General features: G+C 68.2%; 88 protein-coding genes and 2 pseudogenes (1 of these 90 running past the window's edge). 46 read left to right on the forward strand and 44 right to left on the reverse strand.

The window, feature by feature from the left end; all coding sequences use genetic code 11:
• Positions 1 to 193: 193 nt before the first annotated feature.
• From ABIC90_RS00005 to ABIC90_RS00015, 3 genes are all read left to right on the forward strand, one after another.
• Complete coding sequence (locus tag ABIC90_RS00005) at positions 194 to 835, forward strand: hypothetical protein (protein ID WP_354351985.1); 642 nt, start codon at positions 194 to 196, stop codon at positions 833 to 835.
• 567 nt (positions 836 to 1402) lie between these two features.
• Positions 1403 to 2176, forward strand: a complete 774-nt coding sequence (locus tag ABIC90_RS00010; protein WP_354351986.1) for an alpha/beta hydrolase family protein — start codon at positions 1403 to 1405, stop codon at positions 2174 to 2176.
• A gap of 156 nt (positions 2177 to 2332) precedes the next feature.
• Complete coding sequence (locus tag ABIC90_RS00015) at positions 2333 to 2842, forward strand: hypothetical protein (RefSeq protein WP_354351987.1); 510 nt, start codon at positions 2333 to 2335, stop codon at positions 2840 to 2842.
• 451 nt (positions 2843 to 3293) lie between these two features.
• On the opposite strand, the gene ABIC90_RS00020 is transcribed toward ABIC90_RS00015, so the two are convergent.
• On the reverse strand, positions 3294 to 4184 hold the full coding sequence (locus ABIC90_RS00020; protein ID WP_354351988.1) for a LysR family transcriptional regulator: 891 nt from the start codon (positions 4182 to 4184) through the stop codon (positions 3294 to 3296).
• A 69-nt stretch (positions 4185 to 4253) separates the two neighbouring features.
• Here ABIC90_RS00020 and ABIC90_RS00025 point away from each other — a divergent pair, with 69 nt between their 5' ends.
• The gene (locus ABIC90_RS00025) at positions 4254 to 4754 is read left to right on the forward strand and encodes a hypothetical protein (RefSeq protein ID WP_354351989.1); all 501 of its coding nucleotides are present in this window, start codon (positions 4254 to 4256) and stop codon (positions 4752 to 4754) included.
• 82 nt (positions 4755 to 4836) lie between these two features.
• On the forward strand, positions 4837 to 6675 hold the full coding sequence (locus tag ABIC90_RS00030) for a bifunctional metallophosphatase/5'-nucleotidase (RefSeq protein ID WP_354351990.1): 1839 nt from the start codon (positions 4837 to 4839) through the stop codon (positions 6673 to 6675).
• Between the two features lie 54 nt (positions 6676 to 6729).
• Here ABIC90_RS00030 and ABIC90_RS00035 read toward each other — a convergent pair whose 3' ends face one another.
• The 4 genes from ABIC90_RS00035 to ABIC90_RS00050 form a co-directional block, all read right to left on the reverse strand.
• Entirely contained in the window at positions 6730 to 7089 is a 360-nt protein-coding gene (locus tag ABIC90_RS00035; RefSeq protein ID WP_354351991.1) for a hypothetical protein, read from the reverse strand.
• Between the two features lie 104 nt (positions 7090 to 7193).
• Positions 7194 to 7577, reverse strand: a complete 384-nt coding sequence (locus ABIC90_RS00040; RefSeq protein ID WP_354351992.1) for a roadblock/LC7 domain-containing protein — start codon at positions 7575 to 7577, stop codon at positions 7194 to 7196.
• Between the two features lie 25 nt (positions 7578 to 7602).
• Positions 7603 to 8127: a GTP-binding protein gene (locus tag ABIC90_RS00045; protein WP_354351993.1), complete on the reverse strand. Its 525-nt coding sequence runs from the start codon at positions 8125 to 8127 to the stop codon at positions 7603 to 7605.
• Positions 8124 to 8852 carry a hypothetical protein gene (locus tag ABIC90_RS00050; protein WP_354351994.1) on the reverse strand — a complete coding sequence of 243 codons (729 nt, stop codon included), beginning with the start codon at positions 8850 to 8852 and terminating at the stop codon, positions 8124 to 8126. Before ABIC90_RS00050 ends, ABIC90_RS00045 begins: the two co-directional genes overlap by 4 nt.
• A 393-nt stretch (positions 8853 to 9245) precedes the next feature.
• On the opposite strand from ABIC90_RS00050, the gene ABIC90_RS00055 reads away from it, so the two are divergent.
• On the forward strand, positions 9246 to 9830 hold the full coding sequence (locus ABIC90_RS00055) for a BPSL1445 family SYLF domain-containing lipoprotein (RefSeq protein ID WP_354351995.1): 585 nt from the start codon (positions 9246 to 9248) through the stop codon (positions 9828 to 9830).
• A gap of 26 nt (positions 9831 to 9856) precedes the next feature.
• Here the strand turns inward: ABIC90_RS00055 and ABIC90_RS00060 are convergent, their stop codons facing one another.
• Both ABIC90_RS00060 and ABIC90_RS00065 read right to left on the reverse strand, forming a co-directional pair.
• Complete coding sequence (locus tag ABIC90_RS00060; protein WP_354351996.1) at positions 9857 to 10693, reverse strand: plasmid replication/partition related protein; 837 nt, start codon at positions 10691 to 10693, stop codon at positions 9857 to 9859.
• Between the two features lie 30 nt (positions 10694 to 10723).
• Entirely contained in the window at positions 10724 to 11527 is an 804-nt protein-coding gene (locus ABIC90_RS00065) for a 4'-phosphopantetheinyl transferase family protein (protein WP_354351997.1), read from the reverse strand.
• Positions 11528 to 11891: 364 nt separating this feature from the next.
• Between ABIC90_RS00065 and ABIC90_RS00070 the strand changes: the two genes are divergently transcribed.
• The 9 genes from ABIC90_RS00070 (at position 11892) to ABIC90_RS00110 (ending at position 42399) form a co-directional block, all read left to right on the forward strand.
• On the forward strand, positions 11892 to 12428 hold the full coding sequence (locus tag ABIC90_RS00070; RefSeq protein WP_354352596.1) for a sigma-70 family RNA polymerase sigma factor: 537 nt from the start codon (positions 11892 to 11894) through the stop codon (positions 12426 to 12428).
• 63 nt (positions 12429 to 12491) lie between these two features.
• Positions 12492 to 12761: a DUF4880 domain-containing protein gene (locus tag ABIC90_RS00075; protein ID WP_354351998.1), complete on the forward strand. Its 270-nt coding sequence runs from the start codon at positions 12492 to 12494 to the stop codon at positions 12759 to 12761.
• A 167-nt stretch (positions 12762 to 12928) separates the two neighbouring features.
• Positions 12929 to 13183 carry an MbtH family protein gene (locus tag ABIC90_RS00080; RefSeq protein WP_354351999.1) on the forward strand — a complete coding sequence of 85 codons (255 nt, stop codon included), beginning with the start codon at positions 12929 to 12931 and terminating at the stop codon, positions 13181 to 13183.
• Positions 13183 to 13932: a thioesterase II family protein gene (locus ABIC90_RS00085; protein WP_354352000.1), complete on the forward strand. Its 750-nt coding sequence runs from the start codon at positions 13183 to 13185 to the stop codon at positions 13930 to 13932. The genes ABIC90_RS00080 and ABIC90_RS00085 overlap by 1 nt, the downstream gene beginning before the upstream one ends.
• Positions 13933 to 13934: 2 nt before the next feature.
• Positions 13935 to 19256: an amino acid adenylation domain-containing protein gene (locus ABIC90_RS00090; RefSeq protein ID WP_354352001.1), complete on the forward strand. Its 5322-nt coding sequence runs from the start codon at positions 13935 to 13937 to the stop codon at positions 19254 to 19256.
• Positions 19256 to 23884, forward strand: coding sequence for a type I polyketide synthase (locus ABIC90_RS00095; protein WP_354352002.1), 4629 nt, complete (start codon positions 19256 to 19258; stop codon positions 23882 to 23884). The genes ABIC90_RS00090 and ABIC90_RS00095 overlap by 1 nt, the downstream gene beginning before the upstream one ends.
• The gene (locus ABIC90_RS00100; protein ID WP_354352003.1) at positions 23881 to 29712 is read left to right on the forward strand and encodes a non-ribosomal peptide synthetase; all 5832 of its coding nucleotides are present in this window, start codon (positions 23881 to 23883) and stop codon (positions 29710 to 29712) included. Before ABIC90_RS00095 ends, ABIC90_RS00100 begins: the two co-directional genes overlap by 4 nt.
• A gap of 2 nt (positions 29713 to 29714) precedes the next feature.
• A complete protein-coding gene (locus ABIC90_RS00105) occupies positions 29715 to 32798 on the forward strand; it encodes a non-ribosomal peptide synthetase (protein WP_354352004.1) in 3084 nt (1027 codons plus the stop codon).
• Positions 32799 to 32811: 13 nt separating this feature from the next.
• Positions 32812 to 42399 (forward strand): amino acid adenylation domain-containing protein, encoded by a 9588-nt coding sequence (locus tag ABIC90_RS00110; protein WP_354352005.1) that lies wholly within the window; start codon positions 32812 to 32814, stop codon positions 42397 to 42399.
• 84 nt (positions 42400 to 42483) lie between these two features.
• On the opposite strand, the gene ABIC90_RS00115 is transcribed toward ABIC90_RS00110, so the two are convergent.
• The 3 genes from ABIC90_RS00115 to fhuF all read right to left on the reverse strand — a co-directional run bounded on the left by ABIC90_RS00115 (position 42484) and on the right by fhuF (position 46399).
• Positions 42484 to 44622, reverse strand: a complete 2139-nt coding sequence (locus ABIC90_RS00115) for a TonB-dependent siderophore receptor (protein ID WP_354352006.1) — start codon at positions 44620 to 44622, stop codon at positions 42484 to 42486.
• Between the two features lie 116 nt (positions 44623 to 44738).
• Positions 44739 to 45569, reverse strand: coding sequence for a formyltransferase family protein (locus tag ABIC90_RS00120; RefSeq protein WP_354352007.1), 831 nt, complete (start codon positions 45567 to 45569; stop codon positions 44739 to 44741).
• A 65-nt stretch (positions 45570 to 45634) separates the two neighbouring features.
• Complete coding sequence (fhuF, locus tag ABIC90_RS00125) at positions 45635 to 46399, reverse strand: siderophore-iron reductase FhuF (RefSeq protein ID WP_354352008.1); 765 nt, start codon at positions 46397 to 46399, stop codon at positions 45635 to 45637.
• A gap of 199 nt (positions 46400 to 46598) precedes the next feature.
• Between fhuF and ABIC90_RS00130 the strand changes: the two genes are divergently transcribed.
• The 7 genes from ABIC90_RS00130 to ABIC90_RS00160 all read left to right on the forward strand — a co-directional run bounded on the left by ABIC90_RS00130 (position 46599) and on the right by ABIC90_RS00160 (position 57297).
• Positions 46599 to 48281: a cyclic peptide export ABC transporter gene (locus tag ABIC90_RS00130; protein ID WP_354352009.1), complete on the forward strand. Its 1683-nt coding sequence runs from the start codon at positions 46599 to 46601 to the stop codon at positions 48279 to 48281.
• Positions 48282 to 48331: 50 nt separating this feature from the next.
• Positions 48332 to 49642 carry a lysine N(6)-hydroxylase/L-ornithine N(5)-oxygenase family protein gene (locus tag ABIC90_RS00135; protein ID WP_354352010.1) on the forward strand — a complete coding sequence of 437 codons (1311 nt, stop codon included), beginning with the start codon at positions 48332 to 48334 and terminating at the stop codon, positions 49640 to 49642.
• A gap of 127 nt (positions 49643 to 49769) precedes the next feature.
• The gene (locus tag ABIC90_RS00140; protein ID WP_354352011.1) at positions 49770 to 50924 is read left to right on the forward strand and encodes an efflux RND transporter periplasmic adaptor subunit; all 1155 of its coding nucleotides are present in this window, start codon (positions 49770 to 49772) and stop codon (positions 50922 to 50924) included.
• The gene (locus tag ABIC90_RS00145) at positions 50921 to 52951 is read left to right on the forward strand and encodes a MacB family efflux pump subunit (RefSeq protein WP_354352012.1); all 2031 of its coding nucleotides are present in this window, start codon (positions 50921 to 50923) and stop codon (positions 52949 to 52951) included. Before ABIC90_RS00140 ends, ABIC90_RS00145 begins: the two co-directional genes overlap by 4 nt.
• Positions 52952 to 52964: 13 nt before the next feature.
• On the forward strand, positions 52965 to 54407 hold the full coding sequence (locus ABIC90_RS00150) for an efflux transporter outer membrane subunit (RefSeq protein WP_354352013.1): 1443 nt from the start codon (positions 52965 to 52967) through the stop codon (positions 54405 to 54407).
• Between the two features lie 127 nt (positions 54408 to 54534).
• Positions 54535 to 54774, forward strand: a complete 240-nt coding sequence (locus ABIC90_RS00155) for a hypothetical protein (protein WP_354352014.1) — start codon at positions 54535 to 54537, stop codon at positions 54772 to 54774.
• A gap of 33 nt (positions 54775 to 54807) precedes the next feature.
• Positions 54808 to 57297 carry a penicillin acylase family protein gene (locus ABIC90_RS00160; RefSeq protein WP_354352015.1) on the forward strand — a complete coding sequence of 830 codons (2490 nt, stop codon included), beginning with the start codon at positions 54808 to 54810 and terminating at the stop codon, positions 57295 to 57297.
• On the opposite strand, the gene ABIC90_RS00165 is transcribed toward ABIC90_RS00160, so the two are convergent.
• The gene (locus tag ABIC90_RS00165) at positions 57215 to 57919 is read right to left on the reverse strand and encodes a glutathione S-transferase N-terminal domain-containing protein (RefSeq protein WP_354352016.1); all 705 of its coding nucleotides are present in this window, start codon (positions 57917 to 57919) and stop codon (positions 57215 to 57217) included. The genes ABIC90_RS00160 and ABIC90_RS00165 overlap by 83 nt on opposite strands.
• A 102-nt stretch (positions 57920 to 58021) precedes the next feature.
• Positions 58022 to 58861 carry a hypothetical protein gene (locus tag ABIC90_RS00170; RefSeq protein WP_354352017.1) on the reverse strand — a complete coding sequence of 280 codons (840 nt, stop codon included), beginning with the start codon at positions 58859 to 58861 and terminating at the stop codon, positions 58022 to 58024.
• Positions 58862 to 59077: 216 nt separating this feature from the next.
• On the opposite strand from ABIC90_RS00170, the gene ABIC90_RS00175 reads away from it, so the two are divergent.
• Complete coding sequence (locus ABIC90_RS00175; protein WP_354352018.1) at positions 59078 to 59734, forward strand: DUF1345 domain-containing protein; 657 nt, start codon at positions 59078 to 59080, stop codon at positions 59732 to 59734.
• Between the two features lie 78 nt (positions 59735 to 59812).
• On the opposite strand, the gene ABIC90_RS00180 is transcribed toward ABIC90_RS00175, so the two are convergent.
• The 3 genes from ABIC90_RS00180 to ABIC90_RS00190 are packed head-to-tail and all read right to left on the reverse strand — an operon-like array spanning position 59813 to position 62875.
• Positions 59813 to 60745, reverse strand: coding sequence for a DMT family transporter (locus ABIC90_RS00180; protein WP_354352019.1), 933 nt, complete (start codon positions 60743 to 60745; stop codon positions 59813 to 59815).
• A gap of 27 nt (positions 60746 to 60772) precedes the next feature.
• Positions 60773 to 61270 carry a methylated-DNA--[protein]-cysteine S-methyltransferase gene (locus tag ABIC90_RS00185; protein WP_354352020.1) on the reverse strand — a complete coding sequence of 166 codons (498 nt, stop codon included), beginning with the start codon at positions 61268 to 61270 and terminating at the stop codon, positions 60773 to 60775.
• Between the two features lie 6 nt (positions 61271 to 61276).
• Complete coding sequence (locus tag ABIC90_RS00190) at positions 61277 to 62875, reverse strand: DNA-3-methyladenine glycosylase 2 family protein (RefSeq protein ID WP_354352021.1); 1599 nt, start codon at positions 62873 to 62875, stop codon at positions 61277 to 61279.
• 110 nt (positions 62876 to 62985) lie between these two features.
• Between ABIC90_RS00190 and ABIC90_RS00195 the strand changes: the two genes are divergently transcribed.
• Complete coding sequence (locus ABIC90_RS00195) at positions 62986 to 64368, forward strand: phosphomannomutase/phosphoglucomutase (protein WP_354352022.1); 1383 nt, start codon at positions 62986 to 62988, stop codon at positions 64366 to 64368.
• A gap of 5 nt (positions 64369 to 64373) precedes the next feature.
• Complete coding sequence (locus ABIC90_RS00200; RefSeq protein ID WP_354352023.1) at positions 64374 to 65756, forward strand: 3-deoxy-D-manno-octulosonic acid transferase; 1383 nt, start codon at positions 64374 to 64376, stop codon at positions 65754 to 65756.
• Between the two features lie 147 nt (positions 65757 to 65903).
• Here the strand turns inward: ABIC90_RS00200 and ABIC90_RS00205 are convergent, their stop codons facing one another.
• The 4 genes from ABIC90_RS00205 to ABIC90_RS00220 form a co-directional block, all read right to left on the reverse strand.
• A complete protein-coding gene (locus ABIC90_RS00205; RefSeq protein ID WP_354352024.1) occupies positions 65904 to 67442 on the reverse strand; it encodes a TolC family outer membrane protein in 1539 nt (512 codons plus the stop codon).
• A gap of 22 nt (positions 67443 to 67464) precedes the next feature.
• Positions 67465 to 67800: a rhodanese-like domain-containing protein gene (locus ABIC90_RS00210; protein WP_354352025.1), complete on the reverse strand. Its 336-nt coding sequence runs from the start codon at positions 67798 to 67800 to the stop codon at positions 67465 to 67467.
• A gap of 13 nt (positions 67801 to 67813) precedes the next feature.
• Positions 67814 to 68491 (reverse strand): protein-L-isoaspartate O-methyltransferase family protein, encoded by a 678-nt coding sequence (locus ABIC90_RS00215; protein ID WP_354352026.1) that lies wholly within the window; start codon positions 68489 to 68491, stop codon positions 67814 to 67816.
• A gap of 89 nt (positions 68492 to 68580) precedes the next feature.
• A complete protein-coding gene (locus ABIC90_RS00220) occupies positions 68581 to 69258 on the reverse strand; it encodes a TetR/AcrR family transcriptional regulator (protein WP_354352027.1) in 678 nt (225 codons plus the stop codon).
• A gap of 118 nt (positions 69259 to 69376) precedes the next feature.
• Between ABIC90_RS00220 and msrA the strand changes: the two genes are divergently transcribed.
• The 4 genes from msrA to ABIC90_RS00240 all read left to right on the forward strand — a co-directional run bounded on the left by msrA (position 69377) and on the right by ABIC90_RS00240 (position 73709).
• Positions 69377 to 69928, forward strand: a complete 552-nt coding sequence (msrA, locus tag ABIC90_RS00225; RefSeq protein ID WP_354352028.1) for a peptide-methionine (S)-S-oxide reductase MsrA — start codon at positions 69377 to 69379, stop codon at positions 69926 to 69928.
• A gap of 66 nt (positions 69929 to 69994) precedes the next feature.
• Positions 69995 to 70393: a hypothetical protein gene (locus ABIC90_RS00230; protein WP_354352029.1), complete on the forward strand. Its 399-nt coding sequence runs from the start codon at positions 69995 to 69997 to the stop codon at positions 70391 to 70393.
• A 78-nt stretch (positions 70394 to 70471) separates the two neighbouring features.
• The gene (locus ABIC90_RS00235; RefSeq protein WP_354352030.1) at positions 70472 to 72598 is read left to right on the forward strand and encodes a TonB-dependent receptor; all 2127 of its coding nucleotides are present in this window, start codon (positions 70472 to 70474) and stop codon (positions 72596 to 72598) included.
• 160 nt (positions 72599 to 72758) lie between these two features.
• On the forward strand, positions 72759 to 73709 hold the full coding sequence (locus ABIC90_RS00240; protein WP_354352031.1) for an AEC family transporter: 951 nt from the start codon (positions 72759 to 72761) through the stop codon (positions 73707 to 73709).
• 17 nt (positions 73710 to 73726) lie between these two features.
• On the opposite strand, the gene pdxH is transcribed toward ABIC90_RS00240, so the two are convergent.
• Positions 73727 to 74380 carry a pyridoxamine 5'-phosphate oxidase gene (pdxH, locus tag ABIC90_RS00245; protein WP_354352032.1) on the reverse strand — a complete coding sequence of 218 codons (654 nt, stop codon included), beginning with the start codon at positions 74378 to 74380 and terminating at the stop codon, positions 73727 to 73729.
• Between the two features lie 29 nt (positions 74381 to 74409).
• Here pdxH and ABIC90_RS00250 point away from each other — a divergent pair, with 29 nt between their 5' ends.
• Entirely contained in the window at positions 74410 to 74976 is a 567-nt protein-coding gene (locus ABIC90_RS00250; RefSeq protein WP_354352033.1) for a nucleotidyltransferase family protein, read from the forward strand.
• Between the two features lie 27 nt (positions 74977 to 75003).
• Here the strand turns inward: ABIC90_RS00250 and ABIC90_RS00255 are convergent, their stop codons facing one another.
• The gene (locus tag ABIC90_RS00255) at positions 75004 to 75543 is read right to left on the reverse strand and encodes a superoxide dismutase family protein (RefSeq protein WP_354352034.1); all 540 of its coding nucleotides are present in this window, start codon (positions 75541 to 75543) and stop codon (positions 75004 to 75006) included.
• The gene (locus ABIC90_RS00260; RefSeq protein WP_354352035.1) at positions 75540 to 76217 is read right to left on the reverse strand and encodes a gamma-glutamylcyclotransferase; all 678 of its coding nucleotides are present in this window, start codon (positions 76215 to 76217) and stop codon (positions 75540 to 75542) included. Before ABIC90_RS00260 ends, ABIC90_RS00255 begins: the two co-directional genes overlap by 4 nt.
• A 165-nt stretch (positions 76218 to 76382) precedes the next feature.
• Here ABIC90_RS00260 and ABIC90_RS00265 point away from each other — a divergent pair, with 165 nt between their 5' ends.
• The 4 genes from ABIC90_RS00265 (at position 76383) to ABIC90_RS00280 (ending at position 80549) form a co-directional block, all read left to right on the forward strand.
• Positions 76383 to 76970, forward strand: a complete 588-nt coding sequence (locus tag ABIC90_RS00265) for an OmpA family protein (protein ID WP_354352036.1) — start codon at positions 76383 to 76385, stop codon at positions 76968 to 76970.
• A 220-nt stretch (positions 76971 to 77190) separates the two neighbouring features.
• Complete coding sequence (edd, locus tag ABIC90_RS00270) at positions 77191 to 79023, forward strand: phosphogluconate dehydratase (RefSeq protein WP_354352037.1); 1833 nt, start codon at positions 77191 to 77193, stop codon at positions 79021 to 79023.
• 160 nt (positions 79024 to 79183) lie between these two features.
• Positions 79184 to 79819, forward strand: coding sequence for a bifunctional 4-hydroxy-2-oxoglutarate aldolase/2-dehydro-3-deoxy-phosphogluconate aldolase (gene eda / locus ABIC90_RS00275; protein ID WP_354352038.1), 636 nt, complete (start codon positions 79184 to 79186; stop codon positions 79817 to 79819).
• A 1-nt stretch (position 79820) separates the two neighbouring features.
• Positions 79821 to 80549, forward strand: coding sequence for a haloacid dehalogenase type II (locus ABIC90_RS00280; protein WP_354352039.1), 729 nt, complete (start codon positions 79821 to 79823; stop codon positions 80547 to 80549).
• Positions 80550 to 80576: 27 nt separating this feature from the next.
• On the opposite strand, the gene gloA is transcribed toward ABIC90_RS00280, so the two are convergent.
• The 7 genes and pseudogenes from gloA to ABIC90_RS00315 form a co-directional block, all read right to left on the reverse strand.
• Entirely contained in the window at positions 80577 to 80990 is a 414-nt protein-coding gene (gene gloA / locus ABIC90_RS00285; protein WP_354352040.1) for a lactoylglutathione lyase, read from the reverse strand.
• A gap of 64 nt (positions 80991 to 81054) precedes the next feature.
• A pseudogene (locus ABIC90_RS00290) lies at positions 81055 to 81735 on the reverse strand (glutathione S-transferase family protein).
• 100 nt (positions 81736 to 81835) lie between these two features.
• Entirely contained in the window at positions 81836 to 82519 is a 684-nt protein-coding gene (locus ABIC90_RS00295) for an ABC transporter ATP-binding protein (protein ID WP_354352041.1), read from the reverse strand.
• Positions 82516 to 84192 (reverse strand): ABC transporter permease, encoded by a 1677-nt coding sequence (locus ABIC90_RS00300; RefSeq protein WP_354352042.1) that lies wholly within the window; start codon positions 84190 to 84192, stop codon positions 82516 to 82518. The genes ABIC90_RS00295 and ABIC90_RS00300 overlap by 4 nt, the downstream gene beginning before the upstream one ends.
• A 43-nt stretch (positions 84193 to 84235) precedes the next feature.
• Positions 84236 to 85312, reverse strand: a complete 1077-nt coding sequence (locus tag ABIC90_RS00305) for a Fe(3+) ABC transporter substrate-binding protein (RefSeq protein WP_354352043.1) — start codon at positions 85310 to 85312, stop codon at positions 84236 to 84238.
• A 286-nt stretch (positions 85313 to 85598) separates the two neighbouring features.
• A complete protein-coding gene (locus ABIC90_RS00310) occupies positions 85599 to 86354 on the reverse strand; it encodes a hypothetical protein (protein WP_354352044.1) in 756 nt (251 codons plus the stop codon).
• Positions 86355 to 86572: 218 nt separating this feature from the next.
• Positions 86573 to 87787 carry an MFS transporter gene (locus tag ABIC90_RS00315; RefSeq protein WP_354352045.1) on the reverse strand — a complete coding sequence of 405 codons (1215 nt, stop codon included), beginning with the start codon at positions 87785 to 87787 and terminating at the stop codon, positions 86573 to 86575.
• A gap of 100 nt (positions 87788 to 87887) precedes the next feature.
• Between ABIC90_RS00315 and ABIC90_RS00320 the strand changes: the two genes are divergently transcribed.
• On the forward strand, positions 87888 to 88331 hold the full coding sequence (locus tag ABIC90_RS00320; RefSeq protein WP_354352046.1) for a winged helix-turn-helix transcriptional regulator: 444 nt from the start codon (positions 87888 to 87890) through the stop codon (positions 88329 to 88331).
• Positions 88332 to 88374: 43 nt separating this feature from the next.
• On the opposite strand, the gene ABIC90_RS00325 is transcribed toward ABIC90_RS00320, so the two are convergent.
• Positions 88375 to 88923 (reverse strand): PaaI family thioesterase, encoded by a 549-nt coding sequence (locus ABIC90_RS00325; RefSeq protein WP_354352047.1) that lies wholly within the window; start codon positions 88921 to 88923, stop codon positions 88375 to 88377.
• A 74-nt stretch (positions 88924 to 88997) separates the two neighbouring features.
• On the opposite strand from ABIC90_RS00325, the gene ABIC90_RS00330 reads away from it, so the two are divergent.
• The 4 genes from ABIC90_RS00330 (at position 88998) to ABIC90_RS00345 (ending at position 93095) form a co-directional block, all read left to right on the forward strand.
• Positions 88998 to 89456, forward strand: a complete 459-nt coding sequence (locus ABIC90_RS00330; protein ID WP_354352048.1) for a MarR family winged helix-turn-helix transcriptional regulator — start codon at positions 88998 to 89000, stop codon at positions 89454 to 89456.
• A gap of 100 nt (positions 89457 to 89556) precedes the next feature.
• Entirely contained in the window at positions 89557 to 90870 is a 1314-nt protein-coding gene (locus tag ABIC90_RS00335; protein ID WP_354352049.1) for an MFS transporter, read from the forward strand.
• A 19-nt stretch (positions 90871 to 90889) separates the two neighbouring features.
• Complete coding sequence (locus ABIC90_RS00340) at positions 90890 to 92326, forward strand: MATE family efflux transporter (protein WP_354352050.1); 1437 nt, start codon at positions 90890 to 90892, stop codon at positions 92324 to 92326.
• 52 nt (positions 92327 to 92378) lie between these two features.
• The gene (locus ABIC90_RS00345) at positions 92379 to 93095 is read left to right on the forward strand and encodes an SDR family oxidoreductase (RefSeq protein ID WP_354352051.1); all 717 of its coding nucleotides are present in this window, start codon (positions 92379 to 92381) and stop codon (positions 93093 to 93095) included.
• Between the two features lie 63 nt (positions 93096 to 93158).
• On the opposite strand, the gene ABIC90_RS00350 is transcribed toward ABIC90_RS00345, so the two are convergent.
• The 5 genes and pseudogenes from ABIC90_RS00350 to ABIC90_RS00370 all read right to left on the reverse strand — a co-directional run bounded on the left by ABIC90_RS00350 (position 93159) and on the right by ABIC90_RS00370 (position 97805).
• Complete coding sequence (locus tag ABIC90_RS00350) at positions 93159 to 93491, reverse strand: hypothetical protein (RefSeq protein WP_354352052.1); 333 nt, start codon at positions 93489 to 93491, stop codon at positions 93159 to 93161.
• Between the two features lie 209 nt (positions 93492 to 93700).
• Positions 93701 to 94444, reverse strand: a pseudogene (locus ABIC90_RS00355) (aldolase); the annotation flags it as partial.
• 67 nt (positions 94445 to 94511) lie between these two features.
• Positions 94512 to 95153 (reverse strand): 2-dehydro-3-deoxy-6-phosphogalactonate aldolase, encoded by a 642-nt coding sequence (locus ABIC90_RS00360; protein ID WP_354352053.1) that lies wholly within the window; start codon positions 95151 to 95153, stop codon positions 94512 to 94514.
• Positions 95150 to 96067 carry a 2-dehydro-3-deoxygalactonokinase gene (locus tag ABIC90_RS00365; protein WP_354352054.1) on the reverse strand — a complete coding sequence of 306 codons (918 nt, stop codon included), beginning with the start codon at positions 96065 to 96067 and terminating at the stop codon, positions 95150 to 95152. The genes ABIC90_RS00360 and ABIC90_RS00365 overlap by 4 nt, the downstream gene beginning before the upstream one ends.
• A gap of 1 nt (position 96068) precedes the next feature.
• Entirely contained in the window at positions 96069 to 97805 is a 1737-nt protein-coding gene (locus ABIC90_RS00370) for an IlvD/Edd family dehydratase (RefSeq protein ID WP_354352055.1), read from the reverse strand.
• 151 nt (positions 97806 to 97956) lie between these two features.
• Here ABIC90_RS00370 and ABIC90_RS00375 point away from each other — a divergent pair, with 151 nt between their 5' ends.
• The 5 genes from ABIC90_RS00375 (at position 97957) to ABIC90_RS00395 (ending at position 103128) form a co-directional block, all read left to right on the forward strand.
• Positions 97957 to 98700 (forward strand): FadR/GntR family transcriptional regulator, encoded by a 744-nt coding sequence (locus ABIC90_RS00375; protein ID WP_354352056.1) that lies wholly within the window; start codon positions 97957 to 97959, stop codon positions 98698 to 98700.
• A gap of 96 nt (positions 98701 to 98796) precedes the next feature.
• Positions 98797 to 100182: an ABC transporter substrate-binding protein gene (locus ABIC90_RS00380; RefSeq protein WP_354352057.1), complete on the forward strand. Its 1386-nt coding sequence runs from the start codon at positions 98797 to 98799 to the stop codon at positions 100180 to 100182.
• A 37-nt stretch (positions 100183 to 100219) separates the two neighbouring features.
• On the forward strand, positions 100220 to 101101 hold the full coding sequence (locus ABIC90_RS00385; protein ID WP_354352058.1) for a carbohydrate ABC transporter permease: 882 nt from the start codon (positions 100220 to 100222) through the stop codon (positions 101099 to 101101).
• Positions 101102 to 101183: 82 nt separating this feature from the next.
• Positions 101184 to 102035, forward strand: coding sequence for a carbohydrate ABC transporter permease (locus ABIC90_RS00390; RefSeq protein WP_354352059.1), 852 nt, complete (start codon positions 101184 to 101186; stop codon positions 102033 to 102035).
• A 19-nt stretch (positions 102036 to 102054) separates the two neighbouring features.
• Positions 102055 to 103128: an ABC transporter ATP-binding protein gene (locus ABIC90_RS00395; protein ID WP_354352060.1), complete on the forward strand. Its 1074-nt coding sequence runs from the start codon at positions 102055 to 102057 to the stop codon at positions 103126 to 103128.
• Between the two features lie 7 nt (positions 103129 to 103135).
• Here ABIC90_RS00395 and ABIC90_RS00400 read toward each other — a convergent pair whose 3' ends face one another.
• Positions 103136 to 104176 carry an endonuclease/exonuclease/phosphatase family protein gene (locus ABIC90_RS00400; protein ID WP_354352061.1) on the reverse strand — a complete coding sequence of 347 codons (1041 nt, stop codon included), beginning with the start codon at positions 104174 to 104176 and terminating at the stop codon, positions 103136 to 103138.
• A gap of 141 nt (positions 104177 to 104317) precedes the next feature.
• Positions 104318 to 106135 (reverse strand): DEAD/DEAH box helicase, encoded by a 1818-nt coding sequence (locus ABIC90_RS00405; RefSeq protein ID WP_354352062.1) that lies wholly within the window; start codon positions 106133 to 106135, stop codon positions 104318 to 104320.
• Between the two features lie 297 nt (positions 106136 to 106432).
• On the opposite strand from ABIC90_RS00405, the gene ettA reads away from it, so the two are divergent.
• The gene (ettA, locus tag ABIC90_RS00410) at positions 106433 to 108094 is read left to right on the forward strand and encodes an energy-dependent translational throttle protein EttA (RefSeq protein ID WP_354352063.1); all 1662 of its coding nucleotides are present in this window, start codon (positions 106433 to 106435) and stop codon (positions 108092 to 108094) included.
• Between the two features lie 107 nt (positions 108095 to 108201).
• On the opposite strand, the gene ABIC90_RS00415 is transcribed toward ettA, so the two are convergent.
• The 5 genes from ABIC90_RS00415 to ABIC90_RS00435 are packed head-to-tail and all read right to left on the reverse strand — an operon-like array spanning position 108202 to position 113402.
• A complete protein-coding gene (locus ABIC90_RS00415; RefSeq protein WP_354352064.1) occupies positions 108202 to 108660 on the reverse strand; it encodes a carboxymuconolactone decarboxylase family protein in 459 nt (152 codons plus the stop codon).
• Positions 108572 to 109081 (reverse strand): MerR family transcriptional regulator, encoded by a 510-nt coding sequence (locus ABIC90_RS00420; protein WP_354352065.1) that lies wholly within the window; start codon positions 109079 to 109081, stop codon positions 108572 to 108574. The genes ABIC90_RS00415 and ABIC90_RS00420 overlap by 89 nt, the downstream gene beginning before the upstream one ends.
• Positions 109082 to 109132: 51 nt before the next feature.
• The gene (gene pabB, locus ABIC90_RS00425; protein ID WP_436318152.1) at positions 109133 to 110920 is read right to left on the reverse strand and encodes an aminodeoxychorismate synthase component I; all 1788 of its coding nucleotides are present in this window, start codon (positions 110918 to 110920) and stop codon (positions 109133 to 109135) included.
• Between the two features lie 4 nt (positions 110921 to 110924).
• Complete coding sequence (locus ABIC90_RS00430; RefSeq protein ID WP_354352067.1) at positions 110925 to 112340, reverse strand: TAXI family TRAP transporter solute-binding subunit; 1416 nt, start codon at positions 112338 to 112340, stop codon at positions 110925 to 110927.
• 24 nt (positions 112341 to 112364) lie between these two features.
• A complete protein-coding gene (locus ABIC90_RS00435; RefSeq protein ID WP_354352068.1) occupies positions 112365 to 113402 on the reverse strand; it encodes a P1 family peptidase in 1038 nt (345 codons plus the stop codon).
• Between the two features lie 39 nt (positions 113403 to 113441).
• Between ABIC90_RS00435 and ABIC90_RS00440 the strand changes: the two genes are divergently transcribed.
• Positions 113442 to 114761, forward strand: a complete 1320-nt coding sequence (locus ABIC90_RS00440) for an NAD(P)/FAD-dependent oxidoreductase (RefSeq protein WP_354352069.1) — start codon at positions 113442 to 113444, stop codon at positions 114759 to 114761.
• Here the strand turns inward: ABIC90_RS00440 and ABIC90_RS00445 are convergent.
• Both ABIC90_RS00445 and ABIC90_RS00450 read right to left on the reverse strand, forming a co-directional pair.
• Positions 114754 to 115050, reverse strand: a complete 297-nt coding sequence (locus ABIC90_RS00445; RefSeq protein ID WP_354352070.1) for a copper-binding protein — start codon at positions 115048 to 115050, stop codon at positions 114754 to 114756. The genes ABIC90_RS00440 and ABIC90_RS00445 overlap by 8 nt on opposite strands.
• A 15-nt stretch (positions 115051 to 115065) precedes the next feature.
• Positions 115066 to 115343, reverse strand: the 3' portion of a protein-coding gene (locus tag ABIC90_RS00450; protein ID WP_354352071.1) for a DUF411 domain-containing protein. The gene runs 190 nt beyond the window's last position; only the last 278 of its 468 coding nucleotides appear in the window; its start codon lies off the right edge, out of view — the gene reads right to left on this strand; it ends in the stop codon at positions 115066 to 115068.

Consider the following 115343-nt stretch of genomic DNA (forward strand, 5'->3'; position numbering starts at 1 on the left):
TGCCCTTTCGTTGGGAGGACTGATGTCGCGTCGGACGTTCGCGGGGCTCCACGCGAAGCCCTGAGACCACTATTCGCTGGCTAGCGTGACTGGTGAGCCCCTTTGTGCTGGCCGCGCGTAAGGCTACAGTCGGCCACGACCGGTCATTCAAACAGGGCGTTTGTCGGCCCTAAAACGTATAGACAACGCCTCTATGAGCGATTTCAACCTTCTGACCATTTCCGCAGTTCAAGCCCACATTGGGCCCGTGATTGCTACATATCTCGGTGCAGATCGTTTCGCCGAGGTGAAGCCACTTCACTGGGTCGACAGCAAAGATGCCCCTGTTCGCCGTGTCTTCGCCTACGCACAACTTAAAGGCGGAGTTATTGCCCCGCGTTGGGGGTATTCGTTCGATTTCGTGCCGCACATCGTCGCGGGAAAAATGCAGTGGCATCGCACCGAAAAATCGGCGATCTTCGATGCGTTCATCGACGGACAATCCACAGAACTCAACCTCTCGTACATGTGGGGTGAGCAGGGTCTGCTCGAAGGCATGACGCCTCGGCTCGCAAACGCCGTGCGACAAGCGCAGGACTTCTGGCAGTTGGGTGGGCAAGCGATTTCGGTGTACGACCAAGTGGTTGCGCTGAGTGACCAGCCCGGGGCAGGCATGCACGCACAGTTGCCGGTGGCGGCCGCGTTTTGCCATGCGCTCTCTGGGCGCGAAGAAGATGCGCGTCGTGCGATGGCGGCTTATATTGACCGGGGAAAACCACGCGAAGACACGGTGCTGAAGCTATGGGCAGCTCTCGACGGTGCGCTCGAATCTGGGCTTCGACCCCAGACAGTCTGAACCCGGCGAATGCTATCCGGCGCTTTCAAGGACCGCTCCGTGTCCATTGCGCCAGCCCTATGCCCGGCTACAGTTGGCCACAACCCGACGTTTGATGGAGACGGTCGATAGCCTATGCCTGCCAACCAAGAGACAACCACAATTTGGCCCGAGTTCATGAGTGCTCTGGAGCCGGAAGCATCAGAGAGCAAAGTTGCTGCTGCCGCGCCAGCAGACGTCGCGGTACAGAAGCCGTCGAGCGGTCTGCCGGTATCAATCTCAGCGTGGTCGGGGGAGTGGTTCGGATGGGCCGGTCAAGGCCGGAGCTGCGACATCAAGCTGATAGTCGAAAAGCTCTCCCTGCACTCAGCCACGGTCGTTTGTGCGCGTGCGGCCGAGAGCCAGGGCGTCTTTAGCGAACGTGTGCTCGCTCAGATTCATGGAAACGAACTTCGATGTCGGCTGGCAACTGGCGCAGACCTCCGATTTCGAATGAGAAATCCGGCCGTTGTTGAACTCTTGTGGCACGAGCTCGACGGTCGTTGGATAGCTGGCGTCCTATCGCAAGCGAGTACTGGAGGACGCCGCATGACCGAACGCGTGCCCACCGGCGCGTTCGACAATGGTGAGCAGATCACGCTCGAAATGGTTACGTTCAAACCCGATGGGCCGGGTCCTTTCCCGACGCTTATGTTCAATCATGGTTCGACAGGTGTTGGCAATGATCCGTCGGTGTTTACCAGCACAGTGACCAGTCCGGCATTGGCGAAGCACTTCAATGATCGCGGCTGGATGGTCGTGTTCCCCCAGCGACGCGGACGCGGGAAGTCGGGAGGACTCTACGATGAGGGGTTCGAACCAGATCGATCGCAGTATTCTGACGATCCCCAATACGCTCTCCCGGGGTTCGAGCATGCGCTGGTAGATGTGGGGTGGGTCGTCGAGCACTTGCTCGCGAGGGATGACGTGGATCGTGAGCACCTGCTGATTGGGGGGCATTCTCGCGGCGGCTTCCTTGCGTTGGCATTTGCCGCGTCGCATCCCAATCTTTTTCGTGGTGTCCTAAATTTTGTGGGCGGCTGGGTTGATGAACATGGGCCCGCCTCCGAGATGGTTAACCCAGTTATCGCCAGGAGAGGAGCAAATTTTCAAGGGCCTAGCGTGTGGCTCTATGCGCAGAACGATCCCTTTTATAGCGTTGCTCACAGCCGTAAGAACTTCAACGCGTTCATAGTCGCTGGCGGTAAGGGTCTGTTCCATGTGCTCGATACACCTCCGGGTCAAGACGGCCATCACATCCTTTCCTTGACGGGCCTGTGGGGACCGGTCGTCGAGGACTTGCTGGAACGCGTCGGCAAGTAAGCAACTCGTACTTCGAACTGCTCGGAGAGCGCATCACATTGGATGACCGCTTTCGAGCAAATGAAAAGTCGGCTTTGGGCCCGAAGCAGCCGGTCGCGAAATCCGAAAGCGGACATTCGATTAAAGTCGTTTGCCCGCCAGCATCAGCGAACTGCCATGCCAAAGACATTGCCCCAAACCATATGCCTCGAGACCTCGGGCATGGGTATCGTTTTTCATTCTCCGTGGGCGACGTCGAACATCGCGCAAGGCGAGGACTTTCTCAGCAGCAGTTTCAGCAACCCGGCGGATGTTGCCGAGTTGGTCAATTCATCGAGAATCGCTGCGTTTTGCACGGGTTCACCAGGTGCATGGCGCTTGCATCTGCGTGCTGATCCGCCTGACGAAACCGCGCTAGTTCAGGCCGACTTCAAGGTTCGACTGGGCGTCGAGGTACGTGATGGCATCTTGCAGATTCGAGACCTCTATGAACTGATGTCCTGGGACCCCACCTGTAATGATGAGCAGGTGATTCACTTGACGGATGGGTTCTACCGGATCACCGCGTACACGTCGCCTCCCGAGAGCGGAATTCTGGGTGATGACCAAGACATCCATCTGCACCTAGAGGCGGTCCCGGAGCCCGCGCGGTTAGTACATCACGGCGTACCGCAACTCTGCGACTGAGCCCTTAAGTCGAACTCATGAAGGGCCGGTTGTGGCCGGGTTCGGAAGTCTAGCCTCGACCAACGACAGGCCGCTTCCGCTGGCAAAGCAGACGCTCGCATTGTCTGCTCAGCGTGTCACGCGAGGCCACACTCGCTTCCGCACAAGACATAAACATCCAGTCTCGGCACGCGTCCGGGGCTGCGCGCGCCCGCGACTTCAGTGGTGCGAAATTGAAGAACCCGAAAGTCCGATGACGCGGCGGACGCTGCGGCGTCGTCGGCGCGCGATCGTGCGAGGCGCAACGCGACCGTCGTTCCACAGCTGCGCTGAGCGCTCACGCCGATGGGGTGCCTTGCGCAGCGAAATAAAGGGGGAGCGAAGCGGAGGACATTCGCGGAGCAAGGCACCCCGTCGGCGTGAGCGCCGCCCTGAATGACCCCGACCCAGACCCCGATCCCAACCCCGATCGTTAAGGCATCCCCCGCGCCAACAAATGATCGACCAGGCGACGCTGCGGAAAACTCAAGGCCTCCTGCCGCGTGCAGAGGTACATGCGGCGCGACGCCCAGGCGTCCGACAGGTTCAAGAAGCGCAGGCCCATCTCCTTGCGGTAGGTGGCCGCCGCGCCCTCGGGCAGAATGCCCACGCCCATGCCGGCCTCGATCATCCGGCACACCGCCTCGAAGCTCTTGACCTTCACGCGCAGGCGCAGCACCTTGCGCGCGGCCACTGCCGCGTCTTCGATGGTGCGGGCGATGGCCGAATCGCTCTCAAGGCCCACGAAATCGAAATCGAGCAGCTCCGCAAAAGACACCTCGCGGTTGCGGTACGGATGCTTGTTGTGAACGATGGCCACCAGCCTGTCGGTGCGGTAGGGAATGAAGTTGAGCGTGGTGTCCACGGTCTCGCCGGTGATCACGCCGACATCGGCCAGCCGGTCGCGAATGGCCTGCACGATCCACACGCTGCGGTGCTCTTCGACATCGACGCGGATCTCTGGGTAGCTGCGGCGAAAGCTGGCGACGTCGTCGGGCAGAAACTGCCCCATGGCCGATGCATTGGCCTGCAGCCGCACGCGGCCCGTGGCGCCCTGTGCGTAGTCCGACAGGTCGGCCCGCATGCGGTCGACATCGCGCAGGATGAGCCGCGCATGCACCGCCAGCGACTCGCCCGCGCCGGTCACCGTCACGCCCTTGGAGGTGCGCTGGAACAGCGGCACGCCGAACTCGGTCTCCAGCATGCGGATGCGGCGGCTCGCGGCCGACAGCACGAGGTGATGTTCTTCGGCCGCCTTCGACAGGCTGCCGGATTCGAGAGCGCTCAGGAAGAGCGCGAGGGAGTCGAGGTCAGGCCGCATCATCGAATCAGTCTACCCGCGGCTTGCGCGCGGTCACACCCATGTCACGCTGCGCGTGGCACGCTCCTGCGCTTGAAACCACAACGTCTTTTCATCCGGCGGGTCGGCGTCGTCGCGATGCTTTGCACGTGCCTGATCGCACTGCTTGTTGCCTGGCGTTTCGCCTCGCCCGAACCGCCCGCCGCAAGCACGGCGCTGGAGATCCGCTGGCACGGCAACGGCATCGTCCTGCAGGGCAAGGTGAAGGATGCCGCCACGCAGCACGCGCTGGCCGACGGCGCGGCCGCACGGCTCGGCGGCGAGGCCGACCAGGTGGTGGACTGGCTGGACATCGAGCCCACCGCGCTGCCGGTGGCGGACGCCGCCGCGCTCGCCGAACTGATCCGCCTCGGCGATGAAGGCTGGCACCTGCAACGGCGGCCTGGCGACGCACGGCTGGCGTTGCAGTCCACGTCCGACGCGCGCAGCGCGCGTGCCCATACCCTGCTGCAGCGCGCGTTCGGCCCCGGCGTTGCCGTCGAACTCGTGCCCTTGCACTGGGAAGCTGTGAACGAATCCATCGCGTCCGAGTAACGCCCGAGCAAGGCCCGAGTCATGCCCGCGTCACGCACGGCGCCCAGCATGCGCTGCATTCCCAACACGGAGGAGAAGATCCATGCGCGCATCGTTCAAACATCTGGCCCTCGCAGGCGCAGTTCTCGCCGCGCTGACCGCTTGCGGCGGCAGCAACAACAACAACAATTCGGGCGGCTTCTTTCCGATTCTTCCGCCGGCACCGGCGCCCGCGCCCGCACCCGCGCCGGCCCCCACCGCGCCCGGCAGCATCGATGTGAAGCTCATCGCCTTCAACGACCTGCACGGCAACCTGGAGCCGCCCAAGCTGTCGATCACCGCGCCTGCCAAGGGCGGCGGCACCGTGCCGGTGCCTGCGGGCGGCGCGGCCTACCTGGCCTCGGCCGTCGCATCGCTCAAGGCGAAGAACGAGAACAACGCGGTGGTCTCGGCCGGCGACATGATCGGCGCCTCGCCGCTGGTGTCGGCTCTGTTCCTGGACGAATCGACCATCGAAGCGGTGAACGCGATGAAGATCGACTTCAACGCGGTCGGCAACCATGAGTTCGACAAGGGCCAGACCGAGCTGCTGCGCATGAAGAACGGCGGCTGCGCGAAGAACACTTCGCTGGAGCCCTGCCGCGTCAACAAGGCGTTTCCGGGCGCGAACTTCGGCTTCCTTGCGGCCAACACGGTGAAGACCGACGGCAACACGCTGTTCCCCGCCACGGGCATGAAGAGCTTCACCAAGGACGGCGCCAAGGTGAAGGTGGCGTTCATCGGCATGACGCTCAAGGGCACGCCCAACATCGTGACGCCCGCCGGCGTCGCGGGCCTGAGCTTCAAGGACGAAGCGGACACGGCCAACGCGCTGATCCCGCAGCTGAAGGCGCAGGGCGCCGACGCCATCGTGGTGGTGATCCATGAAGGCGGCACCACCACCGTCGGCTACAACGACAAGAGCTGCGCGGGCCTGAGCGGCGACATCCTGCCGATCCTGAACAAGCTCGATACGGCAGTCGACGTGGTGATCTCGGGCCACACGCACCGCTCGTACGTGTGCGACTACGGCAAGACCAATCCGGCCAAACCTTTCCTGCTGACCAGCGCGGGCCAATACGGCACGCTGCTGACCGACATCGACCTGCGCATCGACACCCGCACTCGCAAGGTCACGGCCAAGACGGCCGACAACGTGATCGTGCAGGGCGAGGCCTTCACCAGCGGCGCCAACACCGTCGCCGTGACCGACCAGTACCCTGTGTTCGGCAAGAACCAGGAAGTGGCCGCGCTCATCAGCCAGTACCTGGCCATCGCCGGGCCGCTGGTGCAGCGCGTGGTGGGCTCGCTCACAGCCACGGCCACGCGCACGCAGACGGCGTCCAGGGAAAGCGTGCTCGGCAACCTGATCGCCGATGCGCAGCTGGCCGCGACCAGCCCGGCCGACAAGGGCGCCGCGCAGATCGCCTTCATGAACCCGGGTGGCGTGCGCGCCGATCTGGCGCCGGCCAACGACGGCAGCGTGACCTACGGCCAGATCTTTTCGGTGCAGCCCTTCGGCAACAGCCTGGTCGTCAAGACGATGACGGGCGCGCAGATCAAGGCGGTGCTGGAGCAGCAGTTCGACAGCGGCGCCAACACGGTGGCCGCGCCGAAGGTGCTGCTGCCTTCGCGCGGCCTGACCTACACCTACACGCTGTCGGCGGCCACCGGCTCGCGCATCAGCGGCCTGGCGCTCAACGGCACACCCATCGCGCCGGCGACGACCTACCGCGTGACGATGAACAGCTTTCTGGCCACCGGCGGCGACAACTTCACCGTGTTCAACCAGGGCACGGACGCGCTGGGCGGCGACCAGGATGTGGACGCGCTGGAGGCCTACATCAAGGCCAACAGCCCGCTCGCGCCGCCGGCCACCAACCGCATCACGGCCTTGCCCTGAAGAGATCGACAGCGCCGGCGCGGCCTGCGCCGCCCGGCCTTTCCTGTCTCTGGTTCAGACCGCCAGGCCTTGCTCCACGTCCAGCGTCTTGCGGCGCGCCATGGCGAGGTTCGACTTGGCCTTGTCGAGCACCAGGTACACGAAGAGGCCTTCCTTCTTCTGCATCGGGCGAATGATGTGGTATTGCTTGCCGAGCGTGATCAGCATGTCTTCGATGACGTCGTTCAGGCCCAGGTCGCGCATGGTGCGCAGCTTGGCGCGAACCACCTCGGTGTTGCCCGCCGCCGCAACTTCGAGATCGACGCCCGAGCCGATCTGGCCCAGGATCATGCCGCTGCTCGAATCGACCAGCGCCGCGCACAGGGCGCCGTCGCAGGTCATCAGGTCGTCCATGGATTGCTTGATATTTGCCATCGAAATCTTTCCTAGTCCCTCGCCCCTGAAATACGGCGGCCACCCGGGCGAAGAGGTGGGCGGCAGCCGGTGTTGACTCGATGACGGGATGCGGCGCCGTGCTCTCAGGCGTGCTGCAGCAGCAGCGTCGCCTGCTTCGCGAAGTAGAGGACTTGGCCGATGATGGCGTCCTTGCCGGTGACCACGCTCACGATGAGCGTCATCTCTTCGTGGCGGGCCTGCAGCATGAGGATGTGGCCGTGCGTGGCCTCGATCGTCACGTTGTCGCAGCGGCCCAGATTGCTTTCCTCGCAGGCCACCGCGCCCAGTGCCGCGAGCGAACTGGCAATGGCCGACAGGCGGGCGACCTGTGCGGTGTTTTCCACGCGCGAGGCCAGCTCGAAGCCGTCTTCGGTGGAGATCACCACCGCCTTCACGCCCTTGATTTCTCGCATCAGCGTTTCGATGGCGGACTCGGCAGCGAGCTTGATTCTTGGCGCGATGTTCATGGCTGCGTTGAAGTAGGGGAGGAGTTCAGGACTCGAGCTGGAGCAGCAGCAGTTCCAGCAGGCCGACGACCTGCTGGGTGTCGGTGACGTTGGCCGGCAGCACCGGGCACAGCACGCCCTTGGCCTGCATGCGCGTGGCGAAGGCGTCGATGCGCGGCTCGGGATGCGATTCCATGCGGCCGACGGCCACCACGCAGGCGGTCTGGGCGATGAGTTCGGCGAATCCGTCCAGGTACACGTCCAGATCGGCCAGCGGGTCGGCGCGGCTGTTGTCCACCAGGATCACCACGCCGAGCGCGCCGCGCGCCAGGATGCGCCACATGAAGTCGAAGCGCATCTGCCCGGGCGTGCCGTAGAGGCGCAGTTTTTCACCGTTGTCCAGCGTGAGCTCGCCGTAGTCGAGCCCGACGGTGGTGGTGGCCTTGGCGACCGAGTTGTCGGTGTTGCGCACATCGGTGCTCACCGGCGCGATTTCGCTCACGGCCGCAATGGCGGTGGTCTTGCCGGCGCCCATGGTGCCGGTGAAGAGGATCTTGTGTTCGACGGTCATCTGGACCCCGACGACAGCAGGCCGAGCCGGCTGCGTATGCGGGCCAGCAGGCCGGGCTGCACGGACGGTTGGACGGAATGGCGTTCCGACGCGTGCGAAGAGGCCTCGGCGGCGTTGGCGTGGGCTGTTTGCGCGTTCGGCGGCGTCATTCCGGTGACTGCGATTTCAATGAGACCCGCTTCCTTGAGTTCCGCGAGAAAGTCGGCGCAGTCCTTGGCCGTGGCGGCCGAGCGCTGTTGCAGGGCGGCGAGCGACGCGGGCCTGCCGGTCAGCAGCGTCGCCATCTTCAGGCGCGCGGGCGTCTCCAGCAGGGCGGAGGGCGGCCATTGCGAGAGACGGAATTCTTCGCCGTCCGCGGCGGGCGCCTCCGGCGAAGCGATCCCCAGCCCCCAGGCGTGGAGCACCAGCGCACCCAGGCGGTTGAGCGCGTTTTCCAGCGCATCGGTGTGCAGCGGCAGTGCAAGGAAGTGACCGTGCTGCGGATCGACGTGCCCGACGATCAGTACCGGGACGTGCCGGGCGGTGGCGTCGTCCGCCGCGGGGGCCTGCTCGCCGACCACGCGCAGGTCGGCTTGTTCCGCCTTCCACGACCACTGCTGGTGGGTCCGGTGATCGAGCAGCCGCACCAGGGACTTGAGCAGGATGACTTCGCGCGCCGGCAAGCCTTCGGTGCTGAAGCTCAGCTGTGCGCGGTGGCCCTTGGCGGTGGAACCGGGCGTTGTCATGCGCGGCGCCCGGTTTGGACCGTTTGCACCAACTCAGTGCGAGACTGCCGATCAGGGCGCAAGATGAGGGCCTTCTGAAGCTGTTATGTAGTGATCGACCGAAAAATCCAACAGACTTTGAGAACTAAAGGTTTTGTTCTGAAACTCCGCCTGGAAAATATAACAGAGCTGTTGCAAATAAAAACACAAGATTACAAGGCGAGCTGAAAAAAGAAGATCCATGCGCGCGCCCCCCGCCCGCGTCGGCACTTCCCGAAAGGCGTGTCTTCACGTCAGCCGCGTTCCACAGCCCCATTTGCACCGTTCTGGCGCGCCTAGCATGTGGCCATCTGCTCTTTCAGGCAGAGATCGGTCCGCCGGTCCATCGATCCATTCATTGCAAAGGAAACCGCCATGAACACGCTCAATCTCCGCTCCCTCGCGCTCACCTCCCTCGTCGCCGCATGCAGCCTGGCTTTCGTCGGCTGCACCACCACGCGCCCGCAGGACCAGTCCAGCAGCGTGTCGTCGCGCACCTCCATCGACGCGCAGGTCGATGCCTCGCTGTCCAAGCTGTATGAATCGGTGAAGGGGTCGCGCGAACTCGTCGCCAGGTCCAGCGGCGTGCTGGTGTTCCCGGCCGTGGTCGGGGCCAGCATGGGCGTGGGCGCGGAATACGGCCGCGGCGCGTTGCGCGTCAACGGCCGCACGCAGTCGTACTACAGCACCACTGCGGGCTCGGTGGGCTTCCAGGCCGGCGCGCAGTCCAAGGCTGTGATCTACCTGTTCACCACCCAGGCCGCGCTGGACAAGTTCCGCGGCAGCAAGGGCTGGACGGCCGGCGCGGACGCCACGGTGGCGGTCGCAACCATCGGCGCGAACGGCAGCATCGACACCAACACCATCCGCCAGCCGGTGGTGGGCTTCGTGATGACCAACGTGGGCCTGGAAGCCGGCGTGTCGCTGTCGGGCGCGAAGATCACCGAGATCCAGCTGTAATCGTCCGGCCCGCGCGGGCCGGGTAGTTACTGGCCGAGCTGCGCTTGCAACTGCGCCACTTGCCGGCGCAGGGCTTCGTTCTCGGCCGTGAGTTCGGCCACCCGCTGCTCCAGCAGTTGGGTGGCATCGGGCCTGGATTGCGATTCACCGGCGTCCGATTCGGCGCTTTCCTCGCGCGGCTTTTTCTTCGAGTCGCGCACGCGCTTGGCGGCCTGCTTGAGCTCGTCCTTGCCTGCATTCGCGGCGCTCACCTGTTCTTCGGCCGGAAGGCTGGCCACCGCCGCGGCGGTATTGATGGAGATCACGCCCGACTTCACCGCCGCCACCAGTTCAGGCGCGGCCTGCTTCTGGATTTTTTCGATCATGCCGACCTGGTTGCTGCTCAGGCGCGCGGCTCTGGCGATGGCTTCGCGCGTGTTCAGCGGCGCGACCGGCGGCATGGGTGCGTCGGACGACGCGGTGTCCGAAGGCGTGTCCACATCGAATGGCGCATCGGACGATGACTCCGGCGAGGCGGTCGCGGCGGATGCACGGGCGCGCCGCTCGTCGACGATGTCCTTCTTGCGAAGCGCCAGCACGCCGCGCAGGAAATCCGAAATGCTGCGCCGGCCCAGGTGCTGGTCGATCATCCAGAGATGCACGTCGTCGAGGGTCTTGAAGCGCGTGTTCTGCACCGTCTGGAAGGGCAGGCCGTGTTTCTGGCAGATGCTGTAGCGGTTGTGGCCGTCGACCAGCACGTCGCCCCACAGCACCAGCGCATCGCGGCAGCCTTCGGTGAGGATGCTTCGTTCGAGCGCTTCGTGTTCCTCCGGGCTCAGTGGATCGATATAGGCTTTGAGTTCTTCGTTGACGACGATGTTCATGGGGACGGGATCGGGGAGAGGGGCGGAATTCTAGTGGCGCCCGCTTGCGCGTATCGTGCGCACCTCCATCGGCGTGTCCCATTGCAGCGGCATGGCCTCGCGGCACACGATGCGCGCGGGCGCTGAATCGCCGGGCGCGGCGCACACGGCCACCAGGTGTTCGGGCGTGGGCTGCAGCTGCCAGAAATGCCAGCGCTGCGCGGTGTCGTCGCGCGGATCGGCGAGCGCGAATTCGATGCCGTCGCTGCTGCCGTCCAGCGCAAAGCTGAAGCTGTCGAGCGGAATCTGCAGGCCCATGCCGCGTGCCTTGATGTAGCTCTCTTTCAGCGTCCACAGTTGAAAGAAACGCTCCGCCTGCAACGCGGGCGGCAGGGCGTTCAGCGCGGCCGATTCATGCGGCGAGAAGAAGTGATCGGCAACGTCGAGCGCCGCCTTGCGGCTCGTGTTTTCCGCATCGACACCGAGTTCGATGTTGCGTGCCAGCGCCATCACGATGAGGCCGTCGGTGTGGCTCAGGTTGAAGTCCAGGCCGCGCGTTTCGTGGACCAGGGGCGCCTCGATGCGAGGCCGGCCGAAGCGGCCTTCGGCGAAGCGCCAGGCTTGTGCAGACACCGGCGCATAGCGCGAGAGCACCGAGCGCACCAGCGCCCGCGTCAGCAGGTAGCGATGCCTGTCGCGCGCAAAGTGAAAGCGGTCGTGCTTGGACTGGTCTTGCGGTGTGAGCAGCGCGCGGCAAGCCGCGGTCGACTCCGCGCTGCCGGCCTCGCCGTGCAAACAGAACCAGAGATGGATGTCGCCCTCGGGCAGAAAGATGAGTGGGGCGGCGCCTAGCATTGAAAGATCGCAGCGTGTTGTATGCGAACTGAGTTTGTGCGAATGATTGCACGAAGCGAAGTGGTCTATCATCGCGGTCCCCCGTCGGAGCGACGCCGGGCTCCGCGTTTTCCGCGGATTCCCGGGCCACACGATTTGCTGTGCAGATGCCTCCGGGGGCTCCATCCACATGTTCGAACGTTGATCTGGAAGGGTCATCAAGGTGACTCGAAGTCTGCATATAAATAGAAATGATTCTTATTTAGATCTGTCCGTCGAAAGTAGTAATCAGACCCGCGGCCTGTTGGCCCGCTCACTGGAGGAAGAGGTGTTGAACATGCCGTTGCCCACGCCGTCGCTCATTCCATCGCTCATGCCGTCCCCTATGCCGTCCCACACGCCCGAGCCTTCGCTCGCGGAGATATTCATCGCCAACCGGGCGCAGCTCTGGCGCGTCGCCCGGAAGATCGTCAACACCTCGGACCTGGCCGACGATGTCGTGCAGGACGCCTACCTGAAGCTGGTGGACGGCCCCTGCGTGCGCCACGCCGACCGGCCCATCGGCTACTGCTGCCAGGTGGTGCGCAACATGGCGCTGGACTACTGCCGCCGCCATCGCGTCGAAGCCAGCTACCGCACCTTCGACGTCGACGTGGAACTGCTGGACCTGCCGACCACCGCCGCCACGCCCGACCGCATGATGTGCGAGCGCCAGGTGATCGGCGCGATCGACAAGGTGCTCGCCGGCCTCGCCCCGAGAACACGCCTGGTGTTCGAGCTCTACCGGCTGGAAGGCCTCACGCAGCGCGAGATCGCGGCGCGCCTGGGCTGTGCGCTCGGGCTGGTCAACGGGCTGATCGCCGAGGCTGCGACAGCCATCAAGTCATGCGGCCATCTGCTGCTCGAAAGCGAGCCGCACTGAAGAGAGCCCTCGAAGCCAGGCTCCGTTTGCCGCGAGAATGCGCGCACACGAGCCGCTTCGAGAATGACACAGGAACAAGACGATCCCCTCTGGAACACCGCCTGGAACTGGGTCCAGCGCGCGCATGACCAGGACAGCTTCGACGACGCCGCGCGCGCGCAGATGACGGCCTGGCTCGTGGCCGACGCGGCCCATCGCCGCGCCTACGACAAGGCCGCGCGGCTCTGGCTGCTCGCGGGCTTCGTTCCGCCGGCCAACGATTTCGGTGACGGCGAAGAACCGTCAGATACCGACACAGACCCCGACACCGCCGCGCCCCCGGCCGGCCAGTAACCCCCGTTTCCGCCCACGCGGTCGCGCCCATTCAGGCGCATCCGTGAAATGAACAGATTCGCCCGCCAAGCGTCCTCTTGGCAGGGGCGCCGCAATTCGATCCGGTCCACGACCGGCCATCGGCTGCCTCCTTATCTCTCTCTGTTCAATCACACAAGGATGCACCGATGTCGACGAGCTGTTTTGACCGTGAAGACGAAGCCTTCATCGTTCTGGTCAATCACGAAGACCAGTACTCCATCTGGCCCCACTGGAAAGCCGTGCCCGGCGGATGGACCGCCGTTGAAGGCGTGCAGGGCGACAAGAAAACCGTTCTTGCCTACGTAGAAAGCCACTGGACCGACATGCGTCCCAAGTCGCTGCGCGACTGGATGCAGCAGCAGGCCAGCGGCACGCCGACCACGGAAACCGCGGCGGGTTGATGAGCGCCCAGGCGCTCCATGCGCCCCAGGAGCCTCTGGCGCTGCTGTGCCTGCCGTGCGCCGGTGCGAGTGCTTCCATGTATTTGCGCTGGCGCCGCTTCCTGCCGCCATCGGCGCGCATCGTGCCGGTGGAGCTTCCCGGGCGCGGCGCACGCATGAGCGAGGCCTTCGTCGAAGATTTCGACACGCTGGTCGCCCGCATCTGCGCCGAGCAGGCCGACGCGATGCGCGGCGGCTTCGCGCTTTTCGGCCACAGCATGGGCGCGTTGCTTGCGCATGGCGTGGCCCGCCGGCTGCAGTCGTTGCGGCGGCCCCTGCCGCGCGCGCTGCTGGTGTCCGGCTGCGCGGCCCCTTCGCGGCGCGATCCCGAGCGCTTTGCCGGCGGCGAGGACGATGCCGCGCTGACCGCCGAACTGCGCAAGCAGGGCGGCACGCCCGAAGAGGTGTTCGCCAGCGACGAACTCATGCGCATCACGCTCGACACACTGCGTGCCGACCGCCGCGTCTGCCGCAGCCATGTCCATGCCGTAGCCCAGCCGCCGCTGCCGTTGCCGGTTCACGCCTTTGCCGGAAGACAGGACGACATCGAGGCGTCGGCAATGGCCGCCTGGTCCCGCGAGACCGACGGCGTCTTCACCCTCGACTGGTTCGAGGGCGGTCACTTCTTTCTGCGGCAGCACGAGACCGCTTTCCTCGCGTCGCTCGCACGGCGCCTGCCGGCCGCACATCTTCAAGCGCATCAAGGGTAGGTATGAACCAACTGCTCGCCACGGCATCCGCCGGCCTGCAACCGCGTAATTTCGTGGCGCACCTGCGCGCGTTGGCCGAGCGGCGTCCGCACGACGTCTGGCTCACCGTGGTCGACGAAGTCGACGGCGTCCACAGCGAGTTGCCCTTTACCTATGCCGTCTTCGAGCGACGCGTTCGCGCGCTCGCGGCGCGGCTACAGCAGCAGTTCGCCAAGGGCGACCGCGCGCTGGTCATGCTGGACAACGGCGACCACTATGCCGTGAGCATGCTGGCCTGCTTCTACAGCGGCGTGGTCGCGGTGCCGGTGTTCCCGCCCGAATCGACCCGGCCCCAGCACCTGGCGCGGCTCACCGGCGTGGCGGCCGATTCCGCAGCGCGCTGCGTGCTCACGTCTTCCGCGTTGAGCGCCGCGATGTCGGCGGCCGGGAACCAGTTCGGCGATGTGCAGATCGTCCCGGTAGATGCGGTGAATGCAGACGATGCCGCGCTCGCCGATGCCTGGCAACCCTTCGAGCCTGCGGACGACGACGTCGCGTTCCTGCAATACACCTCGGGCTCCACCTCGGCGCCCAAGGGCGTGATCGTCACGCACGGCAATCTCATGGCCAACGAGCATGCGATCCAGGTCGGCATGGGCATCGGCCCGGATGACAAGTTCGTCTCGTGGGCGCCGCTCTATCACGACATGGGTCTCATCGGCGGGCTGATGCAGCCGCTGTACAGCGGCATCCCGCTGGTGCTGACCTCGCCGCGCTATTTCCTGGAGCGCCCGGTGCGCTGGCTGGAGCTCATTTCGCGCCACCGCGCCACGCTCAGCGGCGGCCCGGACTTCTCGTTCCGCCTCTGTCTGGAGCGCGTGAAAGACGCGCAGGTCGCGCAGCTCGATCTGTCGAGCTGGCGCGTGGCCTACACAGGCGCCGAGCCGGTGCGTGCCGACACCGAATTCGACTTCATCCAACGCTTTGCGCCGGCCGGTTTCGATGCGGGCGCGGTCTATGCCTGCTACGGCCTTGCCGAGGCGACGCTGTTCGTCACCGGCGGCCGGCGCGGCGCGGGCATGGTCGCGCGCGGCTTCAGTGCCGAAGGCCTCGCCAGCGGCACGGGCACGCCCAGCGACGACGGCCCGCTGCTGGTCGGCTGCGGCGCGGCGGCGGCCGGACACCGTGTCGACATCGTCGATCCCGCCACGCTGTCGGTGGTGACGGAGCCCGGCCGCATCGGCGAGATCTGGGTGAGCGGCGCGAGCATCGGCGCCGGCTACTGGGGCAAGCCGAGCGAGTCGGCGCAGACCTTCGTCGAGCGCGAGGGCCGGCGCTGGTTGCGCACCGGCGACCTCGGCTTCGTCTGCGACGGCGAGCTCTACGTGACCGGCCGCATCAAGGACCTGATCATCGTTCGCGGCCACAACATCTACCCGCAGGACATCGAGCGCGTCATCGAGGCCGAGGTGGATGCGGTGCGCAAGGGCCGTGTCGCGGTCTTCGCGGCGAGCGGGCACTATGGCGAGGGCATTGGCGCGGCCGCCGAGGTGTCGCGCAGCATGCAGAAGCTGGTGCCGCCGCAGGTGCTGGTCGAGGCGCTCAGCGCCGCGGTCAGCGAGGTGTTCGGCGAGCCGCTCTCGGCCGTGCTGCTGCTCAACCCGGGCGGCATGCCCAAGACCACCAGCGGCAAGCTGCAGCGCAACGCCTGCCGCGCGGGCTGGCTGGACCGCAGCGCCGACGCCTACGCCATCTTCGAGCGCGGGGTCTTCGTCAAGGGCGGCCCCGTCGAGGCGCCGGCCGAAGAGGCCGCGCTGGACGACACCGAACGCGCCGTCGATGCGATCTGGCGCGAGGTGCTCCGGCCGGCCGATGCGAAACCCTTCGCACGCGAGGCGCACTTCTTCACCCGCGGCGGCAGTTCGCTCAGCGCCACGCAGGTTGCCGCGCGCATTGCCACCCATTGGGACATCGACTACCCGGTGCGCCTGATGTTCGAGCATCCGCGCCTGCATGAATGCGCAGCTGCCGTGCGGCAGCGCCTGGCCGAAGGGGTGCGCGCGCGGCCCGCGCCTGTGGCGGTGCTGGCGGCAGAACGTCGGCTGCATGGGTTGCCGCTGTCCCATGCGCAGGAGCGCCAGTGGTTCCTGTGGCAGCTTGACCCGGCGAGCGCGGCGTATCACATGAGCGGCGCACTGCGCCTCACCGGCCCTCTGCAGGCCGACGCATTGCGCGCGGCGCTCGACGATCTGGTGGCGCGCCACGAGTCGCTGCGCACCGTGTTCCGCGCCGGCAGCGACGGTGCCGCCGCACAGTGGATACAGCCTGCCGGCACCGTGGCGCTGGAGGTGATCGACCTGCGCGCCGTGCCCGCAGGCGAACGCGAGGCACAGTTGCAGAGCGACGCCCGCCGCCTCAAGGCCGCACCCTTCGACCTCGCTCAGGGCGGCCTGCTGCGCGCGGCGCTGTTTCGCCTGTCCGACGACACGCAGGTGCTTGCGGTGGTCATGCACCACATCGTTTCCGACGGCGCCTCGATGCAGGTGCTGATCGACGAGCTCGCGGCAGGCTATGCCGCGCGCCTGCAGGGGCGGTCCGCGGCGTTGCCCGTGCCGCGCGTGCAGTACGCCGACTACGCGGCCTGGCAGCGCGAGTGGCTGGCGGCCGGCGAGGCGCGGCGGCAGCTCGACTGGTGGCACGCACAGCTCGGCGACGAGCACCCGGTGCTCGAGTTGCGCACCGACCATCCGCGCAAGCCGCAGGCCAGCTACCGCGCCGCACGGCATGCCTTCGCGCTGCCCGCGCCGCTGCTCGCCCGGCTGCGCGGCATGGCGCAAGCGGACGGGGCCACGCTGTTCATGGTGCTGCTCGCCGGCCTGCAGGTTCTGCTGCATCGCTACACCGGACAGCGGGAGATTCGCGTCGGTGCCGCCATTGCCAACCGCAACCGCGTGGAGTTCGAGAACGTCATCGGCCTGTTCGTCAACACGCTGGTGCTGCGCAATCCCATCGATGGCCGCACCAGCCTTGCACGCGCACTGGCACAGGCCAGGGACGCGGTGCTGGGCGCACAGGCCCACCAGGACCTGCCCTTCGAGCAGCTGGTGCAGCGCCTGCAGCCCGAGCGCAGCATGAGCCACAGCCCGCTCTTCCAGGTGATGTTCAACCACCTCTTCGAAGACCACCGCGCGCTGCAGCGCCTGGACGGCATCGAGGTGCAAGACCATGCGCTGCCCGATCTGCAGACCCAGTTCGACTGGGTGCTGGAAGCACGCGAGCGGCCCGACGGGCGCCTCATGCTCGATGTGATCTACGCCCAGGACCTGTTCGAGCGCGAAACCATCGCGCGCATGGCGCAGCACTATGTGGCGGTGCTCGCGGCGCTCTGCGCCGACGCCGGCCGCGCGGTGGGCGACATCGACCTGCTCGGCGCCACCGAAAAGTCGCAGCTCGCGCAATGGAGCGTGAACCCGCGGCGCGAACCGCAGCCGCAGCCCGTGCACCACGCCATCGCCCGGCACGCGAGACAGCAGCCCGACGCCATTGCGCTGCTGTTCGACAACGAGGCGCTGAGCTTCGCCGAGCTGGACCGCCGTGCCAACCGGCTGGCGCACCGGCTCATCGCGCTGGGCGTCAAGCCCGACATGCGCGTGGGCATCGTCATGGAGCGCTCCGTGGAAATGGTGGTGGGGCTGCTGGGCATCCTCAAGGCCGGCGGCGCCTACCTGCCGCTGGACCCCGACTACCCGCTGCAGCGCCTAGCCTACATGGTGGAGGACAGCGGCATCGCGTTGCTGCTCACGCACCGCGCCACGCGCGAGCACATCGCCGAGCGCGCAGGCCTGGCCCGGCTGGACATCGACAGCACCGATCTCTCGGGCGAACCCGACACCGACCCCGGCGTCGCGCTGCACGGCGCGAACCTGGCCTACGTCATCTACACCTCCGGCTCCACCGGCAAGCCCAAGGGCGCGGCCGTGCATCATGCCGCGCTGCACAGCTGCATGGCCTGGATGCAGCACACCTGGGGCCTCACGCGCGACAGCACCGTGCTGCACAAGGCGCCGTTCGGCTTCGACGTGTCGGTGTGGGAGATGTTCTGGCCGCTCACCGCCGGCGCGCGGCTGGTGGTCGCCAACCCCGGCGATCACCGCGATCCCGCCCGGCTGGTCGCGCTGATCCAGCGCCACCAGGTCACCACGCTCAACTTCGTGCCCTCGATGCTCCAGGCCTTCCTGGCGCACAAGGACATCGAAGCCAGCACGCGGCTGCGGCACATCATCTGCGGCGGCGAGGCCATGCCCGCCGAGACGCAGAAGGAAACGCTGCAACGCCTCGGCGGCGCCACGCTGCAGAACCTCTACGGCCCGACGGAAACCACCATCCACGTCACGCGCTGGACCTGCCGCCTGGAAGGCGACGACGGCGGCCAGAAGCTGGTGCCCATCGGACAGCCGATCAGCGACACCCAGTGCCATGTGCTCGACGCAGAGCTCAACCCGGTGCCCCGCGGCGTGGCCGGCGAGCTGTACCTGGGCGGCGTGAGCCTGGCGCGCGGCTACCTCCACAAGCCGGGCCTGAGCGCCGAGCGCTTCGTGGCCAACCCCTTCGGCGATGGCGAGCGCCTCTACCGCACCGGCGACCTCGTGCGCTGGAACACCGAGGGGCAGATCGAGTATTTGGGCCGTATCGACCACCAGGTGAAGATCCGCGGCTTTCGCATCGAGCTCGGCGAGATCGAGGCGCAGATCCTTGCGCAGCCCGAGGTGCGCGAAGCCGTGGTCGTGGCCCGCGAGGGCGCGGGCGGCGCATCGCTGGTGGCGTACATCGCCGCGCATGCGGACCGGGCCGTCGACACGCAGGCGCTGCGCGAGCGGCTCGCGCTGGCACTGCCCGACTACATGGTGCCGCGCGCCGTGGTCACGCTGCCGGCATTGCCGCTCAACGCGAACGGCAAGGTCGACCGCAAGGCGCTGCCCGAACCCGAGGGCCTGGGCCGCGCGAGCACCTACGAGGCGCCAGAGGGCCATGTGGCCCGCACGCTCGCGGCCATCTGGTCCGAGGTGCTGCAGGTCGAGCGGGTCGGCCTGCATGACAACTTCTTCGACCTGGGCGGCCACTCGCTGCTGCTCATTCGCGCACACCGCCTGCTGGAAGAACGGCTGCAGGGCAGCTTTGCGCTGGTCAACCTCTTCAAGTACCCCACCGTCGAATCGCTGGCGCGCTGGATCGAGCAGGGCGGCGCGCAAGCCGCGGTTGCTTCCACCGCAGGCGGCGACGAGCGCGCGCTGCGCCAGCGGGCCGCCATGCTTCAACGCCGCAAAGCGGCAGAGAGAGTGAATTGATGTCCACCTTCAACGACGCCGCCGAACCCACCGGCCTGGAAATCGCCATCGTCGGCATGGCGGGGCGCTTTCCCGGCGCCGACGATGTGGACGCCTTCTGGCGCAACATCGAGCGCGGCGTGGAGTCGGTCGCGCGCTTCACCGACGACCAGCTGCGCGCGCGCGGCGTGCCGCAGAGCCTGCTGGACGCCCCCGACTACGTGAAGGCCGGCGTGATGTTCGAAGGCTTCGACCAGTTCGATGCCGGCTTCTTCGGCTACACGCCGCGCGAGGCCGAGAACCTCGATCCGCAGCAGCGGGTTTTTCTGGAGTGCGCCTGGGCGTCGCTGGAGCATGCGGGCTGCGACCCCGCGCGCTGGCCCGGCAAGGTGGGCGTGTATGCGGGCGAGGGCGCCAACGTCTACCTCATCCGCAACCTGCTGCCGTCTTTCGGGCTGGGCGCGCACACGGGCATTGCCGACCTGCTCGGCCTCATGAGCGGCAACTCCGGCGGCTCGCTGTGCACGCGGGTCGCCTACAAGCTCGACCTGCGCGGCCCCGCCGTGAGCGTGCAGACCGCTTGCTCCACCTCGCTCACCGCCGTGCACACCGCCTGCCAGGCGCTCCTGAGCCACGACTGCGACATGGCACTGGCCGGCGGTGTGTGGCTCAACCTGCTGCAGGAGGGCGGCTACCGCTACCAGGCCGGCGCCATCCTCTCGCCCGACGGCCATTGCCGCGCGTTCGACGCCGACGCGGCCGGCACGGTGATCGGCAGCGGTGCCGGCGTGGTCGTGCTCAAGCGGCTCGATGAAGCGCTGCGCGACGGCGACACGATCCACGCGGTCATCAAGGGCACGGCCGCCAACAACGACGGCGCGGCCAAGGTCGGCTTCACCGCGCCCAGCATCGACGGACAGGCCGAAGTCATTCGCGCCGCGCAGCTGATCGCGGGCGTCTCGGCCGACACCATCGGCTACATCGAGGCGCACGGCACCGGCACCACGCTGGGCGACCCCATCGAGATCGCGGCGCTCACGCAGGCCTTTCGCGCCGACACCGAGCGGCGCGGCTTCTGTGCCGTCGGCTCGGTCAAGACCAACATCGGCCACCTCGACGCGGCCGCCGGCGTGGCGGGGCTCATCAAGGCCGCGATGGCGCTCAGGCACGGCGTGCTGCCCCCCAGCCTGCACTTCAGCAAACCCAATCCGCGGATCGATTTCGCGAGCAGCCCGTTCCATGTGAACGCGCAGCGCCGGCCCTGGCCCGAAGGCCCCACGCCGCGGCGCGCGGGGGTGAGCTCGTTCGGCATCGGGGGGACCAATGTGCATGTGGTGCTTGAAGAAGCGCCGCGTTCGGCATCCGTGCAGGCGAAGACGTCGTCGGCACCGTCATGGCAGGTGCTGCCGCTCTCGGCGAAGGACGAAGCCGCGCTGATGGCGGGGCGCGAACGCCTGGCGGCGCACCTGCGCGAACACGGCAACGAACAACCGCTGGAGGACGTCGCCCACACGCTGCAGTCCGGGCGCAAGACCTTCGCATGGCGCAGCGCGGTGGTGGCGAACCAGACGGCGCTGGCTGCCGAGATGCTCGCGTCGTCCGCTGGTGCCACGCCCCGGCCGGTGGGCGCGGCGCCCGAGGTGGTGTTCCTGTTCCCGGGCAGCGGCACGCAGCACGCGCTCATGGGCGCGGACCTCTACCGCGACAGCGCCGTCTTCCGCGAAGAGACAGACCGCTGCCTCGCCGTGCTGCGCCGCGACTGCGGCGTCGACTTGCATCCGCTGCTGTTTCCGCCGGCCGGCCAGGAGCAGGCCGCCAACGAGCGCCTCTTGCGTGTCGAGTTCGCACAGCCCGCGCTGTTCGTCGTCGGCTATGCCATGGCGCGCTGGTGGATGCATTGCGGCGTCAAGCCGTCGCTGATGCTCGGCCACAGCCTGGGCGAATACGTCGCGGCCTGCCTGGCTGGCGTGTTCTCGCTGGAGGACGCGCTGCGCATCGTCGCCGCGCGCGGCCGCCTCATGCAGACGCTGGTGCCGGGCGCGATGACCGCCGTGTCGCTGTCCGAGAAAGAACTGGCGCCCTTCCTGGCCATGGGTTGCGACCTTGCCGCGGTGAACGGCGAGGCGCTCTGCGTGCTCGCCGGCCCGGTGGATGCGATAGAGCGCGTCGAAGAAGCGCTGCGCGCGCACCGGCACGTGCCGCGCCGCCTGCATGTGGCCATCGCCTTCCATTCGCGGCTGGTCGATCCGATCGTCGCGGAGCTGGAGCGGGTGGTCGCCGCGGTGCCCAGGCATGCGCCGGCCATCGCGTTCATCTCCAACGCCTCGGGCCTGCCCATCACGCCGCAGGAGGCCACCAGCCCCGCTTACTGGGGCCGGCACTTGCGCGGCACGGTGCGCTTCGCCGAGGGCCTGCGCGAAATCTTCGCCACGCCCGGGCGCGCGGTGCTCGAAGTCGGGCCGGGCGAGACGCTTGCGGGGCTGGCGCGCCAGCACTCCGGCAGCGCGTCGGCCGCCGGCATCTGGGCCAGCCAGGCGCATCCGCAGCAGCTTGCGCGCAATGCGCCGCAGCTGGCGAACGCGGTGGCGGGCCTGTGGACCGTGGGCGTGGACATCGACTGGCCGGCGTGCCGCGACGGCGCGATCCGGCGCCGCGTGCCGCTGCCGACCTATGCCTTCCGGCGCCAGCGTTTCTGGGTCGATCCCGCCGCGTCTGCCGAGTCCGTGCAGGCGGCCCCGCAGAGTGAGCCCGCGGGGCTCTTCTATGTACCCTCGTGGAAGCGAACGGCGCCGCTGTTGCCGTCCTCGCATGAAACGGCCCGCCCAGGCTGCGCCCTGGTCCTCGGCGATGTGAACAGCTTCACCGACCGGCTCGCGCGCACGCTGCGTGCGCAGGGCGCGCAGGTGGTCGTCGCGCTGCGCGGCAAGGCGTTTGCGCGCACCGCCCCGCAGCAGTACGAAGTGCGCGGCACGGACCGTGCCGACCACGCGCGGCTGCTGCGCGAGGCCGAAGCCGAGGCCGGCCCGGTGACGCAGGTCTTTCACCTGTGGAGCCTGGACGCCGGCCGACCCGCCGCATCGCCTGCCGAAGGCCTGGCCGCAGGCTACTTCAGCCTGCTCGCGCTGGCCCAGGCGCTGGACCCCGCCGATCGCTCGCAGCGCGCGCCGCTGGCATTGACCGTGGTCACCGACGGTATCGAAGATGTCTGCGGCACCGAGACCTTGTCGCCCGAAAAGGCAACCCTGCGCGGCCTGGCCAAGGTGCTGGGACAGGAATCGCCGTCGATCGCCTGCCGCATCTTGGACGTGGTCCTGCCCGCCCCCGAGAGCGCCGCCGAGAGCGATCTCGCGCGCTGCGTCGTCCAGGAAGCGGCGGCCTCGCATGACGAGCCCGTCGTTGCCTACCGTGGCCCGCACCGCTGGACGCGGACCTGCGAGCCGCTGGCGGCCGGCACGCCCGGCGTGCAGCGGCTGCGCAAGGGCGGCGTGTACCTCATCACCGGCGGCCTGGGCGGCGTGGGCATGGCGCTCGCCCGCCACCTCGGCAAGACATGGCAGGCCAGGCTGGTGCTGCTGGGGCGCACGCCCGTGCCCGAGCGCGGCGAGTGGGCGCGCCTTATCGAAGAAGCGCCCGAAACAGCCGAACGGCCCGCGGCACTGCGCCGCAGGCTCCGGCAACTCATCGAACTGGAGGCCGACGGCATCGAGGTGCTCACCGTGGCCGCCGACGTGACCGACCCCGCCCAACTGCGCGGCGCACTGGCGGCCGTGCATGCGCGCTTCGGCGCGGTGAACGGCGTCGTCCATGCCGTCATCGAGCCCGATCACGGCATGGTGTCGCAGCGCACGCAGGCGCAGGTCGAAGCCGCCTTTGCGCCCAAGATCGCGGGCACGCGCGCGCTGCTCGATGCGGTGGCCGCGGAGCCGCTGGACTTCGTGCTCTTCTGCTCTTCGATCGCGACCTTGCTCGGCGGCCTCGGCCTGAGCGACTACGCCGCGGCCAACGACTACCTCGATGCGCTGGCCAGCGCGCACCGGCGCACTTCGGCGCTGCCGGTGTTCTCGGTCAACTGGGACGCCTGGCGCGATGTGGGCGCCGCGGCGGGCAAGGACCTGCCCGAAGGCATGGGACTGGACGAGCGCACCGGCGTGCTGGCCTTCGAGCGCATCGTCAACGGACCGGACCTGCCGCAGACCGTGGTGTCCGCGTCGCCGCTCGCGCCGCGCCTGCGGCCGCTTCGCAGCCTGCTCGATGCGGCGGACGACGCGCCCGAAGCGTCATCGACCCCGGCACGGGCGGGCCATCCGCGCCCGGTCATGCAGACCGCGTTCGTCGCACCCGAAGGCGACCTCGAGGAAGGCCTGGCCGAACTCTGGATCGAGGCGCTGGGCATCGCCCCCGTGGGCGCGCACGACAACCTGTTCGAGCTGGGCGGCGACTCGCTGCTCGCCATCCGTTTGCTGTCGAAGGTGCGCAGGGCCTACGGCGTGGACCTCGCGCCCGCGGCTTTCTTCAAGGCCCCGACCGTCGCCGGACTGGCTTCGCTGGTCGAGCTGCGCCTGATCGAGGACATAGAGGCCGCCGGAACCGGCGACGGGGAGGACGACGGCGCCCGGCCCGGTCGCACCACTGCGGGGCTTTCATCATGAGCCAAAGCAACGACAGCAACGACATCACCGCGCGCCGCGCGAAACTGACGCCGGCGCAATTGAGCCTGCTGCAGCGCCGGTTGCGGCGCGACGGCGCGGACCAGGGCGAGGCAGGCGCCGCGCCGCCGCGTTCATCTCGCGAGGCGATCACCCGGAGCACCGACGACGGCGCCGCCGCGCCCGTCTCCTTCATGCAGCAGGGACAGTGGTTCCTGTGGCAGCTGGATGCCGGCAACACGGCCTATCACGTCGGTGGCGGCCTGGGCTTCTCCGGGCCGCTGGACGTCGCTGCGCTCCAGGAGGCCATCGAGGAGCTGGTGCTGCGGCACGACAGCTTGCGCACCGTGTTCGGCGCAGGGCCCGAAGGACTGCCGGAGCAGCGCATCGACCCGGCCGCCCGCATCGACATTCCTTTTGCCGACCTCAGCACCCTCGATGCCGCCGCCCGCGCATCGCGCCACCGCGAAGCGGTGCTGCAGGTCTGCCGCACGCCCTTCGATCTTGCGAACGGCCCGCTGCTGCGCGGCGCACTGCTGAAGATGGCGCAAGACGAGCACCAGCTGCTGCTGATGCTGCACCACATCGTCTCCGATGCCTGGACCGTCGAACTCATCCTCGACGAACTGGCGCAGCGCTACGCGCAGCGCGTGGACGGCGCCGCGGCGGCCGCAGGTCCCGCGCCCGAGATCCGCTATGTCGATTTCGTCCGCTGGCAGCACCATTGGCTCGAGAGCGAAGAGGGCGGGCGGCAACTCGCGTACTGGCGCCAACGCCTCGGCGGCAGCCAACCGGTGCTCGACCTCGCCACCGACAGGCCGCGCGCGGCCCACGCCGGCTACAGGGCCGTGCAGCACGCGCTCGACGTGCCGGCGCCGCTGGCGAGCGAACTCAAGCGGCAGGCCCGCGCGCAGGGCGGCACCCTGTTCATGGTGCTGCTCGCGGCGTTGCATGCGGTGCTCTTCCGCTACACAGGGCAGGAGGAAATACGCGTCGGCGTGCCGGTCGCGGGGCGCAGCCGCCCGGAAACCGCCGGCGTGGTGGGCGCCTTCATCAACACCGTGGTGATGGACGCGCGCATGAACCCGCGCATGCCCCTGGCCGAACTGCTCGCGCAGGTGCGGGACACCGCCTTCGAGGCGCAGGCAAACCAGGAGCTGCCCTACGAACGGCTGGTGCAGGCACTGCGCACCGACGGCGCCGACCGCAACGGTGCGGGTGCGCCGCTGTTCCAGGTCATGTTCAACCACCTCGGCGAAGGCGACCGCCCGCTGCGCGGCTGGCCGCGGCTGAGCGTGCGGCGCATCGACCTGGAGGAGCGCGCCGCGCCCTTCGAGCTGACGCTGGAGACCATCGAGCGCGCGGACGGCAGCATCCGCGCCGCGTTCCGCTATGCCGCCGAGCTGTTCGAGCCGGCCACCATCGCACGGCTCGCTGGCCATTACCACCGCGTGCTGCAGACGCTGGCGGACGATCCGCGGCAGGCGCTGGGCGCGCTCGCGCTGCTGGCCGGCGAAGAGCATGCGCAGCTCGCGGCATGGGGCGTCAACGCACGCGGCCACGGCGACGCGGAACCCGTGCACCAGGTCATCGCCCGATGGGCGGCCGCGCACCCGGACGCCGAGGCGCTGGTCTTCGGCGACCGGACACTCAGCTATGCCGAACTGGAGCGCCGCGCCAATCGGCTCGCGCACCGGCTCATCGCGCGCGGGGTGCGGCCCGAGCACCTCGTGGGTGTCGCGCTGGAGCGCAGCATCGAAATGGTGATCGCGTTGCTCGCGGTGATGAAGGCCGGCGGCGCCTACGTGCCGCTGGACCCGGAGCACCCGGCCGATCGCATCGCCTACATGGTGCAGGACAGCGGGCTCGCGCTGGTGCTCACGCAGCGCCGCCTGCAGGAGCGGCTGCCTGCGGACATCGGCGTTCCGGTGCTGCTCATCGACGCCGACGGCGCCGACGAGATCGACGGCAAGGACGCGGCCGACGACAGCGATCCGGCCGTTGCGCTGGACGCGGAGAACCTCGCCTACGTCATCTACACCTCGGGCTCGACCGGCAAGCCCAAGGGCGCGGCCAACCGGCACCGCGCGCTGCACAACCGGCTCGCATGGATGCAGGAGGCCTACGGCCTTGCGCCCGGCGACACGGTGCTGCAGAAGACGCCGTTCAGCTTCGACGTGTCGGTGTGGGAGTTCTTCTGGCCGTTGATGTACGGCGCCCGGCTCGCGGTGGCCGCGCCGGGCGATCACCGGGATCCGGCCCGCCTGGTCGAGCTGATCCAGCGTCACGGCGTGAGCACGCTGCACTTCGTGCCGTCGATGCTGCAGGCCTTCCTGACGCAGCCCGACGTGCAGGCCTGCACCAGCCTCAGGCGGATCGTCTGCAGCGGCGAGGCCCTGCCCGCCGAGGCGCGGAACGAGGTGCTCCGGCGGCTGCCGAAGGCCGGGCTCTTCAACCTCTACGGACCGACCGAAGCGGCCATCGACGTCACCCACTGGACCTGCCGCGACGACGGGCGCAATCAGGTCGCGATCGGTCGGCCCGTGTCCGGCATCCGGACCCATGTGCTGGACGCCTCGCTGAACCTCGTGCCCCCTGGCGTGGCGGGCGAGCTGTACCTGGGCGGCGTCGGGCTTGCGCGCGGCTATGCGAAGCGACCGGGGCTCACCTCCGAACGCTTCGTGGCCGACCCGCTGGATGCGAACGGCGGCCGCCTCTATCGCACCGGCGACCTCGTGCGGTGGAACAGCCAGGGCCAGCTCGACTACCTCGGGCGCCTGGACCACCAGGTGAAGATTCGCGGCTTTCGCATCGAGCTCGGCGAGATCGAGGCGCAACTGCTGGCCCATCCGCAGGTGCGCGAGGCGGTGGTGGTGACGCAGCAGGCACCCGGCGGCGCGCGGCTCGCGGCCTATGTCTCGCTGCACGCGGGGCCTGCCGTGGACGCCGCGGCGCTGCGCGAGTGGCTGGGCCGCACGCTGCCCGACTACATGCTGCCGTCTCTCCTGATGGCGCTGCCGGGCCTGCCGCTCAACGCCAACGGAAAGATCGACCGCAAGGCGCTGCCGCCGATACAGGCCGCGGACGCCGGCACCCACGAGCCGCCGAGCGGCGCGATGGAAGAGACGCTGGCGCGCGTCTGGGCCGAGTTGCTGGGCATGGGTGCGGGGGAGGTGGGGCGCCAGGCGCACTTCTTCGAGCTGGGCGGGCATTCGTTGATGGCCGCGCAGCTCGTCTCGCGCCTGCGCGCGGTTTCGGGGCTGCAGCTGCCGCTGCGCGAGGTGTTCGAGCATCCGGTGTTGCGCGACATGGCCGCGCGGCACACGCCAACCGTCGCCGGGGCCATGGGGGCGGGTACCTCCATGCCTTCGCTGGTGCCGGTGGCGCGCGGCGCCCGCATGAGTCTTTCGCCGACGCAGCATCGTCTCTGGCTCGTCGACCGCCTGGCCGATGCCGCCGGACGCACCGCCTACAACATGGCGACCGCGCTTCGTTTCGAGGGCCCGCTCGATGCGGCGGTGCTGCGGCGCGCGCTCGAGACGCTGGTGGCGCGGCACGAGGTGCTGCGCATGGCCTATCCCTTTCACGACGACGGCGATGACGGCGAGCCGGTCGCGGCCATCGCGCCGGTGGCCGCCTTCGAACTGCCGTGGACCGACCTGTCGCCGGTGGCACCCGAAGCGGAAGCCGAGCGCATCGGCGCCGCGCTGGACGCGATGGCGGCGGAGCCTTTCGACCTTGCTTCGGCCGCGCCGCTGCGTGCCGCGCTGCTGCACCTCGGACCGGGCCGCCATGCGCTGCTGCTGTGCGTGCACCACATCGCGTTCGACGGATGGTCTGGCGCGATCTTCGCGAACGAGTTCGTGGCCGCCTATGAGGCGCTGCGCGCCGACCTGCCGTCCAGGCTGCCGCCGCTGCGCGTGCAGTACGCGGACTACGCCGTGTGGCACGCCCGCATGCTCGAAGCCACCCGCGCGCGGGACGCGGCGTTCTGGCGGCGCTACCTGCACGACGCCCCCAAGGCTTCGCGCCTGCCGGCGGACGGCAAGCCCACGGCAGCCGCCGCGCACGCGGGCGACAGCCTGCGCGTGCCGCTCGAAGGCGCGCTGGTGGAGGCGCTCACCCTGCTGGCGCACGCCAAGAAGACCTCGCGCTTCACCGTGATGCTCGCGGCCTTCCTCGCGCTGGTGCACCGCGAAGCGGGCACAGCCGACCTCGTCATCGGCACCGACGTCGCCGGGCGCGACCACCCCGAGCTCGAGAAGCTCATGGGCTTCTTCGTTAACGTGGTGCCGCTGCGCTCGCGCGGCAACGCTTCGGCCCGCTTCACCGACTGGCTGGCGCAGGTGCATGCGACCACGCAATCGGCGCTGGCGCACGGCAGCGTGCCCTTCGACCGCATCCTCGACCTTGCCGGCATTCCGCGCTCGCAGGGCACGCCGGTGCGGATGCTGTTCGTCATGCAGAACACGCCGGCCGGGCACTTCGAGATCCCGGGCCTGCGCATCGACGTCGTGCCGCAGCGCGTGCGGCATTCGAAGTTCGACATTGCGGTCTTCGTGCACGAAGGCTCGTCCGATCGGGCGGCCGAGTGGACTGCCGAGTGGGTCTACGACACCGGCCTCTACCGTGCCGAGTCGATCCGGCGTTGGGCCGCCGAATGGTGCGCGCTGCTGCGGCAGCTGGTGATCACCCCCGACGCGCGCGTCGAACAACTCTTTTCAACACCTGTTCGCAAGGAATTCCCCATGAATCCGATGCCGTCGCCCCAGCTCGGAAAGCTGGACAAGCTCAAGAAGTTCGCAGCCAGGGCGCCGTCCGCCACCGTGCCTTCTGCGTCGCCGGTCAAGACCTCGTTCCTGGCCGAGGGGCGCGAGTTCCCGCTGGTCATCGAGGCCACCGGCCACGGCTTCGACGCCGTGGCCTGGGTGCGCGGGCACCGCGGCTTCGTCGACGAAGCGCTCGCACGCCATGGCGGGCTGCTGTTCCGCAACTTCGGTCTCGCGACGCCGCAGGACTTCGAGGCCTTCGCCGAGAACGTCGAGCCCGAGCTCTACGGCAGCTACGGCGACCTGCCCAAGAAGGAGGGCGGACGCCGCACCTACCGCTCCACGCCGTACCCCGAGAAGCAGATGATCCTGTATCACAACGAGAGTTCGCACATGGAGCGCTGGCCGCGCAAGCAGTGGTTCTACTGCGAGCTGCCTTCGCCTGTGGGCGGCGCGACGCCCATCGTCGATTGCCGCGAGATGCTCAGGCGCCTGCCGGCGGACATCGTCGAGGCCTTCGAGCGCAAGGCGCTGACTTATGTGCGCACCTTCACGCCGCACCTGGACGTGAGCTGGCGCGATTTCTTCAAGACCGACCGGCGCGACGAGGTCGAGGCGCGCCTGGCCGCGGGCGGCATCGAATGGCGCTGGCTCGACGAGGACACGCTGCAGACGCGCACCCACTGCCCCGCGGTGATGCGGCATCCGCTCACCGGCGAGCGGGTGTTCTTCAACCAGGTGCAGCTGCACCATCCGGCGTGCCTGGAGCCCGACGTGCGCGAGGACCTGCTCGCGCTCGTCGGCGCCGACCGCATGCCGCGCCATGTCTGCTACGGCGACGGCACGCCCATCGACGACGAGACCATGGCCGTGGTGGGCCGCACCTACGAGGCCTGCGCCGTGCGCTTCGACTGGCGCCGGGGCGACGTGGTGATGCTCGACAACATGCTCGCCGCGCACGCGCGCGATCCCTACGAAGGCCCGCGCAAGATCGTCGTGGCCATGGGCGCGATGTTCGAGCGCTCGGCGCTTCTGGCCGCCGAAACCGCGGGGAGCGAATGACCATGGAAGACCGGTTCGAGAATTTCGAGGCGGCGCTGCCGCTCAGCCCCGAGCAGCGCGCCGTGCTCGCGATGCACGGCGGCGCCGCGATGCAGCCGCTCGCGATGGCGGTGGACATCGACGGCGCGCTGGACGAGGCGCGCCTGCACGGTTTCGCGGCCGAGGTGTTGCAGGCGCACGAGTCGCTGCGCCTGGCCGTGCGCGAGGCGCCGGAGCCTTCGGGGTGGCGCCAGCAGCCCCGCGCCACGCTGCCGTCCAGCCACCAGCAGGCCGATGCGCCGATGCAGCCGGGCGACGGCGGCATGGTGCGCATGGGGCTGGCGCGCATCGATGCATCGCGCCATCGGCTGACGCTCCATGCCCACCCGCTGGCGGCCGACGCGGCCAGCCTGGCGACCTTGCTGGCCCGCATCGGCGAAAGCGTCCGGGGGGCGGCCGTGGAAGCCACCGAGCCGTTCCAGTACACGCAGTTCGCCGCATGGCGGGATTCGCTCGCGCAAGACGACGAAGAAGATGCCGTGCAGGGGCGGGCCTACTGGGCCGGCTACATGGCGGACACCGAAGCGCTGGCCGCGCCGCGCCTCGCATCGCGGCAGGCCGCGGCATCGGCGCCCTTGCCGCCAACGTCGCGGCACATCGCCACGCGCGAGCTCGATGCGCGGCTGATCGAGCGCCTCGGCGCGCTGGCCCTGTCGCACGGCGCGGAGGCCGCCGATCTGCTGCAGGCCGCGTGGTGGGCGTTGCTCGCGCGGCTGACGGGTTTCGCCCGCTTCGCCGGAGGTTGGCAGCACGACTGCCGGCGCGACTACGAGGTGATGCAGGGCGCGATCGGCGTGTACGAGAAGGTGCTGCCGGTGCGCGTGGAGATCGGCGCCGAGGAGCCGTTTGCCGACTGGTTGGCGCGATTCACTTCGCAAGCCCGTGCGCATGTGGCGTCGCAGGAGTACTGGACGCTCGATGGGGCCGCCGATGCGGCGCATCTGGCCACCGGCTTCGCGCTGCGCGCGCCCGATGCGCTGCACCCGTCGTGGCAGGTGACGCAGCGCCCGGGGCCGCTGCGCTGCTTCGAGCTCGCGCTGGAGGCCGAATGGTCGGCGCAGCGCGCGGTGCTCACGCTGCATGCCGACGAAGGCCGCCATGCGCAGCCCGCGCTGGAGCGGCTGATGCAGCAGCTGCTCTGCCTGCTGGAGGCCGTCGCCGACAACCCCGCAACGCCGATGCAGGACCTGGCGCTGATCGACGCGGACGAACGCAAGGCCCTGCTCGCGCTGAACGGCGCGCCGCTGGACGTTGGCACGCAGGGCCTTGCCGAGCGCATCGCGCACTGGGCGCGCACGACGCCCGACGCGCCCGCCATCGAAGACGGCGACCAGTGCCTGAGCTATGCAGAACTCGATGCGCGCATCAACCGAATGGCGCGCTGGATGCAGGCGCAGGGCGTGCAGCGCGGCGCGCTGGTCGCGCTCGCGCTGCCGCGTTCACTGGCCCTGCTGGTCGCGATGCTCGCCGCCTGGCGCGCTGGCGCGGGCTACCTGCCGCTCGAACCCGAATGGCCGGCGGCGCGCCGCGCCGCGGTGCTGGCCGATGCGCAGCCCGCCCTGCTGTTGCAGGCCGAACCCGTGCAGGGCGCCTCCGTGTCCGCATGGCGTGTGGACTGCATCGGCGGCATCGACCTGTCGGCCTTCGACGCCTCGGCGCCCGGCGTGCCCTCCGGTCCGCAAGACCTGGCCTATGTGCTCTACACCTCCGGCTCCACCGGCCGCCCCAAGGGCGTGGTGATTGCGCAGGCGCAGCTGCTCAATTACGTGGCCGCCGTGTCCGAGGCGATGCAGCTGCGTCGTTTCCGCCGCTGGGCGCTGACCAGCACCGTGGCGGCCGACCTGGGCAACACGGCGCTGTTCGGCGCCTTCTTCAACGGCGCATGCCTGGTGGTTGCCGGGGCCGACGCAACGAACGATGCCGCTGGATTCACCCGCTTCATGGCCGGGCGCCGCATCGATGCGCTCAAGATCGTGCCCTCGCACCTCGAGGCCCTGCTCGAAGCCGAGGCGCCGGTGCTGCCGCGCCTGCTGGTGCTCGGCGGCGAAGCGGCATCGCGCTCGCTGCTGCAACGCATCGCGCGCGTGGCGCCCGATTGCACGGTCTACAACCACTACGGGCCGACCGAGGCCACGGTCGGCGTCATGGTGCACCGGCTCGATGCCGGCGCGGCCTTCCCCGACCTGCTGCCGCTGTCGCAGGTGCTGGCCAACAACCGCGTGCGCGTGCTCGACCACGCCTTGCGGCTGGCGCCCACCGGCGCGCTGGGCGAGCTCTTCATCGGCGGCGCGCAGCTGTGCCGCGGATACCTCGGCGGCGTGGCGCCGGAGGCCTTTGTAGAGGATCCCTTCCAGCCGGGCGAGCGGCTCTACCGCACCGGTGACCTGGCGTGCGTGCTGCCCGACGGTTCGGTGCGCATCGCGGGGCGCGCGGACCATCAGCTGAAGGTGCGGGGCTTTCGCGTGGAGCCGGGCGAGATCGAAGCCGTGCTGCTGGCGCAGGAGGGCGTGCGCCAGGCGGTGGTGCTGCCCGTGGCCGTTCCCGCCGGCGGCGTGGAGCTGCTGGCTTTCGTGATCGGCGATGCGGCTGGGCTGCGGGAGCGGCTGGCCGCGCTGTTGCCCGCCCACATGGTGCCGGCGCGCTGCGTCGAAACGGCGGGTTTTCCGCGGCTGGCGAACGGCAAGGTCGACCGCCTGGCGCTGGCATCCGCAGCCGCATCGACCGTGCCTGCACCCGATGAAGCGGCCCAGGCCCCGCGCGATGCGCTGGAGCATCTCCTGGCCGCGGGCATGGCGGATCTGCTCGGGCGCAGCGCCGTCGGCGTGGACGACGACTTCTTCGAGCTCGGCGCGCATTCGCTGCTGGTGATCAAGCTGGCCGCGCGCATCCGCCGGCTGCTGCGTGTGGAGATCGCGCCGGGGCTGGTGTTCGACCACCCGAGCGTCTCGACCCTGGCGCGCGCCGTGCGCGCCGCGAGCACCGACCCCGCAGAGACGGAACAGCTCGCCGATGCCTGGCGCCTTGCCGCCGAGGCCACAACTTCTTGAACGGAAAAGCCTGATGAACGAGATGACGAAGCTGCCGAAGATGGCGGCGCAACGGGAAGCGCAAGCGGCCACTGAAGCGATTGCCGTCTGCACGCTGCCCGGCGAGGCGGTGGCGATGTCCTTCGCGCAGCAGCAACTCTGGTTCCTGCAGAACCTGGAGCCGCAGCTCACGGCCTACAACCTGCCGCGCGTGTTCCGCCTGAAGGGCCCGCTGGACGCCGACGCGCTGGAGCGCGGGTTCCAGGCGCTGGCTGCGCGCCATGCGGTGCTGCGTACCCGCTTCTTCAACCGCGACGGCGCGGCGCTGCAGATGGTGCAGGAGGAGGCCGCTTTCGGCATCGAGCGCATCGACCTGCGGGGCGAAACGCCCGCGTTGCGCGAAGAAAAACTCGACGAAGCGGTGCGCCGCACCGTCTCGCACGTGTTCGACCTGGGCACGGCGCCCGCGCTCGTGGCACGGCTGGTCCGGCTCGGGGAAGCGGAACATGTGCTCGCCATCTGCCTGCATCACATCGTCTCCGATGCGTGGTCGAACCCGATCCTGGCCAAGGACCTGGCCGACGCCTACGCCGCCGCACGGCGCGAACCCGGTCCTGTGCGCCTGCCGGCGCTGCCGCTGCAGTACGCGGACTACGCGCGCTGGCAGCGCGAGCGCGAAGCCGCCGGCGCGATGCAGCGCGACCTGGACCACTGGAACGCGCACCTGGGCGCCGAAGTGCCGGCGCTCGACCTGCCGACCGACCATGCCCGGCCCGAACAGCTGGGCTTCGACGGCGCGCTGACTCACTTCGCGCTCGACGCGCCACTCGCCGATGCGCTGCTGAAGCTCTGCCGCACCGAGCGCAGTACGCCTTTCGTGGTGCTGTTCGCCGCATGGCAGGTGCTGCTCGCGCGCTACAGCGGGCAGTACGACTTTGCGGTGGGCGTGCCGTCGGCGGGCCGGCATCGCGAGGAGCTGCACGGGCTGCTGGGCTTCTTCGTCACCACGCAGGTGTTCCGCGCGCGGCTCAGCCCGCGGATGTCGCTGCGCGAGGTCTGCCGGCAGGTGCGCACCGATGTGCTGGCCGCGCTGGACCATGCGGATCTGCCCTTCGACGTGCTGCTCGCGAGCCGCACCGACCGGCGCGAGCCGGGCCGCACGCCGCTGTTCCAGGTCATGTTCGGCCTGCAGATGGAAGACGGCGCCGCGGGGCCCGGCTTCGAGGGCCTGCAGGTCGAGCAGTTGCCCGCGCCGCACCGCAGCGCGAAGTTCGAGCTCTCGCTGGACCTCACCATCACCGGCGCGCAGGTGCGCGGCCGGCTCGAATACAACACTGCGCTGTACGACCGGGCCACTGTCGAGCGGATGACCGGCGCCTACCTGGAGGTGCTGCGGCACATGGCGGCCGATGCCGGGCGCGCCAGCGGGAGCTTTGCGCTCACCGATGCCGCCGACCGGCAGCGCCTTGCGCAATGGGAGGGCGATGCGCGCCGACGCGACCATCACCATCCTGTGGAGCCGATCCATCGGCTCTTCGAGCGGCACGCGGCAGCCCGGCCCGATGCGGCGGCGCTGGCCTCCGGCGACCAGGTACTGAGCTATGGCGAACTGAACGCGCGCGCCAACCGCCTCGCGCACCACCTGCTGGCGCGGAGCGTGAAGCCCGAGACGCTGATCGGCATCGCGGTGGAGCGCTCGGCCGATACGGTGGTCGGACTGCTCGCCATCCTGAAAGCCGGCGCGGCCTACCTGCCGCTGGACCCGGACTATCCGCGCGAGCGCCTGGCCTACATGATCGAAGACGCCGGCATCGCGCTGCTGCTCACGCAGCATGCGGTGCGCGAGAAGATTCCGGCGCCCGGCAGCATGGCGGTGCTCGAACTCGACACGATCGACCTGTCGGGCGAGCCCGCGCACGATCCGCGCGTCGAAGTGGGCCCGGAGAACCTGGCCTATGTGATCTACACCTCGGGCTCCACGGGGCGGCCCAAGGGCGCGCAGCTGTGCCACCGCAACGTGGCGCGGCTGCTCGCGGCCACCGACCCATGGTTCGGCTTCGGGCCGGACGATGTGTGGACGCTGTTCCACTCCTGCGCCTTCGACTTCTCGGTGTGGGAAATCTTCGGCGCGCTGTGCACCGGCGGCAAGCTGGTGGTGGTGCCTTACTGGGTGAGCCGGTCGCCGGAAGACTTTCTGTCGCTGCTCGCGCGCGAACGCGTGACGGTGCTGAACCAGACGCCCTCGGCCTTCGGGCAGCTCACGCGGCTGCCCGCGTTGGCGGACGAGAGCCTGGCGCTGCGCTGCGTGATCTTCGGCGGCGAGGCGCTGGAGCCCGAGACGCTGCGTTCGTGGATGGACCGCTTCGGGGACGCATCGCCGCGGCTGGTCAACATGTATGGCATCACGGAAACGACGGTCCACGTGACCTACCGGCCGATCACCCGGCGCGACCTCGGCGCCGGGCGCAGCCCCATCGGCGTGCCGATTCCCGACCTGGGCCTGCGCGTGCTGGACGGCGAGCTGAACGCGGCGCCCATCGGCGTGCCCGGCGAGCTGTATGTGGCGGGCGAAGGCCTGGCGCGCGGCTACCTGGGGCGGCCCGGCCTGAGCGCCGAGCGCTTCATCGCCGACCCGTTCGACGCCGGGGCGGGCGCGGGTGGCGGCCGGCTCTACCGCACGGGCGACCTGGCGCGATGGAACGAGGACGGCGAGCTCGAATACCTGGGCCGCATCGACCACCAGGTGAAGGTGCGGGGCTTCCGCATCGAGCTCGGCGAGATCGAGGCGCAGCTGCTCATGCAGCCCGAGGTGCGCGAAGCGGTGGTGCTCGCCAGGGACGGCCCCGGCGGCACTTGGCTGGCCGGCTACGTGTCGGCCAAGGCCGGGCAGGCGCTGGACCCGGCCCGGCTGCGCGAGCGGCTCGGCCTGCAATTGCCCGACTACATGGTGCCCGGCGTCATCGTGGCGCTCGAGGCGCTGCCGCTGAACGCCAACGGCAAGGTCGACCGCAAGGCCCTGCCCGAACCTGCGTTCGCCGCGAGCACTGCCTACGAGGCACCGCAGGGCGAGACGGAGCAAGTGCTGGCCGCCATCTGGGCGCAGGTGCTGGGCGTCGAACGCGTGGGGCGCAACGACAACTTCTTCGAGCTCGGCGGCCATTCGCTGATGGCGCTCGGCCTGCTGGAGCGTATCCGCGCGCACGGCTGGGCGGTGCAGGTGCGCACGCTGTTCCAGTGGCCGCAGCTCGCGCGTTTTGCGCAGGCGGTCGAGCAGGAGCAGTTGCAGGCGCGGCGTGAGGTGGTCGTGCCGCCGAACGGCATTCCCGAGGGCTGCACATTCCTTCGCCCCGAAATGATCACGCTCATGGCACTCGATGCGCCGCAACTGCGACGCATCGAGGCCGCGGTGCCTGGCGGGGCGGCCAACATACAGGACATCTATCCGCTGGTGCCCTTGCAGGAGGGGATGCTCTTTCACCATCTCTTGCAAACGGAGGGCGACGCGTATGTCACATCGAGCGTTCTTGGGTTTGACAGCCGCGAGCGGCTCGAGCGTTTCGTGCAGAGCTTCAACGAGGTGATCGCGAGACACGACATCCTGCGAACCGCAGTGATCTGGGAGGATCTGGCCGAACCGGTGCAGGTGGTGTTCCGGCGCGCACCGATGCAGCTGCAGTGGCTCGACGAAGGCGCGCCGCCGCCGGAAGGCTGCGCCGCGCACTGGAGCGCCGCGCAGCGCCTGGCGCACCACGCCGCCCCGGAACGCTATCGCATCGACGTGCGGCGGGCGCCGATGATTCACGCCGTTGCGGTGCACGATCCCGAGACGCAGCGATGGTTGCTGCAGCTGCTCAATCATCACCTGGTGGACGACAACACCACCTTGAAGCTGGTCGTCAAGGAGATCGCGCTCATCCAGCACGGTCGGCGCGACGAGCTGCCGGTGCCCGTGCCCTTCCGCCAGTTCGTGGCGCAGGCCAAGGGCGGCATGAGCCGGGCGGAGCACGAGGCGTTCTTCGGGAAGATGCTCGGCGATGTGATGGAAACCACGGCGCCCTTCGGCCTGCTCGACGTGCAGGGCGACGGCTCGACGGCGGAAAGCGTACGGGTGCCGCTGGAGCCGGCTCTCGCAAAAAAGGTGCGAGAGCAGGTGCAGCGGCATGGCGTGAGTGCGGCAACGTTGTTCCACCTTGCGTGGGGGCTGGTGGTGGCACGGGCCTCCGCAAGGGACGATGTCGTCTTCGGCACCGTGCTGTTTGGCCGCATGCAAGGGGGCGAGTCGGCGCTGGGCCTGTTCATCAACACCTTGCCATTGCGTCTGACGCTGGGCGCGCAGACGGTCGAAGAGTGCCTGCGTCAGACCCATGCAATGCTCAGCGGCCTGCTGCATCACGAACATGCCAGCCTCTCGCTCGCGCAGCGCTGCAGCGGCATGCCCGGCGGCGCGCCGTTGTTCACGTCGCTCCTGAACTGCCGTCATGCGGCACCACGAACGAGTGAGGCGTCCGACGAATGGGCCGGCGTCGAAATGATCGGAAGCCGCGAACGCAGCAACTATCCGCTGGCCATGTCGGTGGACGATACGGGTGAGAGTTTCGAGATCGGCGCGCAGGTGACGGCAACGATCGGCGCGCGCCGTGTCTGCGGCTTCATGCAGGAGGCCGTGCGCGCGCTGGTGACGGCGCTGGCCGCGCATCCGTCGAAGCGCATGTCCGAACTCGACACGATGACCGGCGACGAGAAAGCGCTGTTGCGCACATGGGGCGTGAACCCGCACGGCGTGGTGGAAGCGCTCGGTACGAGCGGCGAGGCGCAGACCGTCATCGGTGCCTTCGAGCTTCAGGCGCGAACCCGTCCCGATGCCACCGCGCTGCTCTTCGACGAGCAGGTGTTGAGCTACAGCGAACTGAACGAGCGGGCCAACAGGCTGTCGCACCGGCTCATCGCGCTGGGTGTGCGGCCCGAGGCCAAGGTCGGCATTGCGCTGGAGCGCTCGGTCGAGATGATGGTCGGGCTGCTCGCGATCCTGAAGGCGGGCGCCGCCTACGTGCCGCTGGATCCGGAGTACCCCGAACAGAGGCTGGCCTACATGCTCGAGGACAGCGGCGTCGCGCTCTTGCTGACGCAAGGCCGCATCCGTTCGCGCGTGCCCGGCAGCGAAGCGTTGACGGTGCTGGAGATCGATACGCTCGATGTCGGCGGCGAGCCCTGCCATGACCCGCGCGTGCCGCTGCACGGCGAGAACCTCGCCTACGTGATCTACACCTCGGGTTCGACCGGCAAGCCCAAGGGCGCGGCGGTGCGCCATGGCGCGCTGTTCAGTTGCATGCGGTGGATGCAGGACACCTACCATCTCACGCAGGCCGACACGGTGCTGCACAAGGCGCCGTTCGGCTTCGATGTGTCGGTGTGGGAGATGTTCTGGCCGCTCACCTCGGGCGTGCGACTGGTGGTGGCCCGGCCGGACGATCACCGCGATCCCGAGCGGCTGGTGCAACTGATCCAGCGCCACCAGATCACGACGCTGAATTTCGTGCCCTCGATGCTGCAGGCCTTTCTGGCGCATGACGGCATCGAAGCCAGCACCCGTCTGCGCCACATCATCTGCGGCGGCGAGGCCATGCCCGCGGCCACGCAGAAGGAGGCGCTGGAGCGCTTGCGCGGCGCGGGCCTCCAGAACCTGTACGGGCCGACCGAGACAACGATCCACGTCACGCACTGGGCCTGTCGCAACGACGGGCGGAACCAGGTGCCGATCGGGCGGCCGATCTCGCAGACGCAGACTTATGTGCTGGACGCCGGGATGAACCTGGTGCCACAAGGCGTGGCCGGCGAGCTCTACCTGGGCGGCATCAGCCTGGCGCGGGGCTACCTGAACCGCGCGGGCCTGACGGCCGAACGCTTCGTCGCCGATCCGTTCGACGCGCAGGGCGGGCGCCTCTATCGCACCGGCGACCTGGTGCGCTGGAGTGCGGAAGGGCAGATCGAGTACCTGGGCCGCATCGATCACCAGGTGAAGATCCGGGGCCTGCGGATCGAACTGGGGGAGGTCGAGGCCCAATTGCTGGCCCAGCCCGGCGTGCGCGAGACCGTGGTCGTGGCGCGCGAGGGGCAGGGCGGCACGCGGCTTGTGGGCTACGTCGGCAGCGGCGATGCCATCGACGTTGCGCAGCTCAGGGCCGCGCTGGGCCGGGTGTTGCCCGACTACATGGTGCCCGCCGCCATCGTGGTGATGGGGAAGCTGCCGTTGAACGCCAACGGCAAGATCGACCGCAAGGCGCTCCCCGAGCCCGAACTCGCAGGCACAGACGCCGCCTACGAGGCCGCGGAGGGAAGCGTTGAAGCGGCGTTGGCGCGCTGCTGGGTCGAGGTGTTGGGCGTGGCGCGCGTGGGCCGCCACGACAACTTCTTCGAGCTCGGCGGCGATTCCATTCTCAGCTTGCAGATCGTGGTGCGCATGCGCAAGGCAGGCTGGCGGATCACACCCCGGCAACTGTTCGAGCGGCAGACCGTGGCACAGCTGGCATCGGTGGCGGAACGGCTGGAGGATGCGCCGCGCCGCCCGGCCAGCCGGATCGAGGGCGATGTACCGCTGCTGCCGATCCAGGCCGACTTTCTGGGCAAGGGCCTGGCTGTGCCCAGTCACTGGAATCAGGCGATCCTGTTGCAGCCTCGCCGCAGGATCGACCTGACAGTCCTGCGCCGCGCATTGGAAGCGGTGGTCGCTCATCACGACGCCTTCAGGCTGCGCTTCACACCGGGTGTCGGTGGCGAATGGACCCAGCGTTACGAAGATGCTTCGGTGGACCAGCTTCGGGAGTTGCTGTGGGTGCGCAAGGCCAGGGATGGCGTGCAGATCGAAGCGCTGTGCGACGAGGCCCAGCGCAGCCTGGATATCGAGCGCGGAGTGCTGTTTCGCGCGCTGGCGATCGAGGTCGAGGACGGCAGCCAGCGACTGCTGCTGGCGATCAACCACCTGGCGATCGACGGCGTGTCGTGGCGAATCCTGCTCGAGGACCTCGGTGCCGCGTACGAAGCCGGCGCGCAGGGCATGGGCATTGCGCTGCCCGACAAAACCAGCAGCTACAAGGACTGGGCGCTGGCGTTGCAGGACCATGCCGAGCAACTGCTGTCCAGCGAGACGGAACTGGCGCATTGGCAATCGATGGCGGGCGTGCCGGCCGAACTGCCTTGCGACCGGCCGGACGGCGCAGCCACCGTGGCCGAGCAGGCCGAAGTCGAGTTGCGGCTGGATCGAGCCGCGACCGACGCCTTGCTGAGGGACGCGCCGGCCGCCTACCGCACCCAGGTCAACGACATTCTCCTGACGGCGCTCGGCCGTGCGCTGTGCGCATGGAGCGGGCACTCGCGCATCCTTGTCGATCTTGAAGGCCACGGGCGCGAAGACCTGTTCGAGGGCATTGACCTGACGCGCACCGTGGGCTGGTTCACCAGTGCCTATCCGGTGGCGCTGGCGCCACTGGGCGAACCGGGCGAGGCGCTCAAACGGGTGAAGGAAAGCTTGCGCGGAATTCCGGGCAGGGGACTGGGCTTCGGCCTGCTGCGCCAGCGCGATGCGTCCCGCATGGCGGCGCTGCCCAAGGCTCAGGTGGTGTTCAACTACCTGGGGCAGTTCGACGGCGAATTCGATGCACAGGCCCCATGGGCGCCCGCCGCCGAGGGCATGGGGGTGACGGTGAATGCGAGCGCACCGCTCGGGCACGAATTCCTGGTCAACGGCCAGGTGTATGCGGGCGAACTGGCCTTGCGCGTGATGTACAGCCGGGCACGCCACGACACCGCCAGCGTCCGGCAATGGGTGGAGGGCTTCAGGCAGGAACTGCTGGCGCTCGTCGCGCACTGCACCAGCGGTCTTGCAGAGGCGCAGGGCGTGACGCCGAGCGATTTTCCGCTGGTGGCGGCCATGCCCATGCCGACGTTGGACGCGCTGCTGTCGCGCCTGCCGGTGGCCGCGTCGGAGATCGAGAACATCTACCCGCTCACGCCGGGCCAGCAAGGCATGCTGGTCGAATGCACCATCGCGCCGGCCACCGAGGTCGATATCGTCCAGACGCTGGTGCAGATGCAGGACCTCGATCTGGCGAAGCTGCGCGCGGCCTGGCAGGCCACGGTGGCTCGGCACGCGGTGCTGCGGACCGGCTTCCATTGGCTGTCCGATGCGGAGCCGGTGCAGGTGGTCCTTCGCCAGGCGGAAACGGTCATCGAGTCGCTCGACTGGCGCGGCCTTCATGCCGATGAAGCTGCTCTGGAGGCTGCCTGGGAAGCCCTGTGCGAGCGCGAGCGCGGGCGCGGCTTCGACATGGCGTGCCCGCCGCTGGCACGCTGGACGGTGGTGCGGGTTGACGAGCGGGCCTATCGCCTGGCGTGGACGTGGCATCACGTCCTGTTCGACGGCTGGAGCGGCTCCCGCGTGACGGGCGAACTGTTTGCGTTCTATGCGGGCGAGCGCGTGGCATCGGCACTGCAGCCCTATGCGGATTTCGTCGGCGCCGTGCGCGCCGCCGGCCATGCAGGCCCTGCCGAGGTCGCTTATTGGCGCGGCCGCTACGAGGACATCGGCCGTGCGCCGACGCTGTTGTCCGATGTGCCGATGCAGCAATGGTCGCGCCACGGATGCAACAGCATCAAGGCAAGGATCGGCGCTGACACAGTGCGCGCATTGCGCGCAGTGGCGCAGGCCGAACAGGTGACGATGAACACGTTGATGCAGGCCGCGTGGAGTGTGCTGCTGATGCAAGGCACAGGTCGCGAGGCCGCCTGTTTCGGCGTGACCATGTCCGGCCGTTCGCTGGAGATGCGGGGCATCGACGACGTGGTGGGCCTGTGCATGAACAGCTTGCCGCTGATGCTGCGCCCCGAGCGCATGCTGGGCGTGGGCGCGTGGTTGAGACAGATCGTGTCGGCCAACCTCGAACTGCGCCAGCGTGAGCATGCGTCGCTGCCGGCCATCCAGGGATGGCTGGGCCGGCCCGGACAGCCGCTCTACGACTCGCTGATGATCTTCGAGAACTATCCGGTCGACGAAGCGGTGGCGCGCGGGGCGGGCGCCCGGCTGGGCATTCGCGCATCGTCCGACCGCGGGATTCTCGGGGTGCCTTTGCTGTTGATCATCGAGACCAAGGGCGACGAACTGCTTCTGACGCTGGAGTACGCGCGGGACGTGTTCGACGACGACGGCATGGCGGCACTCGCTGAACGGATGTGCGTCGTGCTGGATGTGCTGCACGAAGGGGTGGGCGGGACGGTGGCATCGTTGCTGGATGAGATACCGGCGGCCCGCATCGGGCTGTTGAAGTCCCTCGCGACGGGTTCCGCCAATCCAGCGGCGCCCACGGATGTACAGGCGGACGTGCTGCTGGCGTCGATGGGCGCGCTCTGGCAAGGTCTTCTCGCGGATGCTGGCGATCCCGGCCTTCCTGCGTCGATGCTGCACGACGGGAATTTCTTCGAACTGGGGGGGGATTCTCTTCTGGCGGGTCGTCTCGTTCTGCAATGGAACGCGCACGCCGGTACAAAGCAGATGCAGGTGCGCAAGATGCGCCTCGCCGACGTGTTCGAGCAGCCCGTGATGCGCGAACTGGTCGCCGCGCTGCGGGCCTGACCGGCGCCAGGGCGCTGCCAAAGAAAAAGCGCCCGTTGCCGAGATGGCAACGGGCGCTTTGCTTTGTGCGCCGACTGTGAAAAATCAGAACTGGTATCTGGCCGAGGCGACCACCGTCCGTTCGTTGCCGGGATAGTAGTTGTTGTATGCGCGCGAAGCGGTGTACTTGCGATTGGCCAGGTTGGTCGCCGAGAGCGAAAGACGCCACGGGCCGGTCGTGTAGTGCACCGTCGCGTCCAGCAGCGCGACGCCGCCTTCGGCCGAGGTGTTGGTCACGTTGTTCCAGCGTCTGCCGATGTAGCGCACGCCGCCGCCGAACCCGATGCCGTTGCTCAGGGTGTAGTCGAGCCACAGGGAAGCGGATTGCTTGGGAACCTGGATCGGCATCTTTCCGAGCTCGCTTGTGTTGGCGCTCTCGAGCACCTTCATGTTGAGCACGGTATAGGAGGCAGTGAGGTTCAGGTCGCGAGCCAGTTCGGCCTTGGCTTCGAGTTCGAGGCCACGCGAGCGGATGCGGCCGATCTGACGGGCCTCAAAGGTGTCCTGATCGTAGGTGACCACGTTCGACTTGCGCAGGTCGAAGACGGCTGCCGTGAACGACGTGCGTGAGCCTTCAGGCTGATACTTGATGCCGGCTTCGACCTGCTTGCCGCGCGTCGGCTGCAAGGGGTTGCCGCTGAGGTCGACGCCGCTGGTCGGCAGGAAGGACGTGGCATAGCTGACATACGGCGCCCAACCGTTGCCGATCAGGTAGCTCAGGCCCGCACGGCCGCTGAACTTGTTGTCGGTCTGGCCTTTGCGGGTGCTGTTGATGCGATCGGTGGTATCGGACTTCACACGATCCTGGCGTCCGCTGAACGTGAGCACCCAGCGGTCGTCGATCTTGATCTGGTCCTGCGCGTAGAAACCGAGCTGCTGGGTGATCTGGGTGTAGTTGCTCTCGGGGACGAGCGGCTCTTGTATCGGCAAGAGGTTGACGGGGTTGCGCAGGTCCAGGCTGGGTGCCGGCCCCGAGAACTCCTTGGACGTGTAGCGGATGCGGGTCGCGTCGAAGCCGAACAGCAGCGTGTGCTCGACGTTCCCGGTACGAACACGGCCCTGCAACTGTGCGTCCGAGCTCCACTGGCTGTACCACTCCGGAAAGGAGCGCGCGTTTCGCTCGAGCGTGTAGTTGTCCGGCAGCAGGGTGTCGCGCAGGATGTGCTTGTCGACGCGGGCGTTGGAGTAGCGCAGGTTGTGGCGCACCGTCCAGTTGTCGTTCACGTGGTGTTCGAACAGGTAGCCCAACGATTCCTGGCGGTTCCGGATACGGCTGAACTTGGGGTCGCCGCGGACGATGCCGGTGTTGCGGCCCGCGTTGTCCATGACATAGAAGACGTCGTCGCCGGCCTTGTTGTCGAGAAATTCGCCGAGCAACGTGAACGACGTGTCGGCCGAGGGCTGCCAGCGCAGCGACGGGGCCAGGTACGTGCGCTTGTTTGCGAACGGCGTGCCGTCTCCGTAGCGCATCTGCGAATTGGTGTCCAGACCGAGGCCGATCAGGCGGTAGCTCAGGGTGTCGCTGGCGACCCCACCCAAATCGAAGGCCAGTTGCTTGCGCTGGAAGTTGCCGTACTTCACCTCGACCTCGCGAACGGGCGTGTTGCTCGGCATCTTGCTCACGCGGTTGATGATGCCGCCGGCATCGCCCTGGCCGAAGACCACGGAGGCCGGTCCGCGCAGCACTTCGACGCGCTCCAGGCCGTAGGGCTCGGTCAGGGAATAGCCAGGCATGACGAGGCCGTCGCGGTAGCCCGCGATGCCCGATGTCGCGTCGAAGCCGCGCATCAGGATCCAGTCGATGCCCCGGGGGTCGAAGCCCCAGTTGCTGACCGCGACACCGGGTGTGTAGCGCACGGCTTCCATGATGTCCTGGACGCCGCGCGCATCCATTTCTTCGCGCCCGATGACCGAGATCGACTGCGGGACCTCGATCAGCGGCGTGTCGGTTTTCGTGCCTGTCGCGCTGCGACGCGCCACATATCCACGCACCGGACCGGTGGCGGTTTCCGGTTGTTCGCCGCTTACCGTGATCTGCGGCAGCGTGTTGGTTGGCGCGGCCGGTTCAGGTGCACGAGCGGTCTGGGCCGGGGCTGCAAGACTCAGGAGTGCGACGGCGGTCCCGAAGGCCGCCGTGAGCGAAGCGTTGAGCAGGCGTTGCCGCGGCAATGAAAGAGGACGCATGAAGAAAAGACTCCCAAAAGAGTTATCGATAATTCGCGGCTCATTTTAATGAGAATGGTTCTTATTCTCTGGAAATGAAGCAGTTCTGTTGCAGTACGACAACGAGACCGGTGCGCTCAGAGGTGAGGGGCCAGCAGGATCAAGCCTTGATGCATGGCGGGGAACAGGCTGCGGTTGAAGTTGTTCCAGCGCAATTCGAGGATCGAGTCCTCCGGGCTGATGTCGGTACCGAGCACGTCGAAGATGACTTCTCCCGAATCGATGCCGTTGTCCACGTAGTGCAGCGACGCGCCGGTCTTGACGACCGGCTTTGTCGCCACTTTGCGCATCGTCTGCCAATCGACCACCTTCTCGCCGCGGGCGCCGTGCAAGGCGTCGAGCGTTGCGTAAGCGCCGCGTCGCTGGAACGGCGATTCGAGGCGTGTGATGCCGGGGTGGATGTTGACGATCTTCCGGTGGAAACGGCTGCCGGGACGCACCAGTTCATCGAGGATGACCAGCAGGCCGTCGAGCACGACCACGTCGGCCTGGAGCGTCAACAGCTTGTCGAGCAACTGGCGCTCGAAGGCGCCTTTGCCGGCGACGCGCCCGGGATCGGCCAGCGGCAAGCGCCGGTACGACGAAGGCACGGCATGCAGCATGTCCCGCAGCAGCCGGCCTTGCGCGCGCAGGTCCTTCGGGAAGATCCATTGCCTGTCGGGGCTGCACGAAAAACCGTAGTCGGCCAGCGCGGCCTGGTCCCGGGGCAGCTGCTCGTCGTCGTCGTAGACGATGCCCTCGAGCGAGTAGGCATCGCCCAGCGAGGTCGTATCCAGGGCCTCGGCCAGATACTCGAGCGGCGACTTCATGTAGCGGGGTTGCCCCTTGTAGTCGACATGCTGGCCCGCCTTGTCGGCGGCGGCGTTGCGCAGGGAGAGGACGTAGACGAGTTTGGCCTTGTTGGACATGGGTAGTGAGGGATGGAGTGGCGTGGGAGGTTCTCCAGAGGAAGACGCGGTACCCGACGATCTGTTCACCGGTCGCCTCCTGGCGCGGGCCGCGGCGCCAGCGGGCAGGCACCGCAGTAGCCCTCGCCGGGCAGCAGATGGCGCAGGCAACATTGCCGGTGCAGCTTCAGCAGGACCGGGCGTTCGCCGTGAAGACGGACGACTTCGAGCTGCCGCCCATGGAGCGGATTGATGCGGGGCGGTGCCGACCACATGGCACTGTTCAGCAGCCAGTCGCGGTCCTGAACCACATGAGATGCGCCACCGGTCAGCTCCACGCCCTTGTCGAGCAGGTATTCGAGATGGCGTGCCACATTGCCCCAGAGAATCTTCGGGGCCAGGCGTGTCGATTCCGAAAGCGTGCCCAGGAGTGGCGCCAGGTGCTGCCACAGCAATGGCGCGTAGCGTTGCGCTGTGTCGGCACCCTGCAGCGATTCGCCCAGGGTCTGAACATGGAAACCGACGGGCACGCCGTGGTCGTCGAGGCGCACCCAGGTCTGCGCAGCCGCCACCGGAAAAACGTGTTGCAGCAGGCTGGCTGCAGCCACCACGGGCGGCAGAAGCATCCCGAGATACGCGAGGCTCCAGGTCGAAGCGATGGGCCGCAGATCGGGCCCGGCGCAGCCCCTGAACCGTGCGTACCTTCGAAGAACCTCGGCAAGGGCGGGACTGCCGGGCGGCAGCAAGTCGCACACCCGCAAGGCATCGGCAGGAATGTGCTCCGAGCATTGCAGCCCTTCGCCCAGGGGCGCCAGCTCGCCCTGGAAGATCGGTGCCAGCAACGGAATCATGGGCCGGCTCTCCAAGGAGTGGCAAGGTGCGGCCGGGGATGCATGCACAGAAGACGCCGCGGTGCTTGCGAATGTTCACGCGGGGCTGTGCGGCACGGTCCGCTCAAGCGCCCGATGAACATCGGGCGCGCCGGGCCGTCTATGAGAAGGGCGGCGTTGCGCTGCCGCAATCGCCCCGACGGGCGGAAAGACTTCTTGCATGACATCGAGCGGCCATGGCAATCGCGCGGAGGTAGCGCGCTTGCTCCAACCCTTTCTTCCCTGGATCCTGCTGTCGCTGGCGACAGGCATCTGCGCCGGTGCGGCCACGGTGTTCCTGCTGCGCACCATCAACGTCGTTCTGAATCAGCCCGGCGGTATGGCCGGCGGCCTGTTGCTGACCTTCATCGTGCTGTGCCTGGTCGCGCTGTTCGGCCGAATGGCTTCCGATATGTCGACCAACTTCGTCGGGCAGCGCCTGGTGGCACAGGTGCGCAAGAGCCTGGCCCAGAAGATTCTGTCGGCGCCCATCGATGCGCTCGAGCGCTACCGCACGCACCGCCTCATGCCCGTGCTGTCGCAAGACGTGGACATGATCAGTGACGTCGCTTTCGTGTTGTCCTCCACGCTGATCGCCGTGGCCATCGCACTTGGCTGCCTCGGGTACCTGGCCTGGTTGTCGCTGCCGCTGTTCGGGTTGCTGGTCATTGCGCTGGTTGTGGGCGGGGGTGTCCAGATCCTGGCGCAGACCCGCGCCGAAGTCGGCTTCTGGAAGGCGCGCGAGCACGAGGACCAGCTGCACAAGGCCTACCGCCAGATCAGCGAGGGCGCCAAGGAGCTGCGCATGCACCGCGAGCGCCGCACCCGCATGTTCGGCGGCCAGATCGAGCACATCGTCGACAAGATCCGCAGCGTCAACGGCCGCGCCATCAACACCTATGTGATCGCCACCGCTTTCGGCTCGGCCCTGTTCTTTCTGCTGATCGCGCTGATTCTGGGATGGGCCGCGTTCAGCACGACCGAGCCCGTGGTGCTCAGCGGTTTTGTACTGGTGATGCTGTTCCTGAAGGGGCCGATCGACCAGATCGCCGGCACGCTGCCCAGCGTGGGCCGCGCCAAGGTGGCCTTCCAGCGCATCGCCGACCTGTCGGCGCGCTTCGCCAGCCCCGAACCGCACTTGCACCTTGGGCGCGCCGGCGGCAAGGAGGCGTTGGCCGAGGGCATCGGCATGCGCGGCGTGCGCTATGCCTTCGACGCACCGGAGGGCGGCGAGCCGTTCGTGCTCGGCCCTATCGACCTGTCGCTGCGCCGCGGCGAGATGGTGTTCGTGGTGGGCGACAACGGCTCCGGCAAGACCACGCTGATCAAGCTTCTGCTCGGCCTCTACGCGCCGCAGCAGGGGGATGTGTTGCGCGACGGCGCCGTGGTGACACCCGAGGCGCGCGACGACTACCGGCAGCTCTTCACCACCGTGTTCTCGGACTTCTACCTGTTCGAGGACCTGGCCGGCGACGGCCAGGGCGAAGAGGGCGCGCACGGACTGCCGCAGACGGCGCTGCCCTACCTGCAGCGCCTGGAAATCGCCCACAAGGTCAGCATCAAGGACGGCTCGTTCAGCACCGTCGATCTCTCCACCGGACAGCGCAAGCGCCTGGCGCTGGTGCATGCCTACCTCGAAGGCCGGCCGGTGCTGGTGTTCGACGAGTGGGCTGCCGACCAGGACCCGGCCTTCCGCCACCTGTTCTACACCGAGCTGCTGCCCGAGCTGCGCGCCAAGGGGCACCTGCTCGTGGTCATCTCGCACGACGACCGCTACTTCCACGTGGCCGACCGCGTCATCACCATGAAGGCCGGACGCATTGCGGAAGACCGGGCCCGCGCCCCGGCGAGCCTGGCCGCGTGAAGGCTCGCGCCGTCTCGATCGCATCCAACACACACAGGAGTTGACATCCCATGCAGCACATCCAGGACCTGATCGGAATCGGCTTCGGCCCGTCGAACGTCGCGCTGGCCATCGCCCTTGAAGAAAAGCGCCACGGCAGCAAGCCGCTGGACGCGCTCTTCATCGAGCGCCAGCCCGGCTTTGCCTGGCATCCGCACATGCTGCTGGACCAGGCGCACATGCAGATCTCGTTCCTGAAGGACCTGGCGACGCTGCGCAACCCGACCAGCCGCTTCACTTTTGTGAACTACCTGTACGAGAAGGGGCGCCTGACGGACTTCATCAACCTCAAGAGCTTCTTCCCGAGCCGCCACGAGTTCAACGACTACCTGGGCTGGGCCGCGGGCCAGTTCGAGGATGCGTGCCGCTACGGCGAGGAAGTGTTCGAGGTGCTGCCCGAAAAGCAGGCGGGCGAGGTGTCGCTGCTGCGCGTGCGCTCGCGCACCGCCGAGGGCCGGGTGCAGGAGCGCCTTGCGCGCAACCTGGTGGTGAGCATCGGCGGCGTGCCCAACATTCCCGAAGGCTTTCGCGCCCTGCGCGACGACGCGCGCGTGTTCCATTCGAGCAGCTACCTGAAGGACATCGCGCAGCATCCCCATGCGCGCCGCGTCGCCATCGTGGGCGCGGGCCAGAGCGCGGCGGAGATCTTCATGGACCTGCAGGGCCGCGCCAGCGCGCCGCAGGTCGACCTGATCATGCGCGCGCGCTCGATCCGCCCCTCGGACGACAGTCCCTTCGTCAACGAAGTCTTCAACGCCGACTTCACCGACTACATGTACAGCCAGGACCGCGAGGTGCGCGCCGCGCTGCTGGACGAGTTCTCGCAGACCAACTACGCGGTGGCCGACCTCGACCTGATCCAGCAGATCTACAAGGTCTTCTACGACCAGAAGGTGGCGCGCGGCAACCGCCTGCGCATGCTGCGCCAGCACGAGGTGCGGGCGGTGCGCGCCGCGCAGGACGGCATCCACCTCACGCTGCTGGACCGCGACGTGCAGCGCGAGAGCACCGTGCGCTACGACGCCGTGGTGCTGGCCACCGGTTACGCGCGCGAGCAGCACAAGGACCTGCTCGCGCCGCTCGCGCCGTACATCGGCGACTACGACGTGGACCGCTGCTACCGCCTGAAAGCTACGCCCGATTTCCACCCGGGCATCTACCTGCAGGGCGCCTGCGAGAGCAGCCATGGCCTGAGCGACACGCTGCTGTCGGTGACCTCGGTGCGCACCGGCGAGATCGGCAATGCCTTGCTCGCCGCGCATCCGCGCATGCGCAGCGCGGTGCGGGACGAAGCGCAGGCGCAGCAGGCCGTCCAGATCTGACGCGTGCCCCGTCGCGGGGCTCCCCCGGGCCTCCATGAGCCTTTTCATGCGCCTCCTTCTTCCCGTCGCGAGGCGTTCCCCGGGGGCCTCGGTCGCGGGCCGCCTGAATGTACCTTGTCCCGTCGATATGCGCCGAATCGTTTCTCTCCTGCTTGTTCTTCTTCTGGCCGCTGCCGGTGCGAGCCTTCTCTGGGCGGGTCGCCCCGCCACCGCCGTCGATACCGTGGCGGTGTCGCGCGCGACCATCGAGTCCAGCGTCACTGCGCTCGGCACGCTGCAGCCGCGGCGCTATGTCGATGTAGGCGCGCAGGTGTCGGGGCAGATCCTGCGGCTGCAGGTGCAGCCCGGTGATGTGGTGGAAAAGGGGCAACTGCTGGTGGAGATCGACCCCAGCGTGCAGCGCGCCACCGTCGACGCGGGGCGTGCTTCGCTGGCCGGCTTGCGCGCGCAGCTGGCGGAGCAGCGCGCCCAGCACCGCCTGGCCGGCCAGCAGCATGCGCGGCAACACCGCATGGCGATCGACGGCGCAACGCGCGAAGAAGACGTGCAGAGCGCCGAAGCCGCGCTGGCCTCGGCCGCGGCCCGCATCGACAACCTCCAGGCCCAGATCGCGCAGACCCAGGCCACGCTGAAGGCCGACGAGGCGCGCCTGGGCTACACGCGCATCTATGCGCCGATGGCCGGCACGGTCGTGTCGGTGGAGGCGCGGGAGGGCCAGACCCTCAACGCCACCTACCAGACGCCGAACGTGCTGCGCATTGCCGACCTGTCGTCCATGACCGTGTGGTCCGAGGTGTCGGAGGCCGATGTGCGGCGCGTCAAGGCGGGCATGCCCGTGTACTTCACGACACTGGGCGCGGACCGGCGCCGCTGGCAGGGCACGGTGCGCCAGCTGCTGCCCGCGCCGCCGACGCCGGCACCCAAGGCCGGCGGCAGCGAGAGCGGCACCACGCCGGCGGCGGCGGGCAACAAGGTCGTGGTCTACACGGCGCTGTTCGACGTGGACAACGCCGACGGCGCGCTGATGCCGCAGATGACCGCGCAGGTCGCGTTCGTCGAGGCCGCCACCAGGGATGCGGCCGTGGTGCCCGCTGCGGCCCTCGTGCCGGTGGCCGGTGCCGGCGGCAGCGGCGACCGCTTCGCCGTGCGGGTGCTGCGCGGCGACGGCACCGTCGAAACCCGGCCGGTGCGCATCGGCGTGCGCAACCGGGTGAAGGCCGAGGTGCTCGACGGCGTGCAGGTCGGGGACCGTGTGGTCACCGGCAGCGCCGCCAAGCCATGACGCCGAGCACAGGCGCGCCGGCCGACCGGGTCGATCCAGCCGATCAGCCCTTGCCGTTGATCGAGCTGCAGGACATCCGCAAGGCCTACGGGCACGCCGATGAAAGCGAGGCCGCGGGCGCCGCGCCCGTGCTGGTGCTGCGCGGCATTTCGCTGCGGCTGCACGCCGGCGAATTCGTTGCCATCGTCGGCGCCTCGGGATCGGGCAAGTCCACGCTCATGCACATCCTGGGCTGCCTCGACCGGCCCACCGGCGGGCGCTACCTGTTCGAAGGCCAGGACGTCGCCACCCTCGACGCCGATGCGATGGCCCGGCTGCGGCGCGAGGCGTTCGGCTTCGTCTTCCAGGGCTATCACCTCGTGCCGACCGAATCGGCGCGCGAGAACGTCGAGATTCCGGCGCTCTACGCGGGCATGCCGGAGGCCGAGCGCCGCGTGCGCGCCACCGCGCTGCTCGAGCGACTGGCAATGGGCACGCGGCTGGACCACCGGCCCGGCCAGCTGTCCGGCGGCCAGCAGCAGCGCGTGGCGATCGCCCGCGCCCTCATGAACGGCGGCCGCATCATCCTGGCCGACGAGCCCACCGGCGCGCTCGATAGCCAGAGCGGCGCGGAGGTCATGAAGCTGCTGAACGAACTGGCGGATGCGGGGCACACGGTGATCCTGATCACGCACGACCGCCAGGTGGCCGCACAGGCACGCCGCGTCGTAGAGATCCGCGACGGCCAGATCGTGGCGGATTCGGGCGAGAGCCGGGTGCCCGTGCCCGTGCCTGATGCGCCCACCTCCGCCGCCACGGCCGCGCGCAGGTCGAACGCATCCGGCCGCCACACCCATGCCTCGCTGGCCGCGGACCTGCACGAGGCGGCGCGCGCGGCCTGGCGCGTCATGTGGAGCAACCGCTTTCGCACCGGGCTGACGCTGCTGGGCATCGTCATCGGCGTGGCCTCGGTCATCGCGATGCTGGCGGTCGGGGGCGGCTCGCAGCAGCAGGTGCTTGCGCAGTTCGAGACCTTCGGCGTGCGCACCATGTTCGCGGCCGCGCGCGAGGGCAGCGTGCGCGCGCCGGCCGCGCCGCTCACGCTGGACGATGTCGAAACCATCCGCGGCGTGCCGGAGGTCGAGGCCGTCGCGCCCTACATCGAGGACCGGGTGGTCGTGCGCCGGGGCAACGTCGATCATTCGTCCGAGGGCGGCGGTACCACGGTCGGTTTCGCCGAGGTGCTCGGGTGGAAGACCACCGAGGGCCGGATGTTCGACGAAGCCGACGAGGCGGCCGCGGCCAAGGTGGCCGTGATCGGCCAGACGGTGCGCAAGACCTTGTTCGCGGACGGCAGCGATCCGATCGGGCAGGACATCCTGGTCGACAAGGTGCCGTTCCAGGTCATCGCGGTGCTCGCGGCCAAGGGAACGGCCGATGGCACCGACCAGGATGACCGCGTCATCGTGCCGTTCTCGGCCGCCGCCGCGCGGCTCTTCGGCCACCGCAACCCGACCTGGATCGGCGTGAAGGTTCGCCACCTGGAACAGGCGCTCGCCACGGCCGAGGAAATCGAGACCCTGTTGGCCGCGCAGCGCCGCATGCGCGACGTGAAGGTGTGGAACCGCATCGAGGCGATCCGCGCGCAGTCGGCCACCGCACGCGCGATGACGCTGATGCTCGGCCTGATCGCCACCATTTCTCTGGTGGTGGGCGGCATCGGCGTGATGAACGTGATGCTGATGACGGTGCGCGAGCGCACCCGCGAGGTCGGCATCCGCATGGCGACCGGTGCGCGGCAGACCGACATCCTGCGCCAGTTCCTGACCGAGGCGGTGCTGCTGACCTCGGTGGGCGGCACCGTGGGCGTGGTCGCGGGGCTGGCGATCGTCGGGGTGCTCACGCTGGCCGGAGTGCCGGTGGTCTTCCCGCTGCTGGCCAGCGTCGGGGCCTTCGGCTGCGCCGTGCTGACCGGCCTGATCTTCGGTTTCATGCCCGCGAGGAATGCGGCCCGGCTGGACCCGGTCGTGGCGCTGGCATCGCAATAGACATCGCAGCACCATGCAGACCCCAAAACCTTGCCGCTCGCGCCTGTCGCCCCTGTCGTGGGTGTGCGCATTTTTTCTCGCCGGTTGTGCCGCGCCCGCGGCCCTGCCGCCGCATGCGGTGCAACCGCCTTCGTCATGGACAAGCGAGCGATCCGATACCGATGCCGCCGCCGCTGTCGATGTGCACTGGTGGCGCCACCTGGGCAGCAGCGAACTCGACGCATTGATCGCTCAGGCGCAGGCGCACAACCAGGACCTGGCGATGTCGCTGGCGCGCGTCGACGGCGCCAGGGCGCAGGCGCGCATTGCGGGCGCGCAACGCTCGCCCGAGCTCACGGGCCAGGTCGATGCCAGCCGCCAGGCCCGCGTCGGTGGCCATGCGTCGGTCGACGGCAATGCGCACGCCGTCGGCTTCGCGGCCCGCTACGAGCTCGACCTGTGGGGGCGACAGGCCGCGCTGCACCGCGAGGCGCGCGAGGGCCTGCGTGCCAGCGTCTTCGAACGCGATGCGGTGCAGCTGAGCGTCACTGCCGAGGTCGCGTCGTCGTGGCTGCAGCTGCAGGGCCTGCGCGAGCGCGCGGCAATTGCTGGCAGCAGCCTCGCGAACGCGCAGCGGGTCTTGCAGCTGGTGGAATCGCGCGGCCGCGCCGGGGCGGCCGCGCCGCTGGAGCTGGCCCAGCAGCGCGGCCTGGTGGCGGCGCGGGTGCGCGAACTCCCACGCCTGCGCCAGCAGGCGCGCCATGCAGAAACCGCGCTGGCCCTGCTGCTCGGCTTGCCCGCGCCTGCGCCGGCAGAGAGGGAGGGGGAGGGGGAGGGACGGCTCGACATGCTGCGCATTCCCAGCATTTCGGCGGGCCTTCCATCGCAACTGCTGGTGCGTCGCCCCGACCTCGCGCAGGCCGAGGCGCGGCTGGCCGCGGCCGATGCGAACGTGCAGGCGGCACGCGCCGCGCTGCTGCCGCGCGTCACGCTCAGCGCATCGCTGGGCCTGCAGGGGCAGGCGGCCGGCGGGCTGTTCGACAACCCGATCTACAGCCTCGCCGCCGGCCTGGCGGCGCCCATCTTCGACGGCGGGCGGCTCGCGGGCGAACGCGCCCTGGCCGAGGCGCGGCGCGAAGAGTTGCTGGCCGCCTACCGCGCCGCGATCATCGGCGCCTTTGCGGACGCCGAAACCGCGCTCCAGGCCATCGCAGGCATCGATGCACAAGCATCGGCGCAGGCCGACGAACTGTTGCAGGCCCGCCGTGCGGCGCAGCTGTCGGAGCTGCGCTACCGGGCGGGCGCCGAGACGCTGCTGGTGCTGCTCGATGCGCAGCGCGCGCTGTATGCCGCGCAGGACCTGGACATCCAGCTGCGGCAAGCCCGGCTGCAGGCGCGCGTCGCGCTGTACCGCGCGCTGGGCGGCGGATGGCAGGGCGACAGCGGCGTGCTCGCGCGGGGCGAACCTGGAAGTTGAGGCCGCCCGCATCGCGTGTCGGGTGAGCGCCAGCTTCTTCGGAAGCCTCCGGCATGAACATATGCACGGGCCCTGCGTCAATACGAGAGACGAAGCCAACCCCGGCACAGATCCAACGCAGTCGACGATGGCCAACAGAACTTCCGTTTCCTCAGAGACTGCCGTCGATACGGCCTGGGCGCTTTTCTGCAAGCTGCATGACGCACCTTCGCGCCACCATGCGGACCAGCTCGTGCACTGGCTCGCCGAAGACCCGCGGCATGTGCGCGCATTCGACGAGGCGCTCACGCTGTGGGCGCTGGCGGGCGCCGTTCTGGTCAGGCCCGCGCTGGACGACGCGCGGCGCCGCGGCGCCGACCTGCAATAGCCGGCTTTCGAACCGCTCAAGTCCAAGGAACAAATGAAATCAATCCTCAAGCCCGGTGCCCGCGCGCGGGGTCGCCGCACTGCCGCTGTCTCCTTCGCCATCGTGGCCATCGCGCTCGCGGGCGCATTCACCGGCACCGCTCCTGCATGGGCCCGCGGCGAATCGCCCACGGCTTCCATCGAAATACGCCGCACCGGCGACGGCATTCCGCATGTGCGGGCCACCACCTGGCGTGGGGTGGGCATGGGCGTGGGCCGGGCACAGGCCGAGGACGCGCTGTGCACGCTGGCCGATGCCTTCGTCACCTACCGGGGAGAACGCTCCCTGTACTTCGGCGCCGACAAGAAGCCGGCCACGCGCTCGACCTTCGGCGAACCCCTGAACCTGGACCTGGACTTTTTCTTCAGGGCCTTCGCCGGCCCCGAGGCGGTCGCGGCATTCAAGCGCGAGCAGCCGGCTGAACTCAACGAACTCATCGCGGGCTATGCAGAGGGCTACAACCGCCATGTGGCGTCAATGCGGTCAACGCGTGTGGTGCGGCATGCCTGCGGCCACGCGCCATGGGTGCGGCCCATCGAACCCGACGATGTCTACCGGCGCATGATCGCCGCCGCATTGGCGGGCGGCTACACGCACTTCGTCTCCGAAATCGTGAACGCCAGGCCGGCTGCCGCCGCACCGCCCGCGCCGGCGGACACGCTCTCGCTGTCGTCCAGGCTCGACATTCCTGTGGGCGATGCGCGCGGCATCGGCAGCAACGTGATGGCCTTCGGCCAGGCGGCCACCGGCGAGCGCGGCGGCGTGCTGTTCGGCAACCCGCATTGGTACTGGGGCGGGCCGGACCGCTTCTATCAGGCGCACCTGAGCTTGCCGGGCAAGCTGGATGTGGCGGGCGTGTCCTTTCTCGGCATTCCGGTGATCATGATCGGCTTCAACAACGACGTGGCCTGGAGCCACACGGTGTCCGCCGCGCGTCGCTTCGGGCTGTTCGAGCTGACGCTGGACCCTGCCGACGCCACGCGCTACCTGGTCGACGGCGTGTCCGAGCCCATGCGGACGCAGCCGCTGGCGGTGCAGGTGCGCCGGCCCGACGGCACCACGGAGGTGGTGCACCGCACGCTCTACAGCACGCGCTTCGGTCCGGTGGTCGATCTGGCGGCGCGCCATGAGGCGCTCGGCTGGCGCGGCGGCAAGGCACTCGCCATCCGCGATATCAACGCGGGCAACCCGCGCATCTTTCGCAACTTCCTGCGTTGGAACCGGGCGCGTTCGCTCGACGAATTCATCGCGATCCAGAAAGAGGAGGCGGGCATGCCCTGGGTCAACACGGCGGCGATCGGGCGCGGTGACGGCCGCGTCTGGTATGCCGACATCGGCGCCGTGCCCGGTGTGCCGGACGAGCTGCGCATAGCCTGCGCGACGCCGCTGTCCAAGGCCTTTGCCGCGATCGATCCGCGCACGCCGCTGCTCGACGGCAGCCGTTCGGCCTGCGAATGGCAGACCGGGGAGCCCTCGGGCCAGGCCGGCAGCATGTCTGTCGACAAGCTGCCGAGCGCGCTGCGCGAAGACTATGTCGCCAACATGAACGACAGCTACTGGCTCACCCACCCCGCGCAGCCCTTGACCGGCTTCGCGTCCATCCTCGGCGGCGAAGGCCAGTCGCTCTCGATGCGCGGACGAGAGGGGCACCGCATCGCGGGCGAACTCGCGAGCGCAGGCGAAAGCTCGGCCAAGGGCTTGGCGCAGCGGATGATGCACAAGGCGCTCGAAGCCCGCTCCTACACCGCGGACCAGTTCAAGCAACCCTTGCTCGATCGCGCGTGCATGCCGGGCGAGGCCGCGCTGGCGCCCGGGGTGCAGCAGGCCTGCGAGGTGCTTCGCCGCTGGTCGAACCGCGCCGATGCCCAGGACAAGGGTGGTGCGCTGCTGTGGGACGCCTTCTGGACTCGCCTGCAGAAGATTCCGGAGCCGGAGTTCTACTCAACGACCTTCTCGGCACAGATGCCGTTGAGGGTGCCCGGCGTCAATGCGGCAGACCCGCGCGTGGCGCTCGCGCTCGCCGGTGCGGTCGAGGACATGCGCCAGAAGGGCTGGGCGCCGGACGCGCCGCTCAGCGCGCACCGCTTCGCGCGCAGCGAAGGCCGCCGGGTTCCGCTCTTCGGAGGCTGCGACGCCGAGGGCTACTTCACCGTGGCCTGCGCCAACGAGGGCGACTACACCATGGGCGATCGTTCGCATGGCAACAGCTATCTGCAGGTGGTGTACTTCGACCGGCACGGCGTGCAGGCGCGCACGCTGCTGGCACACGGCGGGCGCGAAACCGCGGTGACGAACGGCCCGGGCCTGGCGCCGGTGGCGCGCTATGCAAGGAAGGATTGGCTGCGCTTTCCGTTCCGCGAGCAGGACATCGCGCGCGATCCCTTGCTCCGGCGCAGCACGATCAGCCCCGCTTCGGAATACCCAGCCCCTTCACGACGGCCGGCCGCGCCACGAAGGCTTCCAGCGCCCGAGCCACGTTCTTGAAGTCATCGAAGCCCACCAGCTCGCCCGCTTCGTAGAAGCCGACGAGGTTGCGGATCCACGGGAAGGTGGCGACGTCGGCGATGGTGTAGCTGTCGCCCATGATCCAGGCGCGGTCGGCCAGGCGCTTGTCGAGCACGCCCAACAGGCGCCTGGATTCGGCGACATAGCGGTCGCGCGGGCGCTTGTCTTCGTAGTCCTTGCCGGCGAACTTGTTGAAGAAGCCCAACTGGCCGAACATCGGCCCGATGCCGCCCATCTGGAACATCACCCACTGGATGGTTTCGTAGCGGCCGGCGGCGTCCTGCGGCATGAACTTGCCGGTCTTCTCGGCCAGGTAAATCAGGATCGCGCCCGATTCGAACAGCGCGAGCGGCTTGCCGCCGGGACCGTCAGGGTCGAGGATGGCCGGGATCTTGTTGTTTGGGTTGAGCGACAGGAATTCGGGCGACATCTGGTCCTGCGTCTCGAAGCTCACCAGATGCGGCTCGTAGGGCAGGCCGGTTTCCTCCAGCATGATCGACACCTTCACGCCGTTGGGCGTGGGCAGCGAATACAACTGCAGGCGCTCGGGGTGTTGTGCCGGCCATTTGCCGGTGATGGGGAAGTGCGAGAGATCGGTCATGGGAGGTCCTGAAAAAGCGCAAGCTGGGGATTCTGCCCCCGCGGTCGGGCGCCCGGGCTGCCGCCGAGCCGGGGGGCGGCTCCACCGCGCGTCAGAAACGCGTCAGAAGCGCGCCTTCAGGAACGCCGAGGGGCCTTGCAGGCGCACCTTGAGCCGCGAGTCGGCAAAGTCGCTTTCGCGGGTCAGGTCGATGTTGGTCACGCCATAGGAGACCACCACGCCCACGTTCTTCACCGGGAACCACTCGACGCCCGCCGACGCGTTGTAGATGTTGCCGTGGAAGCGGCCGCTGCTCTTCCACACACCCGAGGCATCGGCGAAGAGGCGCAGGTCGGGGGTGATGGCATGGCGCACGCCGATCTCCAGCAGCGGTGCGATCGCGTTGTCGCTCGAGCGCTCGTTCAGCGTGCCGATCTGGCCGTTGACGGCGGCGAGTGCCGACGTGCCGAGCGTCGCGCGGTAGTAGGCTGCGCCGGCGCCCAGGCCGAGCACGGTGTTGCCCGAGCCGATCCACCACTTGTACGAGAGCTTGGCGAAGTCGAGCTTGGTGTTCAGGTTCGCGTTGCCGAAAGTGCTCAGCGTGCCGAAGGGGCCGAGCGAGGTGCTGTTGCCGAACTGGCCGCCGTAGTCGCGCTTGTACTGGTAGTAGTCGAACGAAATGCCCTGGCTGTCGCCGAGCAGCAGGTCGGCGCTGACGCGGGGCATGGTCACGCGGCCTGGTTTGATGTCGCCGGTCTGCAGCGTGCCGTAGGGCGTGGCCACCGAGGCGTTGAGCTTCGGATCGGCGCTGAAGCCGCCCACCGAGAAACTGAAGCGGTCCAGCGCCGGCGAGGGGTCGGCCAGCGCGGGCATCGCCGCAAAGAGAAAACCGGAACCGGCGAGCGCGCCAAGGGCGCCGAATCTGCACGTCCGGCCGAATGGACGGGAGCGAAGCGACAGCATGCGAAAAATCCTTCGGAAGATGAAAAAAGAGGCCTCGGGCAGCTTGCGTGGCGCGTGCATCGTTCGGTTGTCCGGTCTGCACTGCGTGATGCCTCGGGCGGGCTCCCCTGAAACCGCAGAACATTAGTAAAGCGCCGCAGTGCGCCGAATGCGTCGAATGCGGCTCTTCATGTAGGAATTTCTCGACGGTCCGGGGCCCGGCGCTACAGTGCCCGCATGCGCAAACACCTCTCCACCACCACGGGCCCGCAGCGTCTTCTCTACGGCACGGTTGCCGGCGCGGCGGTCGCATTTTTTCCCTGGCACCTGAGCGGCATGGCGCGCGGGCTGGCGGGGTGGTGTGCCGGGGTGCTGGTGTACCAGGCGCTGACCTGGTGGCTGATCGAAACCTTCGATGCGCGGCGCACGCGCGAGCGCGCGCAGTCGCTGGACCAGCCCAACCTGATGATCCTGGTGTCGATGCTGGTGGTGGTGTGCGTGAGCGTGGTGGCCATCGCGATGCTGCTGCAGCAGGTCAAGCAGCTGACCGGCTGGGAGCGCGCGGGGCATGTGCTGCTGGGCGTGGTGGCGCTGGCCGGCTCCTGGCTGATGATGCACACGATCTACGCCTTTCACTACGCGCACCGCTACTACATCGACCAGAAGAGCGGCACCGCCGACGGCGGCCTGGACTTTCCGGGCAAGGACGACGCCCCGGACTACTTCGACTTTCTCTACTACTCGTACGTGATCGGCATGACCTCGCAGGTGTCCGACGTGCAGGCCACATCGCGTGAGATGCGGCGCATCACGCTGGTCCACAGCGTGCTGGCCTTTGCGTTCAACATGCTGGTGCTGGCGCTGTCGATCAACGTGGTGGCGGGCGCGATATAGGCTGCGCGCACTTCGTGTCGCTGCGCCAACCCTCTGCCGGGGGCGGCCGTGCGCGGCGGCCCCTCGCGAAGATGGGAGTCAGGCCGTCTTCGGTTTGCGCCCGAGCGTGACGATGCCCGTGGAAAGCGCCACGCCGCACACGATGACCACGGCGGAAATCAGCATCCACTGCGTGATGTTCTCGCTCAGGAACACCGCGCCGTAGAAGAGCGCGAACACCGGCACCAGGAAGGTCACGGTCAGTGCGCGCGCCGGTCCCGCCCGCTCGATCAGCCGGAAGAACAGGATGTACGCCACGCCCGTGCAGGCGATGCCCAGCGCCAGCAGCGCGAGCCAGGCGCGCAGGCTCGGCATTTGCGCCGGCCAGAGCCAGATGGCGGGCAGCGCAAGGAAGAGCGTGGCACCCAACTGGCTGCCGGTGGCTGTGGCCAACGGCGGCACACCGCCCAGAAAGCGGCGCGCGGCACTGGCCGAGATGCCGTAGCAAAGACAGGCCCCCAGGCACGCGACCACGGCCCACAGCGCGGCATGGCCGCTGGCGCCCGAGTGCAGGCCGGCGCTGCGGCTCGCAAGCATCGCCACGCCGGCAAAACCGATGACCAGGCCCACGATGCGCGAGCCGTTCGGCCGCTCGCGAAACCACGCCCACGCCACCAGTGCGCCGAACATCGGCACGGTGGCGTTGATGACGGCGGCCAGGCCGGTGTTGATGGTCAGGAGCGCAAAGCAGAAGAGCGCGAACGGCATGCCCGAGTTGAAGACGCCGACGCCGAAGGTGGCCTTCCAGTGCGTTGCAAGTGCCGGCCCCTGCCCGCGCAGCAGCGCGATCGGCAGCAGGAACAGCGCGGCGATGCCCACCCGCACCGCAGCCGTCGGCAGTGCGCCGAACTCGGCCGCACCGATGCGCATGAAAAGAAAGGAGGCGCCCCACAAGGCGGCGAGCAGGACGAGGTCGATGAGCCAGGGCTTGGCGGTGCCGGTGGCGATGTTGTTCTGTGTTGTCGTGGTCATGGTCTCTGTTGGTCCTGGGGGCGAGCCTTACCTTGCGCCTTCCAGCTCCAGGAGCGCGGTCTTGCGGTGCAGCCCGCCAGCGTAACCGGTGAGCGAACCGTTGGCGCCCAGCACGCGGTGGCAGGGCACGATCACGCTGATCGGGTTGCGCCCGACGGCCGCGCCCACCGCGCGCACGGCGGTGGGGTTGCCCACGTGGGCGCTGAGCGCGCCGTAGGTCATGGTCTTGCCCGCCGGGATCGCGAGCATGGCCTGCCACACGCTCTGCTGGAACGCGGTGCCGTGCGAGAGGTCCAGCGGCATGTCGAAGTCGCCGCGCTTGCCGGCGAAGTAGTCGTGCAGTTGCGTGCGGGCTTCGACCAGCGCGGGGTGATCGTCCCTGGTGATCCAGCCGGTGGTGTCGGGCCAGTGGCGCTGCTGGTCGAACCAGACGCCGGCCAGGCCCTGGTCGGTGGCTGCCATCGTGATGCCGCCCAGCGGCGTGTCGATGTGCGAGGTGTAGATGACTTTGCTCTTGAACTTCATGGCATGTCAGGCGGCGAGGCCTGCCGTTGCGGGTGTGGGAGGAGGCGTCTGCGTCGGCGCAGCCGTCGGCGATGGGGAGGGTGCATGCCATGCGCGCAGCACCGCATAGCCGCGCCAGGGGCGCCAGGCTTGCGATGCCTCGCTGGCCGCGCGGGCGGTGCTCACGCCCAGCGCCTTCTGCAGCGCGATGTCGCCGGCCGGGAACGCATCGGGCCAGCGCAAGGCGCGCATCGCGATGTACTGCGCGGTCCAGTCGCCGATGCCCGGGAGCGCTTGCAGCGCCGCGATGGTCGAGGGCACGTCGGCGCCCGCATGCAGCGCCAGCCGGCCGGAAGCGACCTCGTTGGCAATGGCCTGCAACGCCGCTTGCCGCTGGCGCACGATGCCCAGCTGCCCGAGCGCGTCGCCGCTGGCCGCGGCAATGGCCGCCGGCGTGGGAAACAACCGGGCCAGGCCTTCGACGGGCGTGGCGATGGTCTCGCCGAAGGCATCGACCAGCCGCGAGCCCAGCGTGCGCGCCGCGGCCACCGTGATCTGCTGCCCCAGCACCGCGCGCACCGCGAGCTCGAAGCCGTCGACCGTGCCCGGCACGCGCAGGCCGTCGCCGTGCGGGAAGGCGGCATGCAGCGCGGCGTTGATCGCCATGGGCTCGGCGTCCAGGTCGAACATGGCGCGTGCGCGGCTGATCACGATGGGCAGCACCGCCGCGAGCGAGTCGCTGACCGACAGCAGCACGTGCTCGCGTTCGAGGTCGAAGCGCAGCTGCAGCCAGCCGGCGTGCGTGTGCGCGCCTTGCTGTATGCGCAGGGTGCGCGACAGGCGCAGGTAGGTCGGCGTGCTGCCCTTGGCGGGCTCCTTGCCGTCGACGGTGGAGACCACCTCGATGCCGCGCAGCGCACGCCGTGCAAAGAAGGCGAGCATCGCGTTGGCGTCGTAAGGCGGCCTGAAGCTCAGGCGCACCTCGATGGCCTTGCCTTCGCCGCCGGCGGCACCGCCCGCGCGGCGCAGCGCGCTGGGGTTGAGCCCGTAGTGGCCCACGAAAGCCGCGTTGAAACGGCGCACGCTCGCAAAGCCGCTGGCCAGCGCCACCTGCGTCATCGGCAGGCGGGTGTCGGCGATCAGTTGCTTGGCGGCCAGCAGGCGGCGCGTTTGCAGGTACTGCAGCGGGGACACGCCGAACTGCGACTCGAAGATGCGCCGCAGGTGCCGGTCGCTCACGCCCAGGCGGGCCGCGACCTGCGCGGCGCCGGGGCCGCTGTCCTCGCCGCCGTGGGACCATGCATCGGGCTCGTCGATGAGCCGCGCCGCCTGCAGCGCGAGGATGCGCGAGGCGTCTTCGGTGGACCAGCTGGCCGCCCGCGGCGCCAGCTCGGGCCGGCAGCGCAGGCACGGGCGAAAGCCCTCGGCCTCGGCCTGCGCCGCGTGGCGAAAGAACCGGCAGTTCTCGCGCCGCGGCAGCTTGACGCGGCAGACCGGACGGCAGTAGATGCCGGTGGAGGTCACTGCTGTGAAGAACGACCCGTCGAAGCGCGCATCGTGCGTCTTCATCGCCAGGTAACAGGCGTCGCTCTCGAGCGCTTCGGAGGGGGCGGCGGGGGTGGACATGGGCAAATGATACGGTTGCGCCCCGTTTCAACTGGCCGTTTCCGGACATGTGGGTGAATGGGGCGTTGCCTACAATGCCCCGTTCCAAAAACAACAGGAAAACGCCCCCCATGCAGCTCAACGCATCGATCTTCAAGGCCTACGACATCCGCGGCGTGGTGCCCGTCACCCTCGACACCGAGGTGGCGCAGGCGCTCGGCCGGGCCTTCGGCAGCGCCGCGCGCGCCGCCGGCGAGAAGATCGTGGCCGTGGGCCGCGACGGCCGCCTGTCGGGCCCCGCGCTCGCCGAGGCGCTGATCGAAGGGCTGGTGGCCACGGGCGTCGAGGTGATCGACGTGGGCGCCGTCACCACGCCGATGCTCTATTTCGCGGCGCACACGCTGTGCACCAGCGGCATCCAGGTGACGGGCAGCCACAACCCCAAGGACTACAACGGCTTCAAGATGGTGCTGGCCGGCCGCGCGATCTACGGCGACGAGATCCAGGGCCTGCGCAAGACCATGGAAGACGGCACCGCCACCCTCGCCCCGGGCGGCAGCGTGCGCAAGGTCGATGTGACCGAGGCCTACGTGAAGCGCATCGCGGGCGACATCAAGCTGGCACGTCCGATGAAGATCGTGGTCGATTCGGGCAACGGCATCGCCGGCGCCACGGCGCCCGCCATCTTTCGCGCCATCGGCTGCGAAGTGGTGGAGCTCTTCAGCGAGGTCGACGGCGACTTCCCCAATCACCACCCCGACCCCAGCAAGCTGGAGAACCTCAAGGACCTGATGGCCGAACTGGCCAAGGGCGAAGCCGAGCTGGGCCTGGCCTTCGACGGCGACGGCGACCGGCTGGGCATCGTCACCAAGGACGGCCAGAACATCTTTCCCGACCGCCAGATGCAGCTCTTTGCAGAGGACGTGCTCTCGCGCGTGCCGGGCGGCACCATCGTGTACGACGTCAAGTGCTCGCAGCGCCTGGCACCGGCCATCGAGGCCGCGGGCGGCAAGCCGCTGATCTTCAAGACCGGCCACTCGCTCATCAAGGCCAAGATGAAGGAAATCGATTCGCCTCTGGGCGGCGAGATGAGCGGCCACATCTTCTTCAAGGAGCGCTGGTTCGGCTTCGACGACGGCACCTATGCGGGCTGCCGGCTGCTGGAAATCCTGAGCAAGAGCCCGGATGCGAGCGAGGTGCTCAATGCGCTGCCCACCAGCTTCTCGACGCCCGAACTCAACGTGGCCTGCGCCGAAGGCGAGCCGCATGCGGTGGTCGACACGCTCGTGAAGAGCGCGCGCTTCGCGGCCCCCGCCGTGGTTTCGACCATCGACGGCCTGCGCGTGGACTGGCCCGACGGTTTCGGGCTGATCCGCGCCTCCAACACCACGCCCGTGCTGGTGCTGCGCTTCGAAGGCCAGACCGACGCGGCCCTGAAGCGCATCGAGGCCGAGATGCTTGCGTTGCTGCGCACCGTCAAACCCGACGCCACGCTGGCCGAAGCTTCCCACTGACGCCTGTGCGCTCCTTGCTGCTGCGCCTGTACGGCGCCTTCACCACTGTCGTGCAACCGCTGGTCCGCCGCAAGTTGCGGCGCCGCGCCGAAGCCGAGCCCGGCTATGGCGTGGCCGTCGAGGAGCGCTTCGGCCGCTACGACGACGCCACCACCGGCCAGGGGCAGTGCTGGGTGCACGCGGTGTCGCTCGGCGAAACCCGCGCCGCCGCGATCCTCATCGCCGAGCTGCGCCGGCAGTACCCGGGCATTCCGATTCTTCTGACGCACGGCACCGCCACCGGCCGCGAGGAGGGCGCCAAGCTGCTCGAGGCGGGTGACACGCAGGTCTGGCAGCCCTGGGACACGCCGGGCGCGGTGGCGCGCTTTCTGGACAAGTTCGAGCCGCGCATCGGCGTGCTGATGGAAACCGAGGTCTGGCCCGAAATGGCCGCGGCCTGCGCCGAGCGCCGCATTCCCCTGGTGCTGGCCAATGCGCGGCTCAACGAGAAATCGCTGGCCGCGGCCGAGCGCCTGGGCTGGCTCGCACGGCCTGCGTACTCGGCGCTCACCGCGGTGTGGGCGCAGACCGAGACCGATGCGCACCGGCTGGTGTCGCTGGGCGCCAAGGTGGCCGGCATCTACGGCAACCTCAAATTCGATGCCACGCCCGACGCGCGCCAGTTGGCCACTGCGGTGTCGCTGCGCGGTCGGCTGCCCAAGCCGATGGTCGTGCTCGCGAGTTCGCGCGACGGGGAAGAGCGGATGCTGCTGGAGGTGCTCAAGCGCTTCGGCGCCACCTTGCCGGTGCCGCCCGAGCAGGGTGCGGTGCGCTCGATCGCCAAGCGGGTGCACGACGTGCAATGGATGATCGTGCCGCGCCATCCGCAACGCTTCGACGAAGTGGCGGCGCTGATCGAATCGATGGGTTTCGCGGTGGCGCGCCGCAGCGCCGCAGGCCAGCCCTCGGACGCGGAAATCTGGCTGGGCGATTCGCTGGGCGAGATGGCTCTGTACTACGGCCTGGCCGACGTGGCGCTGCTGGGCGGCAGCTTCGAGCCGCTGGGCGGGCAGAACCTGATCGAGCCGGCCGCGTGCGGCTGCCCGGTGGTGATGGGGCCGTCGACCTTCAACTTCGCCGAGGCGGCGCAGCTGTCTCTGGCGGCCGGCGCATCGTTGCGCGTCGAAGGCATGGAGCAGGCGGTGACGGCGGCGCTGAAGCTGGTCGAGAACCCCGAGCGCCGCGAGGCGATGGCCGAGGCCGCGCTGGCCTTTTCGTCGTCCAACCGCGGCGCGGCCGAGCGCACGGCGGCGGCGGTGCTGGCGATTGCGCAGGCAGCGGATCCCGTGGCGACGGAGAACGCGCCGCTGGGTGACGAACCCGAGCGCGCCGAACCCACGCTGGACTGATTCCGGTGTTGCTCCTTCCCCTCCCGGGGGAAGGCTGGGATGGGGGCAAGCGCCCAACGAGCGCTGTACAGAGGCCAAGGCCGTCGTGCCCCCACCCCGACTCTCCCCCAGCGGGGGAGCGAGAAAGAAGAAAGTCCCGACTCCCGCTCAGCGCACCGGCGGATTCACGATCACCGGCGGCACCGGTGCCGAAGGCATCGTCGGCGGCGTCGGGTTGAACGGCTGCACCGGCACCGGCGGCACCACCGGGATGCGGGGCGCCACGACCGGCGCCGAAGAACGGTCCGGCTGGGTGGGCGTGGCCGAAGGCACGGCCGGCGTGTTGCCGTTGCTTGCCAGCGTGGCGTTGATCGCGTCCATGTCCGAGGTCGTCAACGTGCCGTTGGCCTGGCGCAGCTTCAGGTTGCCCAGGAGCACGTTGTAGCGGGCCAGCGCAAGGTCGCGCTTGGTCTGGAACAACTGGCTCTGCGAGTTGAGCACGTCGATGTTGATGCGCACGCCCACCTGGTAGCCCAGCTTGTTGGCGTCGAGCGCGCTCTGGCTGGAAGCTTCGGCCGCCTCCAGCGCCTTCACCTGGCCCGCGCCCGACACCAGCCCGAGGTAGGCCGCGCGCGTGGCCTGGGCCACGCTGCGCCGGGTGCCGTCGAGCACGCTGCGCGACTGGTCTTCCAGCGCCAGCGTTTCCTTGATGCGGTTCTCGGTGGCGAAGCCTGCGAAGAGCGGCAGGTTGAAGGTCACGCCGACCGTGGCGGCATTGACGCGCGTGCCCACGGTGCTGGTGCTGGTGCCCGTGGGGTTGCGCGTGACGTTGTAGCCCAGGTTGGCATCGAGCGTGGGCTTGTGGCCGGCCTGCGCCTTCTTGACTTCGAGTGCGGCCACGTCGAGCCCCAGGCGCGCCTGCTGGATCGCGGGATGCACCTCGTCGGCCTGCGCGACCCACGCGTTGATGTCGGCAGGTTGGGCGGTCGGCAGCACCACCGGCACGGCCAGCGGCACCGGCACGCTGCCGGGGCGGCCGACGAGCTGGTCGAGCACGATCTTCTTGACCTGCAGGTCGTTCTCGGCGGCGATTTCCTGCGCGATCACCAGGTCGTAGCGGGCCTGGGCTTCGCGCGAATCGGTGATGGTGGAGGTGCCCACCTCGAAGTTGCGCTTGGCCGATGCCAGCTGTTCGGCCACGGCGATCTTTTGCGCGCGCACCAGCGCCAGGCTGTCCTGGCTGCCGAGCACGTCGAAATACGCCTGGCTCACGCGAACGATCAGGTCCTGCTCGGCGGTGGTGAACACTGCCTCCGCGATCTCGGCCTGGCGCTTGCCCTGCTCGTAGGTCGCCCAGTTGGCGGGCCGGTACAGCGGCTGCGTGGCGTTGATGCCGACGTTCTGCGTGTTGAAGTTGCGCTCGGCGGTGGCGCCGCGGCTGGTGCCGGTGAGGGTGTCGATGTCCAGGTTGCTGCGGTTCACGCCGGCCGTGAGGCCCACGGCGGGCAGGATGCCGGCCTTGGCCTGCGCGGCGCGGGCCACGTTGGCCTCGTACTGGGCCCGCGCGCCCTGGTAGGTGGCGTCGTAGCCGCGGGCGGAATCGTAGAGTTCGTTCAGTGTCTGGCCCTGTGCCGGCAGTGCGAGCAGGGTCGCGATCACGCTGGCGAGTGCGGCGGAAAGTGGCAAAAGCCGGGGCCGTGGAGGCATTGAACGTCCTTGAAGGAAAGAGTCAGTAGCGCGGAACCGAGGGGTCGTGCGACGACCAGGCGTCGATGCCGCCCGCCACATTGGCGAGCCGGTCAAAGCCGTTCTGGTTCAGGAAGGCGGCCACGCGCTGGCTGCGCGCGCCGTGGTGGCAGAGGCAGGCAATGCGCTGGCCTTCGTCCAGTTCGGCGAGGCGGCCCGGAATTTCGTTCATCGGGATCGCGACCAGCGTGAAGCCCTCGGGCACCACGCTCGCCGTTTGCAGCTCCCAGGGTTCGCGCACGTCGAGCAGCACGGGGGCGGCATCGGCGTCCTGCGCAAACCAGGCGGCGAGGTCGGCGGGGCGGACTTGATCGATCATCGGTGCGGCCCGCTCAGAACGAGAAGCGCGAGGGCTCGGGGAAGTTCAGGAGGCGCGGCGCCACGGTATCCCAGGGCTGGACGGTGTCCCACTTGCTCTCGGTCGTGCGGGTGACGAAGTGGGCGCGCATCATCGGCTCTTCGCCCACGATGGCCGCCAGACGGCCGCCGACCTTCAGCGAACCCAGCAGGTTCTGCGGAATGCGGGCCACCGAGCCGCTCAGCACGATCACGTCGAAGCTCGGGCCGCTGGGCAGAGGCACGGCGCCGTCGGCATGGCGCACTTCGACGTTGGTCACGCCGTTCTGGCGCAGGGTTTCGGCGGCGCGGGCGGCGAGCACGGGATTGATTTCGAGCGACAGCACCTGGGCGGCACGGGCGCCGAGCAGGGCGGCCATGAAGCCGGAGCCGGTACCGATCTCGAGCACGGACTCATGCTTTTGCACCTTCAGGTCGTGCAGCATGCGGGCCTCGACCTTGGGCGAGAGCATGAATTCGCCGGGCACGGAGCCGTCCAGCAGCGGCAGTTCCATGTCGAAGAACGAGAGTGTGCGGTGGGCTTCCGGCACGTAGTCTTCCCGGTGGATGGTGGCCAGCAGGTCGAGGATGTCCAGGTCCAGCACATCCCAGGGGCGGATCTGCTGTTCGATCATGTTGAAGCGCAAGCGCTCGAGGGTGGGCGTGGGGTTCATGGCGTGGCTTTCCTTGTGGGCTCAGGACAAACCTTCAATTTTAGGTCGCCCGGATGACACGAGCGGCCCGCTCGGCCATGCAAAGGACCTCATGCCTTGGTCCCGGAGCGCACGCTGAGCCCGTAGAGCACCGTTTCGGCCTGGATCGCGATGTATTTTTCGGGGTCCAGCGGCGCCAGCCCGTCGACGCAGACCATCGCCGAGTGCTTCCACAGCATGAGGAAGACCATGGGCGCGACCACCGAGTAGATCGCGTGGTCCACGTCGACGGGGGCGAATTCGCCGCTGTCGATGCCGCGCTGGAAAATGCGCCGCAGCAGGTTGTGCCCGGGCTCCACCACCTCGCGGCGGTAGAACTCGGCGAGTTCGGGAAAGTTGGCGCCCTCGCTCATCATGAGCTTGGTCAGGCCCGAGGCCTTGGTCATGCCGACGCGTTCCCACCACACGTTCATGCAGTAGCGCAGCATGTCGGCGGTGGTGCCCTCGAAAGCTTCGAATTCGGCGTTCCACTCGGTGAAGCGGCCGCCCAGGCTCTCCATCACGACCGCCTTGAAGAGCTCTTCCTTGCTCGGAAAATAGAGAAAGAGGGTGCCCTTGGAGACCCCGGCGCGCACCGCCACCTCTTCGGAACGGGTGGCGGCAAAGCCTTTTTCGACGAACAGGTCGAGCGCGGCGGCCAGCAGTTCGCCCGGGCGCGCCTCTTTCCGCCGCTCGCGCTTGGAGCGGACCGGACAGAGCTTGTCGACAAAGGAACGAGGGGTGGGCATGAGGTTAATGACTCGCGGGTTAGTAATGTAGTGACCGGCATCCATCCCGTCAAGCCGCGACAATATCGGGTTCGCCTTTCCCCACCCCCTCTTTTGTCCATCTGCGGGAGCAGCCACCATGTCTTCTTCGACGTCGCCTACTGAATCCATCGTGCTTGGCGGAGGCTGTTTCTGGTGCACCGAAGCGGTGTTCGACCGGGTCCAGGGCGTGGTGGACGTGGAGTCGGGCTATTGCAACGGCCAGGTCGTCAACCCGACCTACGAACAGGTCTGCACCGGCCGCACCGGCCATGCCGAGGTGGTGAAGCTGCAATTCGACCCCGCCCAGATCGGCCTGCGCGAGATCCTGGAGATCTTCTTCGTCGTGCACGACCCGACCACGCTCAACCGCCAGGGCAACGACACCGGCACGCAGTACCGCAGCGGCATCTACTACACGAACGACGCGCAGAAGCAGGTGGCCGAAGAGGTGATCCGCGAGATCGAGGCCAGCAAGACCTACGCCTCGCCCGTGGTCACCGAGGTGGCGCCGCTCGCCAACTACTCGACCGCCGAGGCCTATCACCAGGACTATTTCCTGAACAACCCGAACCAGGGCTACTGCGCGTTCGTCGTGGGCCCCAAGGTCGAGAAGTTCCAGAAGACCTTCGCTTCCCGCGTCAAGGCCTGATCGGCCCTGGCGCTCGTTCCCGTGCATTTCGCCGCCCGTCGATCTCCGCTCCTGCCTGCCCGCGCCATGCTCGTGGCGTTGGCGGTCGCGCTGTGGTTCGCGGGCACGCTGGGCGTGCTGCACCGTTCGTTGCATGTGCCCGGACTGCCGGCAGCCATGGCGCACGCCGCACACGCCGCACACGCAGCACACGCAGCACACGCAGCACACGCAGCACACGCGGAAGGGACCCATCAGCACGCCCATGTGCACGCGGGCCATGGTGTGCTCAGCCTGTTCGGCGAGCACACCGATGCCGAATGCCGGCTGTACGACCAGCTCGCGCACGGCTCGGTAGCGCCTGGCGTGCCGCTGGTGGTGCTGCCGATGCTGCTGCCCTCGGCCACTTTCGCTTTTCTGCAGGGCGAAGCCGTCGCCCGCTGGGTCACGCTCTTCGACGCGCGCGGCCCGCCTTCCACTCGCTGAATTCCCCCGTGTTCCGGTTGCCGCACCCGCCATGCGCGGGTGGCGGCTTGCCGTCCATTGATTCAACGAGTGCCCACCATGATTCCCAATTTCCGTCGCAACGCCATCGGCGCTGCCGTTCTTTCGCTCGCCGCTTTCGCGGGCATGTCCCATGCGCAGGCGCAGGACGCCGCCCAGGCGCCGCCGGCTGACGCCACCGCCAACGCGACCAACACCACCGGCAGCCTGCGCGAGGTCACCGTCACCGGCAACCCGCTGGGCGCCGACGAGCTGATCGCGCCGACCGCGACGCTGTCGGGCGACAAGCTCCTTTTGCGCTCCGATTCGACGCTCGGTGAAACGCTCAACAACCTGCCCGGCGTGAGCAGCAGCTACTTCGGCCCCAACGCGAGCCGGCCGATCATTCGCGGTCAGGACGGCGACCGCATCCGCATCCTGCAGAACGGCGGCGGCGCGCCCGATGCGTCCGCCCTGAGCTACGACCACGCGGTGCCGGTCGACGCGCTGGTCACCGACCGCATCGAAGTGCTGCGCGGCCCGTCGGCGCTGCAGTACGGCGGCAGCGCCGTCGGCGGCGTGGTCAACGTGATCGACAACCGCATCCCCACTGAGCCCATCGAAGGCTTCGGCGGCCGTGCCGACCTGGGCTTTGCGTCCGGCAGCAAGGAAAAAAGCGGCGGCGTGGTGCTCGAAGGCGGCAACAACCGCTTCGCGCTGCACGTCGATGCCTTCAACCGCGACTCCAAAGACGTCTCGGTGCCCATCGACCTCGATTGCAGCAAGCCCGGCTCGCCGTGGCGCGCGCGCAAGATCTGCAACTCCGCCAACGAGGCGCACGGCGGCGCGGTGGGCGGCACGCTGTTCTTCGACCAAGGCTGGATCGGCGCCTCGACCAGCACCTACCGCAGCAACTACGGCACCGTGGCCGAAGACGATGTGACCATCGGCATGAAGTCCGACCGCCAGGCGATCGAAGGCGAGTGGCGTCCGGGGGGCTTCATTTCGAGCATCCACGCCAAGGCCAGCCACACCAACTACCGCCACACCGAGTACGAAGGCGGCGAGGCCGGCACCACGTTCTCGAACATGAGCAACGACCTGCGCATCGAGGCCAGGCACCAGAAGATCGGCAACTTCGAAGGCCTGGTCGGCTTCAGCAGCGAAAGCAACCGATTCGCCGCCGACGGCGAGGAAGCCTTTGCGCCGCACAGCCGCACGCGGTCGAACGCGCTCTTTCTCTATGAGGAGTACGGCACCTCGTGGGGACGCCTGAGCTTCGGCGCGCGCACCGAGAAGGTCCGCGTCCGCTCGCTGGGCTACCCGGACGACCCGAGCGTCACCCGTTTCGCCGTGGGCGAGCGCACCTTCAATCCGCACAGCGCGGCCTTCGGTGCGCTGGTCAACCTGACGCCGCAGTGGCAGCTGACCTCCAACCTCGCCTATACCGAGCGCGCGCCCAAGGACTACGAACTGCTGGCCAACGGCCCGCACGTGGCGACCGCCGCCTGGGAGGTGGGCGACCCGAACCTGCAGAAGGAAAAGTCGACCGGCCTGGACGTGGGCGCGCAATGGAAGTCGGGCGCCAACACGGCCCGCGTGAACGCCTACGTCACCCGCTTTGGCAACTACATCGGCCTCACCGCCTCGGGCCGCACGCTCGACGAAGAAGGGCAGGTGGTCACCGACCCCGCCGCGACAGACACGCTGGCCGAGTACCTCTACAGCGGCGTGCGCGCACGCTTCACCGGCGTGGAAGCCAGCGGCAATCTGCGCCTGCTGGGCACAGACGGCTTTGCCAAGCTGGCCGATGCCTCGACGCTGGACGTCGAATGGCGCGGCGACGTGGTGCGCGCGAAGAACCTGGACACCGGCGAACCGCTGCCGCGCATTGCACCGTTCCGCGCGGGCGCGACGCTGGTCTACGGCAACGGCCCGTGGAGCGCGCGCCTGGGCTTCGACTACAACGCCGCACAGCGCCACGTGCCCAGCGTGGGCGCGCGCGAGACCGATGCGTACACGCTGTGGAACGCCGCGCTCTCTTACCGCATGAAGGTGCAGCGCGCGAACCTCACCTGGTATGCGCGCGTGGACAACATCACCAACAAGCTGGCCTACAGCCCGACGTCGATCCTGACGACGACCGTGTATCCGAACGCGCCGTTGCCGGGGCGCTCGCTGAAGGTCGGGCTGCGCGTGACGTTCTGAGTTCGGTGTTTGTGTTTCTCCCTCCCCCGCTGGGGGAGGGCAGGGGTGGGGGCAAGCGGCCTTTGATGAGGTAACGGCTTCTTCAAGCGCTGCTTGCCCCCATCCCCACCTTCCCCCGGGAGGGGAAGGAGCAAGACAGCAAGGCAGCTATCCTCGACGGGTGAACTCCTTCGTCATCTCCTCGCTGCTCCCGGTTGTCCTCCTCATCGCCGCGGGCTACCTTGCCGGGCGGCGCCGATGGATCGGCGGCAACGCGGTGAAGGACCTGTCGAACCTCATCTTCCTGCTGCTCGCGCCCGCGCTCTTGTTCCGCGCGATGAGCACGGTGCACGTGCAGGAACTCAGCCTCAAGCCGGTGGCGGCGTACTTCATCGCCTCCGGCCTGCTGTTTGCCGGCACGCTCGCGCTGCGCGGGTTCAACCGCACGGCCGCGGTGATCGCCCTGGCCAACACCTACAGCAACACCGTGATGATCGGCATCGCGCTCATCGGCCTTGCCTACGGCGAAGAGGGCATGGTGGTGCTGCTCACGTTGATCTCGCTGCATTCGCTGGTGCTCATGACCAGCGCCACGCTGGTGCTGGAGCTGGCCGTGGCACGCGAGCATGCCACCGTCAGCGGCGCGGAAAAGCGCTCGATGGCGCGCACCGTGCTGCGTGCGCTGCGCAACGCCATCATCCATCCGGTGCCGCTGCCGATCATCGCGGGCCTCCTGTTCGCGCAGACGGGGCTCGTGATGCCCGAGGTGATCGACAAGCCGATCCAGTTGCTGGGCCAGGCCTTCGGTCCGGTGGCGCTCGTCATGGTGGGCATCACGCTCGCGCTCACGCCCATCGGGCGCCACTGGCGCGGCGCGCTGGTGCAGGCGCTGGTCAAGAACCTGCTGCATCCGCTGCTGGTGGCCGGCATCGGGTGGCTGCTGGGCGTGCGCGGCATTCCGCTCACCGTGATGGTGGTGGCGGCGGCGCTGCCCATCGGCGCCAACGTGTTCCTGTTTTCGCAGCGCTATCGCACGGCCGAAGACCTGGTCACGGCCAGCGTGGCGGTGTCGACGGTGCTGGCGCTGGGCACGCTGACGCTCGTGATGACCTGGGTGCAGTGGCTGCCCTGAAAGAGGGCTGAAGAAACTCAGGGCGCGAGCCGCTCGCGCACCCAGTCCGTGCCTTCGAGCCGGTAGCGCAGCCGGTCGTGCAGCCGGCTCTTGCGGCCCTGCCAGAACTCCCAGCGATCGGGCACCAGCCGGTAACCCCCCCAGTGCGGCGGGCGCGGCGGCGAGAGCAGGTGCCTGGCGGCGGCGACGGCCGCGTTCTTCACCAGCACGTCGCGCCCGCTGATCACTTCGCTTTGCGGACTGGCCCAGGCGCCGATGCGCGAATCGAGCGGGCGGCTCGCGAAGTAGGCGTCGCTCTCGTCGGCGCCGGCCTTCTCGACGCGGCCTTCGATGCGCACCACGCGCTCCAGTTCGACCCAGTGAAACTGCAACGCCGCATACGGATTGCCCGAGAGCTCGCGGCCCTTGCGGCTTTCGTAGTTGGTGTACCAGACCACGCCGCGCGCGTCGCAGCCCTTGAGCAGCACGATGCGGCTGGAGGGCCGCAGGTCGCTGCCCACGGTGCACAGCGTCATCGCATTGGGTTCGGGCACCTGGGCGTCGATGGCTTCGGTGAGCCAGCGTTCGAATTGCCTGAACGGATCGTCCGCGCTGTGGGCTTCGCCGAGCTCGGCGCGCTCGTAGCTTTTGCGCAGCGCGGCCAGCGCATCATGGGAGAGGGGGGCAGTCATGCCGGGATTGTTGCGCACATACTCGGTCGATGACGACCAAGACAAACATGCCGGTGGTGATCGTGCTGGCTTCGGGACGGGGGGAGCGCTTCATCGCGGCCGGCGGCACCGGCTCCAAGCTGAAGGCGCTGCTCGCGGGCAGGCCGCTGCTGGAGCGCACTCTGGGCGCCGTGCGCGCCAGCGGGCTGCCCTGGCACGTGGAGGACGCGGGGCATCCGGGCATGGGCGATTCGATTGCGGCCGCCGTGCGCGCAACGCCCGATGCGGCCGGCTGGCTGATTCTTCCGGGCGATCTGCCGCTGGTGCAGGCCGCCACGCTGCAGGCGGTGGCTTCGGCGCTCAGCGGTCGGGTGAATGCCGTGCAGCCTCAGTACAAGGGGGAGCGCGGCCATCCGGTCGCCTTTGCCGCCGGGTGCCGCGCCCAGCTCGCGGCGCTGCAGGGGAATGTGGGCGCATCGTCGGTCCTGCGGTCGATGCGCGCGATCGATTCGGTCGCGGACCTCGCGGTGGACGATGCCGGCGTCGTGACCGACGTCGACACCCCCGAAGCGCTGGCGCGCGCCGAGGCGCTCTGGCTGGCGCGCGGCGGCCGCTGACGCCGGGATGCCGTAGTCGGCCGGAACTCAGCCCTTCGGGATCACCGCGCAGGCGATGCGCGGGCCCGAGTTGCCCGAGGGCTGGGTCGTGAAGTCGTCGCGGTCGCGGTGCACCACCAGCGCACGGCCCACCACGTTGTTGGCGGCGCCGTCGGTCATCGAGATCGCATGGTCTTCGACGCTGAAGCGGGCCACGCCGCTGGCGTCGGCCACCAGGCTCGGCAGCTCGCCGGCATGGCTGCCCGGGGCGGCGAACTTGCCGTGCGTGCCGCCGGCCGGGTTGAAGTGGCCGCCCGAGGCTTCGCCGTTGTTGCCGCAGTCGCCCTTTTCATGGATGTGGAAGCCGTGTTCGCTGCCCGGCACCAGGCCGCGCACCTCGCCTGCGATGCGCACGCCGTGGTCCAGGGCGGTGAGCTTGACGGTGCCGCGGGTCGGGTTCGGCGTGATCGCGCCGGTGGGCACCAGCTCGACAGACGTGCTCGGCTTTCCACCCATGCTGCCGCAGGCGGCGAGTACCGCGGAGGCGAGGACGACGGTGCCGGTGGCGATGAGACGACGATGGTTCATGGTTTTTCCTTGGGGGCTGCAAGAGGTTGGGACGAAAAATTGTCTGTAGACCCCGGAACATATACCGGAGCAGGCGGCGGGTCGCAATCGGCGGGGGCGCCGGTCTGTTGCCGCTGCTCTTGTTGTTGCGCGGCGGCCAGGGCCACCAGGCGGGCCAGCGCGGCATCGTGGATGGAGTGCCGCTGCAGCTCCAGCAGCGTCTGCAGCGCATAGTCGAGCGAGCTGCCGTAGCGGCCGACCGCATTGGCGAAGATGTGGCGGTAGCGCTCGTCGCTGAGGTCGCCGGTGAAGTTGGGGCTGCGCCGCGACAGCGTGAAGGCCAGCGCCCGCACCGGGCCTTCGGCCGTGCCGCAACGCAGCCACTTCGGGTCGTACACGCCGGTGGGCATCTCGCGCAGCCAGAGGCGGCGCAGCGTGTCCAGGCCCTCGGCCCTGGGCACGCGGAACACCACGCCGCGGCAACTGCCGCCGGACAGCAGCCCGAAGACCAGGCCCGGCGTCTGCACGCTGCCGCGGTTCACGCGGCTCCACATCTTGAGCGCCCGGTGCCAGCCGTGCACCCACGCCGCCCGCCGCTCGACAAAGCCGAACTCGGGCCGCCAGATGAGCGAGCCGTAGCCGAACAGCCAGAGATCGTCGTGCCCGCCCCAGTCGGCGATGGCGCGTTCCAGCATGGGCTGCGGGTCGCGCAGGGGGCGGGGCAGGGGGTCCAGTCCGGGCGGTCCTGGATTCGGCGCCGGGTCCGACACGGAGTTGCCGGGTGCGCAGCCTAGAATTTCCTGATCATGGTTCACCAGCCGATTATTTACCGACCCCTCGATTACGGAGCACACGCACCCATGAGCGAAGACGGCCAACAGAATTTTGTCCTGGGGTTCCTGATCGCGCTCATCGCGCTGGTGATCTTCTCGGTCGTCGGTTTTGCGATCATGTACAAGGGCGGGCCGGGCTCGGCCGCCGTGGCTGCAGCCACCGGCAGCAGCGCCCCGGCCGCCACTCGGGTCGATCCTCCTTCGGTAGTCATTTCGTCCCCAGCGCCGGGCGAGGCGCCCAGGCTGGCCGAAGTGACCGAGACGGTCACGGTCACCATCCCCGACGGCGCGAGCATTCGCGTGATCAACGGCGTGGTGAACTTCTACTTCGCGACCGGCAGCGCCGACCTCGCACCGGGCGCCGCCGAGGCGCTGGCGGCGGTCATCAAGGGCGTCGAGAGCGGCCGCAAGGCGGTGGTCTCGGGCTTCCACGACACCACCGGCGATGCGGCACTCAACGATTCGCTCGCGAAGAAGCGCGCCGAGATGGTGCGCGACGTGCTCGTGGGTCTGGGCGTGCCGGCCAACAGGATCGAACTGAAGCGGCCCGAGGTGACCACCGGTACCGGCAACGACGCGGAAGCGCGCCGGGTCGAGGCCAAGCTGGTGGACTGAGCGGTTCACGCCTTCATGTCTGAAGCAGAGCCCGGTGACGCCGGGCTTTTTCATGCCTTCTTCACGGCGGGTGCATCGTGCAATGCGCTGCGTGCCATGCCTGAGTAAATTCGTATCGTTTGCCGCCTGCATTTCATCAGGCCTCGGGCGCCCGGCTTGGTACCATGAGTCTCCCGGCCCCCAGTCGCTCCGGCGACACGCAGCAAGAGCCATCGACCCCATGAGCACACACCCCACCGTCCGCGACGTCACCGATCGCATCCGCGAGCGCAGCCTTGGCCTGCGCAGCACTTACCTCTCCAGGCTGGCCGAAATTCGCGCCCGCGACCGCGGCTCCGACCGCATGGGCTGCGCCAACGTGGCGCACGCGGTGGCCGGCATTCCGGCCAACGACAAGTTCAGGGTGGTGGCCGAGCGCGCCCCCAACATCGGCATCGTCACTGCCTACAACGACATGCTCTCGGCCCACGCGCCGTACCAGGGCTACCCGGACATCGTGAAGCAGGAGGCCCGGCGCCTCGGCGCCACGGCACAGGTGGCCGGCGGCGTGCCCGCCATGTGCGACGGCGTGACGCAGGGCACGCCCGGCATGGAGCTGAGCCTGTTCAGCCGCGACGTCATCGCCATGAGCACCGCCATCGCGCTCACCCACGACATGTTCGACGGCGCGCTGATGCTCGGCGTGTGCGACAAGATCGTGCCGGGCCTCCTGATCGGCGCGCTGCATTTCGGCCACCTGCCGACCGTGTTCGTGCCCGCGGGGCCGATGCCCTCGGGCCTCTCGAACAACGCCAAGTCCAAGGTGCGCGAGCAGGCGGCGCAGGGCCTCGTGGGCCGGCAAGGGCTGCTCGATGCCGAGATGGCGGCCTATCACACGGTGGGCACCTGCACCTTCTACGGCACCGCCAACAGCAACCAGATGCTGCTCGAAGCCATGGGCCTGCACGTGCCCGGCACCGCGTTTATCCAGCCCGGCGATGCGATGCGCGACACGCTCACGCGCGAAGCGGTGCGCACCGTGCTGGGCAAGGCGGGCGATGCCGCATTCAGCTGTCCGCCCATCGGCGAGATGGTCGATGAGCGCTGCATCGTCAATGCCATGGTCGCGCTGCTGGCCACGGGCGGCTCCACCAACCACCTGATCCACTGGGTGGCCGTGGCGCGTTCGGCCGGCATCCTGATCGACTGGGATGATTTTTCGAAGCTCTCGGACATCATTCCGCTCCTGACCCGCGTCTACCCCAACGGCAGCGCCGACGTGAACGAGTTCCAGGCCGCTGGCGGCCCCGGCTTCGTGATCGGCGAGCTGGTCGATGCGGGCCTGATGCACGGCGACGTGCTCACGGTGCGCGCCGGGGGCATCCGCGAATTCGCCAACATCCCGACGCTGGCCGAAGGCGGCGAGCAGCGCCTGACATGGACGCCCGCCGCCCCGTCGAAGAACGACGCGGTCGCACGCACGGTGTCTGAGCCGTTCAGCGCCACCGGCGGCTTGAAGCTGCTGAGCGGCAACCTGGGTCGCAGCGTGATCAAGGTGTCTTCGGTGCCCGGCGACCGGCACGTCATCGAAGCGCCCGCGCGCGTGTTCGACTCGCAGGCCTCGCTGCAGAAGGCCTTTACCGCCGGCGAACTGGAGCGCGACGTGGTCTGCGTGGTGCGCTGGCAGGGGCCGCAGGCCAACGGCATGCCCGAGTTGCACAAGCTCACGCCGCCGCTGTCGGTGCTGCAGGGCAAGGGCTTCCGGGTGGCGCTGGTCACCGACGGCCGCATGAGCGGGGCGTCGGGCAAGATTCCGGCGGCCATCCATGTCTCGCCCGAAGCGGCGGCCGGCGGGCCGTTGGCCAAGGTGCGCGACGGCGACCTCATCCGCCTCGATGCGGTGGCGGGTACGCTCGCCGTGCTGCTGCCCGACGACGAATGGGCCGCGCGCGAAACCGCGACGCAGCCCGAAGCGCAGCGCACCGCCGACGGACACGGCCTCGGCCGCGAACTGTTCGCCGGCATGCGCCGCAATGCACTCACCGCTGAAGAAGGAGCCTGCTCATGGCTGTGAATGAGCTCGCCCCCAGGCTGCGCGCACTTCGTGTCGCCTGCGCCAACCCCCTACCGGGGGCAACACCAGCGGCCCGGCAAAGCCGGTTCCGCGGTGTTTCCTGAATTGGGCTCCGCGGGTTTCAACTCGCGGGCCATGCATAACGTACTGGAGCAATGAAATGGCAGAAAAACTCACCGCCCTCGACGTGATGCGCGATGCACCGGTCGTTCCGGTCATCGTGCTCAACGACGTGAAAGACGCCGTGCCGCTGGCGCGCGCGCTGGTGGCCGGCGGCATCCGCATGCTGGAGGTCACGCTGCGCACGCCGCAGGCGCTGCAATGCATCGAAGCCATCGCCAGGGACGTGCCCGAGGCCGTGGCCGGCGCCGGCACCATCCGCAGCGCCGCCGACGCGCAGGCCTCGGCGCTGGCCGGCGCCAAATTCGGCGTGAGCCCGGGCTACACGCGCGCAGTCGGCAAGGCCTGCCGCGACCTGGGCTTGCCGCTCTTGCCCGGCGTGGCCAGCGGCAGCGAAATCATGATGGCGCAGGAAGACGGCTACACCGAGCTCAAGTTCTTTCCCGCGCTGCAGGCCGGCGGCCTGCCGATGCTCAAGGCCTGGCACGGCCCGTTCGGCGACGTCACCTTCTGCCCCACGGGCGGCATCCATGCGGGCAACGCGGCCGAGTTCCTGGCGCTCTCGAACGTGGCCTGCGTGGGCGGTTCGTGGATCGTGCCGGCCGACGCCATCCGCGACGGCGACTGGGCACGCATCGAGCAGCTGGCCCGCGCGGCGAGCCAACTGGCGCGTTGACATGCAGCCGCAGTTCGACGCGAGCGACCTGAAGGTCATCGCGTTCGACGTGTTCGGCACCGTGGTCGACTGGCACAGCGGCATCGCGGCCGAGGTCGAGCGCGCTTTGCCCGGCGTGGACGGCGCGGCATTCGCGCTGGCCTGGCGCGCGGGCTATCAGCCTGCGATGAAGGCCGTGATGGAGCGCATCGCCGCGGGCGAGGGCGGCTTCACGCTGCTCGACGAGCTGCACCTGAGCATGCTCGAACAGGTGCTGCGCGACTTCAGCCTTGCCGACCGCCTCGACACCGCCACCAGGCGCGAGTTGAGCCGTGCCTGGCACCGGCTGCCGGCCTGGCCCGATGCGGTGCCGGGGCTCACGCGGCTCAAGAAGAAGTTCACCATCTGCACGCTCTCCAACGGCAACATCGGCCTCTTGACCGAGATGGCCAAGCGCGCCGGCCTGCCCTGGGATTGCGTGCTGTCGGCCGAGGTGTTCAAGGCCTACAAGCCCGACCCGCGCACCTACCTGGGCGTGGCGGGCGTGTTCGATGCGACGCCGGGCCAGGTGATGCTGGCTGCCGCGCACCACGACGACCTGGCCGCGGCGCGCGTGTGCGGCCTGAAGACCGCGTACATCGAGCGGCCCTTCGAATTCGGCCGCGTGAAGCCCAAGGATGTGTCGCCCGTGCAGGACAACAGCCTGCATGCGCGCGACATCGACGATCTGGCCGATCTGCTGGGCTGTTGATCAGCCCGCGATCAGACGCAACGCGCTTCAGCGCAGGCCGCCGCCTTCCGCGCTCTCTGCGCGTTGGATGAGTTCGATCTTGTAGCCGTCCGGGTCCGTCACGAAGGCGATCACCGTCGTGCCGCCCTTCACCGGCCCGGCCTCGCGCGTCACGTTGCCGCCCGCGGCCTTGATCTTGTCGCAGGCCGCGTAGGCATCGGGCACGCCCAGCGCGATGTGGCCGTAGGCGGTGCCCAGCTCGTAGCTCTCGGTGCCCCAGTTGTAGGTGAGCTCGATCTCGGCCTGCTCGGGGTTGCCCTTGTCGAAGCCGAGGAAGGCGAGGCTGTACTTGTATTCGGGGTTCTCGGACGTGCGCAGCAGGTTCATGCCGAGCACCTGGGTGTAGAAGTCGATGGAGCGCTGGAGGTTGCCAACGCGCAGCATGGTGTGAAGAAATCGCATCTCGTGGTGCCGTGTAGTTGTGGAGGAAAGTGAGGCCGTCATTGTCGGCTTCCGTGCGTGGCGATCAAGCAGCCAGGGTCAGCAGGTGCGACTCGTGGCGCTTCAGAAATTCCATCAGGTGCTGCGGGTATTCGGGCACCACCGCATCGCGAACGCTGGGGCGCGCGGCCAGCGCCTTGCGCCAGGCGTCGACCTTCGGGAGCACGTCGAAGATGTGCGAATCGCTCAGCGCATCGAACACCTCGAAGTAGCGGAACACCGGCGCGAAGACCGCATCGACCAGGCTGAAGTTGTCGCCCGCGAATTAGGGGCCCGCGCCGAGCGCGGCTTCGACGCGCTCGAACTTGGCGACCAGCGCGAGGCGCTTCTGCGCGAACACGGCGGCATCCTGCGTGGTCTCGTAGCCCCAGAGGTCGGCCAGAATGGCCGAGCCGAACTCCATCCATGCGCGGTGTTCTGCACGGGTGAGCGGGTCTTCAGGGTGCAGGCGCGCGCCGGGTTGCGTTTCTTCGAGGTACTCGCAGATCACGTTGCTCTCGAACAGCACGGCCTCGGTGCCGTCGGCGCGTTGCACTTTCAGCAGCGGCACCTTGCCCAGCGGCGAGATGTCCAGGAACCACTGGGGCTTGTTCGCGAGGTCGATCACGACGCGCTCGAAGGGCACGCCTTTTTCATTCAGCGCAATGGCGGCGCGCTGCACGTAGGGACACAGCAGGTGGCTGACGAGGGTGAGGGGCTGGGACATGGGTTTTCGTTCCGCTGTTGGGTGTCTGGATCGCCGCCGATTCTTGCGATCCCGAACAACCTTTTCCCGGAAAGCCCATTCGCTGTTTGGACGCCTTGTGCTAAGGCTCCGTGTCCAGCCAGTGCGTGATGCGCCCGTTGTGCATCACGCCGATGCGGTCCGCCATGGCATGCGCCTCGGCCTCGTTGTGCGTGACCAGGATGGCCGTCTGCCCGGCCTGCTGGAGGATGCCGCGCACCTGCGCGGTCAGCCGCTCGCGCGTGCCGCCGTCGAGGTTGGAAAAGGGCTCGTCCAGCAGCAGCAGCGCGGGCGAGGGCGCCAGTGCGCGGGCCAGTGCGATGCGTTGCTGCTGCCCGCCCGAGAGCTCGTGCGGATAGCGCTCGCCGGCATCGGCCAGGCCCACGAGCGCGAGCATTTCGGCCACGCGTGCCTGCTGGGCCGCGCGGCCCAGGCGGCGCAGGCCGAAGGCCACGTTCTTCGCGGCCGACAGGTGCGGGAACAGCGCGTACTCCTGGAACATCATGCCCACGCGCCGCTGCTCGGGCGGCAGGTGCGACTGCGCTGAAGACAGCAGCACATCGGCCAGCCGGATGGTGCCGGCGCGCAGCGGCTCGAAGCCCGCAATGGCGCGCAGCACCGTGGTCTTGCCACAGCCCGAGGGGCCGAAGAGGCAGGCGATTTCGCCGGCCGCCAGCGACAGCGAAAAGCCGTCGACCACGGTGTGCAGGCCGCGCGGCGTGTCGTACGCAAGCTGGATCGAATCGAGGTGAAGTGGGGCGCTCATGCGGTGTCCGGAACAGGCACGGCCAAGGGCGTGCCCGGTTGTTGGTTGCGCGCCAGCAGCATTACCGGCAGCAGGCCGGCCAGCACGATGGCGAGCGCGGCGATCGCGCCTTCTTCATAAGTACCGCGCGCGGCCTCGGCATAGAGCCAGGTGGCCAGGGTGTCGAAGTTGGCGGGGCGCAGCAGCAGCGTGGCTGGCAACTCCTTCATCGCATCGACGAAGACCAGCAGCGCGCCCGCGGCAATGGCCGGCCGCAGCAGCGGCAGATGCACCCGGCGCAGCGTGCCCGCCGTGGTTTCGCCGAGCAGCCGCGAGGCCTGTTCGATGGCGGGCGGGATGCGCGCCAGGCCCGCCTCGATGCCGCCGACCGGCATCGCCAGAAAGCGGATCGCGCAGGCCACCACCAGCACGATGCCCGCCCCCATCAGCGGCAGGCCGGGCCATCCGAAGGCGGTGGCCAGTGCTGCATCGAAGGCCAGCGCCGGCGTCAGCAGGCCGATGGCGAGCACCGTGCCCGGCACCGCATAGCCCAGCGTGGCCGCGCGTGCCTGCCAGCGGGCGCGGTTCAGGCCCGAGCCCTGGCTGCGCGCCGCCCAGGCCACCACCAGCCCGGCGGCCACCGCAACCGCGGTGACACCCGCGGCCAATGCCAGCGTGTTGCCCAGGCTCGCGATCAGCCCCTGCGAGATGCCGCCGCCCTGCCGCAGCCGCTTGACGGTTTCCCACACAAGGTAGAGCGCCGGCGCCACGAAGCCGATCAGCACCGGCAGCGTCGTGATGGCCGTCACCGCCCAGCCGGCGCCGCCGTGCAGGCGCCGAGGCTGCACCGCACGCATGCGCTGCGCCGAGCCGAAGCGCTGGTGCTTGCGGCCGTTGGCCTCCAGCCACACCAGAGCCACCACTACGAACAGCATCGCGCAGGCGATCTGCGCCGCGCCGGCCAGATCCGAGCGCGTGATCCAGGTTGTGTAGACCGCCACCGTGAGCGTGTTGACGCCCAGGAATTCGGAGGCGCCGATGTCGTTGAGCGTTTCGAGCAGCGCAAGGCTCAGGCCCACGGCCAGGGCCGGTCGCGCAAGCGGCAGCGCCACGCGAAAGAACGCGCCGCGCCGGTTTTCGCCGAGCGTGCGCGCGGCTTCCATCAGGTGCGCCGGCTGCGTCATGAACATCGCGCGCGCCGTCATGTAGACGTAGGGGTAGAGCACGAAGCCGAGCACGAAGATCGCGCCCGGCATCGAGCGCAAATCGGGCAGGCGAAACTGGCGCGGACTGTCGAAGCCCAGCACCCAGCGGATCGCGCCCTGCACCGGGCCGATGGGGTGCAGCAGGTCGAGGTATGCGAAGGCGACGATGTAGGTCGGCATCGCGAGCGGCAGCAGCAGCGCCCAGTGCAGCACGCCGCGCCCCGGAAAGTCATGCGCCGTGACCAGCCAGGCGCAACCGGTGCCGATCACCAGCACCATCGTGCCGACGCCGGTCAGCAGCAAGGCCGTGTTGAGCGCCGCCTGCGGCAGCACATGTGCGAACAGCGGCCCCCAGTGCCCCATGCCGGAGCCGAACGCGAGCCACGCCAGCGTGAGCACCGGCGCGAGCACGCCGATGGCGATGGCGAACGAGGCAAGGCGCCAGACCGGTCCCGCGGTTTGCAGGGCTGGTGGCTGGCGCCGTGTCATTCGCATGCTTCAGGCACCGGCAAGGCGGGCCCGATCGATCCCGTCACTGGTCGAAGCCGACCTTGTCAACGAGCGCACTGGCTTGCTTTCGGTACTTGGCGATTTCGGTGAGCGGCAGCGGATCGACCTTCAGTTCGCCGATGGACTGACCTATGATCGGATCGAGCGCCACGCCCTTGCGCACCGGGTACTCGTAGTTGGCCTGGGCATAGAGCGCCTGTGCCGGCTCGGACACCAGGAACTCCAGCAACTTGACCGCGTTGGCGCGCTGCGGTGCGTTCTTGGCCACGGCAGCGCCGCTGATGTTGACGTGCGTGCCGCCGCTCTTGGCGTTGGCGAAGGTCGGGCGCACCACCTTGATGGCGTCGCCCCACTTGCGCGCGTCGGTGCCTTCCTTGGCGCTCTTCATCTGGCCCACGTAGTACGAGTTGGCGATGCCGATGTCGCAGATGCCGCCGAGGATGTCGCGCGCCACGTCGCGGTCGCCGCCGGTGGCCTTGCGTGCGAGGTTGGCCTTGACGCCGCGCAGCCACTGCTCGGCCTTGGCCTCGCCATCGTGCGCGATCAGCGCCGCGACCAGGGCCGTGTTGTAGGGGTGCTGGCCCGCGCGGATGCAGACCTTGCCCTTGTACTTGGGGTTGGCCAGGTCTTCGTAGCGGAAGCTGGTGAGCGGCTGGGCCTTGTCGGCGTAGAGCACGCGGGCGCGCAGCGACAGCGCGAACCACTGGCCGTCGGCGCCGCGCAGGTTGGCGGGCACCGCCGATTCGAGCGCGGCCGATTTGACCGGCTGCGTCACGCCGCCGTCGACCAGGTCGATGAGGTTGCCGATGTCGACCGTCATCAGCACGTCGGCCGGCGAGCGTGCGCCCTCGGCCTTGACGCGCTCCAGCAGGCCGTCTTTCACGAACACCGTGTTGACCTTGATGTTGCTCTGCGCGCTGAAGGCGGAGATCAGCGGCTGGATCAGCGCGGGCTCGCGCGTCGTGTAGAGCGTGAGCTCTTCGGCGGCGTGCGCGGGCAGGGCGGCGAGGGTGAGCCAGGCGGTGCTGACGCCGAGGAGTGCGTGCGCGGCGCGGGCGCGAAAGCGGGCAGGCGTCGGAGTGCCGGAACGTTGGGTCATGAAAGATCCTCCAGGTCGGTGATTTGTTCTTCGGGCGGTATCGGCGGCCAGCTTGCTTGCGGCTACGCCGATGCGAACAATTATCAACTCCTGGCGGGGGGGAGGAGCCGTTTGGACTTACAAGGCCGAGGTTTACTTGAAGCGGGCCGCGACCTTTGGCAGTGATTTGGATCGGCTTTGGCAGGAAACATCGCCGGGTTTGGCAGCGGCTTTAGACTCCGAATTGCCGTGTCTTTGGCAGTTGTCGCCGCCTTTGGCAGTACTCCAACTGCCGCCCGCCAACGCCTCACCCAGCGGCAGGGTGGCGAGGGTCAGCAAAGAAGTATGGAAGATGAAAGGTCTCGAAGTCAGGGGCTTCCACTTGGACTGGATTGACAAGTCCTTCGTGGTCGTTTGCTAGATATTGGCCAATATAGGCGGTCAAGCCGAGCGCCAAGCAGTCCGTAAGCCGCCCCAGCAACTCGCCGATGTCGTCGATCATCCGAGCGAGTCCTGCCATTGGATCGGTGGGGTTCACCGCGCTCAACGCGGGAAGGGATGCTGCCATTTCCGCCCAGTGGAAGTAGGTGTCGCCATATCGCTGCCCGATCAAGACATAGGCATCTTCGCAAAAGGCATCGGTGAGGAAAGGCGCCATCTGGTTTGCGTTCGGATAGTGAAATGCACCTTGATTCCGCACGACGCTCATCCAGGGCTGGTTGTCCGCCGCGTCGAGCACCTCATCCCATCGCTCGCTCAAGCCCGCAACACTGGCGAAATACTGGTCTCGGAGCGGCGTGGCGATGGTCTGCTTCCTCAAAAGCAGGATCGCTTCGTATGTTTTTCCGACCAGCGTCCTAAGCATGAACATAGCAACCCCCACACTTGAGTCCATTGCAGGCCCCTCAATATTTGGCGGAAGTCGTGATACGTGAACCAGCTTCTGCAGAAGTAGAAGCTCGTTGAACACGTGGCCGGCAGACGCGAATACAAACCTCGACTGTGCGTCAAGGCCACGGAGCTTCGCAGCGTTTAGATTCTTGCGAAAGATTTCGACTGGCATCGCGTATCTTCGTTTGTTGGGGCGACAGATGTTAAGGGCCGTGAGCACTTCCCACGGGCTGTTCTGCTTACAGCCCTTCCTGGCCGTTCTCTGGCCTCGACCTGCCCATTTGTTGCCAATAGCCGCGCCAAGCCATACTCGAGCCACATCGGCTGTAACCCCGCGTCAGCATTAGCGATTCCCAATTTTCCCCTGGTCACTGCGCGCTGCCAATACGGTCACCTCCCCACATTGGGCAGCGGCCTGAATCGAGAGGATGTCTTGGTCGTGGCCCAGACGACCAGTGCAAGCAGGCTCACGGAGGCACCCAGGATGCACACGCCAGACCATCCTGCGTGCGCGTACATCACCGTCGACGCAATGGCCCCTGCGCCGCTGCCCACGGCATAGAACAGCATGTAGCACCCGATGAGCCGGCCGTGCGATTCGGTCGGCCCTTGAAGAATCATTGCCTGGTTGGTGACATGCAGCGCCTGGCAACCCACGTCCAGCAGCAAGACACCGGCAACGAGCCACCACAGGGAGCGTTCCGTGAGGCTCAGCGGTATCCAAGCCAGGAGCAGCAGCGCCAGCGCAGCCGCGCTTGTGCGCTGGCTCCAACCCTGGTCGGCCCAACGTCCTGCCCGCCCTGCGAAGAATGCGCCGACCGCACCGAGCAAACCGAAGGCTCCGACGGCCGAATGCGACAGCGACAGGGGTGGCGCAGTGAGCGGCAACGCGACCGCGCTCCAGAAGATGCTGAAGACAGCGAACATCAGCAAGGCCAGGGTGCCTCGGGTTCTGAGCACTCGGTCCGTCAGCAAGAGGCCCAAGGTCGACCGGACGAGCCGGGTGTACGGCAGGCGCGAGGCCGTGGTCGGCTGTGAGGGCAACTGCCGCCATATGAATGCCCCGAGCGCAGCCATGACGACGGCCGAGCCGAGGTACACGCCGCGCCAACCGACCAAGTCGGCAAGGGCGCCCGACCAGACCCTTGCGAGCAAGAGTCCGACGACCACGCCGGTCTGCGCGGCTCCGACAACGCGCCCACGTTCATGAGAAGCGGCGACGCTCGCCGCATAGGCAATCATTCCCTGCGTCATGGCGGTACCCAACAGGCCGACCGCCAGCATTCCCACCATCAGGGAGACGGTGCTTCGAGCCAGAGCCACGCCGCAAAGGGCGAAGATGACACCCATCAACTGAAGGCGGGCAAGTCGCCGACGGTCATATTGATCACCCAAAGGAACGAGCAGCAGCAAGGCCAGCACCGACCCCGCCTGGGTGGCCGTGACGACACCGCCAATGGAGGCCGGCGCGATGGCGAAGTCCGTCGCCAGGCTGTCGAGCAAAGGCTGTGCGAAGTACACGTTCGCAACGCTGAGGCCGCTTGTGCAGGCAAAGAGAGCGACCAGCCTGCGCGGCATGTTCGGAGGGCTTTTCGGCTTGTCCATGGGTTTGCGATTCAGGTTTTATTTTGAAACTAGAAGGAGTATGGCTTCTTGGTTTTAAAATGCAACTGATAGGCGGCATATTCGCTGTCAGGAGGTGTCCATGGCTGAACGAAAAAGGATGAACACGGCGCGTTGTCCGGTTGCGCGTGCGCTGGACGTCATCGGCGACCGTTGGTCGCTGCTGATCGTGCGAGACGCATTCGACGGGGTCAGTCGATTCGGCGAGTTTCAAGCGAGCCTGGGCGTCGCTCGCAACATCCTGGCGAGCAGACTCAAGGCGCTTGTGGAGGAGGGTGTGCTGGAGGTTCAGCCGGCCTCGGATGGCACGACGTACCAGCAATACGTTCTGACGCCCAAGGGCCAGACGCTCTTTCCTGTCGTCGTTGGCTTGAGGCAATGGGGCGAGAGCAATCTTTTCCGCCGCGGCGAGCGCCATTCACGGCTTGTGGACAAGGAGAGCGGCAAGCCGGTGGCCTGCCTGAAGGTTTCCGGTACCGATGGGCGCGCCCTGTCGTTAAGCGACGTGGTGGTGGTCGACAAGTAGTGATCCGAGCCCGCCGCGCCGCGACGCGGTCGACCTCCGTGCGCTATCGCGCCGCCGGCACCTCGAACACCAAACAGGTCGTCGTCGCATGCGCATACAGCGTGCCGTCCGCCCCAACCAGCCGCGCCTCGGCGGTCGCCAGCTGCCGGCCGCAGTGGATCACCTTGCCTTCGGCGCGCACCCGCTGCACCTTGGGCGTGACCGCCCGCACGTAGTTCACGCTCAGCTCGGCGGTGGTGTAGGCGCGGCCGGGCGGCATCATCGTGTGGACCGAGCAACCCAGGGCCGAATCGAGCATCGTAGCGACCCAGCCGCCGTGGATGGTGCCCAGCGGGTTCAGGTGCTGCGCGAGCGGCGTGCCCTGGAACACGGCCACGCCCTTGCTCACCGAGATGATCGTGAAGTCCAGCGTCTTGGCGATGGCCGCGTAGGGAATGTCGCCGTTCAGCATGGCCTGCATGACCTCCAGGCCGGTCTTGCCCGCAACTTGCTCGGGGCGGGCGAGCCCGGGGCCAGGGCCGCCTTCGAGGCGGTCGATGATCGCGCGCTCTTCGGCGATCCATGCGTCGAGGGGGTTGGTGGTTTGCGTCATGCCTGAGTTGCTCCTGGGGGCTTTGAATGAGGTGGTGAATTGTATATGCAACAGTTGCACCTACAATCGTCGCCATGGACACCCCCACCAAGCCGCGCGGCTGCACCAGTTTCAAAGTACGACAGCTGATGCGCCGCCTCTCGGCGCACTACGACGCCGAGGTCTCGCAGAGCGGCCTGAAGACCACGCAGTACTCGCTGCTCTCGCATCTCAAGCGCCTGGGTGCGGTGCGCCCGGTCGATTTCGCGGTCGAGCTCAAGATGACCGCCTCCACCCTCAGCCGCAACCTGCAGCCGCTGATCACCGCGGGCTGGGTCGAACAGACCGCCGGTGCCGATGCGCGCAGCCGCCTGGTGGCGCTCACGCCCGAAGGCGAGACCAAGTGGCGCGAAGCGCAGCTGCACTGGAAGACCGCGCAGCAGAAGCTCAACGCGCTGCTCGGCGTGGAGCGTGTGCTGGCGCTGCACCAGCTGATCGACGACTCGCTCGAGCTGCTGGGCGCCGCCGATGACGCGGCCGAACTCCCGGACTGAGCCGCGCCAAACACACGCACTGAAAGCCGCGTTGACCGCAGCGCGCAACGGATTCCTTTTCTTTCTCCTCCTCTACACCCACGCCGACAGCAGAGGTCGCATGTTCGCAATTCCCCTCTCCGCATGGCTGCAGCGCCGCGGCATTCACTACGGATGGATCGTCGCCGCGATCACGTTCTTCACCATGCTGACGATGTCGGCCGCGCTGGGCCTGCCGGGCGCGATGCTGCAGCCGCTGGGCAAGGAGTTCGGCTGGAGCACCGAGCAGATCTCGTCGGCGCTCGCGCTGCGCTTTGCGCTCTTCGGCCTCATGGGCCCCTTCGCCGCGGTGCTGATGGAGCGCTACGGCCTGCGCGCGGTGATGTTCACCGGCCTTGCGCTGGTCGGCGTGGCGATGGCGCTGGTCACCCTGGCTTCGCAGCTGTGGCAGCTCTTTTTTCTCTGGAGCCTGATGCTGGGCCTGGGCACCGGCATGACCGCGCTGGTGCTCGGCGCGGTGGTGGCCAACCGCTGGTTCGTCGCGCGCCGGGGCCTGGTCATCGGCATGCTCACGGCCAGCTCGGCGACCGGGCAGCTGGCCTTCCTGCCGTTCGCGGCCTGGATGATCGAGAACTGGGGCTGGCGCTCGGCCATGGTGCCCATCGTCATCGGCAGCGTGGTGATCGCGGTGCTGGCGCTGTGCTTCGTGCGCAACCGGCCCTCCGACGTGGGCCTGCTGCCGTTCGGCGAAGTGCCCAGCGCTGAACCCACCGCACCGGCCGCGCCGGTGGCGATGATGAATTTCGCCACGCCGTTCCGCGTGCTGAAGGAAGTGGCAACCAACCGCACCTTCCTGATCCTGGCCGGCACCTTCTTCATCTGCGGGCTCAGCACCAATGGCCTGGTGCAGACGCACTTCATCTCGCTGTGCGGCGACAACGGCATGGGCGCGGTGCCCGCGGCTTCGGTGCTCGCGATGATGGGCGCCTTCGACTTCGTGGGCACCATCCTCTCGGGCTGGCTCTCGGACCGCTACGACAACCGCAAGCTGCTCTTCTGGTACTACGGCCTTCGCGGTCTCTCGCTGTTCTGGCTGCCGCATTCGGAGTTCACCATCTACGGGCTGGGGCTCTTCGCGATGTTCTACGGCCTGGACTGGATCGCCACCGTGCCGCCCACCGTCAAGCTCGCGGGCGCCACCTTCGGTCCCGCCAAGGTGGGCCTGGTGTTCGGCTGGATCTTTGCCGCGCACCAGCTGGGCGCCGCCACCGCCGCCTACGGCGCGGGCTTCTCGCGCACGCTGCTGCTGACCTACACGCCGGCGCTGTATGCCGCCGGCGCGGCCTGCCTGGTCGCGGCCGCGATCGTGATGCTGATCCGCCGCCCGGCAGCGAAGGCCGGCACGCCGACAACGCCCACCGTGGCGCGCGCCTGATGACACGGAGGCCACAGCCATGACCACGCCCGCCAACACCGCCAACACCGCCAACACCGACCTCGACCCGCGCACGCGCCGGCTGCTGGAGGCGCCCATCGTCCCCACGCTGCTGCGCCTGGCGGCCCCCAATGTGCTCGTGATGGTGGCGCAGGCCTCCGTCGGGCTCATCGAAACCTACTTCGTCGGCAAGCTGGGCACCGATGCGCTCGCGGGCATGGCGCTGGTGTTTCCCATCGTCATGCTGATGCAGATGACCTCCAGCGGCGCGGTGGGCGGCGGCATCGCCTCGTCGATTGCGCGCGCGCTCGGCGCACGCCGCCGGGGCGATGCCGATGCGCTGGTGTGGCATGCGGTGGTCATCGCGCTGGGCTTCGGCCTGTGCTTCTCGCTGGCGCTGCTGCTGGGCGGGCGCTGGCTCTACACCCTCATGGGCGGCACCGGGCCGTCGCTCGATGCGGCGCTCACGTACTCGAACTGGGTGTTCGCGGGCGCGGTGCTGGTGTGGCTCTTCAACTCGCTCTCCGCCATCATCCGCGGCACCGGCAACATGTCGGTGCCCGCCAACGTCACGGTGGTGGGCGTGGTGTTCCTCATCCCGGCCTCGCCGTTGCTGATTTTCGGCTGGGGGCCGATTCCCGGCATGGGCATTGCCGGCGGCGCGATCGCGCTGCTGCTGTACTACCTGCTGGGTTCCATCGCGCTCATCGTGTACCTGCGTTCGCCGCGCAGCCTGCTCAAGCCCACGCTTGCGGCGCTCAAGCTGCGCTGGCCCATGTTCCGCGACATCCTCAGCATCGGGCTGGTGGGTGCGGTGTCGACGGTGGCAACCAACCTGTCCATCGGCATCGCGACCGCGTTGTCGGGGCACTTCGGCCCCGGCGCGCTGGCCGGCTACGGCACGGCCTCGCGGCTCGAATATCTCCTGGTGCCGTTGGTGTTCGGCCTGGGCGCGCCGCTGGTTGCGATGGTGGGCACCTGCATGGGTGCCGGGCAGCGCGAACGTGCGCTGCGCGCCACCTGGGCCGGCGCGGGGCTGGCCTTTGCGCTGACCGAAACCATCGGCCTCGCGGCGGCGCTGTTTCCGCGGCCCTGGCTGCTGCTGTTCGGCAACGACCCCGCGATGCTGGAGACAGGCGCGCACTACCTGCGCGTGGTGGGGCCGCTGTATGGCTTCTTCGGCGTGGGGCTGGTGCTGTATTTCGCCTCGCAGGGCGCGGGACGCCTGATGTGGCCGGTGCTCGGCAACATCGCGCGGCTTGCGGTGGCCGGCACGGGCGGCTGGCTGGCCTTGCGCTGGGGCGGCGGGCTCACCGGCGTGTTCGCGGCGCAGGGCGTGGCGCTGGTGGTGTACGGCATCGTCATCGCTTCGGCGATTGCGGGCGGCGCCTGGTTCGGCCGCGTGGGCTGGCCGCGCACGCCCAGCGGGTTGCTGCGCCGGGTGGCACAGGCCTGATGACGCCGCGCCAAAGCGGCTTCAGATCGATTTCTTCAACGAAAGGTTTCTCATGAAAATCAAGGACTCCGTCGTCTTCATCACCGGCGCCAACCGCGGCCTCGGCCTGTCTTTTGCCAAGGCCGCGCTGGCAGCGGGCGCGCGCAAGGTGTACGGCGCCGCGCGCGACCCCCAAAGCATCACGCTCGCGGGCGTGATCCCGGTGCCGCTGGACGTGACGCAACCCGCGCAGATCGCCGCGGCGGTGGCGGCCTGCGGCGACGTCACGCTGCTGGTCAACAACGCAGGCATCTCGCGCGGATCGAACCTGCTGGGCGCAGGTGCGGTCGATGCCGCGCGGGCCGAGTTCGAAACCAACTTCTTCGGCCCCTGGGCGCTGACGCAGGCCTTCGCGCCCGTGCTGGCGGCCAACGGGGGCGGCGCGGTCGTCAACGTGCTGTCGGCGCTGAGCTGGACCACCTTTCCGAGCGTGGCGACCTACAGCACGACCAAGTCGGCCGCATGGTCGCTGAGCAACGGCCTGCGCAACGAACTGGCGGGGCAGGGCACCCAGGTCACGAGCCTGCATGTGGCGTTCATGGACACCGACATGGCGGCCCATGTGCCCGGCGCCAAGGCTTCGCCCGACGACGTGGCGCGCCAGGCGCTTGCGGGTGTGGAAGCCGGCAAGCCCGAAGTGCTGGCCGACGAAGTCTCGCGCCAGCTCAAGCAAAGCCTGTCGAGCGAAACGCCGGCTTACGCAACGCCGCCGGCAAGCGCGGCAGCCTGATCGGCGCCGGAACGAAAAACCCGGGCGCGCGGCCCGGGTCGTGGTCGGTCGGGCTGTGGCCAATCAATAGCGGTAAGGATTGTTGGGCCGGCGGTCGTAGCGGTTCGGCACGCCGTCCCGGTCGTTGTCGCGGCGGCCGCTGTAGTGGCGGCGGTCGTCCCAGCGGCGGCCATGGTCGTAGCGACGGCCATGGTCATACCGACGGCCGTCGCGGTAATGGCCGGGATGAACGTGTCGCGGCGGCGGCGGCGCGTAGTAGCGGCGCGGCGGCGGCGGTGGCACCACGTACACCTGGGCCTGGATGAAGGGCCCGCGGGGCTGGGCCTGCGCGGGTGCACTGATTGCGGCCAGCGACATGAGTGCGGCGGCGGCGATTGCGAAACTGAGCTTTTTCATGGCAACTCCCTTGGAGTGGTTGGAAGCCTCATCCTCGCCACCTAATGTGAACCTTGTGTAAGGCTGGAGCGAAATCGGATGAAGAGCTGTAAGCCCCTGCGGCAAATGGCGTCGGAGGGCATGTGCCCATCCTAAGGGCTGCGGCGCCCTCGGTGCACCGCCGCGGGTGTGCCGTTGGATGTAGGCCTGGAGGCCGTGTCGGTGTGCGTTCAGCCGCGCGGCGCGGGCAGCATCCGGCGCAGCGCCTCGAAGAACAGGTCCGATTGCTCGCGCTCGCCCTGGATCTGCGCGGCCACATGCGCGGCCAGCTTCGGATCGACCGGCACCAGCGGTCGGCCGGTCGATTGGGCGATCACCTGGTGCAGGCTCGCCCGTTCCAGGTAGTACAGGTCGTCGTAGGCATGCGCGATGGTGGCGCCCGCCACGACCACGCCGTGGTTCGCGAGAAATGCCACGTCCTTGCCGGCCATGGCGCGGGCAATGCGCTCGCCCTCGGCATCGTCGAGCGCCAGGCCGTTGTAGACCGTGTCGATCGCAATGCGGTTCATGTAGCGCATCGCGTTCTGGCTCGAGGTCGGATCCAGCGCGCGGTCGACCGTGAGCGTGAGCGCCGTGGCGTAGGGCATGTGGCAATGCAGCACGACCGCATGGCCCGTGATCCGGTGCACCGCACCGTGGATGAAGAGCGCGGTCGGCTCCACGCGATGCCGGCCCGCGAGCACTTCGCCGTGCACGTCGATGAGCACGATGTCGTCGGGGCCGATCTCGCTCCAGTGCAGCCCGCGCGGGTTGATGAGGTAGCGGTCTTGCGCGCCCGGCAGCATCACGCTGAAGTGGTTGCACACGCCTTCGGACAGGCCGTGATGGGCAGCGGCACGCAGGGCCAGCGCGAGGTCTTCGCGCAGCTTGCGGACGGCGGGGCTGGCGTAGGTGGAATCAGCGGACATCGAGGGGTCTCCGGTTTTTTGTTTTGCTGCTGTTGCGCGGCGTGGCGCGGATCAGGCTGGGATCAGGCGGAAATCACGCGGCGATGATCCCGGTCCACGCCGCGATGAATTGCCTGGCGTCGTCGCGCACCGCCGAGGCCCGCTTGCCGGGTTTGTACAGCGCCGAGCCGATGCCGAAGCCGGCGGCGCCCGCCGCGCGCCATTGGCTCATGTTCGTGGGGCCGATGCCGCCCACGGGCATCACCGGCGTGCCGGCGGGCAGCACGGCGAGCAGCGCCTTCACCACCGCGGGCGAGGCCAGCTCGGCGGGAAACAGCTTGAGCCCGGTGGCACCGGCAGCCAGCGCGCCGAAGGCCTCGGTCGGCGTCATCACGCCCGGCAGGCACACCATGCCCAGCCGCACGGCTTCGGCGATCACCTCGGCATTGAAGTTGGGCGACACGATCAGCTCGCCGCCGGCCGCATGCACCTCGCGAACCTGCTGCACGCCGAGCACCGTGCCGGCGCCCACCAGCGCCTGGGGAAAGCGCTTGCGCATCAGCGCGATGCTGTCGAAGGGCTGGGGCGAATTGAGCGGCACCTCGAGCAACCGGAAGCCGGGCTCGACGATGGCGTCGCCCACATCGGCCGCCTCGGCGGGCGTGAGGCCGCGAAGAATGGCCACAAGTGGAAGCTCGCGCATCGCAGCGCTGAATTTTTCTATGGGCGTGGTCATGGCTCGATTGTGTTGCCGTTGTCTGCCACCGCAAAGCCCGAGAGCGCATACAGCCCCGCCCAGGTTGCTTCGGAGCCCAGCGTGCGCGTGGCGACGCCGGTTGCGCGCAGCGCCAGCGCGTAGCGCTCGGTGAGCGCCGGCGAGCCGATGAGCACCACCTCGCCGACCGCATGAAGCGATTGCGTGCGCAGCTCTTCGCCGATGAGAACGCCGGAGAGATAGCTCGACAGCTCCTGTCTGGGCATGCGCTCGAACAGCGCCAGCGTGCGCGCGCCGAAGGCGTTGTGCAGCAGGCCCTGGCCGTTGCCGGATTGGGTCACACCCTGCAGGAATGCGGCTTCGTCGAGCGGCGCCGCTGCATCGAGCGTGCGCGCAAGGATCGAATGCTGGCTCAGCAGCGCATAGAACTCGCCCGTCATGCAGGTGCGAAAACCCGCGACGCGGCCGTTCTTGACCGTGGCCCACTTGTTGTGCGTGCCGGGAAGCACGAAGAGGCCTTCGCTCAAACCGGTGAGCGACATCGCGCCGAAGATCTGCACTTCCTCGCCGCGCATCACATCGGGCACGCCGTCGTGCTCGTCGCTGAGGCCCGGCACGATGGCAATGTGAACACCGGGAATGGTGTCGATGCGGATGATCTTGCGGCCCACTTCGACGCGGCCCGCAGGGCAGGCGCAGTAGGGTGCCTCGACCCAGCCCTGCTTGCTGCCGGCCATGCCGGAGATGAGGCAGCGCGTGCCTTCGATGCGCAGCCAGTCGCCGAAAAGCGATTCGAGAACGGCGGGGAACCCGCCTTCGGGCACCTTGAGGATGCCGCGCGCGTCGCTGCGTTCTTCGAGCACCTTGCCGTTTGCGTCGAGCAATGCGCCGCGCAGGGAACTCGTGCCCCAGTCGATAGCTGCCAGTCTTGTCATCTCAGTGATTGTCGCGCGGCACGAAAGCCCCGCGCCGGCCGCGCAGGAAAGCCAGGTCGGCGCCCTGGTCGGCCTGCAGCACGGTGTCGACATAGAGCTTCCAGTAGCCCGAGTCGAGCGGTGCCTTCGGTGCAACCCAATGTTCGCGGCGCCTGGCCAGCTCTTCGTCGCTCACATGCAGGTGCAGCCTGCGGTTGGGCACATCGAGCTCGACGATGTCGCCGTTCTGCACCAATGCCAGCGGCCCACCGGCCGCGGCCTCGGGCGCGGTGTGCAGCACCACCGTGCCGTAGGCCGTGCCGCTCATGCGCGCGTCGCTGATGCGGACCATGTCGGTGATGCCGCGGCGCAATACCTTGGGCGGCAGCGGCATGTTGCCTGCCTCGGCCATGCCGGGGTAGCCCTTGGGGCCGCAGTTCTTGAGCACCATGATGCAGTGCTCGTCGATGTCCAGGTCTTCGTCGTCGATGCGCTTGTGCAGGTCGTCGGCGCTCTCGAACACCACCGCGCGGCCCTTATGCACCAGCAGTTCGGGCGTGGCCGCGCTGGGCTTGATGATCGCGCCGTTGGGCGCGAGGTTGCCGCGCAGCACGCAGATGCCGGCCTTTTCCTTGAAGGGCTCGGCCAGCGGACGGATGACCTGCGGGCCGTAGTTTTCGGCGTCCTTCACGTTGTCCCACAGGCTCTGGCCGGTGACGGTGAGGATGTCCTTGTGCAGATGCTCGGCGATCTCCTTGATGACCACCGGCAGGCCGCCCGCGTAGCAGAAGTCTTCCATCAGGAACTGGCCCGAGGGCTGCAGGTTCACCAGGCAGGGCAGTTCGGAGGCGAGGCGGTCGAAGTCGTCGAGCGTGAGGTCCACGCCGATGCGGCCTGCAATGGCCAGCAGATGGATCACGAGGTTGGTCGAGCCGCCCACGGCCGCGTTGACCTTGATCGCGTTCTCGATGGCCTCGCGCGTGAGGATCTTCGACATGTTCATGTCCTCATGCACCATGTCCACGATGCGCCGGCCCGCTTGTCGGGCCAGCACGTTGCGGCGGCCATCGACGGCAGGGTAGGCCGCATTGCCCGGCAGGCCGATGCCGAGCGCCTCGACCATGCAGGCCATGGTGCTCGCGGTGCCCATCGTCATGCAGTGGCCGTGGCTGCGGTGCATGCAGCTCTCGGCCTCGAAAAATTCATGCAGCTTCAGCGTGCCGGCGCGCACCTGCTCGCTCATCTGCCACACGCCGGTGCCCGAGCCCAGTTCCTGTCCGCGCCACTTGCCCGAGAGCATCGGGCCGCCCGAGACGCCGATGGTCGGCAGGTCGACGCTGGCCGCGCCCATCATCAGCGCGGGCGTGGTCTTGTCGCAGCCCATGAGCAGCACCACGCCATCCAGCGGATTGCCGCGAATGCTTTCTTCCACGTCCATGCTCGCGAGGTTGCGGTACAGCATGGCGGTGGGGCGCAGCAGCGTCTCGCCGAGCGACATCACCGGAAACTCCAGAGGAAAGCCGCCGGCCTCGTAAACACCGATCTTCACTTGCTCGGCCAGCGTGCGGAAGTGCGAGTTGCAGGGCGTGAGTTCGCTGAACGTATTGCAGATGCCGATGACCGGACGGCCGTCGAACTGGTCGTGCGGTACGCCCTTGCCTTTCATCCAGCTGCGGTAGATGAAACCGTCGCGGTCGTTGCGGCCGAACCATTGCTGGCTGCGCAGTTCGCTGGTTTTTTTCTTGGGGGAAGTGCTCATCGCCTTGTCTCCGTTTACGCCCGCTTACGGCTCTGTGGCTCAGGGTTTGTCCTGCGGGTCGATGATTTCAATCATCATATGATAAGCGTTGACTACTCTCCGGACCCTTGAAGTTTCAGCACGCCGGCATACCGTTTTTCACATCCCTCGCATGATCAAGAACATCCACGGTCGCACGCTCGAACTGCTCGGCGAAGCCATCGTGGCGGGGCGTTATGCGATCGGTGCGTCCATTCCGGCCGAGCCCATCCTGGGCGAGGAACTCGGCGTGAGCCGCACCGTGGTGCGCGAGGCCATCAAATCGCTCGCGGCCAAGGGATTGATCGTCACCGGGCCTAAGGTCGGCACGCGCGTGCTGCCGCAGGACAAGTGGAACTGGTTCGATCCCGACGTCATCACCTGGCAGTCCCGCGCCGGGCTCACGCCCGAGTTCCTGCGCGACCTGCAGGACCTGCGCCGCGTGGTCGAGCCCGCGGCCGTGCGCCTCGCGGCCGAGCGGGCCGACGCCAAGGACATCGACGAAATAGAACGCGCCTACGCAGGCATGAAGGACGCCGTGGAAAACGGCGGCGACTACGTCACCTTCGACCTGCGCTTTCACACCGGCCTTTTGAGCGCCGCGCGCAACCGCATGCTGGCGCAGATGAGCAAGGCGCTCAACGCGCTGCTGCGCACCAGCTTCGAAATATCCACCGCCAAGCCCGACGGCCCCGCGCTCTCGCTGCCCATGCACCGCGCGGTGCTCGACGCGGTGATCGCGCACGATCCGGGCAAGGCCGAGCGCGCGGTCATCCGTCTCATCGACGGCGCGCGGCAAGACATCGAGGACGTGCTCGGCTCGCGCCGGCGCCTGCCAAGGCTCAGCCGGCCGCCGCCCAGGCTCAAGGCGAGCTAGCCGGGCACCGCAGAGCCCGCCGCCTTCGTTGTCCGCATCCTGTTTTTCACCCAAGCTCGCCAGTCGGGCATTTCCACCCAAGAAGAAGGAGACACCATGAAACTCGTGAAGTCGCTGATAGCGCCGACATTGTTTGCGCTGGGGTTGTTGGCGTCGGCAGGTCCTGCCGCCGCCCAGGAGAAGCTCACCGTCTGGTGGGTCAAGGGCTTCTACAAGGCGGAGGACGATGCCCTCTTCGCCGCCATCAAGAAGTTCGAGGACAAGAACAAGAACGTGAAGATCGAGCTGTCGCAGTACCCGGTGCAGGACATGATCCCCAAGACCGTGTCCGCGCTCGACTCCGGCAGCCCGCCCGACGTGGCGTACGCCGACGTGTACGACTTCCAGGTCACCGGCAAGTGGGCCTTCGACGGCAAGCTCGAAGACATCGGCAGCGTGCTCACGCCCATGAAGGACCGCTTCGCGCCCAACACGCTGGAGACCACGTACCTCTACAACGACCAGACCAAGGGCAAGGGCTACTACGCCTTCCCCATCAAGCAGCAGACGATGCACATCGAGTACTGGCTCGACATGCTCACCGAGGCCGGCTTCAAGGAAAGCGACATTCCCACCAACTGGAAGGACTACTGGTCTTTCTGGTGCGAGAAAGTGCAGCCCGCCAGCCGCCAGAAAAGCGGCAAGCGCACCTTCGGCATCGGCATGCCGATGGGCGTGGATTCGAGCGACGCCTTCTATTCGTTCCTGACCTTCATGGACGCCTACAACGTCAAGCTGGTGGACGACAACGGCAAGCTCCTGGTCGACGACCCCAAGGTCCGCGCCGGCCTCATCAGCGCCATGACCGACTACACCAAGCCCTACCTCACGGGCTGCACGCCGCCTTCGTCCACCAGCTGGAAGGACCCGGACAACAACGTCGCCTTCCACAACAAGACGATCGCGATGACGCACAACGCGACCATCTCGCTGCCGGCCAAGTGGCTGGACGACTCCAACAACGCCACGCTCACGCCCGAGCAGCGTGAAGAGGCGCGGAAGAACTACACCGAGCGCATTCGCACGGCCGGTTTCCCGAGCAAGCCCGACGGCGGCAAGATGGTCTACCGCACCGCGGTGAAGACCGGCGTGGTGTTCAAGGACGCCAAGAACAAGGCGCGCGCCAAGGAGTTCGTGGCCTTCCTCATGCAGGAAGACAACCTCACGCCGTACGTCGAGGGATCGCTGGGCCGCTGGTTCCCGGTGACCAAGGCGGGGCAGGCGAGCCCGTTCTGGCAGGCCGATTCGCATCGCAAGTCGGTGTTCAACCAGTACGCCGCCGGCACCGTGACCTTCGAGTTCACCAAGAACTACCGCTTCACCGTGATCAACAACGAGAACGTCTGGGCCAAGGCCATGAGCCGCGTGGTCACCGACAAGGTGCCGGTGGACAAGGCCGTGGACGAGATGATCGCGCGCATCAAGACGGTGGCGGCGCAGTAAGCCGCACGCGAACACCACTTTCACCGGGTCTGAACGCATGAGCACTACCACCGCCGCGCCGCCTGCACCGTCCGGGGCGCCTGTTGCCAATCTCGGGGCGCGGCACGCGCGCTGGCAGTTCTGGGGCGCGGTCATGGTCGTGCCCTACCTGCTGGTGTTCGTGGTGTTCGTGCTCTATCCGGTGGGGTACGGGCTGTGGCTCGCGCGCCATCCGCAAAGCTACGTGAAGCTGGTCGAAGACCCGATCTTCTTCCGTTCGGTGATCAACACCGCCATCTTCCTGGTCGTGGCGATCAACGTGAAGATGCTCGTGGCGCTGGTGCTCTCGGGCTTCTTCATCAACACGCGCTGGTGGATCAAGGTCGTCTCGGCGATCTTCATCCTGCCGTGGGCGATGCCCTCGATTCCCACCATCCTGTCGTTTCGGTTCATGCTCAACCCCGAGTGGGGCGTGATCAACACCACCATCTTTCGCCTGACGGGCGCGGATGGTCCCAACTGGCTCAACGATCCGACCATCGCGCTGAGCCTGGCGATGCTGGTTCACATCTGGAAATCGCTGCCGTTCTGGACGCTGATCCTGTTGGCGGGGCGGCTGGCGATTCCGGGCGAGCAGTACGAGGCCGCGTCGGTGGACGGTGCCTCGACCTGGCAGAAATTCCGCTTCGTGAGCTGGCCGGCGCTCAAGACGCTGTACGTCACCTCGTTGATCCTCTCGATGATCTGGACGCTGGGCGATTTCAACAGCGTGTACCTGCTCACCGGCGGCGGACCCGCCGACCTCACGCATGTGCTGGCCACGCTGGGCATCCGCTATCTGCGGCTCGACCAGGTCGACCTGTCGATGGCGTCTATCGTCGTCGCTCTGCCGCTAGTCCTTCCCCTCGTCTACTTCATGATGAAGAGGCTCTCGAAATGAATCCCCACGCTCATCACTTCGTGTGTTCGCTGCCCCCCGAGGGGACGCCCGCCCTCCTAGAGGCGGCTCGTCGGAGGGCGGAATGAAACGCTGGACCCCCAAGGCCATAGCGACCGAGGCCAAGCTGCTGCTCATCGGCATCCCGGTGCTGCTGTGGACGCTGATCCCGGTCTATCACATGGCGTTGTTCGCCTTCTCGGCGAAGGACTCGGCCACCTCGGGCAACCTGTGGCCCCAGAACCCCACGCTGGACAACTTCCGTGTGGTGTTCCAGCAGAAGCACTTCTACCTGGACCACTTCTGGGTGCAGCTGGGCAACTCGCTGCTGATCGCGGTGTCGGTGGGTGCGATCACGCTTTTCGTTGCCACCACGGCCGCATTCGCCATCAGCCGGCTGCGCGTGCGGGGCGGGCGCACGGTGATGAACCTGGCGCTCTTCACCTACTTCATTCCCGCAGCCTTCCTTGCGGTGCCCATGTACAAGACCATGGGCAACTACGGCCTCCTGAACAGCCAGTGGGCGCTGATCCTGGCGATGGTGACCATTGCCTCGCCGTACTGCATCTGGGTGCTGAAGCAGGCCTCGGACAAGCTGCCCTACGAGCTCGACGAAGCCGCGCGCATGGACGGCGCCTCGCCGCTGCAACTGTTCCGCCTCGTGTACCTGCCGCTGATGGTGCCGTCGCTGGTGGCTGTGGGCACGTACTCGCTGTTGCTGGCGTGGAACGAATACCTTTATGCCTTCCTGCTGCTGTCGAACGACAAGAGCGTGACGCTGGCGGTGGCGCTGGGCAACTTTCTCTCGGCCGACGATTCGCCGTGGGAGCTGCTGATGGCCACTGGCCTGATCTATGCCCTGCCGCCAGCGGCGATCTACTACGCCTTCAAGCGCTACATGGTCGGCGGCCTGACTGCCGGCGCCGTCAAGAGCTGAACGATTTCAGGAACAACACATGGCATCCGTATCTTTTCGCAATATCCAGAAATCCTTCGGCAAGGTCCAGATCATCCAGGGCCTGAGCTTCGACATCACCGACGGCGAGTTCGTGGTGTTGGTCGGGCCTTCGGGCTGCGGCAAGTCGACGCTGCTGCGCATGCTCGCGGGCCTGGAGGACATCAGCGGCGGCGAGATCATGATCGACGGGCGCGTGGTCAACGACCTGGAGTCGAAGGACCGCGACATCGCCATGGTGTTCCAGAGCTACGCGCTCTATCCGCACATGACGGTGGGCGAGAACATGGGCTTCAGCCTGCGCTTGCGCAATGCCGAAAAGTCGGTGACCGACGAGCGCGTGATGCGCGCCGCGAAGATCCTGAACCTCGATGCGCTGCTGGGTCGCTATCCACGCGAGCTCTCGGGCGGGCAGCGCCAGCGCGTGGCCATGGGCCGCGCGATCGTGCGCGATCCGAAGGTGTTCTTGTTCGACGAGCCGCTCTCCAACCTGGACGCCAAGCTGCGCGTGGCGATGCGCGCCGAGATCAAGGCGCTGCACCAGCGCCTGAAGACCACCACCGTCTACGTCACGCACGACCAGATCGAGGCCATGACCATGGCCGACCGCATCGTGGTGATGCATGACGGCATCGTCGAGCAGATCGGCACCCCGCTCGACCTGTACGACCGGCCCGACAACCTTTTCGTCGCGCAGTTCATCGGCTCGCCGTCGATGAACGTGATCGAGGGCACGGTGCGGCGCTCGGGTGGCGAGTGCCATGTGGAGGCGCATGGCGCGCGCTGGCCGGTGCCGGCGGGCACTTCGGCGGCCGACGGACAGCCGGTGCACTACGGCGTGCGGCCGGGCGACATCACGCTGGGTGCGCCGGGCAGTGGGGTCGACGCGCAGGTGATCGTGGTCGAGCCCACGGGCGCCGAAACCGAACTGCTGGTGCAGGTCGGCGAAGCCAAGCTGGTGCTGGCGGTGCACGGCCGTGTCGACGCCAAGCCCGACCAGACCGTGGGCCTGGCCATCGACACCGAGAGCGTGCATTTGTTCGACCGGCAGACCGGCAAGCGCATGGGGCGCTGAACGCGCTTCAGTCCGTGCGCAGCCGCAGCAGCGCGCGCACGAAGCCGTGGTCCGAGCGCGAGCGGTCGCGCCCCTCGTGCAGGTGGTCGTTGAAGTAGTCGACCCGCCGCACGTCGCCCAGGCTGCGCCGGCTGCTGGCGATGAATTCCTCGCTCACCAGGATCTGGTCGAGCACGTCCGGAAACCCCTGGTGGATGTGGGAATAGGCCACGTCCTTCTTCAGTGCCGACTCGCCCTGCATCTCGTAGGCGTTGAACAGCGCCACGTCGCGCGCGGCCTTGTCGTAGGCCACCTCGGAGGTGGCGGCCACCAGCTGCGTGGTCACGCTGTGCGGGTTGTCGTTGAAGTCGCCCATCACCACCAGCGGCGTGTTGGTGTCCAGCAGCAGGTCGATGACGATGCAGCGCAGGGCCGCGGCCTCCGCGCCGCGCATCAACAGCGAACGCAGCGAAGCCATCACGCCCACCTTGCGGTCGTCTCGGTCTTCCAGGTGATGGCCTTGCGCGTCCTGCAGGAACTTGGGGCGCTTGGACTTGAGGTGCACCGTGAGCACATGCACCTGCTGGCCGTGCTTCATGCGCAGCGTGACCAGGAAAGGCGGGCGCTCGAAGCGCGTGTGCGCACCGAGCCCGGGAACCTCGACGCCGAAGCCCGGCGGGAAGTCGACGAAGGACCGGACGTTGTCCACCTGCAGGCGCGTGGCGATGCCTACGCGCGGCGTGCCCTGCGCACCTGGCCTCGCCGGCGTGCCCGGCGGGCTCCCGGACGGCGGGGTGTTCTCGGCACCGGGCACGGACACGAAGTCGTAGCGCAGGCCGCTGCGCGCAATGGCCGCCCTCAGCGCCGCTTCGTCCCACACCTCCTGCACCGCCAGCACATCGGCATTGAGCGCATGGAAGCGCTCGCCGATCCAGTCGATCTTTCGCTCGTACTCGCGCTCGTTGTAGGCGTCCTGGTTCTCGTAATACACGCGGTGGGGGTTCGCGAGGTTGAGCAGGTTGCAGGTGGCTACGAAGAGGGTGGCGTAGTTGGGTGGGATGTATTGCATGGCGGGACGATTGTGGCCCGAGTCATTTGCGTTGATCCTTCCCGCGCGTCACCGTGGCGCTGTCACCGCAAAGAAAAAGGGCACCGAAGTGCCCTTGATTCATGTGCGGGGCAGATGTCCTGCCCGTGCTGTTCGCGGAATTCAGCGACCGAACGAACGGCCACCGCCGCCACCCGAGCGACCACCACCGCCGCCGCCGTAACCACCACCGCCGCCACCCGAACGGCCACCGCCGCCCGAGCGATTGCCGCCGTAGCCGCCACCACCGCCGCCGCCACCCGGACGACCGCGACCGCGTCCGCCACCCATGTGGTCGACGCTCGTGCGCAACGGATCCGGCTGGCCTTCGCCACCGGTGACCGCCTCGGCACGCAGGTGCGCGACCTGGTTGGCCTGCGTCGGGCTGTGGCTGTTGCCGTGATGGCGCGGTTGGCGCTCGTCGTGCGGCAGATGGTTCTGGTGCGGCACATGGTGCGGTGTGCGTGCCGGACCTTGCGGACCGCGTCCTTGCGGTGCGCGTGCGCCCTGGCCGCGCGGGCCTTGGCCCTGGCCTTGGCCGCCGCCATTGGCGTTGCGGCCTTGGCCACCACCACCGCCGCCGCCCTGGCCGCCACCACGGCGTTGACCGCCGCCGCCACCACCGCCGCCAGCGCGCTCACCGCCGCCCTGGCCGGCCTTGTTCTCGCGGATGCGCGAGAGCATCTCGGTGCGGGCGGCCTTGGCGGCTGCCTGCATCACGTCGCGGCTCGGCGGACGGCCGGCGCCGCCCCAGATCGTCTGGCGACCCATGGCGATCGGCTCGGCGCGCTCGTTGTCTTCAGGGCCGAAGCCCTCGACGATCTGGACCGGAATCGTCTGCTTGGTGAAGCGTTCGATTTCCTGCATGAAGCCTTCTTCGTCCAGGCACACGAAGCTCACGGCCTCGCCGCTCGAGCCGGCACGGCCGGTGCGGCCGATGCGGTGAACGTAGTCTTCGCTGACGTTCGGAATCTCGTAGTTCACGACGTGCGGCAGCTCGTCGATGTCGATGCCGCGGGCGGCAATGTCGGTGGCCACCAGCGCGCGGATGTCGCCGGTCTTGAAGCCGGCCAGCGCCTGCGTGCGGGCGCTCTGGCTCTTGTTGCCGTGCAGCGCCATCGCCTCGATGCCGTTTTTGGTGAGGAACTCGGCCACGCTGTTGGCGCCGAACTTGGTGCGCGTGAACACGAGCACCTGGCTCCACTTGTTCTCGTTGATGATGTGCGCGAGCAGCGCCTTCTTCTTGCCGCGGCCCACGGGGTGGATCACCTGGGTGATGCGCTGCACAGTGGTGTTGCGCGGCGTGACCTGGATGCTTTGCGGGTTCTTCAGCAGCGTGGCGGCCAGGTCGCGGATTTCGTCGCTGAAGGTGGCCGAGAACAGCAGGCTCTGCTTTTCCTTGGGCACCAGGGCCAGGATCTTCTTCACGTCGTGGATGAAGCCCATGTCCAGCATGCGGTCGGCTTCGTCCAGGATGAGCATCTGCACCTGGCTCAGGTCCAGCATGCCTTGCTGCTGCAGGTCGAGCAGGCGGCCGGGGGTGGCCACGAGGATGTCGACGCCCTTCTTGAGCTTGCTGATCTGCGGGTTCATGCCGACGCCGCCGAAGATCACGGTGGAGTCAAGCTGCAGGTATTTGCCGTAGGTGCGCACCGACTCTTCGACCTGCGCCGCGAGTTCGCGGGTGGGGGTGAGCACCAGGGCGCGGATGCCGATGCCGCCGAACTTGTTGGTGGCGCTGCGGCTCATGGTGAGCTTGTGCAGCATGGGCAGCGTGAAGGCTGCGGTCTTGCCGGTGCCCGTTTGCGCGCCGCCGAGCAGGTCGTGGCCTTCGAGGACGGCGGGGATGGCTTGCGCCTGGATGGGCGTGGGGGTGTCGTAACCGTGCTCGTGCACAGCCTTCAAGATGGCGGGAGCCAGCTTCAGTTCATCAAAATTCATTGGAAACAATAAGCGCCATACACGGCGCAGTGGTATCGGCCCGCTTGGCGTCTTGTTGACGCCTAGCCAGTCAAGGCAGATGAAGGTCAGGGGTGGGAGCCGGAAAACCCGTTGTAAAAACGGTCTGATAGGGTCTTCTTCGTCCCCGGCAGAGAGCCGGTGTTGCGGGCAACTGGACCCGGCAACGGGGTGGATTGTCGCATGAGTCGATAATCGGTGGTTTGCCGCGTCCGGATGCGTTGTTCTGGCGCCCGCGCTTTTCCCCCAATTTCCGCTACCCAAGGTAACTTTCCACAGATGGCTCAATACGTCTATTCGATGAACCGCGTCAGCAAGACCGTGCCGCCCAAGCGGCAGCTCTTGAAGGACATTTCGCTCTCTTTCTTCCCCGGCGCCAAGATCGGCGTGCTCGGCCTGAACGGCTCGGGCAAGTCCACGCTGCTCAAGATCATGGCGGGTGTGGACAAGGAATTCGAGGGCGAGGCGCTCCCCATGCCGGGCATGACCATCGGCTATCTGGAGCAGGAACCCAAGCTCAACAACGAGCACACGGTGCGCGAATCGGTCGAGGAGTCCATGGGCGCGGTGTTTGCGGCCAAGGCACGCCTCGAAGAGGTGTACATCGCCTACGGTGCCGAAGACGCCGACTTCGACGCGCTGGCGGCCGAGCAGGCGCAGCTCGAAGCCATCATCGCCACCGCCGGCACCGATTCGGAGCATCAGCTCGAAATCGCCGCCGATGCCCTCCGCCTCCCGCCGTGGGACGCGAAGATCGGCCTCTTGTCAGGCGGCGAAAAGCGGCGCGTGGCGCTGTGCCGCCTGTTGCTGTCCAAGCCCGACATGCTGCTGCTCGACGAGCCGACCAACCACCTGGACGCCGAATCGGTGGAGTGGCTCGAAGTGTTCCTGCAGCGCTTCACGGGCACCGTGGTGGCCATCACCCACGATCGCTACTTCCTGGACAACGCGGCCGAGTGGATCCTGGAAATGGACCGCGGTCGCGGCATTCCCTGGAAGGGCAACTACAGCACCTGGCTCGAGCAGAAGGGCGAACGCCTGGCGCAGGAGCAGAAGAGCGAAGAAGCCCACGCCAAGGCGCTCAAGAAGGAACTGGAGTGGTCGCGCCAGAACCCGAAGGCACGCCAGGCCAAGAGCAAGTCGCGCCTGGCCCGCTTCGAAGAGCTGAGCGACATGGAATACCAGAAGCGCAACGAAACACAGGAAATCTTCATTCCTGTGGCGGAGCGGCTGGGCCAGCAGGTGTTCGAATTCCACGGCGTCAGCAAGTCCTTCGGCGACCGCATGCTGATCGACAACCTGAGCTTCACCGTGCCGCCGGGCGCGATCGTCGGCATCATCGGCCCGAACGGCGCCGGCAAGTCGACGCTCTTCAAGCTGCTCGCGGGCAAGGAACAGCCGGACAGCGGCGAAGTCATCATCGGCTCGACCGTCAAGATGGCTTTCGTCGACCAGCACCGCGACGAGCTGGCCAACCAGAAGACCGTGTGGGAAGACATCTCGAACGGCCTGGACATCATCAACGTCGGCAAGTTCCAGATGGCCAGCCGCGCGTATGCGGGCCGCTTCAACTTCAACGGCGCGGACCAGCAGAAGAAGGTCGGCACGCTGTCGGGCGGTGAACGCGGCCGGCTGCACCTGGCCAAGACGCTGATCGCGGGCGGCAACGTGCTGCTGCTGGACGAACCCTCGAACGACCTGGACGTCGAAACCCTGCGAGCGCTCGAAGACGCGCTGCTCGAATTCGCCGGCACGGTCATGGTGATCAGCCATGACCGCTGGTTCCTCGACCGCATCGCCACGCACATCCTCGCGGCCGAAGGCGACAGCCAGTGGACCTTCTTCGACGGCAACTACCAGGAGTACGAAGCCGACAAGAAGAAGCGCCTGGGCGAAGAAGGCGCCAAGCCCAAGCGCATGCGCTACAAGGCGCTCAAGTAAGGCTCGCCCCCAGGCTGCGCGCACTTCGTGTCGCTGCGCCAACCCCCTACCGGGGGCAACACCAGAGGCCCGGCAAAGCCGGTTCCTCGGTGTTTCTGGAAGAGGCCTTAGATCGCTTCGGCAAGAGCGCGCGGTTCCACAGGGGGCCGCGCGCTTTTTTCATCGTCCATCGCAAACACCTCGCGCGCTGCGGTGATGCCGTTGAGCGCCGCCGGAAATCCCGCGTACACGGCCATCTGCATGATGACTTCGATGATTTCAGTGCGTGTCACGCCGACATTCAGCGCGCCCTGGATGTGCACCTTCAGCTGCGGCGCCGCATTGCCCATGGCGGTGAGTGCAGCCACCACCGCGATTTCGCGCGAGCGCAGGTCCAGGCCCGGGCGCGAATAGATATCGCCGAACGGAAACTCGATCAGCAGGCGCGCAAAATCAGGGGCGATGTCTGCCAGGCTTTCGACCACCTTGACGCCGCCGTCACCGTCGATTTCCTGGAGCTTGGCCAGCCCGCGCTCGTAGCGCAGGTTGTCGCTGTTGTTGTTCAGATTGGCCTGTGTGTTCGTCATCGCTCGTCTTTCTTTCCGGGGCAGTGCCCGACAACGAAGGACGCTTCGTCTTGCCCTTGGCCTCGATCGCACGGTAATGCGCGATCTTGGTCGACAGCGCCTGCATCGATTGCTGCAGCGCCTTCACCCGGGCCTGAACCTCGGCGAGATGCGCTTCGAGCATCTCGCGCCGTTCGCCGACGCTGGCGTCCCCCTGGCTTCGAAGCCCGGCGAAGGCCTGCATGCCCTGGATGGGCATGCCGGTCTCGCGCAGGCGCAACAGGAAAGCCAGCCAGTCCATGTCGGCGCTCGCGTAGCGGCGCTGGCCCCCCGGTGCGCGAGACACCGCGGAGATCAGGCCGATGCGCTCGTAGTAGCGCAGCGTGTGGGCCGTGAGGCCGGTGCGCTGTGCGACTTGCGCGATGGTCAGGCTGGTTTCCATGGCGTTGATTCTCGAAGTTGGAGCGCGCTCTAAGTCAAGCGCTTTGTCGAACTATTCGTGCGGAGGCAGGAGATCGGCATCGATCCAGCCGCGCAGGCTGTTGACGAAGGCCAAGGCCTGCACGCGGGGCAGATCGTCCACCCGCACGACGGCTTCGGCAAGCTGGCCGCTTTGCAGGCGCTGGGCGCGGCCGATGCCGTCGAGTAGGCCGCAGTGCAGCGGGGGCGTGACCCATCGGCCGTCAAGCCGCAGGGCGATGTTGCCGCGCGTGCATTCGGTGATCTCGCCGTGGCGGTTCCACAGCAGCGTGTCGAACACGCCTGACGCGGTGGGCGCAAAGGCCTCGTAGTGCGCGCGGCGCGTGGTCTTGAAGCGGGAGAACTCGCTTTCCGCTTCATCGAAGGCGCGAGAGGCCAGTTGCAACTGCACGCGCGCCGGGGCGGCATCCATGGCGAAGGCTTCGGCGCGCGGCTGGCCGTGTGCGTCGAGCAAGAGGCGCACGCGCCATGAGCCCGTGGCATGGGCGTCGCCGAGGCGCTTGAGGCATGCCGCCACCCGCGCTTCGTTCCACGGGTGGCCGAAGTGCGCCGCCGCTTTTTGCATGCGCGCCAGGTGCGAGGGCGCATCGCGCAGCATGCCGTCGTTCAGTGCCAGCGTCTCCAGCAGTTCGAAGGAATCCATGGCTGGGGACGATACGCCCGCGCGGCCCGATCCCGGGCTCAAAAAGGCCCGCTTGTGCCGCCACTCTTCCCACTCCGCATCGGCCCGCGCATCGGCCGTGATGCCGCTGCCGATGCCGCAGCGTGCCTCGGTGCCGCGCAGCGTCACGGTGCGTATCGGCACGTTGAAGGTCGCATGTCCGCCCGGCCGCACCACGCCCACGGCGCCGCAGTACACGCCGCGCGCCTCGAGCTCCAGGTCGCGGATCATGCGCATCGCGCTGACCTTGGGCGCGCCCGTGATCGAGCCGCAGGGAAAGAGGGCCGAGAACACATCCACCAGCGAGACGCCGTCGCGCACCTGGGCCTCGACGTCGGAGGTCATCTGCCACACCGTGGGCAGCGCCTCGGTGTGAAAGAGCCGTGGCACGCGCACCGAAAAGGGCTGCGCCACGCGCGAGAGGTCGTTGCGGATCAGGTCCACGATCATCACGTTCTCGGCGCGCTCCTTGGGCTCGGTGCGCAGCCGGAGTGCCAGTGCCTCGTCCTCGGCCTGCGTCGCGCCGCGCGGCGCCGTGCCCTTCATCGGGCGGGCCAGGATGCGGTCGCCCCGCCAGTCGAAGAACAGCTCGGGCGATACCGACAGCACCTGCTCGTCGCCGGTGTCGATGAAGGCGGCGTAGCCGTCGGGCTGCGCACGGCGCAAGGCCATGAACCAGCCGCGCGCATCGCCATGGAAGAGGGCGCGCAGCGGCGCGGTGTAGTTGAGCTGGTAGAGCTCGCCGTCGCCGATCGCACGGTGGATGGCCCGCATGTTCCGGTCGAAGGCCTCGCGCGAAACGCCGGCTTGCCAATCGGCCGTGGGCACTTCGACATCGGGCGCATCCGGTTCAGGCCAGGGTTGCGCGGCATCGTGAACGCCGAACCACGCCAGCGGCCCGTCGTCGCCCGCGACATGCACCGCAAACGCAGGATCGAAGGCGGCTGCGGCCTCGTAGCGCAGGTAGCCCACGCACCAGCGGCCTTGGCGCGACAAGGCCTCTACTGTCTCCAACACCGCCCGCACCTCGTCGGGCGCATGCGCCGCGAGCACCTGCGAAGGCGCGCCAAAGGCCACGCGCAGCCGCGTGGACCCGTCGCCTTGCGGCTCGGCAAAATCGATCAGCGTCTGCAAGCGCAAACCGTCAGGCGGATTCCGCGGGCGGCGCCTTCACGGCAGGCGCGGGCGCGTGGCTTTTCGCCAAAGACCCGGCCAGCACCCGCTTGCGCACCGCATAGATGTTGTTGCGCAGCGCATAGAGCTCGTCCGCATACGACAGCGGCACCGCCACCTTGTTGACCACGCGGTCGAGCTCGTCGAGTTCCTTGAGCAGGGTGTCGCGTCCGCCCTCGCTGGAACCTTCCCCGGCGTGGCGCTTGGCATCGACCTGGCCCTCGATGTCGCGCAGCCGCGCATACCAGCGGAACACCCGCCGCCGCACCCTGAACTGGTAGAGCGGCGGAATCACGCGGCTCAACGGCAGCATCAGCACCAGCAGGCCACCCAGCACCAGCCACATGCGTTCGACCAGGTTGCTGGCCCAGAACGGCAGGTAGCGCTGCCAGAAAGGCGGCGTGCCGTTGATCGCGCGGTCGCCCTCGGGGCTCACCGGCAATTCGCTGGTGCGCGTGTTCGGAAAGTCGCGGGCGCGGTTGAACCAGCCGGCGTCGCTGTGCACCGTTTGTGCCGATTGCGCGAACAGCTGGCGCAGGGCCGGGTGCGTTTCTTCGCGCGACAACAGCGAGGTGGTGGCCGCGAGCAGCGACACGTCCGAAGGCGGCAGGTCCTTGGCCAGATCGACCACGCCGCGCGGCAGCGTCACGGCCGAGAGAAACGGAAAGCGCCGCGAGTACGCATCGGCCTGGCCGAAGTCCATGAGCTTGATGTCGCCCGCGCGCAGCAGCCGCTGCACCTGCGGAGACTGCGGCGCCGACGACAGCACGATGGCGTCGAGCAGCCCCGCCTGCAGCGCCTCGGCCGCGGCGGATTGCTCGAGGTTCGACAGCAGCAGGTCGTCCGGGCCCAGCCGGTTGGCCTTGAAGAGGCGCTCCATGATCTCCGGCAGGCCGCTGCCGGGCATGTCCACGTTCACGCGCAGGCCGCGCAACTGCGTGAGCGAGCTCAGCGTGCCGGTCTTGCGGTCGATCTTCTGCGCGGCATCGGCGCGATAGAAGAGCCAGATCGGCTCGAAGAACAGGCTGCCGAGCGAGCTGAGGCCGGCTTCTTCGTCGGCCACGGGGTCGGCGCTGCCGCCGCGCACGAAGCCCACGTCGGCCTCGCCCTTGCGCAGCAGCTCCAGGTTTTCCGAGGAGCCCGAGGTGGGCTTGAGGTCCACCGTGATGTCGCTGGCCTTGAGCGCGTCCGCATAGCGCTTGCCGAACTGCGCGTAGGCGCTGCCCGTGGGGCCGGTGGCCAGCGTCACGTGCTTGGGCGGTTGCGGCTGCAGGTACCAGTAGGCGGCAATCAGCAGACCGATGACAAGAAAGACAACCGGGCCGGCCGAGGCGATCAGATCGCGGATCGACAGCAGGATCAGCTTCAGGGTTCTGGGGAACGCCATGGTGTGTGCCTGTGGTTGCGTGCTTCAGCCGCGGGCCGCGGCGAAGTCGGTGGCGCTCGGGATGTGCAGCTCGCCCACCGTCACCGATTGCGCCGCATGCACGGCGCGCAGCGTGGCAATGGCCACCGCCTCGGCCGCCATGGTGCCGAGCACCGTCATGCCCGGCGCATTGCCCTCAAGCGGCACGCGGCCGGTGGCCAGCGCGAACAGCGTGTCGCCGTCGCTCATTGTGTGGACCGGGTTGATGGCGCGTGCGAGGCCGTCGTGCGCCACGTTGGCCAGGCGATTGGCCTGCACCTTGGTGAGCACCGCGTCGGTGGCGACCACGCCCAGCGTGGTGTTGGTGCCCGCGAGCAGGGGCTTGGGCAGCTCGCCGCGCAGCAGGGCGCGGCGGGTGTCGAGCAGCGCGGTGCCGTCTTCGGTACGCGCGCCGGCCACGGGCTGCGCGGTGTCGTGGTCGATCACGTCGCCCAGCGAATTGACCGCGATCAGCGCGCCCACCGTCACGCCGCCAACGGTGACCGACGCGGTGCCGATGCCGCCCTTCATCGCGCGGTGCACGCCGAAGAGCTTGCCCACCAGCGCGCCGCTGCCGGCGCCCACATTGCCCTCGGCGGGAGGCGCGTTCGATGCGGCGTCGCATGCCGCATAGCCGGCCGCCGCATCGGGGCGGATGCGTGCATCGCCCATCGGCAGGTCGAACAGCACCGCGGCGGGCACGATGGGCAGGGTGCCGAATCGCACGTCCATGCCGATGCCGCGCTCCTCCAGCCATTGCATGGCGCCGTCGGCCGCCGCGAGGCCCCAGGCGCTGCCGCCCGCGAGCATCACTGCATGCACCTGCTGCACCAGATTGCCGGTCGAGAGCAGGTCGGTCTCGCGGGTGCCCGGGGCAGCGCCGCGCACGTCGACGCCGGCCACCGCGCCTTCGCGCGCCATGACCACGGTGCAGCCTGTGGGGCGGCGGGTGTCGGAGAAATGGCCGACTTCGATGCCGGCGACGTCGGTGATGGCACCGGCGGAATGAGAAGAGGGAGAGAGGGTGGAAGACGGGGCTGGCATGGCGGCCGATTATGGGACCGAGCCCCTACGATAGGCGCCATGACAGTTGCAAGAAACAGTTTCGCGGGGCAGGGCGATGCAAGGCGCCATGTGGTGGTGATCGGCGCGGGCGCGGTGGGGTGCGCCACCGCCATCGAGGCGCTGCGCGCGGGCTTGCGCGTGACGGTCATCGAACCCGAAGACCCGGGCGGCCCGCATGCGACGAGCTACGGCAACGCGGGCTGGCTCTCGTCGCACTCGGTGGTGCCGCCCGCGCTTCCCGGTGCCTGGCGCAAGGTGCCGGGCTGGCTGGCCGATCCGCTGGGCCCGCTGGCGGTGCGCTGGGGCTACCTGCCGCGCGCGTTGCCATGGCTCGCGCGCTACCTGGCATCGGGCTGGACCGAGGCGCGCGTGCAGCGCACCGCCGATGCATTGCGCACCCTGCTGGCGGATGCGCCCGCGCTGCATGCGCAACTCGCGTCCGAAGCAGGCGTGCCCGAGCTCATCGAGCAGCGCGGACTGCTGCACGCGTACCGCTCGCGCGCCGAGTTCGAGGGCGATGCGCTGGCCTGGCGCGTGCGTGAGCGCACCGGTGTCCGTTGGGAGGAGTGGTCGGCCGAGGAACTGCGGCGCCGCGAGCCCGACCTCGATGCGCGCTACACGCTGGGTATCTTCGTGCCCGAGGCCGGCCACTGCCGCAACCCGGGCGTTTATGTGGCCGCGCTGGCGCGGCATGCGGCGGATGCAGGGGCCGAGCGGCTCTTCGCGCGCGCCGAGGGCTTTCGCATCGAAAACGGCCGATTGCGCGCGGTGCGCACCGGCGACGGCGACATCGCTTGCGACGCCGCCGCCATCTGCGCGGGCGCATATTCCGCCCCGCTGGCCGCGGCCGCCGGTTCGTCGGTGCCGCTGGACACCGAACGCGGCTACCACGTGGTCGTCGAAGGCGCGACCGTCGGGCCGCGCACGCCGGTGATGGTGGCCGACGGCAAGCTCATCGCGCACTGGATGGACGGCGGCCTGCGCGCGGCCGGCCAGGTCGAGATCGGCGGCCTGGATGCAGAGCCCGACTGGCGCCGCGCGGAGATCCTGCATCGCCATCTGCAATCGATGTTTCCTGCGCTTGCAGAAACCGAGACAGAGACAGGGCCGCCCGGCGCGAAGGCTTTCACGCAATGGCTCGGCCGCCGCCCCAGCATGCCCGACGGCTTGCCCTGCATCGGCCCGTCGGCCGCGAGCGCGGACATCGTCCTCGCGTTCGGCCATGGGCACGTGGGCCTGTGCGGCTCGGCGCGGACAGGGCGGTTGGCGGCGCAGTTGCTGGCGGGCGCGGCGCCCGAGACGCCGCTGGCGCCGTTCGATCCGGGGCGCTTCAGCTAGCGGGCTCTGGTTCGATCGTCAGTACCGTGAGCGCACCATCGACCTTGTCGACGGTGAATCGCACCTTGTCGCCGGGCTTCACCTTGCCGAGCAGCGCGGGGTCTTTCACGCGGAAGACCATCGTCATGCCGGTCATCTCGAGGTTCGGGATGTCGCCGTGTTTCAAGGTGATCTTCTTTGCTTCGGTGTCGATCTTGCGCACCTCGCCTTCGACCGAGGGCAATGCGGCCTGCGCGAAGGCCGCTGCGGCGAGAAGGGCGGCGGAGAGTGCGGTGAGCAGTTTCTTCATGGCCATGTCGTTCCTTCAGCGATAGCTTTGATAGACGCGCGTGCTGCCATCGGCCAGCACGAGCAGCACGTCGTAGGGGTCGCGCCGGTCGCCATAGTCCGGCCCGTCCATCCCCGGCGAGCCGACCGGCATGCCGGGCACGGCGAGGCCGACGGCCTTGGGCTTTTCCTTCAGGAGGCGCCGCACTTCGCGCGCGGGCACGTGGCCCTCGATGGCATAGCCGCCGACGAGCCCGGTGTGGCACGAGCCCAGCTTGGCCGGGATGCCCAGCCGCGTGCGCGCGGCGGTGTTGC

Origin of the sequence: Variovorax boronicumulans (assembly GCF_040544675.1) — a bacterium.
Lineage (GTDB): Bacteria > Pseudomonadota > Gammaproteobacteria > Burkholderiales > Burkholderiaceae_C > Variovorax > Variovorax boronicumulans_D.

Coding starts and splice junctions, on each gene's coding strand:
- ABIC90_RS00295 (WP_354352041.1), bottom strand. CDS start 82,519: ATGAGCGCCCCACTTCACCTCGATTCGATCCAGCTTGCGTACGACACG.
- ABIC90_RS00020 (WP_354351988.1), bottom strand. CDS start 4,184: ATGATGCGGCCTGACCTCGACTCCCTCGCGCTCTTCCTGAGCGCTCTC.
- ABIC90_RS00040 (WP_354351992.1), bottom strand. CDS start 7,577: ATGAACATCGCGCCAAGAATCAAGCTCGCTGCCGAGTCCGCCATCGAA.
- ABIC90_RS00195 (WP_354352022.1), top strand. CDS start 62,986: ATGCAGCTCAACGCATCGATCTTCAAGGCCTACGACATCCGCGGCGTG.
- ABIC90_RS00260 (WP_354352035.1), bottom strand. CDS start 76,217: ATGCTGGAACGCGCCATCGCCGACTGGGGCGGGCACGACGATCTCTGG.
- ABIC90_RS00160 (WP_354352015.1), top strand. CDS start 54,808: ATGAAATCAATCCTCAAGCCCGGTGCCCGCGCGCGGGGTCGCCGCACT.
- ABIC90_RS00030 (WP_354351990.1), top strand. CDS start 4,837: ATGCGCGCATCGTTCAAACATCTGGCCCTCGCAGGCGCAGTTCTCGCC.
- ABIC90_RS00445 (WP_354352070.1), bottom strand. CDS start 115,050: ATGAAGAAACTGCTCACCGCACTCTCCGCCGCCCTTCTCGCCGCAGCG.
- ABIC90_RS00395 (WP_354352060.1), top strand. CDS start 102,055: ATGGCATCCGTATCTTTTCGCAATATCCAGAAATCCTTCGGCAAGGTC.
- ABIC90_RS00220 (WP_354352027.1), bottom strand. CDS start 69,258: ATGCCCACCCCTCGTTCCTTTGTCGACAAGCTCTGTCCGGTCCGCTCC.
- ABIC90_RS00070 (WP_354352596.1), top strand. CDS start 11,892: ATGCCGTCCCACACGCCCGAGCCTTCGCTCGCGGAGATATTCATCGCC.
- ABIC90_RS00175 (WP_354352018.1), top strand. CDS start 59,078: ATGCGCAAACACCTCTCCACCACCACGGGCCCGCAGCGTCTTCTCTAC.
- ABIC90_RS00120 (WP_354352007.1), bottom strand. CDS start 45,569: ATGTCCAACAAGGCCAAACTCGTCTACGTCCTCTCCCTGCGCAACGCC.
- ABIC90_RS00135 (WP_354352010.1), top strand. CDS start 48,332: ATGCAGCACATCCAGGACCTGATCGGAATCGGCTTCGGCCCGTCGAAC.
- pdxH (WP_354352032.1), bottom strand. CDS start 74,380: ATGACTGCCCCCCTCTCCCATGATGCGCTGGCCGCGCTGCGCAAAAGC.
- ABIC90_RS00345 (WP_354352051.1), top strand. CDS start 92,379: ATGAAAATCAAGGACTCCGTCGTCTTCATCACCGGCGCCAACCGCGGC.
- ABIC90_RS00010 (WP_354351986.1), top strand. CDS start 1,403: ATGACCGAACGCGTGCCCACCGGCGCGTTCGACAATGGTGAGCAGATC.
- ABIC90_RS00405 (WP_354352062.1), bottom strand. CDS start 106,135: ATGAATTTTGATGAACTGAAGCTGGCTCCCGCCATCTTGAAGGCTGTG.
- ABIC90_RS00105 (WP_354352004.1), top strand. CDS start 29,715: ATGGAAGACCGGTTCGAGAATTTCGAGGCGGCGCTGCCGCTCAGCCCC.
- ABIC90_RS00080 (WP_354351999.1), top strand. CDS start 12,929: ATGTCGACGAGCTGTTTTGACCGTGAAGACGAAGCCTTCATCGTTCTG.
- ABIC90_RS00310 (WP_354352044.1), bottom strand. CDS start 86,354: ATGCCAGTCGAAATCTTTCGCAAGAATCTAAACGCTGCGAAGCTCCGT.
- ABIC90_RS00330 (WP_354352048.1), top strand. CDS start 88,998: ATGGACACCCCCACCAAGCCGCGCGGCTGCACCAGTTTCAAAGTACGA.
- ABIC90_RS00325 (WP_354352047.1), bottom strand. CDS start 88,923: ATGACGCAAACCACCAACCCCCTCGACGCATGGATCGCCGAAGAGCGC.
- ABIC90_RS00305 (WP_354352043.1), bottom strand. CDS start 85,312: ATGACCCAACGTTCCGGCACTCCGACGCCTGCCCGCTTTCGCGCCCGC.
- ABIC90_RS00190 (WP_354352021.1), bottom strand. CDS start 62,875: ATGTCCACCCCCGCCGCCCCCTCCGAAGCGCTCGAGAGCGACGCCTGT.
- ABIC90_RS00365 (WP_354352054.1), bottom strand. CDS start 96,067: ATGACAAGACTGGCAGCTATCGACTGGGGCACGAGTTCCCTGCGCGGC.
- ABIC90_RS00055 (WP_354351995.1), top strand. CDS start 9,246: ATGAACACGCTCAATCTCCGCTCCCTCGCGCTCACCTCCCTCGTCGCC.
- ABIC90_RS00350 (WP_354352052.1), bottom strand. CDS start 93,491: ATGAAAAAGCTCAGTTTCGCAATCGCCGCCGCCGCACTCATGTCGCTG.
- ABIC90_RS00360 (WP_354352053.1), bottom strand. CDS start 95,153: ATGACCACGCCCATAGAAAAATTCAGCGCTGCGATGCGCGAGCTTCCA.
- ABIC90_RS00140 (WP_354352011.1), top strand. CDS start 49,770: ATGCGCCGAATCGTTTCTCTCCTGCTTGTTCTTCTTCTGGCCGCTGCC.
- ABIC90_RS00145 (WP_354352012.1), top strand. CDS start 50,921: ATGACGCCGAGCACAGGCGCGCCGGCCGACCGGGTCGATCCAGCCGAT.
- ABIC90_RS00320 (WP_354352046.1), top strand. CDS start 87,888: ATGGCTGAACGAAAAAGGATGAACACGGCGCGTTGTCCGGTTGCGCGT.
- ABIC90_RS00375 (WP_354352056.1), top strand. CDS start 97,957: ATGATCAAGAACATCCACGGTCGCACGCTCGAACTGCTCGGCGAAGCC.
- ABIC90_RS00095 (WP_354352002.1), top strand. CDS start 19,256: ATGTCCACCTTCAACGACGCCGCCGAACCCACCGGCCTGGAAATCGCC.
- ABIC90_RS00180 (WP_354352019.1), bottom strand. CDS start 60,745: ATGACCACGACAACACAGAACAACATCGCCACCGGCACCGCCAAGCCC.
- eda (WP_354352038.1), top strand. CDS start 79,184: ATGGCAGAAAAACTCACCGCCCTCGACGTGATGCGCGATGCACCGGTC.
- ABIC90_RS00430 (WP_354352067.1), bottom strand. CDS start 112,340: ATGGCGTTCCCCAGAACCCTGAAGCTGATCCTGCTGTCGATCCGCGAT.
- ABIC90_RS00370 (WP_354352055.1), bottom strand. CDS start 97,805: ATGAGCACTTCCCCCAAGAAAAAAACCAGCGAACTGCGCAGCCAGCAA.
- edd (WP_354352037.1), top strand. CDS start 77,191: ATGAGCACACACCCCACCGTCCGCGACGTCACCGATCGCATCCGCGAG.
- ABIC90_RS00390 (WP_354352059.1), top strand. CDS start 101,184: ATGAAACGCTGGACCCCCAAGGCCATAGCGACCGAGGCCAAGCTGCTG.
- ABIC90_RS00130 (WP_354352009.1), top strand. CDS start 46,599: ATGACATCGAGCGGCCATGGCAATCGCGCGGAGGTAGCGCGCTTGCTC.
- ABIC90_RS00150 (WP_354352013.1), top strand. CDS start 52,965: ATGCAGACCCCAAAACCTTGCCGCTCGCGCCTGTCGCCCCTGTCGTGG.
- ABIC90_RS00255 (WP_354352034.1), bottom strand. CDS start 75,543: ATGAACCATCGTCGTCTCATCGCCACCGGCACCGTCGTCCTCGCCTCC.
- ABIC90_RS00385 (WP_354352058.1), top strand. CDS start 100,220: ATGAGCACTACCACCGCCGCGCCGCCTGCACCGTCCGGGGCGCCTGTT.
- ABIC90_RS00100 (WP_354352003.1), top strand. CDS start 23,881: ATGAGCCAAAGCAACGACAGCAACGACATCACCGCGCGCCGCGCGAAA.
- ABIC90_RS00335 (WP_354352049.1), top strand. CDS start 89,557: ATGTTCGCAATTCCCCTCTCCGCATGGCTGCAGCGCCGCGGCATTCAC.
- ABIC90_RS00090 (WP_354352001.1), top strand. CDS start 13,935: ATGAACCAACTGCTCGCCACGGCATCCGCCGGCCTGCAACCGCGTAAT.
- ABIC90_RS00210 (WP_354352025.1), bottom strand. CDS start 67,800: ATGATCGATCAAGTCCGCCCCGCCGACCTCGCCGCCTGGTTTGCGCAG.
- gloA (WP_354352040.1), bottom strand. CDS start 80,990: ATGCGATTTCTTCACACCATGCTGCGCGTTGGCAACCTCCAGCGCTCC.
- ABIC90_RS00115 (WP_354352006.1), bottom strand. CDS start 44,622: ATGCGTCCTCTTTCATTGCCGCGGCAACGCCTGCTCAACGCTTCGCTC.
- ABIC90_RS00085 (WP_354352000.1), top strand. CDS start 13,183: ATGAGCGCCCAGGCGCTCCATGCGCCCCAGGAGCCTCTGGCGCTGCTG.
- ABIC90_RS00420 (WP_354352065.1), bottom strand. CDS start 109,081: ATGGAAACCAGCCTGACCATCGCGCAAGTCGCACAGCGCACCGGCCTC.
- msrA (WP_354352028.1), top strand. CDS start 69,377: ATGTCTTCTTCGACGTCGCCTACTGAATCCATCGTGCTTGGCGGAGGC.
- ABIC90_RS00235 (WP_354352030.1), top strand. CDS start 70,472: ATGATTCCCAATTTCCGTCGCAACGCCATCGGCGCTGCCGTTCTTTCG.
- ABIC90_RS00050 (WP_354351994.1), bottom strand. CDS start 8,852: ATGACAACGCCCGGTTCCACCGCCAAGGGCCACCGCGCACAGCTGAGC.
- ABIC90_RS00380 (WP_354352057.1), top strand. CDS start 98,797: ATGAAACTCGTGAAGTCGCTGATAGCGCCGACATTGTTTGCGCTGGGG.
- ABIC90_RS00280 (WP_354352039.1), top strand. CDS start 79,821: ATGCAGCCGCAGTTCGACGCGAGCGACCTGAAGGTCATCGCGTTCGAC.
- ABIC90_RS00300 (WP_354352042.1), bottom strand. CDS start 84,192: ATGACACGGCGCCAGCCACCAGCCCTGCAAACCGCGGGACCGGTCTGG.
- ABIC90_RS00315 (WP_354352045.1), bottom strand. CDS start 87,787: ATGGACAAGCCGAAAAGCCCTCCGAACATGCCGCGCAGGCTGGTCGCT.
- fhuF (WP_354352008.1), bottom strand. CDS start 46,399: ATGATTCCGTTGCTGGCACCGATCTTCCAGGGCGAGCTGGCGCCCCTG.
- ABIC90_RS00045 (WP_354351993.1), bottom strand. CDS start 8,127: ATGACCGTCGAACACAAGATCCTCTTCACCGGCACCATGGGCGCCGGC.
- ABIC90_RS00340 (WP_354352050.1), top strand. CDS start 90,890: ATGACCACGCCCGCCAACACCGCCAACACCGCCAACACCGACCTCGAC.
- ABIC90_RS00075 (WP_354351998.1), top strand. CDS start 12,492: ATGACACAGGAACAAGACGATCCCCTCTGGAACACCGCCTGGAACTGG.
- ABIC90_RS00400 (WP_354352061.1), bottom strand. CDS start 104,176: ATGCAATACATCCCACCCAACTACGCCACCCTCTTCGTAGCCACCTGC.
- ABIC90_RS00185 (WP_354352020.1), bottom strand. CDS start 61,270: ATGAAGTTCAAGAGCAAAGTCATCTACACCTCGCACATCGACACGCCG.
- ABIC90_RS00110 (WP_354352005.1), top strand. CDS start 32,812: ATGAACGAGATGACGAAGCTGCCGAAGATGGCGGCGCAACGGGAAGCG.
- ABIC90_RS00005 (WP_354351985.1), top strand. CDS start 194: ATGAGCGATTTCAACCTTCTGACCATTTCCGCAGTTCAAGCCCACATT.
- ABIC90_RS00205 (WP_354352024.1), bottom strand. CDS start 67,442: ATGCCTCCACGGCCCCGGCTTTTGCCACTTTCCGCCGCACTCGCCAGC.
- ABIC90_RS00060 (WP_354351996.1), bottom strand. CDS start 10,693: ATGAACATCGTCGTCAACGAAGAACTCAAAGCCTATATCGATCCACTG.
- ABIC90_RS00440 (WP_354352069.1), top strand. CDS start 113,442: ATGACAGTTGCAAGAAACAGTTTCGCGGGGCAGGGCGATGCAAGGCGC.
- ABIC90_RS00435 (WP_354352068.1), bottom strand. CDS start 113,402: ATGCCAGCCCCGTCTTCCACCCTCTCTCCCTCTTCTCATTCCGCCGGT.
- ABIC90_RS00035 (WP_354351991.1), bottom strand. CDS start 7,089: ATGGCAAATATCAAGCAATCCATGGACGACCTGATGACCTGCGACGGC.
- ABIC90_RS00065 (WP_354351997.1), bottom strand. CDS start 11,527: ATGCTAGGCGCCGCCCCACTCATCTTTCTGCCCGAGGGCGACATCCAT.
- ABIC90_RS00415 (WP_354352064.1), bottom strand. CDS start 108,660: ATGACGAACACACAGGCCAATCTGAACAACAACAGCGACAACCTGCGC.
- ABIC90_RS00155 (WP_354352014.1), top strand. CDS start 54,535: ATGGCCAACAGAACTTCCGTTTCCTCAGAGACTGCCGTCGATACGGCC.
- ABIC90_RS00250 (WP_354352033.1), top strand. CDS start 74,410: ATGACGACCAAGACAAACATGCCGGTGGTGATCGTGCTGGCTTCGGGA.
- ABIC90_RS00265 (WP_354352036.1), top strand. CDS start 76,383: ATGAGCGAAGACGGCCAACAGAATTTTGTCCTGGGGTTCCTGATCGCG.
- ABIC90_RS00170 (WP_354352017.1), bottom strand. CDS start 58,861: ATGCTGTCGCTTCGCTCCCGTCCATTCGGCCGGACGTGCAGATTCGGC.
- ettA (WP_354352063.1), top strand. CDS start 106,433: ATGGCTCAATACGTCTATTCGATGAACCGCGTCAGCAAGACCGTGCCG.
- ABIC90_RS00215 (WP_354352026.1), bottom strand. CDS start 68,491: ATGAACCCCACGCCCACCCTCGAGCGCTTGCGCTTCAACATGATCGAA.
- ABIC90_RS00230 (WP_354352029.1), top strand. CDS start 69,995: ATGCTCGTGGCGTTGGCGGTCGCGCTGTGGTTCGCGGGCACGCTGGGC.
- ABIC90_RS00165 (WP_354352016.1), bottom strand. CDS start 57,919: ATGACCGATCTCTCGCACTTCCCCATCACCGGCAAATGGCCGGCACAA.
- ABIC90_RS00015 (WP_354351987.1), top strand. CDS start 2,333: ATGCCAAAGACATTGCCCCAAACCATATGCCTCGAGACCTCGGGCATG.